Consider the following 113304-nt stretch of genomic DNA (forward strand, 5'->3'; position numbering starts at 1 on the left):
CCGACTCGCCGACGCCGGTCCTGCTGTGGCCGCTGATCGATGCCGCAGCACCACCGCCCGCTACGACGGAGGGGTTCGTACGCAACGGCGGCGGAATCTCCCGGTCGCAGCGGATCACCGTGTCTGACTACGCGGCGCTGGTGACCCCGGACCCGGAAACCGCGTACCTAGTCGTCCCCGACTAACCCCCAACCTCAACTTCCAAGCCCGCCGTACCGACACGGCGGGCTTTCGCATTTCTAAGGAGCCCCCATGGCTGTCACCTCGAAGTACTACGGCAAGGCATTCCTGTCCGCGTTCAACAAGGAAATCGACTGGGACACCGACACCATCAAGGTGATGCTGTGCACGTCGGCCTACTCTCCCGACCAGGACACACACCAGTACAAGTCCAGCGTCACCAACGAGATCACCGGCACCGGCTACACCGCAGGCGGCGTCACCCTCACCGGCGCGACCGCCACCTACACGGGCGGCACCAACGTGATCGCCCTCGATGGCGGCGATGTGTCGTGGGCTGGCTCCACCCTCACCGCCCGGTACGCGGTCGTCTACGACGCCACCCCCGGCACCGATGCCACCCGCCCCCTGATCTCGTACGTCGACTTCGGCGCTGACGTGTCGACCACGGCGGGCACCCTGACGATCACGTGGGACGCTGCGGGTGTCGCCACCGTGACGGTCGCCTGATGTGGCGGGCATCTTCTCTCGCGGCGTCGCCGTAGAGGCCATCTACATCGGGACGGAGCCCGTCCTCAAGGTCTACCTGGGCGAAGTCCTGGTCTTCGATGGCACCCGGTCGGCGTTCGTGTCTGCCCCGAAGGCGTCCGCGTCGGCGACCGCGAAGGCGCCGGCAGTGTCGTCTCAGCCTGATGCGATTGTGGCCCCGTCCGCGGCGGCTGCCGTCGATGCTGTTGATCCTGTTGTGTCGGGGTCTGCGTCGGTGGGGGCGTCTGCTGCGGCTGCGGCGGTGTCGATGAATCCGACTCTGTCGTCGGACTCGACCATCGCGGTGCCAGCTGCGACGGGTGCCGGCTCGACCGGAACGCCGGTGAGCGATGCGGCCATCGCTGCTCCGTCCGCGGCGGCGTCGGCGCAGGCCCCCGTCCCTGGTATCGCCACCACGGGCAGCAGCAACGTCGGCGCTCCGGCAGCCTCGAGTGCGGCTCAGGCTCCGACGCCTGGGGTGGCCGCTTCGGCGCCCGTCGCTGCGGTTCCGGCCACGGCATCGGCCGCCGCGCCGGTTCCTGCTGTCGCAGACAACGAGACGGTGTCCGCGGTGAAGGCCGCCGCTTCCGCCTCCGCGCCCACGCCAGGAGTGGCCGCAATCCATGAGGTCCCGATGGGCATGGACAAGTCGGGCGCCAGTCAGACCATTGGCGCGAACGTCTGGACTCTGCTCACCACTTGGGTGGTGCGGTCCGGGTATCCCGACACGGTCATCTCGAGCAATGCGCTGCGACCCACGGCAGGCGATTACTACTTCGATGCCAAGGTGGCGATCAACACGGCGCGTCAGCTCCGAGCGAGGATCGTCCGAAATGGCTCCGAGGTACTCGCCACAGTCGACTCGGGTACCAGCGTCACGAGTGTCACCGTGTCCACGGCATCGCCGGTCACCATATCTAGCGGTGACCTGATCACAGTGGAGGCGAACCCGACCGCGGGCCGCGACGTCATCTCTGGCGCATCGAACACGTACCTCACTGCGACGCCTGCCTAAAGCTAGGCACGAAACAGCCCCCGTCCTCTTCGTGAGGGTGAAATCGCATCTCTACCAGCAGATTTCGGCGATTAATGGGGCTATAATCGGAGACGTAGAGACCCCGGCGACTGCGTCAACAGTCCCGGGGCGTGGCCCACCTAGCGAGAGGTGAACATGGGTAAGCCTACGTGTATCGAGAGGGGCTGCAAAAGCCCCAGTCTGGCGCGCGGAATGTGCAGGCGTCATTACGAGAAGTCGCGTCGTGACGGATGTCAGACAATGTTGGAATTCACCCCGAAGCATCGACTGACGGATATCGATGCGACCACAAAGACCGCAGTGTGCTCAGAGTGTGGACCGACCAAGATCCGGGTGCGCCGTGGCGATCGTGGATCTGAATGCATGACAGTTCGCCGTAGGAATCGCTCGACCGCGGAGGCTAAGAGACGGCAAAGGGTTCGGTTGAAGTACGGACTCAGTGGCGATGAGTATGACCAGATGGTGAAAGACCAGGACTCGCAGTGTGCGATCTGCGGGGTTGAAGCCGCGCTGGTTGTCGACCATGACCACTCCTCAGGGTCGGTACGACAGTTGCTCTGCTCGCACTGCAATACCGCACTCGGGTTCCTTCGCGATAATCCGGAGTCAGCCGATCGAGCGGCTGAGTATCTCCGACGTCACGCGGCGTAGATAGACCAAAGCCCCCAACCATTCGGAAATTCCGAATGGTTGGGGGCTATTTGTCGTTGCGGGCTATTCGCCGGGGATGATGAGCTCGTCCGTGGCGAGTCAGCGGCGCGCACCGAGGGGACGTTTACGGGACGTAAACGCTTCGGCATCTGCTGGGTTTCTACGCACGGGATAGTGAGTTCTTGAACGGTTGACCTTTGCAGTGCAGGCAATATGACTGTTCATGTGCACACAGTTTCGAGTTCACGAATTCGCAGGTCGCCTTCCAGTGGAGAAGCCCTAGCGATTCGGCGGAGGACCCGGGTTCGATTCCCGGCAGCTCCACTTCAGGCCCCGGTCAGGCCCCAGAGATGGGAACCCTGACCGGGGTTCTTTTTGCCTGCGTGGGCCGGCCGCCGAGCTACGGTCGCCCGCAGGCCTCGTCAGCTTCACCCCGATCGCATGAGGCGGCGAGCCGAAGCGAGCCCATAGCGTGGCGGCACAACATCCGCGTTCTCGTTGGAGGTGCTGCGTAATGACAATTGGCAATTCCGGATCCGTGTCGACATCGGCCGACCTGCTCGCCGCGATCGAGTCCGTCTCCTCGCCGGACACCGTCGACACGCCCTTCGGGCAGCTGAACTTCTTCGACGGGGTCCCGCTGCCCGAGTCGGTGTCGACGATCTACGACGCGCTGGACCTGATCCGCGGGATCGACGTGTTCCTCAACTGCGTGCCCGGCGCATCGCTGGTCGCGTTCCGTCGCGGTATCCGCGAAACAGGCATCGACTCCCCGCGCACCATCGGCTATTCGGATCCGCGGGCCAACTCGCGCGGGTTCGCCCTGACCCCGAACACCGAAACCACCTACGGCACCACGTTCCTCGACCTGAAGGCCTGGGGTCCGACGGTGATCGAGGCGCCACCCAATTCGATGTGCGTCGTTGACGACTTCTGGTTCCGCTACGTCACCGACATGGGCATCCCGGGGCCCGACCACGGTCTGGGCGGCAATTACCTCTTCCTCCCGCCCGGCTACGCGGGCGAGGTGCCGGACGGCTACTTCGTCCTCCGCAGCCCGACCTACACGAACTGGGTGGTCCTGCGCGCGCTCGGTGGCGTTCCCGACATGAAGAAGACGCGCATCTACCCGCTGAGCGAGGCGGATTCCCCGGGCGCCAACGAGTGGATCAACTGGGTGGAGGAGAGCTTCAACACTGTGCACGCGAACGACCTGTCGTTCTTCTTCGAGATCGACGAGCTCGTCCAGGAGGAGCCGGCCGAGGCGCTCGATCCGGAACGCGCCGGGCAGCTCGCCGCGATCGGGATCGTCAAGGGGCGACCGTTCGACCCGGACGAACGGATGCGCGGCATCCTCGACAAGGCGGCACGCATCGGTGCCGGCATGGCGCGGGCGCTGTCCTATGCGCCGCGGGACCCGCAGGCCTCGCTGTACGGGTCGTGGAACAACGCCTTCGTCGGGGGCAGCCACGAGTTCCTGCGCGACGGCGCCCGGCTGCTCGACGCCCGCACCCAGTTCCACTACATCGCCACGGTCATCACCCCGGCGATGGCGCGCGCCAGGGCCGGCGCCGGCTCGGCCTACGCCTACACGGTGCACGACGCGCGAGGCGCGATACTCGACGGCGGCCGCAGCTACCGGCTCCACGTGGACCCGAACCCGCCTGCGAAGAACTTCTGGTCCGTGGACGTCTACGACACGCAGACCCGGTCGCTGATCCAGGTCCCGTCGACGATCTGGCCCGCCGTGGCGAGCAACTCCGGCCAACTGGTCGCCAACGACGACGGCTCGCACGACCTGTTCTTCGGCCCCACCGCACCGGAGGGGAGGGAGTCCAACTGGGTCGAGACACTCCCCGGCAAGTCCTGGTTCCCGCTGTTCCGTCTGTACGGTCCGCTCGAACCATGGTTCGACCAGACCTGGAGGCTGGGCGAGTTCGAACCACTGGACTGACGGCGACTCGCCGTGGTGTTGCCGATGCGTAACGCTGGGTTACGAAAAGCTACCGGGCGGTTTCTATCTTGTAATGCATTGCGCCTCAGCATGTTCAGGGCTTGGTGATGGTGCTTTCGCTCGGATAGAAATGCAGCAGCGCCGAGGTGGCGTCACACCGAAGCAACGCTTCACGGTCGAAAAGGAGTGATCACATGGGATCGACAGCAGAGGATCTCACCATGGTCGCGGCAGGGGCGACCTTGGTGTCGGCAGTCGTTGCGGTGGTCGCGGGCATCGCAGGCGTCGCTTCGCTTTCTGCGTGAGCGTGACCACGCTCAACGCCAGCTGAGGGGCCCCGCAGTCGAGATCGACTGCGGGGCCTCGCCATGTTCGGTGCCGTTGCCGATTCGCGGCCGTGGTCAGCGCGGCGGTGGGAGCGCGGTGGTGAGAAAACCGGTCGTGTCCCGGTCCGCGGCGGGTACGACGCTCCTGTGGTCCGTGCCGGGATAGACCATGAACCGCGAGTCGGCACCGCCCGCGGCCAGCTGCAGTTGCAGGGCGATGCTCACCGGGATGGGGACCGTCAGGTCGTCGGTACCGTGCACGATCATGATCGGCCGGTCCCAGCCGGTGGTCGGCACGGCCATGTAGTCCTGGAGCGCGGTGACGACGGCAGGATCGAGCAACGGCCTGGCGAACAGCGCACCGACCGACCGCCCCCTCAGCATGCCGAGGTCGTCGCCGCATCCGAGCTCCGCCGAGGCCATTGCGCGCGCCCCGAAGTCGGTGAGGTATCCGGGTATCCCGAGGTCCGGCCTGGCGGAGTGTAGGCCGGCGAACAGCGCGGCCTGCCCGCCCTGGGAGTGTCCGACCGACACCCAGGACGTCGAGATGTCGGGGCGGAGGTTGCGCCCGGCGCGAACGATGTCGATCGCGGCCTGCCCCTCGGCGCGACCGGCCAGATACTGATGGAGGCCGGGTGTGCCGAGGCCGATGTAGTCGGTGGCGGCGACGGCGTATCCCCGGCGAAGGTAGTCGAGCAGCAGCTGTGTCGTGGTGAGGCTCCCGGTCACGCTGGGTGCGCACTGGTCGCCGATCCCGGTGGTGCCGTGCGACCAGGAGACGACGGGCTAGCCTCCCGGTGGCGCTGTGCCCTCGGGAACGAAGACCTGTCCGGTGCTGAGGGCGGGCCTGCCGTTCTGCCCGGTCGTGTTGTAGGTCACCAGGTATCCCTCGGCCGCGCCGTCGATCAGGTCCTCGCTCGGAAGGACGGACGAATTCACGATCGAACCGGGGACGGCCGGGGGAGTCGTTGCGCGAGCAGCGGGGGCGCAGACACCGACCGCGATGAGTCCGGACACGATCACCGACATCGACCGACCGAGGTGCATTGAGCGGACGCTATCAGCGCCGAGTCGTCAACGGGGGAGCCACGAATCGCTCACCTGGGGGCGGGCCGCCGACCTCAGCAGTTACTCGGCGCTGGCTGGCCGGCGAACCTGCCGTCGAGCCAACCGAGGACACCCGGTAGCCCCTCGAGGCTGGCCGGGCCGTGGTCTGCGGGGAACACGGTGAACTGAACAGGCACCCCGGCCCCGCAGTACCGGCCGACGGTCGCCGCGATCGAATCCAGCGGGGCCAGCTGATCGCCGCTGCCGTGCCAGACGAACACCGGAGCCCGGGGAACTCCCGGGTACATCATCAGGCTGTTCTCGTCGAAGATCGCCCGCACCATCGGCGCGTTGATCCGGGCCGGATCGGCGGACACCTCCGCCGCGCTGTGGTTTGCCCCGGCGTCGATGATCTCCTGGGAACAGGCGTTGGCGATCCGGTCGCGCAGCGCCAGGCCCGCACCGGTGAGGCCGCTGGCCAACGGGATCGAAGACGGGTACTCGCGTTCGAGGCCGAGGGTGGCGGCGAAGCCGAGGCCGAACAGCGGATGCGGCGCGGTCCCCAGCCCGTTCGCGAGCTCGCTCAGGTTCGCCGGGACGCCGCCTGCCGCGACGCCGACGATGGGGAGCTCGGGGGCGTAGGTCGGTGCAAGCGCGCCGGCCCAGCCGCTGGTCATCCCGCCGCCCGAGTAGCCGGCGAGTCCGACGGGGCTGTGCCCGAGCCTCGCCTCGGGCAGGTGCTGCACCGCCCGGATCCCGTCGAGGACGATCTGACCTCCCAACCTGGCGGCGCCGTACGCACTGGTCGGGCCGAGGTGGTCGGGCAGCGCGATCGCCCATCCCCGCATCAGCGCGAGGTTCACCACCGGGGCCTCCTGGAGCTGCCCGTTGAACAAGGTGTGCGACGGTCCGCAGCGGGTCCCGAGCGCGTTGATGATCGCCTGGTAGGACAGCAGTGGCCGATCCACCCCGCCGCGCGGCACGAGGACGGTCGTCACGGCGGCAACCGGGTGGCCCGACGAGTTGGTGGAGCGATAGGTGATCTGCCAGCCGTCCGCATTCCCGAATCGGGACACGTCGACCGGTCTGCTGCGGAGGATGTCGCCGTTCGGTCTGGCGGCCAGGTCCGGCGGCGCCCAGTAGAACGGGTCGGGGTCGGGCGCCGGCATCAGCGGCTGCGTCTGCGCGGCCGCAGGCGGCGCGGTGATCGCCGCCGGGAATGCCAGGGCCAGTGCCGCGAGGAGAGCGGTAGCGGAATCTCTGAGCGTGATTCTCATCGAAACCTCCGATGGCTGGTGGCAGACACCGGACTTGCGCCCAAGGGCGCGGCCCTGTGCCAGAGTGACGCACTCCGCAACATGTGGCTCACCGCCGTTCGTCAAGCACTTACGCACAATGACGTAGCTCACACTAGCGAAGATCGGCGTGGTCTTTCGCGGTTATCGGCGCGACATCCGGATCGGGGGCATGCTGTGACCGTGGATGCTCTGCCGATGTTCCCGCTCGGGTCCGTGCTGCTGCCGGGTGAACTGCTGCCGTTGCAGGTGTTCGAGCCGCGTTATCTCGAGATGGTCGCCGACCTGACCTCGTCCCCGGACCGGCGGCGATTCGGCGTTGTTCTCATCGCCCGCGGCCACGAGGTGGGCGGCGGCGACGAGCGCGTCGACGTCGGGACCGTGGCGCGGATCGTCGACTTCGAGCAGGCGCCGGGCGGGCGACTGCTGCTCGGATGCGTCGGTGAGAGCCGGATCCGGGTCCGCCGCTGGCTGCCGGACGATCCCTACCCGCGGGCTGACGTGGATATCTGGCCCGACGAGGGCACGGACTGCGGGTCGGACTCGATCGACGAGGTCGGCGCGCTGGTGGACGAACTCGATGGGCTGCTGAGCCGGTCCGCGGCGGTGCGCGGCATCCCGGCGCCGGGATTCCCCAGACTGGACGAGCTGCCGGGCGAGATGGGCGACCGTGTCTACGCCCTCGCTGCCAGTCTCCCGCTCGTCGCGGTGGATCGGCTGAGACTGCTGTCCGCGCCGGGGCCGGGGGAGCGGCTGACGGTCCTGGCCGAGGCCCTCGGTGACGTGATCGCCGCGGTGCGGTTCAGGCTGTCGGAGTAGGTGATCGACTTGCGTGGTGAGGGATCGCTCCTCGCGGTGGTCGCGCTCGGCGGTGGCATCGGTGCGCTCGCGAGGTACGGCATCGCGCATGCGATGCCGACCAGGGAGATCCCGTGGGCGACGCTGATCACCAACGTGATCGGCTGCCTGCTGATCGGCATCCTGATGGTGCTCATCACCGAGGTCTGGACCGCGCACCGGCTGCTGCGGCCGTTCCTCGGGGTCGGGGTCCTCGGCGGCTTCACCACCTTCTCGACCTATGCGGTCGAGGTGCGGGGACTGCTCGCGTCCGGCAGCTATCCGATCGCGTTCGGCTATCTCTTCGGGACGGTGGTCGCGGCGCTCACCGCCGTCCTGGTGGGGGTGTGGGGCGCACGGCTCGTCACCGGTGCCTTCGTCGGGAAAGGAAGCTGACATGTCTTACTCGCGCACGGAGATGCGGCTGTCGATCATCCTCGGGCAGGACGACCTGTGGCATCACAAGCCGAAGTACCAGGAGATCGTCAAGCGTGCCCGTGCCGCGGGGCTGGGCGGCGCGAGCGTGTGGCGGGGTGTCGAGGGATACGGCGCGTCCTCGCACATCCACACCACCCGGCTCCTCGACCTGGCCGACGGGCTGCCGCTGCTGGTGGTCGCGGTGGACACCGAGGAGCGGATCCGGGAGTTCCTGGACGGCATCGGTGAACTGCTCACCGAGGCCACCGTGACCCTGGAGGGTGTCGAGCGGGTGCACTTCACCGAGGAGCGACCGTGACGGTGGTGCTGGTCGTGGTCGGCGGCATGATCGGCGCGCCCGTCCGCTTCCTGCTCGACCGCGCCGTCGGTTCCCGCACCGACAGCGCGTTCCCATGGGGCACCCTCACGGTGAACGTGATCGGATCGCTGATCCTCGGCGCCCTGGTCGGTGCCGCCGCTCATGGCAGCCCCGTGATGGCCCTGGTTGGCACCGGATTCTGCGGCGCCCTGACGACGTACAGCACCTTCGGTTACGAGACGGTCCGGCTCGTCGAAGACGGGGTGCGGCTGTACGCGCTCGCCAACGTCCTGGTCAGCGTCGCGGCGGGAATCGCGGCGGCGGCGATCGGATTTGCGGGGGCACACGCGCTGTTCGCGTGATCGAATGGCGCGGTGCCGCTGCAGACCGACGAGAGGTTGCCGATGACCCGCGCTCCTTCCCGTGCTGACACTGCGATTGGTCAGACTTTCGACGTGATCCAATGGCGCTGACCGACAATCACCGAACGAGGAGGCGCGCCGTGGCGCACGATCGAGCAGGCACGCTCGCCCAGCCGCAGGATCTCGAGGACCTCGCGCAGCTGGTGACGGCCTACTACAGCCGGATGCCGGACCCTGAGAACCCGGACGAGCGGGTCGCGTTCGGCACCTCCGGGCACCGCGGATCCAGCCTGGACGGCGCCTTCAACGAGGCGCACATCCTCGCCACCACGCAGGCCATCGCCGAGTACCGGGCGAGTCAGTCGATCACCGGACCGCTGTTCCTCGGCCGCGACACCCACGCGCTCTCCGAGCCCGCCTGGACGAGCGCGCTCGAGGTCCTCGCGGCCAATGACGTTGTGGTGCTGATCGATTCCGGCGGCCGCTACACTCCGACCCCCGCGGTGAGCCATGCGATCCTGCGGCACAACGCCTCCGGGCCGGCTGCGAGGGCAGACGGCATCGTGGTGACGCCCTCGCACAACCCGCCGCGCGACGGCGGCTTCAAGTACAACCCGCCGCATGGAGGGCCTGCGGACGCCGCGGCCACCTCGGCGATCGAGGCCCGCGCGAACGAGCTGATCGCGGCAGGACTGGCCGGGGTCAAGAGGGTCCCGCTCGCCGCGGCGCTCGCGGGCGCGGCCCGTCCGTACGATTTCCTCGCCACCTACCTCGACGACCTGCCGAACGTCGTCAACCTCGACGCCGTCCGCGAGGCGGGCATCCGGATCGGTGCCGATCCGCTCGGCGGGGCCAGCGTCGACTACTGGGGTGCGATCGCCGAGCGGCACCGCCTCGACCTGACCGTGGTGAACCCACTGGTGGATGCGACATGGCGGTTCATGACCCTCGACACCGACGGCAAGATCCGGATGGACTGTTCGTCCCCGGACGCGATGGCCTCGCTGATCGGCGCGCGGGACCGGTTCGACATCGCCACGGGCAACGACGCGGACTCCGACCGGCACGGCATCGTCACTCCGGACGGCGGGTTGATGAACCCGAACCACTATCTCGCGGTGGCCATCGACTACCTCTACGCGAACCGGCCCGGCTGGGCGCCGGACACCAAGGTCGGCAAGACGCTGGTGAGCTCGTCGATGATCGATCGGGTGGTGGCGGGTCTGGGCCGGGAGTTGGTGGAGGTCCCGGTCGGGTTCAAGTGGTTCGTGCCGGGCCTGCTGACCGGGGAACTGGGCTTCGGTGGCGAGGAGAGTGCGGGGGCGTCGTTCCTGCGCACCGACGGCCGGGTGTGGACCACGGACAAGGACGGCATCATCATGGCGCTGTTGGCCTCCGAGATCACCGCCGTCACGGGGCACTCGCCCTCGGCGCGGTACGCCGAGCTCGCGCAGCGGTACGGCAACCCCGAGTACGCACGGGTCGACGCGCCGGCCACCCGTGAGCAGAAGGCCGCCCTTGCCGCGTTGTCCTCGGATCAGGTCACCGCGACCGAGTTGGCAGGCGAGCCGATCACCGCGACGCTGACTGCGGCGCCCGGCAACGGTGCGGCGCTCGGCGGGCTCAAGGTCTGCACGGAGAACGCCTGGTTTGCCGCGCGGCCGTCCGGTACCGAGGACAAGTACAAGATCTACGCCGAATCGTTCAGGGGCAGGGACCATCTCGCGCAGGTGCAGGACGAGGCGCGGGAGCTGGTGTCCCGGGCGCTGGGAGCTGACGGCTGAGCCGTTTCGCCGCTGGCTAGGATCGGTGGCAATCATGCACACCACCGCAAATAAGCTGCCACGCGAGATCTGGGTCCTGGTCTCGGCCAGTTTCGTCATCGCCCTCGGGTTCGGCATCGTCGCTCCTGCGCTGCCCCAGTTCGCCCGTAGCTTCGACGTCGGGGTCACCGCCGCGACGGCGGTCATCAGCGTGTTCGCCCTGATGCGACTGCTGTTCGCGCCGCTGAGTGGGGCGCTGGTGCAGCGGCTGGGGGAGCGTCCGACCTATCTCACCGGACTGCTGATCGTTGCGGTCTCGTCCGGCGCGGTGGCCTTCGCGCAGGGCTACTGGCAGCTGCTGCTGTTCCGGGCGATCGGCGGCATCGGATCGACCATGTTCACCGTGTCCGCACTCGGACTGCTGATCCGGATCACACCGCCTGGCATCCGCGGACGGGTGTCGGGCCTGTACGCGACCTCGTTCCTGTTCGGCACCATCGGTGGCCCGCTGGTCGGGGGTGCGCTCGCGGGCTTCGGGCTGCGGACGCCGTTCCTGATCTATGCGGTGGCGCTGCTGATCGCGGCGGCGGTGGTGTATCTGAGCCTGCGCGAGTCCGCGCTGGCCGCACCGGATTCGGGCGGCCACGTCGTCACGATGACGCTGCGCGAGGCGCTGGCTTCGGCGACCTACCGCGCATCCCTGGTGTCGAACTTCGCCAACGGCTGGGTGTCGTTCGGCGTTCGGGTCGCGATGGTGCCCCTGTTCGTGGTCGAGGCGCTCGGCGAGGGCACTGCGCTGGCGGGCGTGGCGCTGACCGTGTACGCGATCGGCAATGCGCTGGTGCAGATCCCCGCGGGACGCCTGTCGGATCTGCGCGGCCGACGGCCGTTCGTGCTTGCCGGGCTGGCGGTTGCAGGCGGGGCGACGATGTTCCTCGGGTACAGCGAGAACCTGCTGGTGTTCCTCGCGCTGTCGCTGGTCGCGGGGGTGGGGTCCGGGCTGATGAACCCGGCCCAGCAGGCCGCGGTCGCGGACGTGATCGGCTCCAAGGCCAGGGGCGGTCCGGTGCTGGCCACGTTCCAGATGGCCTCGGACGTCGGGGTGGTGGCCGGTCCGCTGGTCGCCGGGCTGCTGGCCCAGTACCTGTCCTACGGGGTGGCCTTCGCGGTCACGGGCGCGCTGATGCTGCTCCCGATCGCGTTCTGGGTGGCCGCGCCCCGGACGATCCCGCAGGCGTCAACCGGGGATGCCGACGCCGATCAGCGCGCCGACGAGGTAGGTGGCGGCGACCGCGATCGCGCCGAAGGCGAGCTGCCGGATCGCACCGCCGACCTTCGACTTGGCGGTGAAGCTCGCCGCGAGCGCGCCGACGATCAGTAGGCCGATCCCGCCGACGGCCAGCCCGGCGACGAGCGACTCGAAGCCGAGCAGGTACGGGATCAGCGGGATGATCGCGCCGACACAGAACATCAAGAAGGAGGAACCGGCGGCCACCAGCGGTGAGGGCTTCTCGCTCGGGTTGACGCCGAGCTCGTGGGTGAGATGGATGTTCACCGCGTGTGCGGAGTCGTCGTGTACCTCGGCGGCCGCCGTCGCAGCGGTGGCCTCGCTCATCCCCATCGCGGTGAAGGTCTCGACCAGTTCGGCCTGCTCGGCCTCGGGATAGTGGGCCTGCGAGCGGGTCTCGACCTTTACCTCCGCCTCGATCTGCTCGTTCGCGGTGAAGACCGAGGCGAACTCGCCCAGGGCCATGGAGAACGCGCCCGCCACCAGGCCTGCGACGCCGCTGAGGATGACGGTGTGCGCGTCGACGCCCGCGCCGCCGACACCCGCGATCAGCGAGGTGTTGGTGACCAGGCCGTCCATCGCCCCGAACGTCGCCGCCCGGAGCCAGCCGCCGGACACATTCGAATGGGTGTGATCGAACTCATGGGGGAGCGCGTTCCCAATGGCGTCGGGGCCGGGCTGCGGCTCGCTCATATCGGTGAATCTACGCCGATCGGTACCGTGGGCCGGGTGTGGATTCGTATCGTCAGTTTGTTCGCCAGGATCGGGCTCGCCGCCGTCTGGTTGATCTCGGGAGTGCTCAAGGCCGCCGACCCGGCGGGAACGGTGATCGCCGTGCGCGCCTACCAGTTGCTGCCGGAGTCGCTCGTGCGGCCGATGGCGAACACGCTGCCGTTCCTCGAGATCGCGCTCGGCCTGCTGCTGCTGATCGGCCTCGGGGTCCGTCTCGCGGCGATCGTGTCGGCACTGCTGTTGGTGGTGCTGATCGGGGTGATCGCCTCGGTGTGGGCCAGGGGGCTGTCCATCGACTGCGGGTGCTTCGGCGGAGGCGGCGCCGCGGATGTCGACGGCTGGGACTATGCCCGCGAGATAGCCCGTGACGTCGGGTTCCTCGCGCTGGCCGGGTGGCTGACCGTGTTCCCGCGTAGCCCGTTCGCGCTCGGTCCCGGGTCGAGGCCCGCACTCTCAGTGCCCGCTCAGCATGAGATGGCAGAGTAAAGCCACATTTGAATCTCGGAGCGAAGGACTGCATCTGTGAATGCGAAGAACAAGCCCGTCACCTCTCTGCAGCCGACGTCGAGTCGGTCGACGTACATCCTCGGAGGGTTGGCGGTCCTGGTGATCGCCGCCGTCGTGATCGGCGGGGTGATCTGGCAGAGCAACCGCAGCAAGCCGCGCAACGAGGGCTATGGGGCCGTGTCGAACTCGGCCGTCCAGGTGGCGGTGGTGGAGAACGGCGCCGTGCGGATCGGTCAGCCGGAGGCGACCACCACGATCGACGTCTTCGAGGATCCGATGTGCCCGTACTGCGCCGAGCTGGAGAACACGAACGGCCAGGAGGTCGCGCAGAAGGTCGACGAGGGCAAGCTCGCGGTGCGGTACCACATCCTCGACTTCCTCAACCGGCTCTCGGCCAGCGGTGACTACTCGACCCGCGCGGTGGCCGCGTCGATGTGCGTGGCGGAGAGCGGCGACGCGGTCGCGTACTCGAAGTTCCACGCGGCGCTGTTCTCGCCCGAGAACCAGCCCGCGGAGAACGGCTCCTCGGATCACTCCAATGCAGACCTGGCCCAGATCGCCAAGGACTCCGGCGCCAACGACGCCGCGGTGGCGTGCATCTCGGACGGCGCCAAGGTGAACGAGGCCGCCGCGGCGGCGCAGAAGGGCCGTGAGGCGCTCGCGGCCAGCGGTGCGGCGGGCACGCCGACGGTGATCGCGAACGGCACCATGATCGATGCCCTCGGCAACCCGAACTGGGTCGCCGAGCTGAACTGACTCGGGTCTCGAGGGGCGGGCGACGCTAGCGGGTCGCCCGCCCCTCGCTCCATCAGAGTAGGCTTTGACCAGGCAATTTGTTGGCCGGAGTGGCAATGGTGTAACTTTCTTCGAGCACGGAGGAGCACGCACTCCGGTGCGGAGAAACAACCGAATACGGGGCTATGGCGCAGCTGGTAGCGCACCACACTGGCAGTGTGGGGGTCAGGGGTTCGAGTCCCCTTAGCTCCACCCACAACGAAACCCTCATCTCGCGAACCGCGAGGTGAGGGTTTTGTCGTTGTTCAGCCGAGCAGGAGCGCCCTGGCGTTGCGTACCTCCGGCACGCCGATCGTCTTGGCGGCGAGCAGGAAGGCGGGCACGGCGAAGGCCGTGGCGGCCAGCAGCGTGATCGCCGCGGCTCCGCGGGGGTTGTCGATGAACCGGTGGGAAAGCCCGACGGACGCGACACAGAACAGTCCCGCGACGACCGATGCCCACAGCACCCGGGTGAACGTCTCGAGCACGGCGAGGAAGCCGAGCAGCCCGTAGCGGCGACGCAGCGCCCAGTGCCCACACACGGCGCCGACGAGATACGACAGGGAACTCGCGACCGGCAGCATCACCACGACAGCCTGACTCGGGAGGGTGGCCGCGCCCAGTGCGACGACGGTGATCTTCGTCGCCACCATCGCGACGTTGATCAGCGCCGGTGTCCGCATGTCGTTGCCCGCGTAGAAGACACGGAGCTGGAGCATGACGAGAGCGAACGGCGCGAGGCCGAACGCCGACAGCGCCAGCGAGGTGCCGATGAGCCGCGCGGCGTCGACGTCGACGCGACCGATGAACATCACCGTGGTCAGCATCGGTCCGAGCAGGGTCATCGCGACGCCTGCGGGGACCAGCGCGACCACCGAGTACCTGGCGGCGCGGCCCATGTCGGCGATCAGGGCCGCGCGGTCGTTGTCGGCGACCGCGCGGGCGATGCGCGGCGTGAGCACGGTCAGCAGGGATACCCCGAGGATTCCGTACGGGACCTGGAACAACAGGTCTGCGTAGGTGTAGGTGGAGACGCCGCCGTGATCGAAGGCCACCCGCAGCACGAACGCCACACCGACCTGGCTTATCGCGACGTACAACACGATCCAGCCGAGCAGGCCGACCCCGATCCGTACTGGACGCCACGTGTACGGCACGGGCCGCACCCGCCAACTCCACCGGAATCCGGTCCGGCGCAGCGCCACGACCGTCCACGCGGCCTGCCCGACGATTCCTGCGGTGGTGCCGATGCCGAGCACGAGGACCTGGGCGGTGGTCATGGCCGACGGTGTCAACGTCACCGGACCGGGCATCAGCACGAAGACGCCGACCGTGGCGAGCACCATCAGGTTGTTGAGGACCGGCGCCCAGGCCGCAGGCGCGTAACTGTCGCGGACGTTCAGGATCGCGGTCACCGTCGCCGCGAGAGCGTAGAAGAAGATCTCCGGAAACAGCAGATACGCCAGCACGGTCGTCAACTGCGATTGGTCAGAATCCGATACCAGCGCCGCGACCAGCAGAGGGGCGCACAGCACCGCGGTCACCGTCGCCGCGGCGGCGCCGATGATCGTGGCCAGCAGCAACCGCTGGGTGAACACGCGCGAATGAGCGCGCCCTCGCAACCGGGCTCGCGCCAGCGCCGGCACGAACACGCTGCTCATCACCCCTCCGAGCAGGAGCTCGTAGACCATGTTGGGCAGGCTGTTCGCCCCGTTGTACGCGTCGCCCACCACGGCGGTGCCCAGCACGGCTGCCAGCGCCAGGGTGCGGATGAAGCCTGTCGCTCGGCTTGCCACGGTCGCGGTGGCGACGGCGCCCGTCGAGCGCGCCAGCGTGCTCTGAATGTCCCCCACGCCACCATGGTGCCCCACCGCATGGCCCGCACTCGGGGATACCAGGCGCCAGGTCACGGAAACCCAACGGTTGTCGCGGATGCTCGCCTGCCGGCGAGACATCTGATTCACTTGGTGCCGAATGTGACCTGAGTGACTGGTGTTACCTGTGTGGAAGGAGAGCGGCGCCGGCGGATCACCCCGCATCCGGCGCCCATCCCGAAGATGAAGATGACCACGATGATGGCCGGGCTGGCCGCCGCGACCCTGACCGCGATGGTGCTGCCCGCGGCGGCGTTGGCCGAACCCGCGGCCGACACCGCCGCCGAGACCCCGCTGACCGGCAAGACGGTCTTCCTCGACCCCGGCCACCAGGGCACCGCTCACACCGAGAACCTCGCCAGGCAGGTCGACGACGGCCGCGGGGGCAAGAAGGACTGCCAGACCACCGGCATGACCAGCCAGGGTGGTCTCGCCGAGCACACGATCAACTGGGACGTCTCGCAGCTGGTGAAGACGAGCCTGGAGACCCTGGGCGCGAAGGTCGTGCTCAGCCGTCAGGACGACTCCGGCTGGGGCGGTTGCGTGGACGAGCGCGCCAGGGCGGCGAACGAGTCGGGCGCGGACCTGGCCATCAGCATTCACGCGGACTCCACCACCGCGGAGGCGGACGCGACGCGACACGGGTTCCACATGATCATCCCGGAGCTGCCGGTGCCCGACCCCGCCGTCGACAAGGCGCAGTCCGGCAAGGGCCTCGAGGCCTCGCGCGCGATGCGCGACGTCTACGTCAAGAACGGCTTCACGCCCGCGAACTACGCCGGGGTCGTCGAAGGACTGCAGACCCGCAGCGATGTGGCAGGCCCCGCGCTGACCACCGTCCCGCTGGTCTTCGTCGAGATGGGCAACGGGTCCAATCCGGAGGATTCGGCCGTCCTCGACAGCCTCGACGGCAGGCTCAAGCACGCGATCGCGATCACCACCGGCGCCGTCAACTTCCTGATGGACGCCGCGACGGTCGCCTCGACACCCGCGACGGGAACCACCACCACCACGACCGCTGCGCCCACCACGACCGCTGCGCCCTCCACGACGACCGCCGCGCCCTCCACGACCGCGACGGCCGACGAGCAGGCGACGCCCTCCACCACGACCACGACCACGACCACGACGAAGCCCGCACGGCCGAGCACGACGGCGACCGAGAAGGCCGCTCCGGCGGACGGCGGTCTCAGCCAGGTGCTCGTGATGCTGCAGCCGCTGCTCGAACAGCTGGGCCTCGGCGGCTTCTCCGGACTGGCCACCGACGAGAACCTGGGGCTGGTCTCGAAGCTGCTGAGCGGGCTGCTCGAGACGTTGACGGCGCAGGGCGCCACGCGCTGACCCCAGACAGGGCCGCATCCCAGCCTGTTTCGACCGACCTAAGATGGGTGGCCGGTCGAAACGGGAGGTGGTGCGGTGGCAAAGCGGGCGATACCGGTGGTCCTTGTCGCGGGATTCCTCGGCGCGGGCAAGACCACCCTGCTCAACCACCTGCTGCGCAACAACCGCGGCGTGCGGATCGGCGTCATCGTCAACGATTTCGGCGCCGTCAACATCGACTCGATGATGGTGGCGGGACAGGTCGATTCGATGGTCTCGCTGAGCAACGGCTGCCTGTGCTGCGCGGTGGACGTGAGCGAGATGGACTCGATGCTCGACCGGCTGGCTCACCCCCGCTCGGACATCGACGTGATCGTCGTCGAGGCCAGCGGGCTGGCGGAGCCGCGGAACATGGTCCGTCTGGTGCTCGGCAGTGAGAATCCGCGAATCGTCTACGGCGGGCTGGTGGTGCTGGTCGACGCCGTGGAGTTCGAGGACACCAGGGCGGCCAACCCCGAGCTGGATCTGCACGTGCGGATGGCGGATCTGTTGGTGCTCAACAAGACCGACCGGATCGCCGAGCCCGACCTGCGATCGGTGCTGGCCCGCGTCGAGGAGCTCGGCGGCCGGTCGCCGGTGCTGCCGACCGCGCACGGCCGCATCGACCCGAGGTTGCTCTTCGACGAGGTGACCAGGGTCGACGAGGGCCCGCGTCAGCTCAGTCTCGACGAATTGCTCGCCGATCCGCACGACCACGACTGCGGGGGGCACGAACACCTGCACGACCGCTACGAGGCCGTGACGTTCACCAGCGCGCAGCCGATGGACCCGCGGGCCCTGATCCGTCTGCTGGAGGACCCGCCACCCGGCCTGTACCGAGTCAAAGGCTTTGTGTACTTCGGCATTCCGGGACACACCCAGCGGTACACCCTGCAGACCGTCGGCAGGCAGATCCGGTTCGAGACGGGTCCGTGGGGCAGGCGAGCGGCTCGCGTCACCGAGCTGGTGCTGATCGGTGCCGGGCTCGACCCGGATGCGCTTGCGCGCCGCATGGACGACTGCGTCCGGATACACGAAAGCGGTGCAGAGGCCATGACCGGCGTGCACCGCTACGTGGTGGAGAACTAGAACCTAGGGACGCGTTGCACGCCTGCGGCGCTGATTGCTGCCGCCGCCCTGCGAGCCACCGGACCCCGGCGTCTCGCTGCTGTACATCACCGTGGGCTGACCCGAACCCTGGCCGCGTCCACGGCCGCCCGAGCCCCGACCGCCGCCGGCGGTGGCACCCTCGCCGCCGCGGCCTGCCGCGGAACCGGACTGCCCACGGCCACGGCCGCCGCCCTGCGCTCCGCCGCCGCGGGTGCCGCCCTGGCCGCCGCCGCCGCGGGTGCCGCCCTGGCCGCCGCCGCTGCGAGCGCCGCCCTGGGCACCGCCGCGACGCTGACCGCCGCCGCCACCGCCACGACGGCCGCCGCCGCCGCCGCCCTGGCCCTGCGGCTGGGTGGCGGGCTTGGGTGCCGGGATGACATGCGGCGCGATCTCACCGACCAGCGCGGTGACCGGGTCGGAATCCGCGGTCACCTGCTGCGGGGTCACCTTGATAGCCGCCTTGCGCATGAGGATGGCGAGGTCCTTGCGCTGCTCGGGCAGCACCACCGTCACCACGTCGCCCGCGCTGCCCGCGCGTGCGGTGCGGCCGGAACGGTGCAGGTACGCCTTGTGTTCGGCGGGCGGGTCCACGTGCACGACCAGCTCCACGTCGTCGACGTGCACGCCGCGCGCCGCGACGTCGGTCGCGACCAGCACGCGCGCCTCACCGGCGGAGAACGCGGCCAGGTTGCGGTCGCGCGCGGCCTGCGACAGGTTGCCGTGCAGGTCCACCGAGGGGATACCGGCCTCGGTGAGCTGACGGGCCAGCTTGCGGGCCTGGTGCTTGGTGCGCATGAACAGGATCCGGCGGCCGGTGCCGGAGGCCAGCTTGTGCACGAGGTCCTTCTTGGCCTCGACGCCGTGCACGTCGAACACGTGGTGCGTCATCGCGGCGACGGGCGAGTTGGCCTCGTCCACCGAGTGCAGCACCTCGTTGTGCAGGAAGCGCTTGACCAGCTTGTCCACGCCGTTGTCGAGGGTCGCGGAGAACAGCAGCCGCTGGCCCTGCGTCGGGGTGGCCGCGAGGATCCGCGTCACGACGGGCAGGAAGCCCAGGTCCGCCATGTGATCGGCCTCGTCGAGGACGGTGATCTCCACGGCGTCGAGGGAGACGAACTTCTGCTTCATCAGGTCCTCGAGGCGACCGGGGCACGCCACGACGATGTCGACGCCCGCCTTGAGGGCCTGCACCTGACGGTGCTGCGAGACGCCGCCGAAGATGGTGGTGACGCGCAGGTCGTAGGCGTTGGCGAGGGGCTCGAGCGTCGCGGTGATCTGGGTGGCGAGCTCGCGGGTCGGGGCAAGGACGAGCCCGAGCGGGCGACCGGGGCGACGCTTGCCGCCAGCCAGGTCGCCGGCAAGGCGGGCGACCATCGGGATGGAGAAGGCGAGGGTCTTGCCGCTGCCGGTCTTGCCTCGCCCGAGCACGTCGCGGCCTGCCAGGGTGTCCGGCAGGGTGTCGACCTGGATCGGGAAGGGGGAGGTGATGCCGCCGTCGGCGAGCGCCCTCACGAGGGGTTCGCGCACGCCGAGGTCAGCAAAGGATTTCGTCATGTGGGTCGAGTGCCTTTCAGGCATCGGGTTGCACTGTTCGACGCACGGGGGAATCGAGCGGATCCACACGTCTGTCAGCACAAGTTGGCGAGATTGCCGGTGGGCAAAATCGATCGCCGTAAGAAGAGCTCGTGCTGGGGTGCACCGATCAACGAGTTCGTTGAGGAAGCGTTCCACGACGTTTGGCGCGCATACAGCCGCGCCAGGTGTCACCAAGGATAGCCGACGATCGGACCGCGCCGATCGTCGGCTGCGTCACACCCGGCTACAGACCCACCCACTCCGTGACGCCGTCCGCGAAGTGCTGCCGCTTCCAGATCGGCACCTCGGCCTTGATGCGTTCGACCAGCGCCGAACACGCCGCGAAGGCCTCCGCACGGTGCGGCGCCGCGACCGCGGCGACCAGCGCCAGGTCCCCGACGACCAGGGGCCCCACCCGGTGCACGGCCGCGACCGGGAGCCCGGTCTCGGCGGACACCTGCTCGCAGCACTCGCGCAGGAAGAGCTGGGCGTCCGGGTGCGCCTGATACTCCAGTGCCGAGACCGACTGTCCGCCATCGTGGTTGCGCACCACACCGCTGAACAGCACCACCGCGCCGTGCTCGGGGCCCGCGACCGCCGCGTCCACCGCGGCCTGGTCGATGGGTTCGGTCGAGATCAGAGCGAGAAGCTCACGCATCGTGCATCCCTCCGCCTGCGACCTGCGCCAGCAGGTGCTCGAGGATCGGTTCGAGTACCGACATGCCGTCGCGGACACCACCGGGAGAGCCCGGCAGGTTGACCACCACGGTGCGGCCGGACAACCCCGCCAGTCCGCGGCTGAGCGAGGCATGCGGGGTCTTCTCGGACCCCTTGCGGCGCATGGCCTCCGCGAGACCGGGCAGCTCCCGGTCCAGCACGGCGCGGGTGGCCTCCGGGGTCTGGTCGGTGGGGGACGCACCCGTTCCGCCGGTGGTCACCACGAGGGCGGGTGCACCGGTGAGCGCATCGGCCAGCCCGGTGGCGATGTCGGCGTCGGCGTACACCAGGGGCCCGCGCACCGAGAGGCCCTGCGCGGTCAGCCATTCCGCGATGACGGGTCCGGTGGTGTCCTCCCGCGTGCCGTGGGCGCCCCCGGTAGAGGCAACCAGGACGACGGCGGATCGCGTTCCGGCCGTGGCGGTTTCGGCCTCGGTCTCGGTGTTGGTCTCCGCTTCGACGTCATCGGGACGAACCCAGTGCCCGCGCTTGCCTCCCTCCTTGGTCAGCAACCGCACGCCGTTCATGGTGGCGGCCGGGTCGACGGCCTTGACCATGTCGTGCAGCGTCAGCCCGGCCACGGCGACCGCGGTCAGCGCCTCCATCTCGACGCCGGTCTGGCCGGTGGTCTTGGCGGTGGCCTCGACCGTGATGGTGGTCTCGGTGAACCCGAACTCGATCTTCACCGAGGACAGCGAGAGCTGATGGCACAGCGGGATCAGCTCGGAGGTGCGCTTGGCGCCTGCGATGCCCGCGATCCTGGCGGTCGCGAGCACGTCAGCCTTCGGCATGCCGTCGGCGCGGACAAGGGCGATCACCTCGGCGGTGGTCTGCAGTTCCCCGCCCGCCACCGCGATGCGGGTGGTGGTCGCCTTCGCGCTGACGTCGACCATGCGCGCGCGGCCCTCGCCGTCGAGATGAGTCAACTCGTTCGTCGTCGGTTCGTCGTTCACAGTGGCCACACCCGCACGTTGTCTCCCGCCTTCATTGTCGTCACATTCTCGGGGATGTCGATCAGGACGTCCGCGCGGGCCAGGGCCCCGACCAGGTGTGAACCCGGCCCGGACTCGAGGGCGACGCCGCCGTCGACCCGTCTGCCGCGCAGGAACTGTCGCCTGCCAGGAATCGAGGTGATCGGCTCGGCCAGCACGAGTTCCTCACGGGGGATGGCGGGCAGGCCCGCGGCCCGGCGCAGCAGCGGCCGCACGAACACCTCGAAGGAGACCATCGTGCTGACCGGGTTCCCAGGAAAGTTCAGCACCGGGACGCCGTCGATCTCGGCAACGCCCTGTGGCCCGCCCGGCTGCATGGTGGTGTGCCCGAACCAGCCGCCCAGCGGGGTGAGCACCTCGCGCACCACCTCGAAGTCGCCCATCGACACCCCTCCGGAGGTGATCACCAGATCCGCGGAAGCGGTTGCGCGGTGCAGGATCTCACCGAACACGGCGAGGTCGTCGTCGCTGCGGTCCACGAACACCACGTCCGCGCCATTCGCCGTCAGGCTCGCAGCGAGCGCCACCGAGTTGGATTCGTAGATCTGTCCTGGCCGCAGCGGCTCGCCTGCACGGACCAGTTCGGCGCCGGTGGCGATCACCGCGGCCCGCGGGCGGCGCAGGACCGGGACGGTGGCGAGGCCGACCGCCGCGAACAGGGACAGGTGCCGCGCACCGAGCGCGGTGCCTGCCGCCAGCAGCAGGTCGCCCGTCCGGACGTCGGTGCCCGCCTCCCGGACGTACTCGCCGGCCCGGCGCGGTACCCGGATCGTCACCGAGTCCTCGGTGGCGTCGGTGTCCTCGACCGGGACGATGGCGTCCGCGCCGGCCGGGATCACGGCCCCGGTCATGATCCGGACCGCGCTGCCGGGAGCGAGCGGGGCCGGCTCGGCGGGACCCGCCGCGATGGTCCCGGTCACCGGCAGGGTGACCGGCACGGCGGCCAGCGAGGCGGCGGCGACCGCGAACCCGTCCATCTGAGAGTTGCGGAAGAGAGGCAGATCCAGCGGGGAGCGCACATCGGCGCCGAGCACCCGTCCGAGTGCCTCGGTGACGGCGACGTCCTCCACGGTCGGTGCCAGCAGCGGCGCGAGGAGGCGTTGCACCTCGGCGGAGTGCTCCTCGACAGATCTGCTGGTCATGGCGTTTCCTGCGGCATGGGGCCAATCCTAGGCAGGCGCTCGGCGCGACGAGCAACCCGTGTTGGCCGCATACTGGTGGGGTGGCAGAGCTGATGACGCGATGACTGCGACCGTCAGGGCGGTCCAGATGGGGCTTCCGCGTGTCCGCAACAGCCACCCGTCGATTGCCGATCGTCCCGACGTCCCCGAGCTGGTCGACCGGTTCGGTCGGGTGGCCAGGGACCTGCGCGTGTCGATCACCGAGAAGTGTTCGCTGCGCTGCACCTACTGCATGCCCGCCGAGGGCCTGCCCGCGATCCCGCGTGAGCGGTTGCTGACCGCGGAGGAGATCGTCCGGCTGGTTCGGATCGCGGTCGAGGAGCTCGGCGTCCGGGAGGTCCGGTTCACCGGCGGCGAGCCGTTGATGCGCCCCGACCTCGAGGAGATGATCGCCGGCTGCGCCGCGGCGGTGCCGGGCATCCCGCTGTCGATGACCACCAACGCGGTCGGACTCGAACACCGGGCCGAGGCGCTGGCCGCGGCCGGTCTGACCCGGGTGAACGTGTCCCTCGACTCGATCGACCGGGCACACTTCGCCGAACTCACGCGTCGCGATCGCCTGCCCTCGGTGCTGGCCGGTATCCGCGCGGCGGCCGCGGCGGGCCTGGCGCCGATGAAGATCAACGCCGTGCTGATGCCCGAGACCCTCGGCGGCGCGGCCGATCTGCTGGAGTGGTGTCTCGCGGAGGGCTGTCACCTCCGGTTCATCGAGGAGATGCCGCTCGACGCCGACCACGCCTGGGCCCGCGACTCCATGATCGCCGCGACCCAGCTGCTCGAGGTGCTGGGCGAGCGGTTCGAGCTGACCGAGGCGGGACGCCCGGACGATCCCTCCGCCCCGGCCGAGGAATGGCTGGTGGACGGCGGGCCTGCCACGGTCGGCATCATCGCCTCGGTCACCAGGAACTTCTGCGGCGACTGCGACCGGACCAGGCTCACCGCGGAGGGAACCGTCCGGTCCTGCCTGTTCAGCGACGACGAGATCGACCTTCGCGCCGGGCTGCGCTCGGGCGCGAGTGACGAGGACCTCGCGCAGTTGTGGCGGGGCGCGATGTGGAACAAGTGGGCGGGCCACGGGATCAACGCGGCGGGTTTCGAACCGCCGCAACGCAGTATGGGGGCGATCGGTGGCTGAACAGGCGATTCTGGTGCGCTACTTCGCTGCCGCGGCGGAAGCGGCAGGGTGCACCGAGGAATCCGTGCGGATCGGTGAGGGGGCTGACCTCGGGGCGCTGAGGTCCGTGCTCGTCGAGCGGCACGGTCCCAAGATGGAGCGGGTGCTGACGGTCGCCGCGTTCCTGCAGGGTGACGAGCTGACCCGCGACCTCGCTCTGGTGGCCGCGCCGCGCGTCGACGTGCTGCCCCCGTTCGCGGGCGGCTGATCAGCCCTCGCCGGTCATTCACTCGTCGAAGGTGCCTCGGTGGCCAGCCACTCGTCGAATGTGACAGCGCCGTAGCGGTTTTCCGTCGTCAGGTTCAACCCCGCGCGCAGGAATCGCCCGGGTGCGCCGGGCATGGGGACCGGGAGGACAAGGGCCCGGCTGCCGGTCGCGCGCTTCCAGGACTCGGCCAGCTCACGCATCGTCCGGACCTCCGGGCCGCCGACCTCGATCCTGCCACCAGCGGTGGCGGACTCGGTCAGCGCGGCGTCCGCAAGGGCCCGGGCCAGGTCCGTCGGGGCGATCGGCTGGAAGCGGGCGCCGCGGACCGCCGGGATCACCCCGAACCGCGCGGTCGTGGCGAAGATGGACCGCAGCAGCTGGTGGAACTGCGTCGATCGCACGATCCGGACGTCGAGGCCGGATGCGGAGTAGATGCCCTCCTGCTCGGTCAGTGCCTCGTAGTAGGAGAACCGCACCCGGTCCACGCCGACGATCGACAGCAGCACCGCTCGCCGCACACCGGCCGCCCCGGCGGCGCGCACCAGGTTCCGGGCGCCCTCGGTGAAGACCGGCCTGGTCTTTCGGGTCTGGCCGTTCACCGCGGAGATCACCGCGTCGACGCCGTCGAGCGCCGCGGCCAGTCCCTCGCCGGTGAGCAGGTCCGCGGTGACGTGGTCGGCGCCGGGACCTTCGGGGGAGTGCCTGCTCAGGGTCAGCACCCGGTGCCCGCGCGCGCGGAGTTCGGCGACCACCGCCGCGCCAGCGGTGCCGGTGCCGCCGGCGACCAGGACGGTGCTCATCGCGTCACTTCCACCAGTCGTCGAGCGGCGACACGGGCACCGCGCGCTTGTGCCTGGTGTTCCGGTACATCGCCTCGAGCTTCTCGGCCACCGCGGCGGTCACCTCCTTGCCCTCGAGGTAGTCGTCGATCTCGCTGTAGCGCAGGCCGAGTGCCTCCTCGTCGGGCAGCGCGGGCCGGTGGTCCTCGAGGTCGGCGGTCGGGACCTTGGCCCAGGTGCTGGCGGGCGCGCCGAGATGCTGCAGCAGCGCGGCGCCCTGTCGCTTGCTCAGGCCGGTCAGTGGCGTGAGGTCGACACCGCCGTCGCCGTACTTGGTGAAGAAACCGGTGATCGCCTCCGCGGCATGGTCGGTGCCGATCACCAGGTGACCGAGCTGTCCGGCGATGGCGTACTGGATCACCATCCGCTCGCGGGCCTTGATGTTGCCGCGCACGAAGTCCCGCAGTTCACCGTCGTGCCCGATGATCTCGGCGAGGCCCCCTGCGCTCTCGGCCGCCGCGGCGTCCGTGCTCGGCTTGATGTTGACGGTCACCGAGCGGTCCGGCTTGATGAACCCGAGCGAGATCTGGGCGTCGTGCTCGTCGGCCTGCACGCCGTACGGCAGTCGGACCGCGACGAACTCGGCGTCGTGGCCCTCGGCCCGCAGTTCGGCGGCGGCCAGCTGCGCCAGCCGGCCCGCCAGGGTGCTGTCCTGGCCGCCGCTGATCCCGAGCACGAATCCCTTGGCGGGAGTGGAACGCAGGTAGCCCTTGAGGAAGTCGACGCGCGCCCGCACCTCGCCCTCGGCGTCGATCGTCGGCTTCGCGCCGAGTTCTTGCAGGATTTCCGCACGGAGATTCGCCATGCGCGTCACTCTAGCGACGGTCGGCGGTGTGCGCGCGGGTGCGCGCGGGGACCGGTCGGCGGGCGATCCGGCGGGAGATACAGTGCCACGCGTGCCCAACGTGACCGCGCCCAGATTCCTCGTCGTGTCCGCCACCGAGGGGGAGGCCGCATACGTGCCCGACGGATTCGAGGTGGTCGTCACCGGGATCGGCAAGGTCGCCGCGGCGGTCGTGGTCACGGAGGCGCTCGCGCGGTACCGACCCGACGAGCGCCCGTCGGTGGTCAACATCGGCACCGCGGGGGCGCTGCACGAGCACCATGCCGGCCTGTTCGTGCCGTCCGCGGTGCTCAATCACGACATCAGCGCGGAGGTGTTGCGCTCGCTCGGACATCCGGTGACGGACCGGATCACGCTCCCCGACGGGGACGATTCGGTGCTCGCGACCGGCGACGTGTTCATCTCCGATGCTGCGGTGCGGGACGCGCTCGCGACCAGGGCCGACCTCGTCGACATGGAGGGCTTCGCGGTGGCCGCATCCTGCGCGCGGATGGGCGTCGGCTGCCGAATCGTCAAGCACGTCAGCGATCGTGCGGACGAGTCGGCCATGGACTGGCCTGCCCAGGTGGACGCGAGCGCCCGGATCCTCGGTGACTGGTTGACCGAGAACCTGTAGCGCCGCCGTCGTCACCGGGCGCGCAGGCCGAGTCCGTCGCCGTCCGCCTGCATCACGCGGGCCCGGTCTCCGTCGACGGTGAAGGTGGTCTCGCCGTTCAGCACGCCCAGCACCGCCCGCTCGACCTCGGCGACGTCGGGCTCGCACGCCATCATCGTGGTCGCGAGCGGGCCGAAGGTGACCGTGTCTCCCGCAACCTGGGCGGTGCCGGTCATCCTGTTGCACCCGGTGGATCCGCTGACCGAACCGTCGTCGCCGATCAGCAGGGTGGGGGCGGCGGTCTCGAGGGCGACCGACGTGGTGACCGCGGTCGGGCTGATCAGTTGGTCGACGACCCAGGTGGTCCCGGTGATCGGACGGTCCGGGGTGGCGATCTTCTTGTCCACGAGGGTGACCGAGGTGTCGCTCGTGGACAGCGTGAGGGTGTCACCGTCGAGGGTCCAGGCCGGATCGGCCTCGAAGAGCGAGGTCATCCACTCGTCGGCGCCCGCGGTGTCGCCGACGCAGGCCATCATGGTGGTCGCGATGGGGCCGGTGACCACCTTGCCGTCGGACAGGTCGACGGTGCTGTTGCCGCGGTTGCAGCCCGCGGTCATGGAGATCCGGTCCTGCCCCACGAATTCGACAGTGAGCGGCCCGCCGCCGGGAATGGGAGTGCCCTCGACCTCGGTGGAGACGAAGGTGCGTCCCTGGAGGTCCGCACCGCTCGGCGTCGGCGTGCTCTCCGCGCTGCATGCGGTGAGGAAGGCGGCGGCGAGCAGGGCGAGTCCGGCTACACGGCGAAGACGCATGCCCGGAGCCTAGTGACCCGCCGGGCTTTCGGTGACCCGTCGGACCAGATCCTCCCAGGCGTCGGCGATCCGCTCGATCGGCATGTGCATGGTGCGGATCTGGTGCATGACGAGTGAGGCCTCGAGGGGAGCGAGCAGGCTGTGGGCGAGCAGTGGGATGTCGCCCTCGGTGCCAGCCGCGCGCAGCAGCATCGCCACGTGGGTGAGGCTGACCTGGCGCGGGGCGCTGCCGAAGCGGAGTTCGGGGGAGTCCTCCACCGCGCGGAGGGTGTCGCCGCTGAGGTCGACGAGCGCGATGCGGGCCCGGCCGAAGGCGACGAGGCGGTCGATGGGTTCCGCACCGGGACCGAGGGGTGGCGGTCCGTACATGAAGGCGTGCTGCAGTTCCTGCTCGGTGTGGTCGAGGAGGGCCTGCATCAGACCGGACCGGCTGCCGAACCGCCGGAACACTGTGCCCTTGCCCACACCGGCCTTCGCCGCGACCGCGTCCATCGTCACGGCGTCCGCGCCCCGCTCGGCGACCAGCGCGGCGGCGGCATCCAGCAGCAATGCGCGGTTGCGCACGGCGTCGCACCGTTCGGCCTCGGGCTGGTCCGCCATCTGGATCGGGGTGGTCTCCACGACGCGATCGTACCCTCCCCGGAATATAAGTGGACCGTGGTCCGGTTAGCTGATATACCTAGATCGGCAAGCGCCCCTGGATCATCGAAGGAAGTCCTCATGTCTCACGCCAACGTTCTCGTCCTGGTCGGCAGCCTGCGCGCCGCCTCCGTCAACCGTCAGCTCGCCGAGACCGCGGTCACCGTCGCGCCCGAGGGTGCGAACGTCACGGTGTACGAGGGCCTCGCCGACGTGCCCTTCTACAACGAGGACATCGACGTCCCCGGCACCATCGACAGCGTGGAGGCCCTGCGCGCGGCCGCCGGTGCCGCCGACGCCCTGCTGCTGGTGACGCCCGAGTACAACGGCACCATCCCCGCCGTGCTCAAGAACGCCATCGACTGGATCTCCCGCCCCTACGGCTCCGGTGCCGTCTCGGGCAAGCCGGTCGCCGTGATCAGCGCCTCCCCGAGCCCCAACGGCGCGAAGTGGGCCCACGAGGACACCACCAAGGCCGTCGGGATCGCGGGCGGCAAGGTGGTCGAGGACACCGCGCTCGTCATCGGCGGCGCCTTCGAGAAGTTCGGCGACAAGCACGCCAGCGAGAACGCCGAGGTCTCGGCGCAGCTCGCCAAGGTCGTCGCCGACCTGGTGAACGCGACCAAGGTGCTCGTCGACGCCTGACGCATCTTTCCCCTTCGCGGCCGGGCGGTGCATCGCGCACCGCCCGGCCGCGGGTGCATGTGAGGGCGCCGCGGCGGCCGGTCAGTCGAGCGTGACCCGCATCATCTCGGTGCGTGCGACAACCCGGTCGCGTTCGTCGGCGAGGGCGAGCCGGCGCTCGTCCTGCATGTACCCGTCCAGTGCTGACTGGGATTCGAACGTGAACAGCTGGATCTCCAGGGGCTCATCCCCGGTGCCGTCGGTGCGGGCGCGCTGCAGGACCCGGCCGCCGTGCTCGGTCACGAGCTCGAGGACCCGATCCTCGTACCTGCCGAGACCTTCCTCTTCGCCGGGACGGGCCCACAGCAGGACGCACAGTGAAATGCTCACCGCGGCAGCGTAACCGCCGATCACAGCCCGGCCTGCTCGAGGGCGTCGTCGACGGCATCGCGGACCTCGTCGATGCTGCGGCCCGCCGACAGCTCGCTCATGGTGAGCGCCTCGATCTGCGGCTCGACCTCCGCGTACCGGGCCAGCCAGCGTTCCTTGTCGGCCTGCCAGTAGCCCATGATGTCGAATCGTTCCGCCGTCCAGCCCAGTTCGCGGCGGACGTGCCTGCGGATCTGCCGCGAGGCGCCCGTCTCGCCCGCCGACCAGATGTAGCCGGGGCCGTCCCGGAGCCGGTGGGCCCGTAGCCACGCGGGCAGCGCGCTCGGGGTCCGGCCGTTGCCGGTGTCGTGCAGCCAGGTCACCGTCAGCTCCGCGTCGGTGACCCAGTCCTGCTCGTCGGCCGGTTCCGGGATCTCGGCGACCAGGTGGACGCCGGTTCCCTGTGGCAGGCCCTCGATGATGCGCGCGGCGGCGGGTAGCGCGCTGAGGTCCGCGAGCAGCAGTTGCCAGCGCGCGTCCGCTGGCGGCCGGTACCAGCCCTTCGGATGGGACAGCCGCACCGGCTCGCCCGGCTCGGCCGCGCGCGCCCACTCGGCGGCCCGACCGCCCGCGTGCACCGCGAAGTCGATGTCGACGCTGCCGGTGCCGGAGTCCCAGTGGCGCACGGTGTAGCTGCGCCGGTGGTCGTCGCCGAACTCGATGAGCAGTCGCTCGTCGGGATCGCCGCTGGAGGCGAACGCGGCGGGGTCCGCGAGCCCGAATCGGATCCGTCGCAGGCTGGGGGACAGGTGGGTGGTCGACACCACCGAGGCGTGGAACTGGGGATCCTCGGCGGTCGGCACCGCCTCACCCTAGGCCGGTCGGGTGCCCCCGCATGCATATCGGTGAAGTGCCGCGCACGACACCGCGAAAATGTGACCTGCGACACGCCGAGGGGGCGTGTTCTGATGCCTTACGACCTGGGAATTCCACGGTTGTGGTTCACAACATCTCGCGTTCTATGGATATGTCGGACACTAGGTGTAGTGTCTAGAACACCGAGAGGGCATAGCCGGAACGGTCGAGAAACACAGGCCGGAGCGCTGTCCAGTAGGTGGGATCCACATGATCTTCCGCGTCACTGACCATCAGTTCCGTAAGCCAGAGAAAGAGGGACTTACATGAGCATCACCGTCTACACCAAGCCGGCGTGCGTTCAGTGCAATGCGACCTACCGGGCGTTCGACAAGGCCGGTATCGAGTACTCCATCATCGACATCACCGAGGACTCGGAGGCCCGCGACTACGTGATGGCCCTGGGTTACCTGCAGGCCCCCGTCGTGGTGGCAGGCGAGGACCACTGGTCGGGTTTCCGCCCGGACCGGATCAAGTCGCTCATCGCGGCTGCCGCCTGAAGACCAAGCGGAGATGATCGGCTGTGACATCGCTGGTCTACTTCTCCAGCGCGTCGGAGAACACCCACCGCTTCGTGCAGAAGCTGGGTGTCCCGGCCACGCGCATTCCGCTGCACGACCGTGAGGGCACGTTCGAGGTCGATGAGCCGTACGTCCTGATCCTGCCGACCTACGGGGGCGGGATCACCGCGACCGGACGGGACACGAGCTACGTGCCCAGGCAGGTCATCAGATTCCTCAACAACAAGCACAATCGCTCCCTCATCCGCGGGGTGATCGCTGCCGGCAATACGAACTTCGGCGAGTCGTATTGCTATGCCGGAAACGTGATTTCGCAGAAGTGCAGGGTTCCTTACCTGTACCGCTTCGAGCTCATGGGTACCGCCGAAGACGTAGTAGCAGTCCGGGACGGGCTCGAACAATTCATGGAGAGTGAACAGTGGCACCGACAATCACAGACACAGCCCCGGCTGGGAGTGTAGAACGCGCTGTGGCACGACCCGACGTCTCCTCGGGAGAACTCGATTACCACGCGTTGAACGCGATGCTGAACCTGTACGGCCCCAACGGCGAGATCCAGTTCGAGAAGGACCGCGAGGCCGCGAACCAGTACTTTCTCCAGCACGTCAACCAGAACACCGTCTTCTTCCACAACCAGGACGAGAAGCTGGACTACCTGGTCAAGGAGAACTACTACGAGCGTGAGGTCCTCGACCAGTACACGCGCAACTTCGTCAAGTCGCTGATCGACCACGCGTACTCGAAGAAGTTCCGGTTCCCCACCTTCCTCGGTGCGTTCAAGTACTACACCTCGTACACGCTCAAGACGTTCGACGGCAAGCGCTACCTCGAGCGGTTCGAGGACCGTGTCTGCATGGTCGCCCTGACGCTGGCCGCAGGCGACGAGGATCTGGCCACCAAGCTGGTCGACGAGATCATCGCCGGCCGCTTCCAGCCGGCCACCCCGACGTTCCTCAACTCGGGCAAGAAGCAGCGCGGCGAGCCCGTGTCCTGCTTCCTGCTCCGCATCGAGGACAACATGGAGTCGATCGGGCGCTCCATCAACTCCGCCCTGCAGCTGTCCAAGCGCGGCGGCGGAGTCGCGTTGCTGCTCAGCAACGTTCGCGAGCACGGCGCCCCGATCAAGAAGATCGAGAACCAGAGCTCGGGTGTCATCCCGATCATGAAGCTGCTCGAGGACTCGTTCTCGTACGCCAACCAGCTCGGCGCGCGTCAGGGCGCGGGCGCGGTGTACCTGCACGCGCACCACCCGGACATCTACCGCTTCCTCGACACCAAGCGGGAGAACGCGGACGAGAAGATCCGCATCAAGACCCTCTCGCTCGGTGTGGTCATCCCGGACATCACCTTCGAGCTGGCGAAGAAGAACGAGGACATGTACCTCTTCTCGCCGTACGACGTCGAGCGCATCTACGGGGTGCCCTTCGCGGACATCAACGTCACCGAGAAGTACTACGAGATGGTCGACGACAAGCGGATCCGCAAGTCGAAGATCAAGGCGCGCGAGTTCTTCCAGACCGTGGCCGAGCTGCAGTTCGAGTCCGGGTACCCGTACATCATGTACGAGGACACCGTGAACCGTGCCAACCCGATCGCGGGCAAGGTCACCCACTCGAACCTGTGCTCGGAGATCCTCCAGGTCTCCACGCCGTCGGAGTTCAACGACGACCTGTCCTACAGCCATATCGGCAAGGACATCTCCTGCAACCTGGGTTCGCTGAACATCGCCAAGACAATGGACTCGCCGGACTTCGCGCAGACCATCGAGACCTCGATCCGCGCGCTGACCGCCGTCGCCGACCAGACCTCCATCGACTCCGTCCCGTCGATCAAGAAGGCGAACGACGAGGGACACGCCATCGGTCTCGGGCAGATGAACCTGCACGGATACCTGGCGCGCGAGCGGATCCACTACGGCTCCGAAGAGGGCATCGATTTCACGAACATCTACTTCTACACCGTGGTGTTCCACGCGATCCGGGCGTCCAACGAGATCGCCAAGGAGCGCGGCACGTACTTCGCCGGCTTCCCGGAGTCCAAGTACGCCTCGGGTGAGTTCTTCGACAAGTACACCGACCGGGTCTGGGAGCCGCAGACCGAGCGGGTGCGGCAGCTGTTCGCCGATGCGGGCCTGCACATCCCGACCCAGGACGACTGGCGCGAGCTGAAGGCGTCCGTGCAGCAGCACGGCATCTACAACCAGAACCTGCAGGCGGTGCCGCCGACCGGATCGATCTCCTACATCAACAACTCCACCAGCTCCATCCACCCGGTGGCGTCGAAGATCGAGATCCGCAAGGAAGGCAAGATCGGTCGCGTCTACTACCCGGCGCCCTACCTGACCAACGACAACCTGGAGTACTACCAGGATGCCTACGAGATCGGGTACGAGAAGATCATCGACACCTACGCCGCGGCCACCCAGCACGTGGACCAGGGTCTGTCGCTGACGCTGTTCTTCAAGGACACCGCCACCACCAGGGACATCAACAAGGCTCAGATCTACGCGTGGCGCAAGGGCATCAAGACGCTGTACTACATCCGGTTGCGTCAGATGGCCCTCGAGGGCACCGAGGTCGAGGGTTGCGTCTCGTGCATGCTGTGAGTGTGGCGTACGGCTCGAATGGAGTGAGGGAATCGTGAGCGAGAAGATCAAGCTGATCGACCGGGTGTCGGCGATCAACTGGAACCGCGTCCCGGACGAGAAGGACGCCGAGGTCTGGGACCGCCTCACCGGTAACTTCTGGCTGCCGGAGAAGGTCCCGGTGTCCAACGACATCCCGTCGTGGAACACCCTGACCGCGAACGAGAAGCAGCTGACCATGCGGGTCTTCACCGGCCTGACGCTGCTGGACACGATCCAGGGCACCGTCGGTGCCGTCAGCCTGATCCCGGATGCGATCACCCCGCACGAGGAGGCGGTGTACACCAACATCGCGTTCATGGAGTCGGTGCACGCGAAGAGCTACAGCTCGATCTTCTCGACGCTGTGCTCGACCCGTGAGATCGACGACGCGTTCCGGTGGTCGGAGGAGAACCCGAACCTGCAGCGCAAGGCGCAGATCGTCATGGACTACTACCGTGGCGACGACCCGCTCAAGCGCAAGGTGGCCTCCACGCTGCTCGAGTCGTTCCTGTTCTACTCGGGCTTCTACCTGCCGATGTACTGGTCCTCGCGGGCCAAGCTCACCAACACCGCCGACCTGATCCGCCTGATCATCCGCGACGAGGCGGTGCACGGGTACTACATCGGCTACAAGTACCAGCGCGGGCTCGAGCAGCTCAGCCAGGCCGAGCGCGACGACCTGAAGGACTACACCTTCGAGTTGCTCTTCGAGCTCTACGACAACGAGGTCGAGTACACCCAGGACCTCTACGACGAGGTCGGGCTCACCGAGGACGTCAAGAAGTTCCTGCGCTACAACGCCAACAAGGCGCTGATGAACCTCGGCTACGAGGGGCTGTTCCCGAAGGACGAGACCGACGTGAACCCGGCGATCCTGTCGGCGCTGTCCCCGAACGCGGACGAGAACCACGACTTCTTCTCCGGGTCGGGCAGCTCCTACGTGATCGGCAAGGCCGTGAACACCGAAGACGAGGACTGGGACTTCTAGGACCTGCTCCCGGTCAGAACACATCGATGAAGGGCCCCTGCACACGTGCAGGGGCCCTTCACGCGTGCGGGGGATCGGGCTAGCGTCGGGATCGTCCGAGGTTCACTTGAAGGTGAGGAGACACGATGAGCGGCAAGGTTGTGCACTTCGAGGTCCCGTTCGGCGACGGGGCCAGGGCCAGGAAGTTCTACCAGCAGGCGTTCGGATGGAATGTCGTCGAGATGCCCGAACTGGACTACACGATCGTCTCGACCGGGCCAGCCGCGGAGTCGGGGATGCCGGCCGAGCCGGGATACATCGGCGGCGGCATGTTCGAGCGCAGCGCGGACTCGCCGCAGGGGCCGGTCATCACGGTGGACGTCGCCGATATCGATGCCGCGCTGTCGAAGATCGAGTCGCTCGGGGGCCAGACGATCCAGGCCAAGCAGCCGGTCGGCGAGATGGGGTTCGCGGCCTATTTCAAGGACACCGAGGGCAACATCATGGGTCTGTGGGAGACCGCAGGCTGAACCACGCCTCGGGCACGTCGCGGAGGGCCTTCTCGATGCGCCGCGTCGAGCTCTCGGTGAGGTCCGCGGGCAGCGCGCCCGGTTCGAACCAGGCGACCTCGAGGTTCTCGTCGTCGGCCGTGCGGGCATCTCCCGCCGTGTGCCGCGCCAGGAAGCAGACGTCGAGATAGCTCGCGACGTCCCCGTTCGGGTAGGTGATCGGACCGGCGGTGTCGACGCTGGTGATGCGCACGAGCTCCGCCTCGACCCCCGTCTCCTCGAGGATCTCGCGCAGCGCGGCCGGGCCTGGTTCCTCGCCGGGTTCGAGGATGCCGGAGACCACCGCCCACATCCCGTTGTCTGCCCTGCGTGTCAACAGGATTCGGCCGGCACCGTCGACGACGACCGCGCTCACGCCGGACAGCCACAACGGGGCGTGTCCGACGTGAGCGCGGAGGTCGCTGACGAACCTGGGGATCGGCATCGGTCAGTACCGGAACGTGACGGGGGCGGCGGGAGCGCCGGAGTACGGCGCCAGGATGCTCGGCTGCAGCGCCGTCGCGAACCGGACGGGGACGTCGGTGAACTCGGACACGCCGGCCTTTGCCGGAGCATCCAACTGCGCGAATCGGATCCGACTCATGGCGTCGGTGCCGACCATGTTGCCCTCGGAGGTCTTCGCGGACAGGAAGGTGCCCTCCGGTGTGAACTCGATCCACGGATCGGCCAGCGCGATCTCCGCGAGGTGGAAGCGGGTGAAGGAGACCACGGTGCCCCGATAGCGAACGGTACCGAGGCCGGTCGTCGGATCGACATCGGCGGACTCGAGCTCGAACGCGAGGCGGCCGTCCTTGCGTACCGTCCCGCCGTCGCTACCGACGACCGAACCCTGGGTGCCGCGCTGCACCAGGTCGGTGTAGCCGGGCGCGAGGGCCCACAGCAGGTCCTGTGCGGGCGGCGTCGGCGCGTTCGGTCCCGGTGCCGGGTCGAAGTTCACCGGGACGGACAGCTCCTCCGCGGCGTTGACGGCGTCCGCGGCGGCGTAGGTGTACACCCCGTAGACCGCGTCCGGTGCGGCCGTTGCCGGCTTCTTGACCGTGAGCGTGGCGGTGAAGGAACCGTCGCCGGCGAGGGGGACCCATTGCTGCCGGATGGTGCGACGAAAGTCGAAGGGCGCGTCGGGAACCCGGTTCAGCGCGTGCTCGGACATCACCCACGCGGTGGCCGAGCGCTGCTGCCCGACCCGGGCCTGCGCGGGTGCGTCCTCGGACGGACGCCACTGCGGCGCGAACGCACCGAACGCGACGAAGGTGCCGTGCGGGACGCCGGGCGGCACCGGTACAGGCAGTCCGCCGGTATTGGCCTGCGGATCGAACCCGGTGCCGCGCACCACGATCCGGTCACCCTCGTGCACGGCGGTGTCGCCGAGTGCGGTGCTGCCGTCGGCGGCGAACAGCTCGATCCTGGCCGCGCCGCCGGGTTCGGCGGGCGCGGCAGCGGCCGGGGCCGACCACGCGATCGACCCGATCATGGCGGCCGCCAGCGAGGCGAGGGCGCCGCGGCGCCTAGTTGACGTAGCCATTGAGCGAGGCCTCCAGATCGCCGAGGATGTCGCGGGCCGCGACGACGCCGATGCCGGTCATCCAGATCTCGTCGTCCACGGCGAACACGCGCTTGTCCTTGACGGCGCCGAGGCCCTGCCACAGGCCGCCCTTCATGACCTCGACCCCCTGCCCCCTGGCCTCGTCGCCGTAGAAGCTCACGTAGATGACGTCGCCCTCGGCCTTGCTCAGCTGTTCCTCGCTGAGCTCCGCGAATCGCTTGTCCTTGGCGTCCTCGAGGCGCTGGAACGTCGGGCGCTGGACGCCCGCGTCGGCGAGGACCTGGCCGGAGAAGCTGTCCGGCCCGTAGATCCGGATGGCGCCGGGCATGAAGCGGACGACGGAGGCCTGCGTCTGGGAGGAGTCGAGGGTGTTGCCCGTCGCGGTGGCGGCACCCTGGTAGTCGTCGAGGGCCTGACGCGCGGCGGCGCCGCGGCCGAGCGCGGTGCCGTCGAGGAGCAGGTTGTCCTTCCACGTCGTGCCGACCTTCTCGGTGAACGTGGTGGGGGCGACCGCGCTGAGCTGCTGGTAGAGCTCCGGGGTGCGGAACTTCGAGCCCAGGATCAGGTCCGGCTTGAGCGTGGCGATCTTCTCGATGTCCGGTTCCTGCACCGTCCCGACCGATTCGACGCCCGCGATCGTCGGTCCCAGGTACTCGGGTTGGGACCCGACCGCCCCGGTCACCGCGGCGCCGACCAGGCGGTCCTGCAGGCCGAGCGCGCAGACGGTGTCGAGCTTGTCGGTGTCGAGCACCACGATCCGCTGTGGATCCGCGGGTACCTCGGTCTCGCCCGCCGCGTGCACCACCTTTCGGGTGCTGCCCGTTACGCCGGCCGCGTCGACGGGAGCGGTTGGGCCGCAGACGTTCTCGGTGTCACGGGCGTTGCCGAGCACGCCCGCGCCCGCGACGCTGGTGGTGCTGCGCACGATGCCGTCGGCGGCGTCGTCGGTGCCGGACCCGCCGCACGCGGCGAGCAACACGGCCGTGGCCGTGAGCAGGGCCGCGGGCACGATGCGGCGGACGGGATGAGGCTTACGCATGTGGGGGGTCCTCCTGAGCTGTCGGGCGGTGTCGAGACTAGCTGCGGTTCGGGTCGACCTCGTAGGCCGCGGCCAGGTCGTCGAGGATGCCGCCCGCGCCCTGGACGCTGACCGCGGCCATCCAGACCGTGTCGTCGACGTCGATCTTGCGGCCGCGCAGGCCCGCCCAGAGCGGGTTGGTGAGGAATGGCTTTGCGTGGTCGGCCACCGCGGTGCTGCCGTCGGGGGCGTGGTAGGTCGAGACCAGGATCAGGTCCGCCTCGGCCTCGGTGATCAGCTCCGGGCTGATGTCGTTGGCGATGCTGGAGGGCTTTGCCGGGTCGGGAGAAGCGCTGGCGGGCCTGGCGAGCCCGGCGTCGGCGAGCACGATGCCGCTGAACGACGTGCTCCGGTAGATCCGCGCCGTCGGCTCACCCGCGAAGCGGACGACCGAGACGGTCGGGTTGTTCGCCTTGGCGTTGATCTCGCGGCCGACGGCCGCCGCCCGGTCCTCGTAGGCGCCGATCTTCTGCTCGGCGAGGTCCTCCTTGCCCAGCGCCGTGCCGAGCAGGCGGATGTTGTCCTTCCATGTCGGCCCGGTGGTCTCGGACATCACCGTCGGCGCGATCTTGGACAGCTGCTCGTAGATGTCGCCGTGCCGGACCTTCGCGGACACGATCAGATCGGGCTGCAGTTCGGCGATCTTCTCCAGGCTCGGCGTGGCCAGTGCGCCGACCGCGACGGCGTCCTTCGCGAACTCGCCGCGTGCGTCGCCGAGATAGTCCGGCAGGGTGTCGGTGCGATAGGTGACGTACCCGACCAGGTCGGTCTCGAGGAGCAGGACGGCGTCGGAGTAGCTGGTGTCGAGGGCGACGACCCGCTTCGGGGCGGCGGGGATCTCGGTCGATCCCAGCGCGTGCGCGACCGTGCGCGGGAACTGGGCCTGGGCGGCAGGCTCGGGGGCCGACTCGGTGTTCTCGGTCGAACAGCCGGTCAGGCCGATGAGTGCGGCTGCGGCTCCCGCGACGAGCGTGAGCAGCGGATTCTTGCGGGCCTTCACGGAGAACTCCTGTCAGATCGTTAGGTAAGCGAAACCTTAGCAAGGCTGCCCTTTGCTGTGTGATGTCCCCGCCCGGGCTGTCGGGTGGGGGCACCATGGAGGGCATGGCCGTCTCGATGCACAAGAGGTTGTTGCAGGAGCTGGGCGAGCTTCGATACGTGCCCACCGGCAAGCGGATCCGCGCCCGCAGTGGTGACCGGGTGGTGGCCGACTCCCTCGACGCAGTGCTGGTGTGGGAGCCCCGCCGGGTGGTCCCTGCCTACGCGGTGCCGATCCGCGACGTGCAGGGCACGCTGTCGCCTGCTCCCGGTGGTGTGGGCACGCAGATGCCCGTGTTCCTGGACGAGCAGACCGGCCCGGCGCTCGGCCCCGGAGTCGGTTTCGCCGCGCACACCTGCCACGGAACCGCGCTCGACATCGTCACCGACGGCGCGGTGTACCCGGCCGCCGCATTCCGGCCGGCGGACGAGGTGCTGTCCAAGCTGGTGCTACTGGATTTCGAGGCCTTCGACTGGTGGGAGGAGGACGAGCCGATCCTCGGCCATCCGCGCGATCCCTTCCATCGGGTCGACGTCCGTCGCAGCTCTCGGCGGGTTCGCGTTGAGCTCGACGGCCTGCTGCTCGCCGAGTCGGACCGGCCGTCAGCGGTGTTCGAGACCATGCTGCCCGTGACGCGCTTCTACCTGCCGCGCGAGGATGTCCACGTTCCGCTGGTGCCCACCGCGACCCGCACCTACTGCGCGTACAAGGGGGAGGCGTCGTACTTCACCGCCGAGGCGGCGGGCGAGCGCGGAATCGATGTCGCGTGGAGCTACGAACGCCCGCTGCCGGACTGTTCTCAGATCGCCGGGCTGGTCGCCTTCTTTCAGGAGCGGCTCGACGTGACCGTCGACGGCGCACCGGTGGTCCGGCCGCGTACGCCCTGGTCGGAGCCTGCATGACGGCTGTACGCGACACGAAGTACGACGATGGGTAGGACCGGCTCCGCGGATCGTGGAGGGACGGTCTACGATTCGTCAGAGCGCAAGCAAGAGGACGTTCGCCTCGCAGCCCGGGGCCGGACGTCCTGAGCGGAGCCTGCGGAGCGACCAAGGGCACATTCAGGAGGATCAGTGACTGCCGTAGCGCCCCAGCCAGTCCCCGAGATAAACGCCGCCAGGCCCTACCCGGCGCGATTGGGACCCAAGGGCTCGTACATCTACAAGATGATCACCACCACTGACCCCAAGGTTCTTGGGATCATGTACATGGTGACGTCGTTCGCGTTCTTCCTCGTCGGCGGCCTCATGGCCCTGCTGATGCGTACAGAACTCGCGGTTCCGGGGATGCAGTTCCTGTCGAACGAGCAGTTCAACCAGCTCTTCACAATGCACGGCACGATCATGCTGCTGCTGTACGCAACCCCGATCGTGTTCGGATTCGCGAACTACATCCTGCCGCTGCAGATCGGCGCCCCTGACGTGGCGTTCCCGCGTCTGAACGCGTTCAGCTACTGGCTGTACCTGTTCGGCGCGATCATCGCCACCGCAGGCTTCATCACCCCCGGTGGTGCCGCCGACTTCGGTTGGACCGCCTACAGCCCGCTGACCAGCGCCCTGCATTCGCCCGGCGTCGGTGCGGACCTGTGGATCCTCGGCCTCGCGGTCGGTGGTCTCGGCACCATCCTCGGTGGCGTCAACATGATCACCACGGTGATCTGTCTGCGCGCCCCCGGCATGACCATGTTCCGCATGCCGATCTTCACCTGGAACATCCTGGTGACGAGCGTCCTGATCCTCCTGGCCTTCCCGCTGCTGACCGCGGCGCTGCTGGGTGTGTTCGTGGACCGGCACTTCGGTGCACACATCTTCGACCCGGCCAACGGCGGCGTCCTGCTCTGGCAGCACCTGTTCTGGTTCTTCGGTCACCCCGAGGTCTACATCATCGCGCTGCCGTTCTTCGGCATCGTCTCGGAGATCTTCCCGGTGTTCAGCCGTAAGCCGCTCTTCGGCTACAGCGGCCTGGTCTACGCCACGCTGGGCATCGCCGCCCTCTCCATCGCGGTGTGGGCGCACCACATGTACGCCACCGGCGCCGTGCTGCTGCCGTTCTTCTCCTTCATGACGTTCCTGATCGCGGTCCCGACCGGCGTGAAGTTCTTCAACTGGATCGGCACGATGTGGAAGGGCCAGGTGACCTTCGAGTCGCCGATGCTGTTCTCCGTCGGCTTCCTGGTGACCTTCCTCTTCGGTGGTCTGTCCGGCGTGCTGCTCGCCAGCCCGCCGCTCGACTTCCACGTCACCGACTCGTACTTCGTGGTCGCGCACTTCCACTACGTGCTCTTCGGCACCATCGTGTTCGCCACCTACGCGGGCATCTACTTCTGGTTCCCGAAGATGACCGGTCGCCTGCTCGACGAGCGCCTCGCCAAGTGGCACTTCTGGACGACCTTCATCGGCTTCCACACCACGTTCCTCGTGCAGCACTGGCTCGGCAACGAGGGCATGCCCCGTCGTTACGCGGACTACCTGCCCAGCGACGGATTCACCACGCTGAACACGATCTCGACGATCGGCGCGTTCGTCCTCGGTGCCTCGACGCTGCCGTTCATCTGGAACGTCTTCAAGAGCTACCGCTACGGCGAGATCGTCACGGTCGACGACCCGTGGGGCTACGGCAACTCCCTGGAGTGGGCGACGTCCTGCCCGCCGCCGCGGCACAACTTCACCGAGCTGCCCCGGATCCGTTCGGAGCGTCCGGCGTTCGAGCTGCACTACCCGCACATGGTCGAGCGGATGCGTGCCGAGGCGCACGTCGGGCCCGGCCACGGCAGCAAGGCGACCGCGGTCCTCGAGGACGCGCACTAGCCGCAATGAACAACTCACAAGGCCCCGCCCGAGCTTCGGGCGGGGCCTTGTGATTGGCACAATGGGTTCGTATCCGCGGTCTAGCCGCGGGATGGAGGGAGTTCTCGGTGGGTTCAGACACCACGGTGTTGGTCACGGTCACCGGACCGGACCGCCCCGGCGTCACGTCCGTGCTGCTCGCGGCGCTCTCGCGGCACCGCGTCAGCCTGCTGGACGTGGAGCAGGTGGTCATCCGGGGGCGCCTGACGCTCGGCGTCCTGGTGTCCTACCCCAACGACGCCGAGGCGCTCCAGGAGGAACTCGAGGGGGCGATGGCCACCGTCGGCATGCAGGTCGACGTGGAGTCAGGCTCGTTCGCAGCGGCCAGGCCCGCGCCGTCCACCCACGCGGTGGTGGTGCTCGGCAGCCCGGTCAGTGCCCGCTCGTTCAGCACGATCGCCCGTGAGCTCGCCCGGCAGGGCGCGAACATCGACTCCATCCGCGGCATCGCCGACTACCCGGTGACCGGGCTCGAGCTGATGGTGACCGCAGCCAACACTGGCGCCGAGGCCGATGCCGCCCTGCGCACCGGGCTGGCCGAGGTGGCCGTCGGGGAGGCCGTGGACGTCGCCGTCGAGCGGGCCGGGCTGGCCCGCCGCGCGAAGCGGCTCATCGTGTTCGACGTGGACTCCACCCTGGTGCAGGGCGAGGTCATCGAGATGCTGGCCGCCCGTGCGGGCAAGGAGGAGGAGGTCCGCGCCGTCACCGAGGCCGCGATGCGCGGCGAGATCGACTTCACCGAGTCGCTGCACCAGCGCGTCGCGGTGCTGGCCGGTCTTGACGCCTCGGTCATCGACGAGGTGGGCGAGTCGCTCGAGCTGACCCCCGGCGCCCGCACCACCATCCGGACCCTGCGCAGGCTCGGGTTCCACTGCGGCGTGGTCTCCGGCGGCTTCCGTCAGGTGATCGAGGGTCTCGCGCACGAGCTGGAGCTGGACTTCGTCGAGGCGAACACCCTCGAGATCGTCGACGGCAAGCTGACCGGCCGGGTGATCGGCGATGTCGTCGACCGGGCGGCGAAGGCCGTCGCACTGCGAAAGTTCGCCGCCCAGTCGGGCGTCGCGATGGAGCAGACCGTCGCCGTCGGGGACGGCGCCAACGACATCGACATGCTCAACGCCGCGGGTCTCGGGGTCGCGTTCAACGCCAAGCCGGCACTGCGGGAGGTGGCGGACGCGGCGCTCTCGCATCCGTTCCTCGACGCGGTGCTGTTCATCCTCGGTGTCACCCGCCACGAGGTGGAGGCGGCCGACGCCGAGGACGGGCTGGTGCGCCGGGTGCCGCTCTGATGGAAGAGCGCCTCCCCGCCGCCTTCCTCGACCGGCACGCGGTGCTCGCGGCCGGCTACGGCGGCCGTGCGGACCCGGAGGACCCCGCGCAGGTGCTGGCGATGCCGATGGTCCTGCACATCACCAAGGTGCACCCGCCCGCACGCAGCGCGTTGCTGGCGGCCGCGGCCGCGGCGACGGTGGCGCTGTGCCTCGACGAGCGGGCGGGCACAACCGACGACGGTGAGCCGGGCCCGTGGCGCCAGGCACTGCTCGACTGGACGGGTTCGCGGATCAGGAAGGTTGCCCGCAGGGCCAGGGGATCGCAGTGGCTCGCCGCGCAGCACGTGGACGGCGTCACCGTCGAGGTCGACGGGGCGCAGGCCAGGGCCATCGTGCCGGGACCGGTCGGCGAGGTCGATCAGCGCGTCCGCAAACTCCAGATCGGCGGGACCGACCTCGAGCACGACGAGCCGGGCGAACCGGCGGCCGGCCTTCCTGTGCTGTGGGTGAACCGTTCCCTGGAGATGACTGTCGGCAAGGCCGCGGCCCAGGTCGGGCACGCGTCGATGCTGTTGGCAGGTGCGATGGATCCCGAGCGGGCCTGGGCGTGGTCGCGCGACGGCTACCGCTGCAGCGTGCGGGACGCCGATCCGGCGCGCTGGGCGGCGCTCGGCGAACTGGTGGCGCAGGGGCGGGCGATCGCCGTGCGTGACGCCGGGTACACCGAGGTGGCCCCTGGCTCGATGACGGTGATCGCGCCGGTCGGATAGACAGCCGAGAGCTTGACCATGACGCAGCGTCATGGTTGATGCTGGGTCCATGCGAATCGGCGACCTGGCGCATACGGCCGGAATCACTCCGCGGACAATCCGGCACTACCACCGACTGGGGATTCTCGAGGAGCCGAGACGGCTATCCAATGGGTACCGCGCATACGAGTTGCCGGATCTGGTCCGGCTGCTCCGCATTCGATGGCTGGCCGCGGCGGGGATCCCGCTCGGTTCGATCGCCACGATCATGGAATCGGCTCGCGCGGAAGGTGATACCGACGACCTCGGCGATGACCTGACGGTGCTCATCGACGGCATCGATGCCGAACTCGATCGTCTCGGCGGCCAACGGCGGCGGCTACAGGAGATGCTCGACGCACACCGCGAGGGTCGGCCTGTCTCTCCACTGCCCGCCGAACTGGCCGTGGCCTTCTCCGAATTGATCTCGGCGGAAGGCGATCCCAGAACACGCCGTGAGTTCGAACGCGAGCGGGACGCCTGGGAACTGCTCGCCGTCTCCGGCACGGGACCCTCCGCGCTGTTCGACGCCGCGACGCGGGTGCTCTCGGATCCGGGCTCGCGCGCGGTGATCGTCAGCATGTATCGGCGGTTCGCGGCACTGGTCGGGGTCGATCCAGCTACGGCGGAGCAGGAGATCGACTCTCTCGCTGAGGGGTTCGCGTCCGTGATCGTTCGCGAGTACGCCGGAACCGGCTTGATGGGTGACAGCGCGGAGTCGTCGGCACCGCTGGCCCTTCCGACGATGGCAGTCGCCGAGTTGGTACCCGACCCGGCGCAGCGCGAGGTCGTGATGCGGGTTCTCGCACGGCTCGGGTCGTCACCGGACGAGGCCACCGCGTGATCGCCTCGGTGTGGATGTGGATCCGCGGTGAGGTGGACGATCGGCAGGGCCAGGCGGCCGCGTTCGGATACACCAAGGGCACCTTCCTGCTCCCGTTCGCCTTCATGGTCGCCGGGCTGATCGAGGCGGTGGCGATCCACCTCCTGGTGCCCTGGCAGTGGCTGCGCGTGACGCTGCTGATCGCTACGGTTGTCTCACTCGTCATGGTCGTCGGTTGGCTCGCCGGGCGGGTGGTGCATCCGCATCTGATCACCGAGAACGACCTGGTGCTGCGATCGGGATCGGCCGTCGTGGCGACCGTCGTTCTGGCCGAGATCAATGCCGCGCGGCTCATCAGGCGGTTCGACAGGACCGACGAGGAACTCCGTGACGGACGCCTGTATCTGCCGGGCCCGGACGGCACGGTCCTCGACATCGACTTCCGAAGCGGTATCCCGGTCACCTTTCACAGTGAGGAACCGACCGAGATCACGGGCGTGAGCCTGCATGTGGACGATCCGCAGGCGATGCTCGTGCGGCTCCGCGCCGTGACGACCTGACTGGCTCGTGCGGTCCACCGATGCCGAAGTGGCTCTTTTCTCCCGGTCCAGTTGTCGGGAGACTGGCCACCATGTTCACCCGCCTGCCCGCCCGTCTCGTCGCGCTCTTCGTTGGTCTGTGGCTCTACGGGTTCTCGATGGCGCTGATGGTGGTCGCCGGGCTCGGGCTCGACCCCTGGGACGTGTTTCACCAGGGTGTGGCGCAGCGGACGTCGCTGAGCTTCGGCACCGTCATCGCGCTGACAGGTGCCGCGGTGCTACTGCTGTGGATCCCGATCCGTCAGCGGCCCGGCTTTGGCACGGTCGCGAACGTCGTGGTGATCGCGGTGTCGGTGGATACCTCGCTGGCCCTGCTCCCCGAACTGGATGCGATGGGCGCCCGGATCCTGGTGATGCTGTTCGCGGTCGTGCTCAACGCCCTCGCGACGGCGCTCTACATCGGAGCGGGGCTCGGCCCGGGGCCGAGGGACGGACTGATGACCGGCCTTGCCGCACGCACCGGGCTGTCGGTTCGGTTGGTCCGCACCGGGATCGAGGTCGCCGTGCTGGCGACCGGCTGGATGCTCGGCGGCACCGTCGGGGTCGGCACCGTCGTCTACGCGCTCGGCATCGGGCCGCTGATCCAGCTGATGATGCGCCTGATGTCCCGGGGCCGTCTCGACCCGCGCGTCGCCGACGCGGCACCGGCGGTGCCGGTGCCCTCGGTCGCGCAGGAGGAGTGCCCGGCCCGGTGACCTGCGCGGCGCCGGGGGCGGGCGACACGCAACCCGGTCCTGCCGCGTGCGCCAGGACCGGGTAGGTCAAGATGGGCGTCGTGTCCGAACTTGATCCCGATCTGCTCATCGATTTCGACGACGTACTCATCCGCCGTGGCGGCGTGACCCTGGTCGGCCCCGTGACGTGGAAGGTGGAGCTCGACGAGAAGTGGGTTGTGCTCGGGCCCAACGGCGCGGGCAAGACCTCGCTGCTGCGGATCGCGGCCGCCGAGGTGCACCCGACGTCGGGGAAGGCCCACCTGCTCGGGGAGGTCCTCGGCCGCGTCGACGTCACCGAGCTGCGCCCGCGGATCGGGCTGTCGTCCTCCTCGCTCGCGCACCGGGTGCCCGCCGACGAGGTGGTGCGCGACCTGGTGGTCTCGGCCGGCTACGCCGTGCTGGGCCGGTGGCGCGAACGCTACGAGGAGATGGACACCACCCGCGCCGTAGAGATGCTCGAGAGCCTGGGCGCCGAGCACCTGGCGAACCGGACGTACGGCACGCTGTCGGAGGGGGAGCGCAAGCGGGTGCTGATCGCGCGGGCCCTGATGACCGATCCGGAGCTGCTGCTGCTCGACGAGCCCGCGGCCGGGCTTGACCTGGGCGGGCGCGAGGAGCTCGTCGCGCGCCTCTCGGACCTGGCCGCCGACCCGGACGCGCCCGCGACCGTGCTCATCACCCACCACGTCGAGGAGATCCCGCCCGGATTCACGCACGCGCTGCTGCTCAAGGAGGGTGAGGTCGTCTCTCAGGGCTTGATCGACGACGTGATCACCGCGGAGAACCTGACCCACGCGTTCAGCCAGGCGATCAGCCTGGACAAGGTCGACGGCCGATTCTTCGCAAGGCGTACCCGGCTGCCGGGTCAGCATCGCCGCTGAGGCACCGCCGAGGGAGGGCCTTTCTTGAGCCGCGCGAACTAACCCGTGCGGTGGCGTTGTAACGTCCGACACATGGCCACTTTTGAAGCGCACCCCGAAGTTCCCCCGAAGGACGCCTCCACCGTCATCCTGATTCGCGACTCCGCGTCCGGGCCCGAGGTGTTCCTGCTCCGGCGCGTCGGCGGGATGGCCTTCGCGGGTGGCATGACCGTGTTCCCCGGCGGCGGTGTCGACCCGCAGGACGCCGACGCGGACGTGGCATGGAGCGGACCGCCGGTCTCCTGGTGGGCCGAGCGGTTCGGCGTCGACGAGGGCAGGGCGAAGGCGTTGGTCTGCGCGGCGGTGCGGGAGACCTTCGAGGAGTGCGGCGTCCTGCTGGCCGGGCCGACCGCGGACACCGTCGTCGCGGACACCGCCGGGTACGCGCAGGCGCGCAAGCAGCTGGAGGCTCGGGAGCTCTCGTTCAGCGAGTTCCTCGCCAGGGAGAACCTGGTGCTGCGCGCGGATCTGCTTCGGCCGTGGGCGAATTGGATCACCCCGGTCGGCGAGGGCAGGCGCTACGACACCCGCTTCTTCGTGGCCGCGGCCCCCGCCGGTCAGATCGCGGACGGCGAGACGTCGGAGGCCGCCGAGGTCACCTGGCAGACCCCGGCGCAGGCCGTCAACGACTGGATCGAGGGCCGCACCATGCTGCTCCCGCCGACCTGGAGCCAGCTGAGCGCGATCGGCGAATACGCCACCGTCGCAGATGTTCTCGCGGCCGAGCCGGAGATCCCGGTGATCCTGCCGACGCTGTACCAGGAGGAGGACGGCTCGTGGCGGGTGCGATTCCCCGGTCAGGAGCCGTACTACGCCGCCGGGGCGCACCCGTGGGGCGAAAGGTAGCCTTCGCTCATGGCTGAGTTTGTGACTCTCGAGGTATCCGACGGCATCGGCACCATCCGGCTCGCGCGCCCCCCGATGAACGCGCTGAACCGTCAGTTGCAGGAGGAGCTCCGGGCCGCGGCCCGCGAGGCCACCGTCAACGCTGACGTCAAGGCGGTCATCGTGTATGGCGGCGAGAAGGTGTTCGCGGCGGGCGCGGATATCAAGGAGATGGCGGAGATGTCCTTCGCCGAGATGAGCCCCGTCGCGGGCGACCTGCAGTCGGCGCTCGGTTGCATCTCCGAGATCCCGAAGCCGACCGTCGCCGCGATCACCGGCTACGCCCTCGGCGGCGGCCTGGAGATCGCGCTCGGCGCTGATCGCCGGATCGCGGGCGACAACGCCAAGGTCGGCGTCCCCGAGGTGCTGCTCGGCGTGATCCCCGGTGGCGGCGGCACGCAGCGCCTGGCCCGCCTCATCGGCCCCAGCAAGGCCAAGGACCTGGTGTTCACCGGACGGTTCGTCGGTGCCGAGGAGGCCCTCGCGATCGGCCTGATCGACGAGATGGTCGCTCCCGACGAGGTCTACAACGCGGCCCGCGCGTGGGCCTCGCAGTTCGTCGGCGCCGCGAGCCGCGCCATCGCCGCAGCCAAGGCGTCCATCGATCAGGGCCTCGACACCGACCTGAACACCGGGCTCAAGATCGAGGCGCAGCAGTTCGCGCAGCTCTTCGCGACCGACGACCGGACGATCGGCATGGAGTCCTTTGTCGCGAACGGCCCGGGTAAGGCGCAGTTCACGGGCAAGTAGCGGCCCGGCATTCCGCACAAAACTAGAACCTGTTCACACTCCTTACTACCCGGTAGGCTCTCACCCATGACTGCAAGCCCGAAGGACGGGATGGATCCCGCGCCGAACCCCCACGCCACGGCCGAAGAGGTCGAAGCCGCGCTCAAGGACACCAAGCTCGCCCAGGTCCTGTACCACGACTGGGAGGCCGAGACGTACGACGACAAGTGGTCGATCTCGTACGACGAGCGCTGCATCGACTACGCCCGTGGCCGGTTCGACGCGGTTGCAGGCGACCAGCCGCTGCCGTACGAGCGCGCGCTCGAACTCGGCTGTGGCACCGGCTTCTTCCTGCTCAACCTGATGCAGGGCGGGGTTGCCAAGACCGGATCGGTGACCGACCTGTCGCCGGGCATGGTGAAGGTGGCGCTGCGCAACGCCGAGGGCCTCGGCCTGCCGGTCGACGGCCGGGTCGCGGACGCGGAGACGATCCCGTACGAGGACAACACGTTCGATCTCGTCGTCGGTCACGCCGTGCTGCACCACATCCCCGATGTGGAGCAGTCGCTGCGCGAGGTGCTGCGGGTGCTCAAGCCGGGCGGCCGCTTCGTCTTCGCGGGTGAGCCCACCACCATCGGCAACTTCTACGCACGCTGGCTCGGCCGCGCGACGTGGGAGGCCACCACCCGGGTCACCAAGCTGCCGTTCCTGGCCGACTGGCGTCGCCCGCAGGCCGAGCTGGACGAGTCCTCCCGCGCCGCGGCGCTCGAGGCCGTCGTCGACCTGCACACCTTCGACCCCACCGATCTGGAGAACATGGCCAAGTCGGCGGGCGCCACCCAGGTGCACGCAGCGACCGAGGAGTTCGCCGCGGCGCTGCTCGGCTGGCCGGTCCGGACCTTCGAGGCCGCCGTGCCGCCGGAGAAGCTGGGTTGGGGCTGGGGCCGGTTCGCCTTCGGCGGCTGGAAGACGCTCAGCTGGGTGGACGAGAAGGTCCTCAAGCACGTCGTGCCGCGTGGCTTCTTCTACAACGTGATGATCACCGGCGTGAAGCCCGAACCGAAGTAGTGGGATACGAGTTCACCCGGGAGGACGTGCGGTACCTGACGTCCGAGGACGGCATCGCCGCCCTCGCCGAGGTGGATCGGCTCGAACTCTCGACGCGCACGCACCTGGCCGACATCGGCCGGGTGCGTGCGCGTTTTGCCGACCGCTCCGGTGCCCTGGTCGAGACGGTGCTGCTGCGGCGCAAGGCCGTCGGCAAGATCGACGGTGGCGGGGACTGGCTGTTCACCGACGACGCGCTGCAGCAGACGACGCCGTCCTCGGTGGCGCGCAGGCGGGCCGACCGGGTGGCGGGCCGGGCGGTGCACGACGTGACCTGCTCGGTTGGCGCGGAACTGTCCGCCCTTGTCGGTGTCGCGAGCACGGTGATCGGCAGCGACCTCGACCCGGTTCGCCTCGCCATGGCGCAACACAACGTGCCCGGCGCGACGGTCGTCCGCGCGGACGCGTTGGTGCCGTGCACCCGCGACACCGTCGTCCTCGCCGATCCGGCCAGGCGGGCGGGCGGCAGGCGCAGGCACGACCCGGCCGCGCTGCAGCCGCCGCTGCCGGACCTGCTTGAGGCGTACCGCGGTCGCGACCTGTCGGTGAAATGCGCGCCAGGACTGGACTACGACGCGCTGGAGTGGCCGGGCGAGGTGGAGATCGTCTCGCTCGACGGGGGCGTGCGCGAGGCCTGCCTCTGGTCGCCCGGGTTGGCGGGGGCCGGGGTTCGCCGTCGCGCGACCGTGCTGACCGCGGACACGGCCTGGGAGCTCACCGATGCCGAACCCGACGAGATCCCCGAACGCGAACCGGGGGAGTGGATCGTCGACCCGGACGGGGCGGTGGTGCGCGCGGGGCTGGTGCGGCACTACGCGGCCAGGCACGGGCTCTGGCAGCTCGACCCGCGGATCGCGTACCTCACCGGCGACTCGGTGCCTGCGGGCGTGCGCGGCTTCCGGATCATCGAGCAGCTCAAGTACTCGGAGAAGGCGCTGCGCCAGGAGCTCGCGCGCCTCGACTGCGGGGTGGCCGAGATCCTGGTGCGCGGGGTCGACGTGGACCCGGCGGTGCTGCGCCCGAGGCTGAAGCTGCGCGGCTCGGCGTCGCTGAGCGTCGTGCTGACCCGGATCGGTCGCACGCCGGTCGCGTTCGTCTGCGCCGCGGGTGTCCGGGCCTGAACCCGGACCCCGGCCGCGTTGCGGGCTAGCGGAGGACGAACACCTCGCCGATCAGGGTGGGGGTGACGACCTCGCCGCCGGGGCCGATCGACGTGCCGACGGTGAAGCCCTCGGCGCCAGGCAGGGTGTCCTGGTCGAGCGTCTCGCCGGTGTCGGTGTCGAAGGTGAGCACCGCGAGACCGGTCTCGCCCTCGCGTACCACCGTGTAGCCGGTCGCGCCGCCGGTCTGCGCCGGGACACCGAGCTGGACGAGGTCCTTTCGCTCCCACAGCAACTCGGCGTGGTCGCCCTTGTCCTCCAGGGCGAGCAGGCGGCCCTTGTCGGAGCCGGCCGGGATGATCAGGCCGTCCGCGGCGACGGAGGGGCTGCCCGCGGCGGCGAATCCGAGGTCGTGGTTCCAGCGGGCCGCACCGGTCTCGGCATCGAGCGCCCACAGCGCGCCCTCGTTGTCGTTCGCGTACAGCGTCGTCCCGTCGGCGGAGATCACCGGGCTGGACGTGACGCCGCCGGGCAGCGCGTCGGAGGACCAGTCCTCGGTGATCCGGCCGTCGGCGTACCGCAGGCCGACCAGCTCGGCGTGCGGGCGGCCCGGTCGCCAGACGGTGAGGAAGAACCTTCCGGTGGCGAGGTCGATCGCAGGGGCGGTCGAGACGGGGCACTCGGGGGCGCCGAAGAAGCACTGCTCGAGTCCCTGCGCGGCCGGCGGCAGCGGGAGGTCCTTGGCGGTGTCATAGGTCGGCGTCGGGATCAGCTGGTACGACGGCACGATCTCCTTGCCGGTCTGGGTGCTGAGCACCGAGACGACGCCGAAGTGCGTGACGAAGAGCAGGTTTCCGTCGGCGGTGAACTGGGCGGACAGCGGCGTCCCGCTCACCACGGTGCGCCAGCGCAGCTGGCCGTGTTCGTTGAACGAGTTCATGGCGCCGTCCTCGCCGACATACACGTTCGTGACGCGGTCGACCAGCGGGGTCGAGACCGCGACGCCGGGGCCGAGCCGGTTGCACCAGCGCTTGCGGCCGCTCTCGATCTCGAACGAGTAGAGGTTGCAGCCGTTCTCGCTGCGCGAGGTGACGAAGATCTGGCCGTTCGACGCGACCGAGGCGGCGGTCGCGGTCGGCGCGCCGATCGGGCGCGACCAGTCGAAGGAGATCGAGCGGGACCCTTCTGCCGGGCTGGTGCCGCTGTTGCGGGCGTCCGCGTGCATGGCGGGCCATCCGCTCGGGGCGTAGGCGTCGTCGAGCGGTGGTGCGCTGCTGCAGCCGCCGATGATCAGCGCCGAAACTGCCGTCAGCGACACCGCTGCCGACCGGAGAACACGCCGCATTCAACACTCCTCGTGTGGATTTCGCTCGGTGCAGACTATCCGGCCTGCCGCCGAGGGGCGCGAGCCCGCCCCTCCGCGGAATGCGGAACGGCTATCCGTTGAACGCAGGACAATCGGGTGTGCCGAACGGTGGCCGGGGCCCGCGGGTGAAATGTCGAGTGGTTCAGAATTCAATGGCAGCTTGATCACAAGCGTCCAATTGTGGTGCGACGAAGCAGGTCCGGAGCCTCCCGTGATTGGACCGTTATTTCGGTACGTTCCGTATCGAATTGGGGGTAATTAGCCGAAGGAACCGCACAATTCCGGTCGCAATTGTGTTTGAATGTCGACATGGACGGGTCCGGGGGTGAGGATTTGAGTGCGCCGCGTCGTTCGCCGCGTGTCGACGCGAACGACAATCACCTGCTCGGTACGCCACAGGCGGGGGTCGTGATCGTCGTCGGCCTGATCGTCGGCGCCGCGACACTGATCGGTGTGATGACGTCCTCCCTGCTCGCCGTCATCGTGGTCGCGGTGACGGCGGCGCTGGTCGCGGCGCTGTTGGGTGGCGGCGGATGGCTCGGCGGTGGCGGCGGAGTGGGCCGTCGCGGGGCGCACATTCGCTGACCGTAGGCTGCATGGCATGACCAGCATGTGGGGCGCACCGTTGCGCACGAGGTGGCGGGGATCACGTCGGACCGACAGCGAGCAGGCGAAGTTCCTGACCCGCGATTCCCTGCGATGGGTGCTCGAGAACAAGGCGTACACGCCCTGGTACCTGGTGCGTTACTACCGGCTGGCCAAGTTCAAGCTCGCGAACCCGCACGTGATCCTGCGCGGCATGGTCTTCCTCGGCAAGAACGTGGAGATCCACTCGACCCCCGAGCTGTCGCGGCTCGAGATCGGCCGCTGGGTGCACATCGGCGACGGCAACGCGATCCGCTGCCACGAGGGCTCCCTGCGCATCGGCGACAAGGTCGTCTTCGGCAAGGACAACGTCGTCAACACCTACCTCGACATCGAGATCGGCGCCTCCACCCTGGTCGCCGACTGGTGCTACATCTGCGACTTCGACCACCGGATGGACGACGTCAACGTCCCGATCAAGGACCAGGGCATCGTGAAGGGCCCGGTTCGGATCGGCCCGGACACCTGGATCGCCGCCAAGGTGACCGTGCTGCGGAACACGATCGTCGGGCGCGGGTGCGTGCTCGGCGCGCACGCGGTGGTCAAGGGCCAGATCCCGGATTACAGCATCGCGGTCGGGGCGCCCGTCAAGGTCGTCAAGAACCGCAAGGAGGCCTGGGAGGCCGGAGCGGCCGAGCGGGCCAAGTACATCGCCGCCCTCGAGGACATCGAGCGCAAGAAGGCCGCAGCAGCGGGCTGAGGCGCTGCGCGCCCGTGAGTCCTTCTGGCCCAGTGGCGGACCAGAAGGACTCACAGGCGGCGGAGCCGCCTACCGGCCGGGCAGCGGCCGCTGGGGGATGTCGGGGCGTGCCAACGGGTGTCGCACCCGACGCTTGGCGCTCAGGTAGACCTGCGCGGTGTCGACCGCGACGCTGTGCCAGTCGAAGTCGGCGGTGAGCCGTTCCCTGGCTGCTTCCGCCCGCCGCTGCGCGGCCGCGGGGTCGTCGAGCACCTCACGTACCGCCGACGTCAGTCCTTCGACGTCGCCTGGCAGGAACGACATACCGGTGACGCCGTCGACAACGGCCTCGCCGAGCCCGCCCGCGGTGGAGGTGACCAGCGGGGTGCCCGCCGCCGCCGCCTCGAGCGCGATGATGCCGAACGGCTCGTACCGGCTGGGCAGCACGATCGCGTCCGCCGCGTGCAGCCAGCCGAGCAGCTCGGTGTGGTCGAGGCTGCCGAGGAAGGTCACCGAGCGCAGGACCCGGTTGGAGCGTGCCTCCTGCTGCAGCCACTCGAACTGGGTGCCCTCGCCCGCGACGGCCAGGGTGGTGCCCGGATGGCTACGACGGATCCGGGGCAGCGCGGCGATGATGTCCTGCACGCCCTTCTCGTACTCGAGCCTGCCGACGAACAGCAGCCGCGGCGGGCCGGAGCGGGGCGCGCGTTCCCGGTAGTTCCAGGTGGTGACGTCGATCCCGTTGCGGATCACCGTGATCGGCGGCAACTGCGGGCCGTAGAGCTCGGTGACCTCCTCCTCCATCGACGCCGAGCAGGTGATGATCGAGTCCGACTCGTTGGCCAGCCACCACTCCACGGAGTGCACCTGACGGTTGATCGTCCCGGAGATCCAGCCGCTGTGCCTGCCTGCCTCGGTGGCGTGCAGCGTGGAGACCAGCGGCACGTCGAAGTACTCGGCCAGCGCGATGGCGGGGTGCGCGACCAGCCAGTCGTGCGCGTGCACGACGTCGGGCTGCCAGCCGTCGCCGAGGCCGGGCTTGCCGAGCGCGACGCCCGCGCGCACCATGGCGTGTCCCATCGCGAGGGTCCAGGCCAGCATGTCCTCGCCGAACACGAAGTGCGCCGGGTCCTCGGCGACCGCCACCACCAGCACGCCCTCCGAGATGTGGGTGATGGTCGGGTGGGTGGACGCGTCGGTGCCGGTCGGGCGCCGCGAGAGCACGACCACCTCGTGGCCTGCCTGCACCAGCTCGGTGGCCAGGTGGTGCACGTGCCTGCCGAGCCCGCCGACGACAACCGGCGGGTACTCCCAGGACACCATCAGGACCTTCATGCGGGACCACCGATCGCTTCGTCGGGGAGTCGCCGGGCGTCCAGCGAGGGGAACAGCCCGTCGGCGTGGTTCCAGCCGTCGGCCAGTTGCCGCGCCCGGTCGAGGTGGCCTGCGGCGACGGCGCCCGCGATCTCCCTGGTGGCGTGGGCGTGCAGGTGCGCTCGGTCGCGGGCGTACCCCGCCGCGGAGTCCTTGCTGACCATGAACGCCCAGTCGCTCTGCACGGTCATGATGGCCTCGCGCAGGATCTGGTCGTTGACCCGATCCCGCAGCTCCGGCCGGCCGGGCGCGCGCTGCGCGCCGCGGGCCTTGTCCACCGCGTCCAGCGCGGTCTGCACCACCTCGGCGTTCAGCTGGACCAGGTCGGCGACCTGGTCGCCCGCCCAGACCCGCCAATCCTTGCCGCTGCCCCAGGAGGAGTCGGTGAGCTGGACGGGTTCGCCGACGAAGCCGGCCGCCCTGGCATCGGCGAGGGTGCCGACCGGGATCCCCGCCTCCGGCAGTGCGCGCAGGACCTTCTCCAGCCACTGCGGGCCCTCGAACCACCAGTGCCCGAACAGCTCGGTGTCGAACGCGGCCACCACGAGCGCGGGCCTGCCGATGCGTTCGCTCTCCGAGCGCATCCGCGACCTGACCGTGTCGACGAAGTCCGCGACGTGCCGGTCGATGGCGGCGGCCGCGAGCTCGGGGTCGTACGGCGCCTTGTCCTTGGAGTCGACGGTGCGGCCGGTGACCCGTGCGGGCTTGAGCCCGGTGTCGTGGTCGTAGGTGTGGAAGTCGCGGTAGGCGCCGTCGCCCGGGTAGCCCGATTTCGGCGACCACACCCGGTAGGAGACCTGCAGGTCGCGGCCGAAGGCCACCACGTCGGATTCGCGGACCGGGCGGCCGAGGGAGGTGTCCCCGCGCAGCGACGGGCCGTCCACCATGAAGTGCTGCACGCCGGCGGCGGCGTACTCCCGCTCCATCCCGGGTGTGTAGCCGCACTCGGGCGCCCAGATCCCGGAGGGCTTTGTGCCCCAACGTGCCTCGGCGTCGGCGAGGCCCTCGGTGAGCTGGAACGAGCGCAGCCGCGGATGCAGCAGCGGCTGGAACGGATGGGCAAGCGGTCCGCCGAGGAGTTCGATGGCGTCGGCGTCGACGAGCCCGCGCAGCACCGGCGAGCCGCCGTGCGCCCAGCGCTCCTCGAAGTCGGTCAGCGCCTCCGCGGCGAGCCGGTGCTCGCGGGCGCCGAGGTCGCGGTGCGCCTGGTCGCGCATGCCCGCGGCCTCGTGGGCGCGCAGCTGCCAGTTGCCCAGCCAGTGGTGCATCCCGGCAAGGCAGTGCGGGTCGTCGAGCTGGGCCGCCAGCACCGGGGTGATGCCGAGGCTGAGCAGTCGGGTGCGGCCTTCCGCGGCGAGCGTGCGCAGCACGCGGGCCACCGGCAGGTAGGTGGCCGCCCAGGACTGGTAGAGCCATTCCTCGCCGACGGGCCACCGGCCGTGGTTCGCCAGCCACGGCAGGTGTGAGTGCAGGACCAGGCAGAACATGCCCGGTTCCTGCGCGACTCCTGTCGGTTTGTTCACCCCGACACCGCCGGCTTCCGTGCGATGGCGACCAGATCGAGGCTGGCGTCGATGTCGGGTTCGGTGAGCACGAAGTCGTCCACGGTGATGGCCTCGACGTCGGCGACGAGGTCCGCGGGCCACGGCTCGCCCGCCAGCGCGCGGTCGATCTGGGCGTCGATGAAGGAGCCGCCGTGCTTGGCGTCGAGCTCGCGCAGGCGGGGGCCGTGGTGCACGCCGGTCATCAGGTCGACGACGAAGCCCGCCTCCTCGAGGAGTTCGGTCATCTCGGCGGCGTTGAGCTCGCGGGTGTGGAACGGGTTGAGCGGGGTGTCCCGGCCGGGGGAGAAGGTGATCCGGTTCGGGGTGCTGATCAGCAGCTCGCCGCCGGGGGTCAGCACGCGGTAGCACTCGGCCAGGAACTGGGCCTGGTCCCACAGGTGCTCGATCACCTGGAAGTTGACGACGATCCCGACGCTGGCGTCGGACAGCGGGAGGTCGGCGAGGTTGCCCTGACGCATGTCGATGCGCGGGTAGCGGGCCCGCACGTGCTCGACGGCGGAGGTGTCGTAGTCCAGCCCGATGACCTTGTCGGCGACATCGGCAATCATGTTGGCGCCGTAGCCTTCTCCGGACCCGGCCTCCAGAACGACGCGGCCTGCGCAGCGCTCGAGCAGCTGCCGGTACACCACCTCGTGACGGCGGAACCAGTAGTTCTCCTCGGGCACGCCGGGGACGGTGCGCTCGCCGGTCAGCGGCAGGGTCGCTTCGCTCGGCTGCGGGGTCGCCTCGGCAGCCGTCGCGTGGTTGTCGGCGTCGACGGACATGGCCGGGGTCGAGACAGATGAATCGCTCACCGTTGGGAGGTTAGTGCCCTCGGTGTCAGAACTGGTCGGGGTGGTCCACATCACAGGCATGAATGATCCTCCTGGCCGTTATGGTGGACGAGGTTTCCCACCCAAGTTACTAACGGGTAACTTAACATGGGGTAATCTGACGCACACCCGACGTGCGAACGAGACGGTTACGCGAGCGCTCCTCCTCGACGTGGAGCTGCTCTCGATCATCAGGCAGAAATACACAGGAGGTCGACGAAGACCCATGACGAACATCGTCGTTTTGATCAAGCAGGTTCCTGACACCTGGTCCGAGCGCAAGCTCACCGATGGTGACTTCACGCTGGACCGCGAGGCCGCGGACGCCGTGCTCGACGAGATCAACGAGCGCGCGGTCGAGGAGGCCCTGCTCATCAAGGAGGCGCAGGGGGGCGAGGTGACCGTGCTGTCCGCCGGCCCGGACCGCGCCACCGATGCCATCCGCAAGGCGCTGTCCATGGGTGCCGACAAGGCCGTTCACATCAACGACCCGGCCCTGCACGGCTCCGACGCCATCCAGACCGGCTGGACGCTGGCCGCAGCGCTCGGCCAGATCGGCTTCGAGAACGAGGAGCCGGCCGACCTGATCATCGCCGGTAACGAGGCCACCGACGGCCGCGTCGGCGCCGTTCCGGCCATCATCGCGGAGTACCTCGGCATCCCGCAGCTCACCCAGCTGCGCAAGCTCACCGTCGCCGAGGGCAAGGTCACCGGCGAGCGCGAGACCGACGAGGGCATCTTCGGCCTCGAGGCCACGCTGCCCGCCATCGTCTCGGTCACCGAGAAGATCAACGAGCCGCGCTTCCCGTCCTTCAAGGGCATCATGGCCGCGAAGAAGAAGGAAGTCTCGGTCCTCACCCTCGCCGACCTCGGCGTCGACCCGGAGACCGTTGGCGTCGCGAACGCGGGCACCACCGTCACCGCGTCCACCCCCAAGCCCCCGCGTACCGCTGGCGAGCGCGTCACCGACGAGGGCGATGGCGGCAGCAAGATCGCCGCTTACCTCGTCGGCCAGAAGATCATCTGATCGCGCCCCTCAACCAGCAGACCCACACGTAGGAGAAGACAGCAATGGCAGAAGTACTTGTGCTCGTCGAGCACGCCGAGGGTGCGCTCAAGAAGGTCAGCACCGAGCTCATCACCGCAGCGCGCGCGCTCGGCGAGCCGGCCGCGGTCGTCGCGGGCCCGGCCGGAACCGCGGCCAAGCTCGCCGAGGCGCTCGCCGCCGCGGGCGCCGCGAAGATCTACGTCGCCGAGTCCGATGACATCGACGGCTACCTGATCACCCCGAAGGTCGACGTCCTCGCCGCCCTGGTCGAGTCCGCCGGTCCGGCCGCCGTGATCACCGCCGCCACCACCGAGGGCAAAGAGGTCTCCGGACGTCTGGCCGCGCGGATCGGTTCCGGCCTGCTCACCGACGTCATCGAGGTCAAGGCCGACGGCAGCGCCGTGCACTCGATCTTCGGTGGCGCGTTCACCGTCGAGGCCAAGGCCAACGGCGAGGTCCCGGTCATCTCGGTTCGCCCGGGTGCCGTCGAGGCCCAGCCGCAGGCCGGTGCCGCCGAGCAGGTCACCGTCGAGGTGCCGGCTCAGGACGAGAGCGCCGTCAAGGTGACCTCGCGTCAGCCGATCGTCGGTGGCGACCGCCCCGAGCTCACCGAGGCCTCCGTCGTGGTCTCCGGTGGCCGTGGCGTCGGCAGCGCCGACAAGTTCAGCGTGGTCGAGGAGCTCGCCGACTCGCTCGGCGCCGCGGTCGGTGCCTCGCGCGCCGCCGTGGACTCGGGCTACTACCCGGGCCAGTTCCAGGTCGGTCAGACCGGTAAGACGGTCTCCCCGCAGCTGTACATCGCGCTCGGCATCTCCGGCGCCATCCAGCACCGCGCCGGCATGCAGACGTCGAAGACCATCGTCGCCGTCAACAAGGACGAAGAGGCCCCGATCTTCGAGATCGCGGACTACGGCGTCGTCGGCGACCTGTTCAACGTCGCACCGCAGCTCACCGAGGCGGTCAAGGCTCACAAGGGCTGATCCCGCGTCACCTTTCGGCGGCCCCGTTCCTTGGTTGGGAGCGGGGCCGCCGTCGTGTTCACCGAAGTTGCATCGACACGACACCGACCTGATGCCGGGTGGCCGCCCGGCTCGGTGACTCTTCGGGCATGACGACAACGCCGGTCCTCATCAACGATTGCCCGAGCGTCACCACCGTCCCCAGATACACCCTGCTGCTGTCCTCGGACCGCGAGCACCGGGTGGCAGCGCAGCGGCTGCGATACCAGGTGTTCGCCTCCGAACCGGGCTTCGAAGGCGCGGTCCGCGGCATCTCCGACGGTCTCGACGCCGACCACTTCGACGAGTACTGCGATCACCTGCTGGTGCGCGACGAGCTGGCCGACGAGGTCGTCGGCTGCTACCGGATGCTGACCCCGGACGCCGCCATCGCCGCGGGCGGGCTCTACACCGCCACCGAGTTCGACCTCGCCGCGCTCGACCCGCTCCGCCCGCAGCTCGTCGAGATGGGCCGGGCCTGCGTGCATCCCGACCACCGTTCCGGTTCGGTCCTCGGCCTGATGTGGGCTGGCATCCTCAACTACCTGGAGCTCACCGGCTACCGCTGGGCCATGGGCTGCGTGTCGGTGCCGATGCAGGCCCGGCCGAGCGATCTGCCCGGCGCGAACGTGCGCGGGGTCCGCGACCGACTGCTCGCCGCGCACGCCACCGCCCCTGACCTCCGCGTGCGCCCGCTGCGGCCGGTGCCCGACCTCGACGAGATCGCGCCGCCCGCCCGCACGGTGCTGCCACCGCTGCTGCGCGGGTACCTGCGACTCGGCGCCTCGATCTGCGGGGAGCCCGCCCACGACCCTGACTTCGGCGTCGCCGACTTCGTGGCCCTGCTCGGCATGGCCGAGGCCGACGAGCGCTACCTCGGCCGGCTGCGCTCGGCGGCCGCCGCGGTCCCGATGATCGTCCGATGACGCACGACTGGATGCCCTCGAGCCCCTGCGGCGACGGCTGCCTGCCCAGCGCGACGGAGCGGGCGGGCCTGGCCCGGGTGGCCGCTCGGTGTGCGATGCTCGCGGCGATGGTGCTCTCGTTGCCCGTCCTGCTGGCGGGTGGGGTCCTGCCCGGATCCTGGCGCCGCTCGCTGCAGCGCGGCTACTCGCGGGCGGCGCTGCGCGGGCTGGGGGTGCGGCTGCGGGTGCGCGACGAGCGCGGCCTCGACCTCGAGCCGGGGGAACGGGGAGTGCTGGTGGTGGCGGGGCACGTCTCCTGGGCGGACGTGCTCGTGCTCAGCGCGCTCGGGCCCGCCGACTTCGTGGCAAGGGCGGACCTGCTGGAATGGCCGCTGCTCGGGACGTTGGCGCGGCGGATGCGGATCATCCCGATCGACCGGGCGAGGCTGTCCGAGCTGCCCGGCGCGGTCGACGAGGCCGCGGAGCGGCTGCGGGCGGGCGGGCGCGTGGTGGCCTTCCCGGAGGGCACCACCTGGTGCGGTCGTGCCTACGGCAGCTTCCGCCCCGCCCTGTTCCAGTCCGCGGTCGAGGCAGGAGCACTGGTGCAGCCGGTGGGGATCAGGTACTGCACCCCCGACGGGCGGCTGGACACCACGGCCTGCTTCGTCGGGGACCAGACGCTGGCGGGGTCGCTGCGCCGGACGATCGGCCTGCGCAGGCTCGACGTGGAGGTGCTGCTCGCGCCGCTGGAGGAGCCGGGCACCGACCGCAGGGAGTTGGCGCGGCGCTGCGAGCGAGCGGCGCGCGCGATCGTCGGCGCGGACCTGACCGTGCAGGACATCCTCGACAGCATGGAGGACCGTCAGACCGCGGCGGCGTGAGCGGGCCTACCAGCACAGTCGCGGTCGCAGTGCCCTCAGGGCGACGGGCTATCCTGGTCAGGTCATGACATCGCCCCACCCGAGCTCCTCCGACCGCAGTGACGCCACCCTGCGGTCCAGCGCGCCATCCCAGGTCTACCTCGATCACGCCGCGACGACACCGATGCTGCCGGAGGCCATCGAGTCGATGACCGCGGTGCTCGCCACGGTGGGCAACGCGTCCTCGCTGCACGGTTCGGGCCGCGCGGCCCGCCGCCGGGTGGAAGAGGCACGGGAGTCCATCGCGGCCGATCTCGGCGCGCGGCCGTCGGAGGTCATCTTCACCTCCGGGGGAACCGAGAGCGACAACCTGGCCGTCAAGGGCATCTACTGGGCCCGCCGTGACGCCGACCCGCGCCGCCGCCGGATCATCGCAGGCGCAGTCGAGCACCATGCCGTGCTCGACGCGGTCGAGTGGCTGGTGGAGCACGAGCGCGCCGAGGTCACCTGGCTGCCGGTGGACCGGCTGGGCCGCATCGACCCCGATGCGTTGCGCGTCGAGCTGGCGGCGAGCGCCGACGAGGTCGCCCTCGTCACCGTCATGTGGGCGAACAACGAGGTCGGTTCGATCATGGCGATCGCCGAACTCGCCGCCGTCGCGTCCGAATTCGACGTCCCGATCCACAGCGACGCGGTGCAGGCCGTTGCGCAGCTGCCGGTGGACTTCGCGGCCAGCGGGCTTTCCGCGCTCAGCATCGCGGCGCACAAGTTCGGCGGACCGCAGGGCACTGGAGCGCTGTTGCTCGGCCGCCAGGTGCCGTGCGCGCCGCTGCTGCACGGCGGTGGCCACGAGCGCGACCTGCGGGCGGGCACCCTGGACACCGCGGCGGTGGTGTCGATGGCAACCGCACTGCGGAAGACGGTGTCGGACATGGATTCTCGCTCCTCCGAGCTGATCCGTCTGCGTGAGCGGCTGATCGCCGGGGTGCGCGCGGCCGTGCCGAATGCGGTGCTGAACGGTCCGGTCGGCGATCAGCGCCTGCCCGGCAACGCGCACTTCACCTTTCCCGGCTGCGAGGGCGATTCGCTGCTGATGCTGCTCGACGCGGCGGGGATCGAGTGCTCGACCGGATCGGCGTGCACGGCCGGGGTCGCCAGCGCCAGCCACGTGCTGATCGCGATGGGCGTCGACCCGACCGTGGCGCGCGGATCGCTGCGGTTCTCGTTGGGACACACCTCGACCGACGCCGACGTCGATGCATTGATCGCGGCACTGCCGCAGGTGGTCGAGCGGGCCAGGATGGCCGGTCTGGCAGGCGCAGGGGCCAGGGGAGGGGCACGCTGATGCGGGTACTTGCGGCGATGAGTGGTGGAGTGGACTCCGCGGTGGCGGCGGCGCGTGCGGTCGCCGCCGGACACGATGTGGTCGGCGTGCACCTGGCACTGTCCACGGCGCCGGGGACGCTGCGCACCGGATCGCGCGGTTGCTGCTCCAAGGAGGACGCCGGGGACGCGCGCCGCGCCGCCGACATCCTCGGGATCCCTTTCTACGTATGGGATTTCGCGGACCGCTTCAAGGAAGACGTGATCGAGGACTTCATCGAGTCCTACGCCGCGGGGGAGACGCCGAACCCCTGCCTGCGCTGCAACGAGAAGATCAAGTTCGCCGCCCTCGCGGACCGCGCGATCGCGCTCGGTTTCGACGCGGTCGCGACCGGTCACTACGCGCGCCTGGAGGACGGCGTGCTGCGCCGCGCGGTCGACGCCGACAAGGACCAGTCGTACGTCCTCGGCGTGCTCACCGCCGAGCAGCTCTCCCGGGCGATGTTCCCGGTCGGCGACACCCCGAAGCCGCAGATCCGCGCCGAGGCCGCCGAGCGCGGGCTCGCGGTCGCGGACAAGCCCGACAGCCACGACATCTGCTTCATCCCGTCCGGGGACACCCGGGCCTTCCTCGGCGCCAAGATCGGGATCCGGCCCGGCAAGGTCGTCGACGCGGACTCCGGTGAGGTGCTCGCCGATCACGAGGGCGTGCACGGGTTCACCATCGGCCAGCGCAAGGGACTGGGCGTGCAGGGCCCGGCGGCCGACGGCAAGCCGCGCTATGTCACCGCGATCGAGCCCGAGACCGGCACCGTCACCGTCGGCTCGGCCGAGCGCCTGCAGGTCTGGTCGATCGCGGCCGAGCGCGCGATCTGGACCTCCGGCGTGGCGCCGCAGGGGCCGGTCGAGTGCGTGGTGCAGGTCCGGGCGCACGGCGGATTGGCCGAGGCCGTGGTCGTTCCGGTCGACGGCGGACTGGACGTGCAGCTGCGTGAGCCGCTGACCGGCGTCGCGAGGGGGCAGGCCATCGTGCTGTACCGGCCCGACCCCGCGGGCGACGAGGTCCTCGGCAGCGGCACCATCGTCGGCACCGGCACGGACCGTCGGTGACGGCACCGTCCATCCCGGTCGGCGTCGCGACCGGCGTCGGTTCCTGGCCCGGCACCGATCCGCGGGAGGCCGCCGCCATCGTGGTCGGCGAGCTGCCCGCGCTGCCGCACCTGGTGGAACTGCCCGACCGCGGGGTCGGCGCCGACATGATCGGCCGCGCGGCCGCGCTGCTGGTCGACCTGCCGCTGGACACCTCCACTACCGCCTACCGGCTCGCGCAGCGTCCCGGCGCGGTGACCCGTCGTGCCCGCGACCTGCTCCGGCGCGACCTGGACGCGCTCGAGGAGGCGTGGGAGGTCGCCGGGCGCAGGGGCACCGATCAGCCGGTGAAGGTCCAGTCCGTCGGGCCGCTGACCCTGGCCGCGCAGGTCGAGTTGTCCGGCGGGCACCGCGTGCTCACCGACGCGGGCGCGCTGCGCGACCTCGCCGAATCGCTGGCCGAGGGGCTGAGCGTGCACGTCGCGGAAGTGGCCCGCAGGCTCGGCTCTCCCGTCGTGGTCCAGCTCGACGAGCCCGGACTGCCCGCGGTGCTGGCCGGTTCGCTGGCGGGCGTCTCGATCCTGCAGACCCCTCGCGCGATGCCGGAACCGGAGGCGCTCGCCGTCCTCTCGTCGGTGATCGACCGGCTGGAGTCGCCGGTGCTCGTGCACTCCTGCGCGGCCGGTCTGCCGCTTGCGCTGCTGCGTCGCAGCGGGGCCGCGATGATCGGACTCGACTTGAGCGAGCTGACGGTCGCGGACCTCGACGGGGTCGGCGAACTGCTCGAGGACGGCATCGCGCTGGCACTGGGGCTGGTGCCGACCCTCGGCGCCGAGCCCGCGCCCGGCTGGCGCGAACTCGCCGAGCCCGCGGTGACACTCGTCGACCGGCTGGGGTTCCCGCGATCGGTCCTCGCCACACAGGTGACGGTGACGCCGCGCTGCGGTCTCGCTGGCGCGAGCCCGGAGTGGGCGCGGACGGCGTTGCGCCGAGCCGCCGAGCTGACGAGGGCATTCGCGGACGGCGCCGAGTTCGACTGAATCGGACCAGCGGCGGCCCGCTCGAGCGGCGGTGTTGTCTGCCTCCTGCGATAACCTTCCGGCGTGGACGAGAACGCAGCCAAGGGGTCCGAAGCAGCACTGTCAGCGGCCACCTCCGACGAACGCGACGAATGGCAGCGGCTCGCGGAGGAGGTGCGCGAGCATCAGTTCCGCTACTACGTGCGGGACTCTCCGATCATCTCCGACGGGGAGTTCGACGCCCTGCTGAACCGGCTGATCGCGCTCGAGGAGTCCCGGCCCGACCTGCGCACTCCCGATTCGCCCACCCAGCTCGTCGGCGGCGGGTTCGCCACCGAGTTCACCGCGGTCGACCACCTCGAACGAATGCTGAGCCTGGACAATGTCTTCGACGAGGAGGAGCTGCGCGCCTGGGTGCGGCGGGTTGAGGCCGACGCCGGTTCCGACCTGCACTACCTGTGCGAGGTGAAGATCGACGGTGTCGCGCTGAACCTGGTGTACGAGAACGGCAGGCTGGTGCGCGGCGCCACCCGCGGCGACGGCCGCACCGGCGAGGACGTCACCCTCAACGCGCGCACGATCGAGGAGATCCCGCACGTGCTGACGCCGAGCGACGAGTTCCCGATCCCGGCGCTGCTCGAGGTCCGAGGCGAAGTGTTCTTCCGGCTAGAGGACTTCGAGGCGCTCAACGCGTCACTGGTCGCGGAGGGCAAGGCGCCGTTCGCCAATCCCCGCAACTCGGCCGCCGGATCACTGCGGCAGAAGAACCCGGCGGTCACGGCCAAGCGGCGGCTCGGCATGATCTGCCACGGGCTCGGCCGGATCGAGGGTTTTGCGCCCGCCTCCCAGCACGACGCCTACACCGCGCTTGCGGCCTGGGGGCTGCCGGTGTCGACGCACACCGCGCGGGTGCGGGGTGTCGACGAGGTGGTGGCGAGGGTCGCGTACTGGGACGAGCACCGCCACGACGTGGAGCACGAGATCGACGGCCTGGTGGTCAAGGTCGACGAGATGGCCCTGCACCGGCGCCTCGGGTCCACCTCGAGGGCCCCGCGCTGGGCCATCGCGTACAAGTACCCGCCGGAGGAGGCCACCACCCGGCTGCTCGACATCCGCGTCAGCGTTGGCCGCACCGGCCGGGTCACCCCGTTCGCCTACATGGAGCCGGTGACGGTGGCCGGTTCCACGGTCTCGCTCGCGACGCTGCACAACGGATCCGAGGTCAAGCGCAAGGGCGTGCTGATCGGCGACATGGTGGTCATCAGGAAGGCGGGCGAGGTGATCCCCGAGGTGCTCGGCCCCGTGGTCGATGTGCGCACCGGGGACGAGCGCGAGTTCGTGATGCCGACGCACTGCCCCGAGTGCGGCACCGAGCTGGCGCCTGCGAAGGAGGGCGACGCGGACATCCGGTGCCCGAACCAGCGGTCCTGCCCGGCCCAGTTGCGGGAGAGGGTCTTTCACGTGTCGGGTCGCGGCGCCTTCGACATCGAGGTGCTCGGCTACGAGGCGGCGACCGAGCTGCTCAAGTCCGGCGTGATCACCGACGAGGGCGACCTGTTCTCGCTCACCGCCGATGATCTGATGAAGACCTCGCTGTTCACCACCAAGGCGGGGGCGCTGTCGGCGAACGGGCGCAGGCTGCTCGACAACCTGCACTCGGCCAAGGACAAGCCGCTGTGGCGCGTGCTGGTGGCGCTGTCCATCCGGCACGTCGGGCCCACCGCGGCCCGGGCATTGGCCTCCGAGTTCGGCAGCCTCGAGCGGATCGAGAGCGCCTCGGTGGAGGAACTGGCGGCCGTGGACGGCGTCGGCGGCACCATCGCCGCCGCCGTCGTCGAATGGTTCGCGGTGGATTGGCATCGCGAGATCGTCGAGAAGTGGCGCGCCGCAGGGGTGTCGATGGAGGACGCCCGCGACGAGTCGATCGAGCGCAACCTCGAGGGCCTGTCGATCGTGGTCACCGGATCGCTGGTCGGGTTCACCCGCGACGGCGCCAAGGAGGCCATCCTGATCCGCGGTGGCAAGGCCGCGGGCTCGGTGTCTAAGAAGACCGCGTTCGTGGTGGTGGGCGAGGCTCCGGGTTCCAAGCACGACAAGGCGATCGAGCTCGGGGTGCCGGTGCTGGACGAGGACGGGTTCCGGCTGCTGCTCGAGGGCGGCCCGGACGCGGTGACGCCGGCAGGCGGGGAGGGCGACGTCGACACGGCCGGATAGCCGGCACAGCGGGAGGACGACATGGGCGCGTTGATCTACTCGTCGATCTGTTCGCTCGACGGTTACGTCGCGGACCGCGACGGCGATTTCGACTGGGCCGCGCCGGACGACGAGGTGCACGGCTTCGTCAACGACCGCGAGCGACCGATCGGCACCTACCTCTTCGGGCGCCGCATGTACGAGGTGATGGCCGTCTGGGAGTCGGCGGTCGGCAACGCGGCCCCTGGCACAGCGGATGACTTTGCCGAGCTGTGGCGGTCCGCCGACAAGATCGTGTATTCCACCACCCTGCAGGCGGTGTCGACCTCCCGCACCCGGCTCGAGCGGGAGTTCGATCCCGCGGCGATCCGTGCGTTGAAGGCGTCCTCGCCGCGCGACCTGTCGATCGGCGGCCCCTGCCTCGCCGCCTGCGCGATCCGGGCGGGACTCGTCGACGACGTGCAGCTGTACCTGGTCCCGTCCGTGGTGGGCGGCGGCACCCCGGTGCTGCCGCAGGATGTTCGCCTGGACCTGGAGTTGGTCGACGAACACCGGTTCCGGGGCGGGACGATGTTCCTGCACTACCGAACGCGCTAGCCGCAATCAGCCCCGGCAGGCGGGACTTCCGGGAAACGCAGGAACACCGAAGCGGCAGCCGACATCGGTGACGGCGGCCATCCGCTCGACCGGATTCCTGACCTCAAGGGCAGGCAGCAGTCCGTCGCCGAGGAGGGCGCTCTTGGTCGCGGGCGTTGTGGCCCCGGCGTCGAGGGTTCCGCGGGCCCGCGCGAACTCGACGAGTTCGTCGTAGACCATCGACAGCGCCGCTTCCGTGGTCTGATCCTCCGGATCGAGCCCGGCGAAATCGACCCCGGTCTCGTACTCGTGGCGGACCGCGTGCGGGCCCTGGTCACAGGTGGGTTTGTTCAGGTCGATGCGGAACTCCGGCCGATCCGGCGCGGGCGGGGTGATCGTCCCGGCATCGGTGCAGACATGGTGCGAGATGCGATCACCGAGGGCATGGAGGTAGATGCCGATCCGCGCATTCCAGGATTCGTCACCGATCCAGGAGTCGAATTGCGACGATCGAACGTCGCCGGAGATGGCCTGCTCTCCTGTGGTGTTGGTGAACGGGATCGCGACCGGGGTCTCCACGCTGTACACGCCGTTGATCTGCGCCGGCTGCGGGTCGTCGTAACACGCTGCGCCAGTGGCATAGTCGCCGTTCGACGAGCGGTTCGTGAATCCTCCCGTGCACAGCGGGGCGCTGCTGCCCGGCCCGGCCATGGCCCACCGCCGCACGTGCGTGAGCATGACCTCGTGTGCGGGATCGTCGACATCGGGCCGCAGCCCGTTGGGCCCGGGAGCGAGCGGCCCAGGCATCGTCGGGAGGAAGTGGAAGAGGAACCCGCCGGTGGCGAAATGCGTACGCACGAGCCCGCCGATGTCCTTGGTGGTCAACGTGTCGGCCTCGGCGACGGGTTGGCCGTTCACGTCGCGTGGCGCGAAGGTGCCCAGGTCGGTCGCCTCGTCGTACGCCGCGATCCAGTACGCATCTCGCTCCGAGAAGCCGACGGTGCGGGCGATGATGTACGAAGAATCGGAATGCACGAGGCTGCGTCCGCCGAGCGGTTGACGCAGCGTGTACCCGTAGCGCACGAACGCCTCGAGGCCGCAGAGCGGACCGTTCGGGTCGTCCACCGGACACGGGGGCGGCAGGGGCGCACAGTTGTCCGGCGGGGCGCCGCCCTGGCTGTAACAGATGTCTTCGGCGAAGCCGTGCGCCTGCGGCGGTGCGATCACGAACGCTGCTGCGGCGAGCGCCAGCGCCACCGTGGCCGATCTCCGAATGTGTCCATTCATCGACAAGCGCCTCTCCGGTCGCCGCGTTTGTCCAGGCTAGCATCCACGTAGCAGGTCCGGAGCGAGATTTCGCAGGTCGGAGCCACGGCCCGCCGGGTGGATGCCACGCGGTCGAGGAGACTTGAGTCTCCCGCAGGGGGAGACGCGAGAGTGGGGACATGGACGACGACGCGCTCTACTCGATCGGTGATCTGGCCCGGCGAACCGGACTGACGGTCAAGGCCATTCGGTTCTATGCGGATCGGGGGATCGTGCCGCCGACCGGCCGGAGTCCCGCCGGCTATCGGCTCTACGACGTCGATGCGATCGCGCGGCTGGATCTCGTGCGGACGCTGCGCGAGCTGGGATTGGACCTGGTCACGATCAAGGGGGTCGTGGACCGCCAGACTTCACTGCCCGAGGTCGCGGCTGCGCACGCCGAGGCGCTGGCGGCGCAGATCCGGACGCTGGGTCTGCGGCGGACGGTGTTGTCGGTGGTGGCCAAGCGTGGATCCGGCCCGGAGGAGATGCGACTCGTGCACAAGCTGGCCAAGCTGTCCGAGTCCGAACGGCGAAGCCTGATAGTCGATTTCCTCGACCACGCCTTCGGCGGATTCGATGGCGAACCCGGGTTCGAGGGGATCATGCGCTCGATGACCCCGGAGCTGCCCGAGAACCCCGAGGCAGAACAGATCGAGGCATGGGTGGAACTCGCCGAACTGTCTTGGGATCCGGACTTTCGCGTTGTCATGAGGGAGATCGCGCAGGACCACGCGGAAGACCAGAGGGCAGCACGTGCGCACGGTGGCGCGGTCGGCGTGCGCCGCGAGATCGTCGCTATCGTTCGCGACCACGCGGAGCCGATGGTGGCCGCGGGCGTCGACCCGGCCGCACCCGAGGCGAACCCGGTGGTCGAGGAGGTGACGGCGCAGTACGCCCGACTGCGCGGTGGCTCCGACGACGTCGGGCTCCTGCGGCGGCTGCTGTCGCGGCTCGAGGCCGCGAACGACCCGCGCCGGGAGCGCTACCTGCTGCTGCTCGCCGTGGTCAACGGATGGGCCGTGCCCGACAGTTCGGCGGCCGCGCTCGATTGGTTCGTGCGGGCCCTGCGCGCCCGGCTGCCCGAGTAGGGCGCGGGCACGACGCGTGCGCTCAGGCGGGGCGTTCCGCGTCGTCGCGGTGCAGCGCCTTCGGTAGGTAGGCCGCGCCCGGTCCGTAGCTCGCGGCGGCATCGCCCGGGTTCGACAGTGCGCACGTCTTGAGGGACAGGCACCCGCAGCCGATGCAGGAATCGAGCCCGTCGCGCAGCGCGATCAGGGCGTCGATCTGCTCGTTGAGCCTGCCGCGCCAACTCTGCGACAGTCTGGTCCAATCGGCCCGGGTCGGGGCGCGCCCGTCCGGCAGTTGGGCCAGTGCCTCGGCCACCTCCTCCAGGCTGAGCCCGATGCTCCTCGCGGCGCGGACGAAGGCGATCCTGCGCAGCACGCTGCGCTGATAGCGCCGCTGGTTGCCCGACGTCCTGCTCGACGTGATCAGACCCTGGTCCTCGTAGTACCTCAGTGCGGAGGGGGCGAGGCCGCTGCGTCGCGCCACCTCGCCGACGGTCAGCAGATCCGTGGTGCGCATGGGAGCTCCTCACCTGCGGTCCTTGACATCAAGTGAACTTGAGCTTTCAGGATGGTCCCAGAAGTCACGGGACGCAAGGAGCTCTGATGGACGACACCAAGACGGCGTTGATCACCGGCGGATCGGCCGGTTTCGGCAGGGCGGTGGCGCTCGCGCTGGCCGAGCGGGGCTGGCAGGTGATCATCACCGGTCGCCACGATGGGCCCCTCGCTCGGGTCGCGGCGCAGGCGAGCGGGATCACCGCGTGCCAGGGTGATGTCACCGATGCCGCGCACCGGGAACAGCTCCGCGCGGAAATCGCCACCCGCGGGCGACTGGACCTGCTGCTCAACAACGCCAGCGCACTCGGGCCGAGCCCCATGCCCGCGCTCGTACGGTATCCGGAGGCCGAGCTGGCGACCGTGTTCGCGACGAACGTGCTCGCGCCGTTGGCGTTGATCTCCGCGTTGCTCGAACCGGTGAGCCGGGCGGGAGGGGCGATCGTGAACGTGTCCTCCGACGCGGCGGTCGAGGCCTACGAGGGGTGGGGCGGATACGGTGCGGCGAAGGCCGCCCTCGACCACGCGACGGCCGTGCTCGCGGTGGAGCAACCGCAGCTCTCGGTGTACGCGTTCGACCCGGGCGACATGCGCACCGCGATGCACCAGGCGGCGTTCCCCGGCGAGGACATCTCCGACCGCCCCGAACCCGCGACGGTGGTGCCCGCGTTGCTGCGGCTCCTCGACACCCGACCGGGCAGCGGCCGGTATCGCGCGGCCGACCTGCTGACCGGGGCGGTGTCGTCGTGACCGAGGTGTGGGTCGAGACCGCGGCCGGGCCCGACTTCGTCCTGCCGGACCGGTTGGAGGCGAGCGGTCCGCCCGAGAGCCGCGGGCAACTGCGAGACACCGTGCGCCTGTTGGTGGCCGAGGGGGAGCGGGTCGAGCACGCCCGCTTTCACGAGCTGCCCAGGTATTTGCGCGCGGGCGACGTCGTGATCGTGAACACGTCGGCCACCCTCGCCGCCGCGGTCGACGGCACCGTCGACGGAGTGGGCCCGGTGGTCGTGCATTTCTCCACGCCGCTCGACGACGGCGCCTGGGTGGTGGAGGTGCGGGCGCCCGGTCCGGTGACAGGGCCGCTCGACGATGCCGCCGCCGGCATGCGAATTCGCCTCCCGCTCGGCGCGCAGGCAACCCTGCGGGAGCCGTGGCCGCGGACATCGATCAGGCTGTGGCGCGCCGAGATCGACGGCGTCGCGGACGTCGCGCGGGATCTGCTCGCGGTCGCAGGCAGGCCGATCACCTATGCGTACGTGCGGGAGCGGTGGCCGCTGCCGTACTACCAGACCATCTTCGGGAGGGATCGGGGGAGCGCGGAGATGGCCAGCGCGGCAAGGCCGTTCACACACACGATGATCACCGAACTGGCCGTGTCGGGGGTGGTGGTCGCGCCGATCCTGCTGCACACGTCGGTCTCGTCGGCCGAACCGGGCGAGCCACCGATCCCCGAACGGTATGAGGTACCCGAGTGGACCGCCCGGCTGATCAACGACCGGCGTGCCGAGGGCGGCCGGGTGATCGCGGTCGGCACCACGGTGACCCGGGCGCTGGAAACCGTGGCCACCGAGCGCGGGACGGTGGTGGCCGGGGCCGGCTGGACGGACCTGGTGCTGAGCGCGCGGCGGCCGGCCCGGGTGGTGGACGGCCTGGTCACGGGCTGGCACGCCCCCGGCGCGTCGCACCTGATGCTCCTCGAGTCGGTGGTGGGCCCGGCGGCGGTGCGCAGGGCATACGAGGCAGCGCTCGAGGAGGGATACCTGTGGCACGAGTTCGGGGACAGTGCGTTGTTGCTGCGCACAAAAGGCCAGCTCGCGCGCCTCACGCCGACGGCGGAACGCGGGTGAGGTTGTTCACAATCAGCCCGCACGCGTGACGGGAACCAACGAATCTCCTGCGATAGTGACCCCATGATCGAGATTCGCCCCGCAACGCCCGCCGACTACGACACCATCGGCGAGCTGACCGTCGACGTCTACGTAGACGGTGGATTCGTTTCGGACACGAGCGCGTACGTGGACCGCCTGCGCGATACCGCGACCCGCGCGGAGCACGCCGAGGTCGTGGTGGCCGTCGCCGGTGACGAGATCGTCGGCTCGCTGACGATCGCCGAGCCCGGCACCCCGTTCGCCGACGTCGCGGAGCCGGGCGAACTGGAGTTCCGGATGCTCGCGGTCGCGCCGACCGCCCGCGGTAAGGGCGTGGGGTCGGCGCTGGTGAAGCACGTCCTGGACGAGGCCTACGACCGCGGGCTCGCACGCGTGGTGATCTCGACGGAGGCCGACATGGTCGACGCCCGCCGCATCTACGATCGCAACGATTTCATCCCTGCCCCCCAGCGCGACTGGGAGCCTGCGCCGGGTGTCGAGCTCACCGTGCTGGTGCGCGAGTTCGTCTGAGCCCGTGGCGGCCCCGCGCTAGCTGAGCACGGTCGCCACGATGCCGGCCAGGTAACCGAGCCGCGCGATCTCGGACGGCCGGAACTCCGGCCCGCCGGGACGTCCGAGCAGCAGCGCCTGGCCGGAATGCCCGAGGGGAGCCGCCGCGAGGGTGGTGTTCATGTCCTTCCACACCGTCGGCACCCAGTCGGCCTCGCCGTCGAGGACCGTCGGCTTGGTCAGCGGCATCCACGGGGCCTCCCCGGCATGGGTTTCGGGCGCTCCCGAGCTGCCGACCACCCGGAACGTCCCGCGGGAGCCGATGCCGATCACCGTCGCCCAGCCGACCCGCAGCACGCGGGGGGCGCCCTCGACGAGGACCTGGAGCCGGTCGTCGGTTGCCGTGGCGACCTGATCGATCAGCTCCAGTTCGCGATGGGTGTCGAGGATTCCGGTGTAGGGCCGGATCGAGTCGACGCGGACGCCGGCCAACTGCTCCGCGGCGGTCAGCAGGGTGTCCGGCAGCGAGCCGTGCGCCACGTCGACGACGAGATCGTCGACCGCGTACCCGGCGCCCCGCTCGACCACGTCGAGGGAGAGGATGTCGGCTCCGACCGAGCCGAGCGCGACGGCCAGCGAGCCCAGGCTTCCTGGTCGATCGGGGAGCTGGACACGCAGGAGATACGACACGGGGCGTTCCTTCTGTGGCGGGTGGGTCGGGGAACGGTGGGTTCGCCGTGACCCCATCCTTGCACCGTTCCCGCCCGGACGTGTCCGCGAATTCGCCGCTGCCCGTCGGACTCCCAGCTCGCCTCGGATCGGTGACACGGGCGACATGTGATCGTTCCGTCGCGGAAACGAAGTCGCCTCGCGTGCCCGGGTCGCGTCCGGCCCCGGCTCTGGCTGTGGCGGCCGGGCGGCGACGCTCTAGGCTAGGGGCGATCGCTGTCTCCGACCTGAAAGGGGCCCACGCGGTGCCTGCCATCTCCCGTGACGAGGTCGCCCACCTCGCCCGGCTGTCCCGGCTCGCGCTGTCCGACGCCGAACTCGACGAGTTCGCCGGTCAGCTCGATTCGATCCTCAGCCATGTCAAGACGGTGGCCGAGGTCGCCACGGACGATGTGCCGCCCTCCGCGAACCCCAACGCGATCACCAACGTGACCCGTCCCGATGTGATCGTTCCCGGGCTCACCCCCGAGCAGGCGCTCTCCGGTGCGCCCGCCGTCGAGCAGGACCGTTTCGCCGTGCCGCAGATCCTGGGGGAAGAGCAGTGACCACCGACCTGACCGCGTTGGACGCCTCCGTCCTCGCCTCGAAGATCCACGCCCGCGAGGTGTCCTCCGTCGAGGTCACCCAGGCGCACCTGGACCGCATCGCCGCGGTCGACGGCGAGATCAACGCCTTCCTGCACGTGGCGGGCGAGCAGGCGCTGAGCGCCGCCAAGTCGGTGGACGACGCGCTGGGCTCCGGCCAGGCGCCCGCCTCCGCACTGGCGGGCGTTCCGCTCGCGCTCAAGGACGTGTTCACCACCACGGACATGCCGACCACCTGCGGATCGAAGATCCTCGAGGGCTGGGTGTCGCCGTACGACGCGACGCTGACGACCAAGCTGCGCGAGGCCGGTATCCCGGTGCTGGGCAAGACCAACATGGATGAGTTCGCGATGGGTTCGTCCACCGAGAACTCGGCCTACGGCCCCACCCGCAACCCGTGGGACACCACGCGGATCCCGGGTGGCTCCGGCGGCGGCTCGGCCGCAGCGCTCGCGTCCAACCAGGCACCGCTGGCCATCGGAACGGACACCGGCGGATCGATCCGTCAGCCCGCGGCCGTGACGGCCACCGTCGGCACCAAGCCGACCTACGGCACGGTGTCCCGGTTCGGCCTGGTCGCGTGCGCGTCCTCGCTCGACCAGGGCGGCCCGTGTGGCCGCAGTGTCCTCGACACCGCGCTCCTGCACGAGGTGATCGCCGGCCACGACCCGCGCGACTCCACCTCGGTGAACGCGCCCGTCCGTCCCGTGGTCGAGGCCGCTCGACAGGGCGCGAGCGGCGACCTCAAGGGCGTGCGCGTCGGCGTCGTCAAGGAATTGCACTCGGACAGTTACCAGCCCGGCGTCATCGCCTCGTTCGATGCGGCCGTCGCGCAGCTCACCGAACTCGGTGCCGAGGTCGTCGAGGTCTCCTGCCCAAACTTCCTGCACGCGCTCGCGGCCTACTACCTGATCCTGCCGAGCGAGGTCTCCTCGAACCTGGCGCGCTTCGACGCGATGCGGTACGGCATGCGCGTGGATGACGGCAACATGAGCGCCGACCAGGTGATGGCCGCGACGCGGGCCGCCGGATTCGGCAAGGAGGTCAAGCGCCGCATCATGATCGGCACCTACGCGCTGTCCTCCGGCTACTACGACGCCTACTACGGCTCGGCGCTGAAGGTCCGCACGCTCATCGCGCGCGACTTCGACAAGGCCTACGAGTCGGTCGACGTGCTGGTCTCGCCGACCAGCCCCTTCACCCCGTGGAAGCTGGGGGAGAAGGTCAACGATCCGCTGGCGATGTACCTCTCCGACCTGTGCACCCTGCCGACCAACCTGGCCGGGCACTGCGCGATGTCGGTGCCCTCGGGCCTGTCCGCGGACGACGGGCTGCCCGTCGGCCTGCAGATCATGGCCCCGGCGATGGCCGACGAGCGGCTGTACCGGGTTGGCGCGGCCTACGAGACCGCCCGCGGCCCGATCAAGTAGCGCTGCGCGCCCGTGCGCGATCGGTACCCCGGTGCGGGTGCCGATCGCGCACGGTTCGTTGATCAGCCGGTGAACCAGCGGCGACGCCGCTCAGCCGCGAGTTCCGCCTTCTCGGTGGCCAATTCGGCCGACGGCGCGATGAACGGCGCCACGGGTGCCGGACCGGACAGGAAGTCCGCGTCCACCTTGCCGACCAGCCCGCCGCCGAACTCGATGTGGCAGGCGCCCCGGCCGGGGTACTTCACCTCGGGCTGCGGCGTCGATCGCGCCCTCGCGGCGATGACCGAGGCGACCGTGCGGGCGGCATCCTCGGCGAACACCCCGGCCCGCGGGACCGGAGCGTCCGCGCAGTCGCCGATGGCGTAGACACCGGGGAAGGGTGTGGCGAGCGTGCGCTGGTCGACCGCGACCCAGCCGTCCGCTCCGCCCTCCGTGAGTCCGGACGCCTCGACGACGTCGGGTACCCGGTGTTTCGGGATCCCGATGAACAGGTCGTAGTCGAGGTCCCCCGCACGCGTGTGGGCGCGGTGCGCCGACGGGTCGAGCGCGTGGACCAGGCGTCCGGGCGAGTACTCGATGCCGCGCTCCGCGAGCGCCTCGACGAGGGCGGTCGAGGTCTCCGCCGACACCGGGATCGGCGAGTCCATGGGGCTCAGCACGTGGATGCTCGTCCGGTCGCGCAGCCCGCGCCGGACCAGTTCGTCGTGCAGGAGCAGGGCGCCCTCATAGGGCGCGGGTGGGCACTTGAACGGGACGCTGAGGATGCCGAGCAACACCCTGCCCCCGGTGAAGTCGTCGAGCCTGGCACGCAACCGGCCGACGCCGTCGATGGAGTAGTACTCGTGCCCGTCCTCCACGAACCCGGGGGTCGCGCCTGGCTCGTAGTCGGCGCCGAGCGCGACCACCAGGGTGTCCGGCTCGTATTCGGACCGGTCGGTGACCACGCGGCGGGTCCGCGGGTCGATCGAGGTCACCGTCTCCCGCCGGAACTCGACGCCCGGCCGGACTAGATCGCGGTACGGAATCCGGACCGAATCTTCGGTCGCGCCCTTGAACAGGACGTCCATCTTGGCGAACCCGAACATGAACGAGTCGCTCTGGTCGACGAGGACGACGCGGGCCTCGTCGGCGACCGACTCGGACAGGCACGCGGCCAGCTCGAGGCCCCCGAATCCGGCGCCGAGGATCAGCACGGTGTGCATGCATCAAGGCTCCTCCCGTCGCAGGCGCCGAGGCAAGGGGCGTGCGCGCTACGGCCAGACGAACTCGGCGTCCGCCTCGTAGTCCGCGCGGCGCGCGGCGAGGGCCATGCTCACCATCTGATGGGCGCCGGTGCCGATGATCTGGCGCCCCGGCGGGTGCGGGTTGTCCACCAGTGCGAGAAGGGCGGCGGCCGCCTCCGCGGGCGGGGCGTCGACCCACTCGGGGTCGGCGTCCTCCGGATCCGCCGGCGGGGGAGCGCTCGGGTCCGGGTACTCCGCGGTCCGCAGTATCGCGAGACGGGTCTCGTCGTAGGCGCGATTCGCGGTCGCGAATCTCATGCTCGAGCGCGCCCAGTCGGTGTCGAATCCGCCGAGTTGGGCCATCGTCACCGAGATCCCGAACCGGCGGAGCTCCTCGGCGGCCGAGGCACTGAACCCCTCGAGGGCCCACTTGCTCGCGTTGTAGAGGCCGAAGGTCGGCATCGCCCCGACCGCGCCGACGCTGGAGATCTGGATGATGTGCCCCGATCCCTGCGCCCGCAGCTGCGGTATCACGGCCTGGGTAACCCACAGTGCACCAAAGAAGTTCGTCTCCATCTGGGCCCGGGCCTGGACCTCGGTGACCTCTTCGACGGCACCCATCAGCCCGTATCCGGCGTTGTTGACGACGACGTCGATCCGGCCGAACCGGTCGACCGCCTGCGCGACGGCCTCGGCGGCGGCGGCGCGATCGGTCACGTCCAGGCGCAGCGCGGCCACGCGCCCGGGGTAGGCCGCCTCCAGGTCAAGGAGGGCTGTCGCGTCGCGGGCGGTCGCGGCCACCCGATCGCCCGCGTCGAGTGCGGCGGTGGCGAAGGCGCGTCCGAGTCCGCGTCCGGCGCCGGTGATGAACCAGGTGCGGGGTCCGGTGGTGGGAATGGTGGCCTCCTCGGATTCGGTCACGAGACGGTGCGTCTCGTAAAGCCCACTGTGGCATCGCCCAAAGGCCGTGTCAAGACGCAACGTCTCGTCTCGCTGATACGGTGGGCGCATGACGACGAAGCCCAAGGTCCCGCCGGTTCGGCGCAGCGAGCGTGCGCGGTCGGCGATCCTCACCGCTACAACGGAGCTGGTCTTCGAGGTGCCATACGGCCGGTTGACGATCGAGGCGATCGCCGCACGCGCGGGCGTGGGAAAGCAGACGATCTACCGTTGGTGGCCGACCAAGGGAGCGGTGCTGTTCGACGCGCTGCTGGAGCTGTCCGGCGGACCGGACGGGGTCGCCCTGCCCGACACCGGCGACCTGCGCGCGGATCTCGGGCTGTTCCTGCGCGCCACCGTGGCGGAGATGACCGAACCGCGCTTCGATGCCTTCCTCCGCGCGGTCACGATCGAGATCCAGTCGGATCCCGACCTCGCCGAGCTCTACCGGGATCGGCTGCTCGCGCCGCAGCGCGAGGCGATTCGCGAGCGGCTCCGGGCCGCGGTGGAGTTCGGCGCGATCAGGGCGGACGCGGACCTGGAGGTCGCGGTCGACCTCCTGGTCGGGCCCGTCCAGACCCGCTGGGCGCTCGGGCTGGGAGGCCTGACCGAGGGTTACGCGGACTCCCTGCTCGACCTGGTCCTGGCGGCGGTGCGCCCGAGTTGACCCGCACTGTGCGCGCGTTTCACCCCGGCTGGGGTGAAACGCGCACACCGGCAGCGCAGCCGCCGTCGGGGAGCGCGGTGCCCTGGTCGGTGCCGTACCGGTGGCCGTGCCCGGCCGGGGCATCGAGGGCCGAGAGCAGGTCGACGCTTGTCTGCACGAAACTGACGATCGGCAGCCAGGCCGGGCGGGGCGCGTCGGTCCTGGCCCCGTCCAGCGCCGGCGGGTGCAGCAACAGTCGAGGCGACCACCGCACCACCGGATCGGACGAGTTCGCCAGCACCGTCGCGCCCGCGGTGCGGGCGGACCCGGCGGGTGGACCCGCATAGAGGGCGCCGCAGGCCCGCTCGCCAAGCCCCTCGTCCAGGAAGATCGAGCTCGCGCCCACCGCGCCGAGGCTCTGTCCGTAGACGTACAGCCGGGGGCGTTCCCCCTCGGGCAGCAGCGAGATCCGGTCCGAGACCGCGGTGAACAGCGCTCGCGCGGATTGCTCGGCCGCGTCGCGATCGAACAGGAAGGTCGCCCAGCTGGGGGCGCTCGAGTACTGCACCCCGACGACGGCGACGTCGTCGCCGAAGCGCCGCTCGAGACCCTGCACGGCGTTGCCGTCGATCCACCCGGACCCGGTGGGCACGGCCACCACGACGGTGGACTTGGCCAGGCCGCCCGCGCGTTCCAGTTCGCGGACGGCCAGGCGGACCCGGGCGTCCTGGTCGGGGGCGCTGTCGATGCCTGCGTAGGTGCGCACCGCGCCGGAGGCGACACCGGCCGCGACGAACTTGCGCCCCTGCGCGCCGAGCGAGTCCCAGGACGTCAACGAGCCGGGGCCTCCGGAGATCGACGGCGAAACCGGTTGCCGCAGTGAGGTGTCGACGGTCGCGTTCGCCGCGTGGTACGACTGGGCCCGCGACTGCCAGAGCGCGGGCCCGGCCCAGAACTGCGTCGCGATCGCGAGCGTGGCGACGACAGTGGCCGAGCGGAGCGCGCCGAGTCGACGGATACCGGCGGCCACGGCGCTCGCCCCGGCCGCCAGGGTCAGCGCGATCGCGGCGCCGCCCGCGACCACCTGTGCCCAATGGCCGCTGCCGACCGTCGGTACGCCCATCGCCACGCGCAACGAATCCTGCCAGTGGTCGGCGAGCAGCATCGCCGCGGCCACGGTCACCGCGCCGGCCAGCAGCACCAGTAGCCGCGCGGAATCCCGCGACGGCGAGGGGCGGCCGGCCCCGCGCCTGCGGGGTCGGTGATGCCACGCTGTCGCCAGTCCCCAGCCGAGCGCCGCGAGCAGCCCGGTGAGGATCGCCTGGACCACGGCGCTACGCGGGAGCAGCGAGGGCGCGAGCGAGACCGCGACCATCGAGGTGACGGCCACGCTGGTGAGCACCCGGGGCAGCGCGACGGCGGCGACGTCCACCGTCGCGGCGGGCCGATCCATCACGGCGGTCATGCGATCACCGTTCCGGTCGGCGCGAGGGCGCCTGCGGTGACCCGCCCGCGCCGATGGGTGGCCGCGACCGCGCCGACGATCAGCACGGCTCCCACTCCGCCCGCGAGCGCGTAGCCGGTCATCGGCTCCGGCCGCGGTGCGACATATCCCTGCCGCCAGGAGTTCGAGGTCACCGCGGTGGACGCGATGTTCGCCATCACGTAGCAGGAGGTCCGCGCCGCGTCGACGGTGCGCGCGTCGCAGGCGCTGTGCATCCGCCGGTCCAACTGCGCGTCAAGGCTTTTCCGTGCCCACGGCCCGAGCGCCGCGCCGTGGCGGTCCGCGTAGCGCAGCAGGTCGTAGCCGAGATCGTGGGCCTTGCAGGCGGTCTCGAACTCCACGGGCAGCGTGACGGGAGAGGAGCAGTCGCCGGTCGGGTTCACCAGCATCCCGGATTCGACGGCGGGGCGGTAGCCCATCGTGGCGGCGAAGTCCGCCGGGATCGACGATGCGGGGGCCGCGTGGTCGGCGGTGGCGATCGTGGCGATCGCGGCCGCGGTTGGGGTGCTCTCGCGCGGCTGCTCTGCCGCGGCCGGATCGGCCATCAGGGTGGTCGTCATGGCGGCCGCCGCGGCCACCGTCAGCGCTGTCCAGGTTGTCTTCCGCATGGATCGAAACGCTAGGAATCCGCAGGACCCGGGCACATCACCCCGCAGCGTGGTTCCCGGCTACCCGCGCTGGTGGCGTCGGCGCGGTGCCCTCATACCGTGGTGCCGCGCCGGTCTCACCCCGCAGTATGAGGACTTTTCGGGTCGTGGTTCCTACTGTTCTGGATGTGAGTAAGACAAATCGTGCGCTCAAGAAGGTCGCGAACGACGCCGCGGTGGCGGCGGCCCCACGACTGAAGCGGCTGAGCTCCAGCCAGTGGGTCGACATCTTCATTGTGTTCGTCACCGGCGTGCTCTTCGCCATCGCCTGGCCGACGCTGCAGCTGACCCACCACGTGCCTGCCGGGGTTCAGCCGGTCATCGCCGGTCTCGCGGCGCTGCCCCTGCTGCTGGTGCGGGCGAATCCGGCACTGGGGTGGGCGATCTCGGCCGCGGGGGCGCTGGTGATCCCGATCGTCTTCGACCGGGCCGACGGGTACGACTTCCCGTGGCAGGTGGTCCACGTGATGGTCATGATGGTGTTGCTGGTGGCGGTGAGCATGCGGGCACCGATCCCGGTGGTCGGCGTGGCCTGGGTGTCGACGGTGCTGCTCTTCCTCGCCGACGCGCCCGGCACGGACGGCAGGGGCTGGGCGGTCGGGCTCACCGCGTTGGTGCTGTTCGGGCTGCTGATCCGCTGGCTGGTGCTCTCCAGGCGCGAGCTCGCCCGGCAGGAGGAGGTCAACGAGGTCGAGCGGGCGCGCCGGGCGATCCTCGAGGAGAAGGCGCGCATCGCCCGCGACCTGCACGACGTCGTCGCCCACCACATGTCGCTGGTCGTGGTGCAGGCGCAGAGCGCGCCGTACCGGATCGAGGACGTCTCGCCCGCGGCACGGGCGGAGTTCGAATCCATCGGTGCCACGGCCCGCGACGCCCTCAACGAGATCAGGGGCATGCTCGGTGTGCTCCGCAGCGACGGCCAACTCGCCGAGGACGCCCCGATGCCCGGTCTCGACCGGATCGACGAGCTGGTCGAGGGCAGCAGAAGGGCGGGCATGCAGGTGCAGGTGGACCGGATCGGGATGCCCGAGCGGTTGTCGGATTCGGCTGGCCTGACGATGTACCGGATCCTGCAGGAGTCGCTGTCCAACGCGGCCCGGCACGCCCCTGGGGCGCCGGTTCGCGTCACCCTCGGCCGGGACGGGGGCCTCGCCACCCTGGCGGTGGTCAACGCCCCGCCCGTCGGTGCCGCTCCGTCGGCGGTCGCCGATCATGCCGGTGGGCACGGCATCACCGGCATGCGCGATCGGGCCTCGTCGGTGGGCGGGAGCCTGACCGCGCAGCCACGCCCCGACGGCGGATTCGAGGTGCTGGCGCGGGTCCCCGCGGTCCCCGGCATAGGGTGACCGGGTGGCGATCACGGTATTCATTGCGGACGATCAGGCGATGGTGCGCCAGGGTTTCGGTGCACTTCTCGGCGCGCAGCCCGACATCAGCGTCGTCGGCGACGCCCCGGACGGGAAGGTCGCGGTCGACGAGGTGATGCGCCTTCGCCCGGACGTCGTCCTGATGGATGTGCGGATGCCGCATCTCAACGGCCTGGAGGCGGCGCAGCAGATCCTGTCGGCCTCGTTCGACAAGCCGGTGCGGGTGTTGATGCTCACCACCTTCGACATCGACGACTACGTCTACGAGGCGCTGCGCGTCGGGGCGAGCGGCTTCATGCTCAAGGACGCCCCCGCCGAGGAGCTGATCCGGGCGGTCCGGGTGGTGGCGGACGGGCAGGCCCTGCTCGCGCCGACCGTGACCCGTCGGCTCATCGCCGACGTCACCAGCAGGCGCGCGCCCGCACGGCGTGAGCCCGCGCAGCTCGCGGCGCTGACGCCGCGCGAGCGCGAGGTGCTGGAACTGATCGCCCGCGGGCTGTCGAACGTCGAGATCGCGGAGTCGCTGTTCGTGGCCGAGCAGACCGTCAAGACGCACGTCGGCAAGGTGCTCGGCAAGCTGCACCTGCGGGACCGGGCGCAGGCCGTGGTGCTGGCCTACGAGACGGGCCTGGTCACCCCCGGCTGACCCGTCGGCGTGCCCGAACCGCCGGGCAGGGGCAGTATGCAGTGGGACACTGAGCGCATCCATCTGCACGCAGAACGGGTGATCGACGATGACGAGGATCGGCATTCTCACCAGCGGCGGCGACTGCCCCGGCCTCAACGCGGTGATCCGGGGCGCGGTGCTCAAGGGCTCCGAGGTGCACGGACAGGAGTTCGTCGGGTTCCTCGACGGGTGGCGCGGCCTGGTCGAGGGCGACGCGATGCCGCTGGACCGCAGCCGCGTCCGCGGACTCTCGCACGAGGGCGGGACCATTCTCGGGACCAGCCGCATCGGTCCGTATCAGGGACCGAACGGCGGGGCGGAGAACATCGCCCGCACCATGGAACGACTGGGGGTCGACGCCGTGGTCGCCATCGGTGGCGAGGGCACCGCCGCCGCCGCCCAGCGCCTGTTCGACGAGGGCATCCGGATCGTCGGGGTCCCGAAGACCATCGACAACGACCTCGACCAGACCGACTACACCTTCGGATTCGACACCGCGGTCGAGATCGCGACCGAGGCGATCGACCGGCTGCGGACCACCGGCAACTCCCACAAGCGGTGCATGGTGCTCGAGGTGATGGGGCGCAACGCCGGGTGGATCGCCCTGCACTCGGGGACGGCAGGCGGCGCACACGCGATCCTGATTCCCGAACACCCCGAGAGCATCGAGCAGATCTGCGCGTGGACGAACAGCGTCCGCGAACGCGGCAGGGCCCCGATGGTGGTGGTCGCGGAGGGCTTCACCCTGCCGGACATGGCGCAGGCGCATTCGACCAAGGGCATGGACGGCTTCGACCGCCCGCGGCTCGGTGGGATAGCCGAGCTGCTGGCCCCGATGATCCAGGAGCGCACCGGAATCGAGACCAGGGCGACGGTGTTGGGCCACATCCAGCGGGGTGGCGTCCCGACCGCGTTCGACCGCGTCCTCGCCACCAGGCTCGGCATGGCGGTCACCGACCTGGTGGCGGACGAGCAGTGGGGCCACATGGTGGCACTGCACGGAACCGAGATCGTCCGGGTGGGTTTCGACGAGGCGCTCGTCGACCACAAGTCGGTACCCGCGCACCGGTATCAGGAGATGCGCGTCATCTTCGGGTGAGTCCCGGTCAGCGCCGCCGGATCCGCAGCAGGACGAAGACCGCGATGGCGGCCGCGGCCGCCATCGCCGAACTCGTCGCCATCACGGCGTCCAGTCCGTGCGCGGTCGCCCCGCTGGCCAGCTCGGACAGCGCCGGCACCGCCGCGGAGAACTGATCGGGGACGAAGTCGATGACCCGTTGTCCGGCACCGGAACTGAGCGCCTCGGTGATCATGCCGGCCTGCTCGTCCGGCACCGAGACCGTCATCGTCCCGACGGTGAGCGAGGCGAGCCCGGCGCCCGCCTCGGTGGCGACAGCGTGGGAGAAGACCGCGCCGAGGCCAGCCACCCCCACCACGATGCCGATCTGGCGGGCGGTGTTGACCGCCCCGGTGGCCATGCCCGCCCGCTCCACCTCGACGAAGGACAGTGCGGACTGCGAGGCGATCACCGTGACCGCGCCGAGCCCGGCGCCGCCCAGGATCGACCCGGCGATGTAGTGCGTCCACGTGGTGGAGGCGTCCGCGCCGGTGCACAGCCACAGCCCCACCGCGACCACCGCCATCGAGGTCGGCAGCGACCATCGCACCGGAAGGCGGTCGTGCAGCACGGCGATCGGCGGGGCGACGACCAGTGCGGACAGGGTGAGCGGCAGGGCCCGCAGGCCCGCCTGGAACGGGTCGTGGCCGAGCGTGTTGATGAAGTACAGCGCCAGGAAATTCGTTGCGGCGACCAGGGTTCCGGCGCCGGCGAAGGCCGCGAGCGCATTGGCGGCGAAGGCGGGCCGGATGATCAGGCGCAGGTCCAGCATCGGGTGGGCGGCGCGCAGCTCCCAGGCGACGAAGGCGAGCAGTCCGACGATCGAGGTGGCGCCGAGGGCGATCACCCGCGCGGACGACCAACCCCACTCGTTGCCCTGGATCAGGGCCAGCACCCCGGGCAGGAGGGCGAGGGTGAGCAGTCCGGTGCCCGCCCAGTCCGGGGGCGCCGCACTGTCCGAGCGGGATTCGGTGACGTACCGGTAGGCCAACGCCACCGCGACGATGCCGATCGGGACGTTGATCAGGAAGATCCACTCCCAGCCGATCGCCGTGACGAGGGCCCCGCCGACCAGGGGACCGGCGGCGGTCGCCGAGGCCATCACCGCGCCGTAGAGGCCGATCGCTTTGGCCCGCTTCATCGGATCGGGGAAGGCGGCCGCGACGAGGGGCAGGGAGACGCCGAACAGCAGGGCCGCACCGATGCCCTGGACAGCGCGCACGATGTTGAGCGTGACGATGTCGCCCGCGAGCGCGCAGCCGAGCGAGGCGATGGTGAAGATCGACATGCCCGCGATGTACAGCCGACGTCGACCGAGCCGGTCGCCGAGGGTCGCCGCGGTCAGGAGCAAGGCCGCGACCGGCAGCGTGTAGGCGTCGACCACCCACTGCAGCCCGCTGAGGGAGGCGTCGAGCGAGGACTGGATGTCGGCAAGCGCGGCCGCGACGATCGTCATGTCCAGCATCAGCATGAACATCCCGATGCAGACCGTGATCAGCGTGGCGGTCGGGTGCGTGGCGGTCGACTCCGCGGCGGACTCGTCGGAAACGTCGGTGAGCGAGCCGGTACCGGCCATCGGTCCTCCTGTGCGGACGCGCCGTGCCCGATCGGGTAGCGCTACGGGGGTAAATTAACAGCTGTAGCCCTACGGGTGTCAATGCCGAGCGCCCGGCGCCCGGCGGGCCGCCTACCCGCGACTAAGGTGACTCGCGTGATCTCGACGAGGAAGAAGGCCCAGCGCACGCCGTCCAGGCGGGGCGCGGGTGAGTCGCTGCGGACGGACATCCTCGCGGCCGCCGCGGAGATGCTCGGCGAGACCGGTGACGTCGATGCGGTGTCGCTGCGCGGGGTCGCCAGGCGCGTCGGCGTCACGCCGACCTCGATCTACCTGCACTTCGCGGACCGCGAGGAGCTCCACCTCGCGGTGAAGCAGCTCCGGTTCGAGGAGTTCGCCGCCGTCCTGCAGGCGGCCGCCGAGGCGGCGGGGGACGACCCCGGCGCCCGGCTTCGGGCGATGGGGCACGCCTATGTCCGCTACGGGCTGGCCAATCCCGGGCACTACCGGGTGCTGTTCGTCTCCAACCTGCGTCATCAGGCCGGTGAGAAGCTGGCCGACTCGCACGCGCACCGCGCGATCCTGCTCATCACCGAGGAGGTGGGGCGGTACCTGGGCCTGCCCGCTGTTGCGAAGGAGACGGTGATGCTCGCGTTGCACCTGTGGAGCGCGACGCACGGCATGGTGGCGCTGCGCCTCGCGCAAGCCCGTTATCCGCACGCGGATGCGGCCCGCGACCCCTGGCCGGACGCGCACGAGCAGATCGACAACCTGGCCGATCTGCTGCTGCCGAAACGGGGCGCATAAACTCGGGACCATGACTGCAGCCGGCCGGGTGGCGACAAGTACTGACCTTCTCGACTACGACGAGGTGCTCGCCCGCTTCGAGCCCGTCATGGGCATGGAGGTGCACGTCGAGCTGCACACCGCGACGAAGATGTTCTGCCCGTGCCCCACGACCTTCGGCGCCGAGCCCAACACCCAGGTGTGCCCGGTCTGCCTTGGCCTGCCGGGCTCGCTTCCTGTGGTCAACCAGTCGGCGGTCGAGTCCGCCATCCGCATCGGTCTGGCACTGAACTGCTCGATCACCCCGTGGGGCCGCTTCGCCAGGAAGAACTACTTCTACCCGGATCAGCCGAAGAACTACCAGATCTCGCAGTACGACGAGCCGATCGCCACCGAGGGCTACCTCGACGTGGTGCTCGACGACGGCACCACCTGGCGGGTCGAGATCGAGCGCGCGCACATGGAGGAGGACACCGGCAAGTCGCTGCACGTCGGCGGCGCCACCGGCCGGATCCACGGCGCCAGCCACTCGCTGCTCGACTACAACCGCGCCGGTGTCCCGCTGGTGGAGATCGTCACCAAGACCATCTCCGGAGCGGGCGAGCGCGCCCCCGAGGTCGCCCGCGCCTACGTCACCGCGCTGCGTGATCTCCTCAAGTCGCTCGACGTGTCCGACGTCCGGATGGACCAGGGCTCGATGCGGTGCGACGCGAACATCTCGCTGATGCCGATCGGCGCCAAGGAATTCGGTACCCGCACCGAGACCAAGAACGTCAACTCCCTCAAGAGCGTCGAGGTGGCCGTCCGCTACGAGATGCGCCGCCAGGCCGCCGTGCTCAGCTCGGGCGGCGAGGTCATCCAGGAGACCCGCCACTTCCAGGAGGCCGACGGCACCACCTCTGCCGGTCGGCGCAAGGAGACCGCCGAGGACTACCGCTACTTCCCCGAGCCGGACCTCGAGCCCGTCGCCCCGAGTGCCGAGTGGGTCGAGGAGTTGCGCGGCACGCTGCCCGAGCTGCCGTGGATCCGGCGCGCGCGCATCCAGACGGAGTGGGGAGTGTCCGACGAGGTGATGCGCGACCTGGTCAACGCGGGCGCGCTCGACCTCGTCATCGCCACCACCGAGGCGGGCGCGTCCGCCGACGCCGCCCGTTCCTGGTGGGTGTCGTACCTGGCGCAGCAGGCCAACACGCGCGGCGTCGAGCTCGCCGAACTCCCGATCACGCCCGCACAGGTCGCGCAGGTCGTCGCACTGATCGACAGCGGCAAGCTCAACAACAAGGTCGCCCGCAAGGTCGTCGACTTTGTGCTCGACGGTGAGGGCGACCCGGAGCAGGTCGTCGCCGCCCATCCCGAGCTGGTCGTGGTCCGCGACGACACCCTGATCAAGGCCGCCGTCGACGAGGCCCTCGCCGCCAACCCGGACATCGCCGAGAAGATCCGCTCCGGCAAGGTCGCCGCGGCGGGCAAGATCGTCGGCGATGTCATGAAGGCGACCCGAGGCCAGGCGGACCCGGCCCAGGTCAAGGACATGGTCATCGCGGCCTGCTCCTGAGTCGACACACGGCGTACGGGTCCTGACGTCGATGGTGGTCCGCGTCTAGCAGAATCAGGCGGTGCCCTCAGTCTCCGCTTCGTTCTTCTGGATAGCGCTCTGCGCCGTCGTTGCCCCGCTGGTGGCCGGGCTGGTGCCCCGCAAGCTGGTGCCGGAGGTCGTGCTGCTGCTGATCGCGGGCGTCATCGTCGGTCCGCACGTTCTCGATCTCGCCGTCATGGGCAGCGAGATCGACCTGCTCCGTGAGCTCGGTCTCGGCATGCTGTTCCTGCTCGCCGGTTACGAGATCGACACCAGTGAGCTGACGGGCCGTGGCGGGCGCCGGGCGCTGGTCACCTGGTTGTCCTGCCTGGTGTTGGCGTTCGTGGTGGTCGGGTTGCTCGGCCTGAGCGGCGCGATCGACGCGGAGGTCGCGGTGGCGATCGCCCTGACCTCCACGGCGCTCGGCACGCTGTTGCCGATCCTCAAGGACAGCGGCATGCTCGGAACCCGCTTGGGCCGAACCGTTCTCAACCACGGCGCCTTCGGCGAGCTCGGCCCGGTGATCGCGATGGCGATCCTGCTGAGCTCACGGAGCGCGGGCGCGTCGCTGGTCGTGCTCGCGGCCTTCGCGGCGGCGGCCGTGGGAGTCGCGTTCATCCCGGCGGGCCTGCGCCGCGAGGGCTCGAAGCTGGCCTCGATCATCCGGCTCGGCTCCGAGACCACGGCGCAGACGACCGTGCGGTTGACGATCCTGCTGCTGGTCACGCTGATCGCGGTCGCGACGATCTTCGATCTCGACATCATCCTCGGCGCCTTCGCCGCGGGCTTCATCCTGCGCCGCGCGATGCCGTCGGGCGACGAGAAGCTGGAGGCGAAGCTGGACGGACTGGCCTTCGGGCTGCTCATCCCGATCTTCTTCGTCACCTCGGGGATGGCGATCGACGTCAAGGCAGTTGCGGCCGCGCCGGGCGTCCTGCTCGCGTTCCTGGTGCTGATCCTGTTGGTGCGCGGGCTGCCGGTGTTCTTCGCCGAACGTTTTGACCGGGGGCCCGAGCTCAAGGATCCGCAGCCGACCGTGCGCGAGCGGGGCCAGGTTGCGCTGTACGCCGCGACCGGGCTGCCACTGATCGTCGCGGTGACGGAGGTCGCGGTGAACGCCGGTCAGATGACCGCGTCCAACGCCTCGATCCTCGTCGCCGCGGGCGCGATCACCGTACTGGTACTGCCGCTGACCGCCTCGCTGCTGGCGCCGAAGACGCCGGAGACGGTTCCGGCCCCCACCGCCACCTAGCCGAGTGTGCAGCTGCTGTCGGGTGTTCTCGGCCGATGCCCCGGCAAGTGCACACTCGAAGGTCAGTCGAAGCCGCCGCCGCCCTGCGGCGCGGGGATCTTGACCACCCGGTCGTCGGTCGGGCCGCCGCCACCGTCGGCCTTGTTGACGGTCGACACCCAGATCGTGTTCTCGGCACCGAGCGCGGCGGAGCCGAGCTTGCCGTATCGGTCCTGGACGACCAGCGACGGCGCTGCGGTCACCGCTCCCGTCTGCGGATCGGTGTCGAGTAGCGCAAGCGCCCTGCCCGCGGTCAGCGCGATGGCGACCGAACCGCCGCCCGCCGTGCAGCCCGCGACGCCCGGTCGGTCCGGCCAGGTCCAGACCGGCACGCCAGCCGCGCCGTTCGGTGCGATCTTCTGCAGCCGGTCCTCGAGTGGGGTTCGATCGGTCACCCAGATGTTCTGGTCGGTCGGGTCAACGCAGACGTCGCCCGCGCCGCCGATGCCCGACAGCGCGACCTGGGGGAACGGCTGCGATCCGGGTGACCCGGGCGTCAGCGCGGTCACGCGGAGCAGCTTTCCGGCCAGCGAGCCGGGATCGTTTGCGGCGGAAGGGTTCCCGGCATTGCCTGTGAGCACCAGCAGTTCGTTCGGGCCCGAGAAGGTCAGGGCCCCTGTGTTGCCGACGGGTCCTCGCGGGATGCCGGTCAGGACATCCTTTGGCACATCGCCCGGCGCGATCCGCACCACCCGATTGTCGCCGCCGGTGGAGATGTAGGCATACACCAGGTTGTCCTCGACGTAGGTCGGCGACAGCGCGACGTCGAGCAGGCCGCCGTCGGAGGAGCCGTCCACCTGGAGCCGGGCGAACTCCTCGATCGGCTTGCCGGGGGTGACGCGGAGGATACGGCCGGTGCGGCGCTCGGTGACCAGCGCCGAATCGCCTCCCGGCAGCATGACCATTCCGCCGGTGGTGTCCAGGCAGGTCACCACGACGGCGGGGTCCGGGTCCATGCAGAGCGCCGGCTCGACGGTCGGGAGGGGCGTTCGGGGGCTGGTCGGGGGCGTGCCGGGCGGTCGGGGCCGCACCTCACCGCCTGCGTCGAACGTCGGCGCGGGGGTGAACGGGCTCGTCGCCGAGTCGTCGAACCGGGCACAGCCCGCCACCGCGACGACGATGGACACGGCCGCCAACACCCTGACCCGACTTGCTCCCATGACTGCAAACGGTACGGAATCCGGTGCGGGCGGCGCCACGGCGGCCCGGTGCGGCGCGCCGGACGGCGTATCTGCCGCTCGCCCTTACGCTGTCCATCGTGACAGCGAAGCAGCAAGGGAACCCGGACCGTGACGGCACCGATCGCACCGCCTCCAGTCCGTTCGACCTGCCGACCGAGCACCTTCCCACCTCTTCGAGCGGTGCGCTGCCCGTGTCCGACGACGATCTCGGGCTGATGCCGACCGAGCAGATCCCGACCTACCGCGGCAGTTCGGTCGCCGAGGTGTATCCCACCGAGGAACTGCGTTTCGCCGATCCGTCCGAGCCCGCCGTCGCGTCCGCTTTCACCGCACCCGTCTCGCAGGCGATGCCCGAGACGATCGCGCCGGAGACGCCGTCCGGGCGAGGCACGCTCGACCTCGGTCTGCTCGTCCTCCGGCTGGGGCTCGGCACCGTCGCGCTGTTCCACGGTCTGCAGAAGTTGTTCGGCTGGTGGAACGGCCCCGGACTCGCAGGCTTCGAGACGACGCTGTTCGACGCCGGCTTCGAGCAGGCCCGGCTGCTCTCGATCCTCGGGGCGGTCGGTGAGGTCGCGGCCGGCACCCTGCTGATCTTCGGTCTTGCCACGCCGCTGGCGGGCGCCGCGGTGCTCGCGGTGCTGATCAACGCCTGGTGCGTCCGCCAGGTCGCGGAGCCGGGGCTGCAGTTCTTCGCGCCGTCCGGCGTCGAGCACGAGACGATGCTGGTCGCCGCGGCCGTCGCGGTGATATTGACCGGCCCAGGACGGTTCTCGGTGGACGGCGGCCGGAAGTGGGCGACCAGGCCGCACGTCGGTTCGTTCGTCGCGCTGATCCTCGGCGTCGCGGCCGGTGTCTGCCTGTGGATCTTCCTCAACGGGGCGAACCCCCTGATCTGAGTGATCAGGGGGTTCGCGCCCGGGTCGGTCAGGCGGTGACCGTCTCCAGCTGCTCTTCTGGGGGCTGTGTCGCCTGCGCGGCGAGGCGCTGGCCGAGCACCGACTTGCGCTTGCCGTAGGCGAAGTAGATGACAACGCCGATCGCCATCCAGACCAGGAACCGGATCCAGGTCTCCACGGACAGGTTCAGCATCAGCCACCCGCAGGCCAGCACCGCGAGGATCGGCACGAGGGGAACCAGCGGAACCCGGAATCCGCGCGGCAGGTCGGGTCGCGTCTTGCGCAGCACCACGACACCGATACAGACCAGGACGAAGGCGAAGAGGGTGCCGATGTTGACCATCTCCTCGAGGGTGCCCATCGGGAAGAAGGCCGCGAGCAGCGCGACGATCACGCCGACGACGACGGTGATCCGCACCGGGGTGCCCTTGCTGCCGGTCTTGGCGAGGCCGCGCGGCATCAGTCCGTCCCGCGACATCGCGAACAGCACCCGGGTCTGACCGAGCATCATGACCATGACGACGGTCGTCAGTCCGGCGAGCCCGCCGAAGTTGATCGCCATCTGGGCCCAGGTGATCCCGTGCGCCTCGAAGGCGGTCGCGAGGGTGGCGCTGCTGTCGCCGACGAGCGGGCTGCCGGTCTTCAGGTCGGTGTACTTGACCATGCCGGTCAGGACCAGGGTCACCGCGACGTACAGGACGGTGACGATGGCGAGCGAACCGAGGATGCCGCGGGGGAGTGCCTTCTGCGGGTTCTTGGTCTCCTCGGCGGTGGTGGCCACGACATCGAAGCCGATGAACGCGAAGAACACGAGGCTGGCCGCGGCGAGCAGGCCGTACCAGCCGTAGCTGCTGCCGTCGGCGCCGGTGAGGAACGAGAACAGGGTCTGGTGGACACCGGTGGCCGAGCTGGACGCGCCCTCGGCGGGCGGGATGTACGGGGAGTAGTTGTCCTTGTTGATGTAGAACGAGCCGACCACGATGACGAGCAGGACCACGGCGATCTTGATGGCGGTGATGATGGCCGACACCCGCGAGGACACCTTGGTGCCGATGGCGAGCACGATGGTGATCGCGCCGATGATCAGCAGGGCGCCCCAGTCGAAGTCGATGGGGCCGAGATGTGCGGTGGTCGAACCGCTGGCCCCGATCACGTTGCCCAGGTACAGCGACCAGCCCTTGGCGACCACCGCCGACGCCAGCGCGAACTCGAGGATGAGGTCCCATCCGATGATCCAGGCGACGAACTCTCCGAACGTCGCATAGGAGAAGGTGTACGCACTGCCCGCGACCGGAACGGTGGAGGCGAACTCGGCATAACAGAGGGCGGCGAGCCCGCACGCGATGGCGGCGAGGACGAAGGCCAGCGAGATGGACGGCCCGGCGACGTTGCCTGCTGTCCTGGCGGTGAGGGTGAAGATGCCCGCCCCGATCACCACGGCGACGCCGAAGACGGTCAGGTCCCAGGCGGTGAGCTCTTTGCGTAGACGGGTACCGGGTTCATCGGTATCAGATATCGACTGTTCGACGGACTTGGTGCGCCAAATACCGACTCCGGGCATGGATGGGCTCCTTGGTTGACTCCCGATGACCTTGTGGGTCGCCGGGTGGGGGCTGTGCCTGACCGAATGTGATCTGTGTCTCATCGGCGTGAAGAGAGAACCACCTGAGAACCCGATGCGCAACACCCGGGCGCTCGATGGTGCATCGTGCGCAGCTGCGCACCGGATCGCTCGGGTGAACTGCGCGCTGTGCGCACCAGCCCGGGCCGATTCGCCGAATTCCGCTGCTCTCCGCCTGTGGCCACGACCCCTGCCTCGCCGGGGTCGCGGCGGTCGGCGGCTTGACATCCGTGTGACGCGCCTTACAGTTCATGCCGGGCAGGTACTTCGCCCATAGCGGCCACAAGAGCCGTAACTCTCTGTCCTGCAACGGATTCGCCTCACAAGGGCGTCATCTGTCGTGGGCTGACCTCAGGAGCAGCATTGAGCGCCATCAATTCCCTGGCCGAGCAGGACTTCGAGCAGCTGTCGATCCAGCGCGTCGAGAACGGACTCGCCAGCATCATCGCCGTCCACGACACCACCCTCGGGCCCGCGCTCGGTGGCGTCCGGATCCGCCGGTACGAGTCCGACGATGCGGCCGCGGCGGACGCGATGCGTCTCGCGCGCGCGATGACCTACAAGGCGGCGCTCGCCGGACTCTCGCTCGGCGGCGGGAAGAGCGTGATCAACGCCGATCCCCGCAGTCAGAAGACGCGCGCGCTCCTCGAGGCGCACGGCAGGCACATCGGGTTGCTCGGTGGCCGGTACATCCCCGGCGCCGACATGGGCACCGGACCGGCCGACCTGAAGGTGATCGCGGAACATGCCCCCCGGGTCTCCAGCGACGGACGCGACCCCTCGCCCTACACGGCACGGGGAGTGGTCGCCTCGATCTCGGCGGTCGCGGATCACCTGGGGCGTGACGGCGTCGAGGGTCTGCGCGTGGCCGTGCAGGGTGCGGGCAACGTCGGCCTCGGGATCGTCGAGCTCCTCTCCGCGGCCGGGGCGACGGTGCTGGTGGCCGACCCCGATCCGGAGCGGGTGCGGCTCGCGGTGGAAGGTTTTGGCGCGCAGGCGAGTTCGCTGGACGAGATCCTGCACACCGACGTCGATGTGGTCTGCCCGGCCGGTCCTGGCCTGGTGATCGACGAGCGTGCGGTCGACCGGCTCAAGGCGGTGGCGCTCGTCGGTGCGGCGAACAACATGCTCGCGTCCCAGGCGGCGGGTGAGGCGCTGACCGCCCGCGGCATCGTGCACATCCCGGACTTCGTGTCGAACGCGGGCGGCCTGATCTCCTGCGACGCCGAGGTGAACGGGCTGACGGACTTCGTCGGCAAGGTGGACCGGATCGCGGATGTGGTGATGGAGATCCTCGACCGGGCCAGGGTGACCGGGGTGGACACCTCCACCGCCGCGATCGAGCTGGCCGAGCGGCGGATCGCGGAGGTCCGCGCGGCCTGAGGGCGCCGGACACGAACGCGCCCCTGCGGTTCCGGGCATTCCCGGCACCGCAGGGGCGCGTCTGCGAATCGCGAGGACTACGGCACGTAGCGAACGGCGCCCTTGTCGGCGGAGGTCGCCAGCGCCGCGTAGGCGCGCAGCGCGGTGGTGACGGTGCGCTGGCGGTCGACCGGCTGCCACGGACGCTCGGAGGCCTCCATCTTGGCGCGGCGCTCGGCGAGCACGGCGTCGTCGACGAGGATCTCGAGGGTCCGGGTCGCGACGTCGATGCGGACCTGGTCTCCGTTCTCTACCAGGCCGATCACGCCGCCCGCCGCGGCCTCGGGCGAGATGTGTCCGATCGACAGTCCGGAGGTGCCGCCGGAGAAGCGGCCGTCGGTGATCAGCGCGCACTCCTTGCCGAGGCCGGCGCCCTTGAGGAATGCGGTGGGGTGCAGCATCTCCTGCATGCCCGGTCCGCCCTTGGGGCCCTCGTAGCGGACCACGAGGACGTCGCCGGGCTTGATCTTCTTCTGCAGGATCACCGAGACGGCCTCTTCCTGCGACTCGACGACGAGCGCCGGACCCTGGAAGGTGAACAGCTCCTCGTCGATGCCGGCCGTCTTGAGGATCGCGCCGTCCAGCGCGATGTTGCCGCGCAGCACGACGAGTCCGCCCTCGACGGTGTACGCGTGCTCCTTGTCCCGGATGCACCCGCCTGCGGCGTCGGTGTCCAGCGCGCTCCAGCGGTTGGCGGTGGAGAACGGCTCGGTGGTGCGGACCCCGCCCGGTGCGGCGTGGAAGAGCTCGATCGCCTCGTCGGTCGCCTTGCCGGAGCGGATGTCCCAGTCGTCGAGCCACTGGTCGAAGCTCTTGGTGTGGACCGTCGAGACGTCCGTCTCGAGCAGGTTCGCGCGCCGCAGTTCGCCGAGCAGCGCGGGGATTCCGCCCGCCCGGTGCACGTCCTCCATGTGGTAGTCGGAGTTGGGGGAGACCTTCGACAGGCACGGCACCTTGCGGCTGATCTCGTCGATGGTGTCGAGGTCGAAGTCGACCTCGCCCTCCTGTGCGGCGGCGAGGGTGTGCAGGACCGTGTTGGTCGAGCCGCCCATCGCGACGTCGAGGGCCATCGCGTTGCGGAACGCCTTGGGGGTGGCGATGTTCCGGGGGAGCACCGACTCGTCCTCGTCGCGGTAGTACTTGATCGCGGCCTCGACGACCGTGGTGCCTGCACGGGAGAACAGCGCGCGGCGGGCCTCGTGGGTGGCCAAGGTCGAGCCGTTGCCGGGCAGCGCGAGGCCGAGTGCCTCGGTGAGGCAGTTCATCGAGTTGGCCGTGAACATGCCGGAGCAGGAGCCGCAGGTCGGGCAGGCGCTGCGCTCGACCTCGTCGAGGCCTTCCTCGGACACCGCGTCGTTCGCGGATGCCGAGATCGCGGTGATCAGGTCGGTGGGGGCCTGCGCCACGCCGCCGACGACGACGGCCTTGCCTGCCTCCATCGGACCACCCGAGACGAAGACGGTCGGGATGTTCAGGCGCATCGCGGCATTGAGCATGCCGGGGGTGATCTTGTCGCAGTTGGAGATGCAGACGAGGGCGTCGGCGGTGTGCGCATTCGCCATGTACTCGACCGAGTCGGCGATGATCTCGCGGCTGGGCAGCGAGTAGAGCATGCCGCCGTGGCCCATGGCGATGCCGTCGTCGACCGCGATGGTGTGGAACTCGCGGGGCACGCCGCCCGCGGCGCGCACGGCCTCGGCGACGATCTCGCCCACGTCCTTGAGGTGCACGTGGCCGGGCACGAACTGGGTGTAGGAATTGGCGATCGCGACGATCGGCTTGCCGAAATCGGAGTCCGTCATTCCGGTGGCGCGCCACAGGGCGCGGGCTCCGGCGGCGTTGCGTCCGACGGTGGTTGTGCGTGACCTCAACGGGGGCATAGGGCTGTCCTTAATCGTCAAACTGCGAACGTTGCCGTGGCTCGAGCGGCTCCGGCGGGCTGGGCCGGTGGGCGGGTCTTCGGCATGGGGTTGGTGCCGTCGGCGCCCCGGGCGTCGAGTGTGCGTTGCAACGCTACTCGCGGGCTATTTCGTTCCCGGATCCGACTCCGTGCCGGACTCGGTCTCGTCGTTCTCGGCCGCGGCCCTCTCGGCGGCGACCTTCTCTCGGGCCGCGCGATCCGCCGCCGCGTAGGGATCGGTCACCCGGCCGCCACTGGCCGCCGCGATCTGGGGCAGCCTGCCGAAGGTGACCACGGGCAGGCTCACCTCGCGGCCATCCGTGAGGTCGGCGCGCGCCCATCCCTGCTTGGGGAAGCGGAAGCCCTTGATCTGGCTCCACTCGATCTGCTCGCTGGAGAACATCCGGCGCAGGCGCAGCCCGTCGGTGGTCACCGTCGTCCGTACCCGCAGCATCCACCAGGCGACCACGATGGGGATCACCAGCAGGACGGACAGGAGTGCCGGGTTGGTGAGGATGATCGGGCTCAGGCAGATCGCCAGCAGGCCGACCGCGAGGAGTCCGAGCTTCGAGATGTGAATGGACTGCTCGATCGGTTCGGCGGTGTGCGAGGATGAGTTCGGTGGCACGGGCTGCGATGAGGATGACACCGCACCATCCTTGCATTGCGGTCAGCGCTTCTCACATTCTGGGACAGCAGACTCACCAAGTTGACTGTTCACCCTTGACGCGCCTACCTTCGAGCGCGTGAAGCAGAATGAGTGGCTCGTAATCGGCCGGCGCGTCGTCGCCTGAGTCGATTTCGTCTACTCACAAGCACGACGCGCCACCCTCGTACAGCAAGATTGCTGACGGGGGTTTTTTCTTGCCCGGAGCCAGCTTGAACCGTCAAGACCAGAGGATTATGCAGTGAGCGCACCAACCGCACGGCCGCAGCCCACGCCGCGCAAGTCGGGGGGCTCGGGTCAGCCCAGCCCCGCGGCAGCGCCGGCCGCCCAGCCCGGTAACCGCCGTCAGATCGCCCCCGAGCGGGTGACCGGCGCCCAGTCCGTGGTTCGGGCCCTCGAGGAGCTCGAGGTCGACACTGTATTCGGCATTCCCGGCGGCGCCGTTCTGCCCGTCTACGACCCGCTCTTCGACTCGAAGAAGGTTCGCCACGTCCTGGTCCGGCACGAGCAGGGCGCCGGACACGCCGCCACCGGATACGCCCAGGCCACCGGCAAGGTCGGTGTCTGCATGGCCACCTCCGGCCCCGGCGCCACCAACCTGGTGACCCCGATCGCCGACGCGCAGATGGACTCGGTCCCGATCGTCGCGATCACCGGCCAGGTCGGTCGTAGCCTGATCGGCACCGACGCGTTCCAGGAGGCCGACATCTCCGGCATCACCATGCCGGTGACCAAGCACAACTTCCTGATCACCGACGGCGCCGACATCCCGCGGATCATGGCGGAGGCCTTCTACCTGGCGTCCTCGGGTCGGCCCGGCGCCGTCCTCGTCGACATCCCGAAGGACGTCCTGCAGGCGCAGACCACGTTCTCGTGGCCGCCGGAGATGCACCTGCCCGGTTACCGCCCGGTGAGCAAGCCGCACGGCAAGCAGGTCCGCGAGGCGGCCCGGCTGATCGCCGAGTCGAAGGCGCCGGTGCTCTACGTCGGTGGCGGCGTCATCAAGGCCGACGCGTCCGCCGAGCTGCTCGAGCTCGCGGAGCTGACCGGTATCCCCGTCGTGACGACGCTGATGGCCCGCGGCGCGTTCCCCGACAGCCACCAGCTGCACTGCGGCATGCCCGGCATGCACGGCACCGTCGCGGCGGTCGGCGCACTGCAGAAGAGTGATCTGCTGATCACCCTCGGCGCCCGTTTCGACGATCGCGTGACCGGCCAGCTCGACTCGTTCGCGCCCGACGCCAAGGTCATCCACGCCGACATCGACCCGGCCGAGATCGGCAAGAACCGGTACGCGGACGTCCCGATCGTCGGTGACTGCGGCGAGGTGATCACCGAGCTGATCGAGGCGATCAAGGCGGATCAGGCCACCGGGACCACGCTGGACTACGCCGAGTGGTGGTCGTACCTGGACGGCCTGCGCGAGACCTACCCGCTGGCCTACGGCAAGCCGTCGGACGGCGCGCTGTCCCCGGAGTACGTGATCGAGGCGGTCGGCCGGCTCGCGGGCCCGGACGCGATCTACTGCGCGGGCGTCGGCCAGCACCAGATGTGGGCGGCGCAGTTCGTCAAGTACGAGAAGCCGCGCACCTGGCTCAACTCCGGCGGCCTCGGCACCATGGGCTACGCGGTGCCCGCCGCGATGGGCGCCAAGATGGGCATGCCGGACAAGGAAGTCTGGGCCATCGACGGTGACGGCTGCTTCCAGATGACCAACCAGGAGCTCGCGACCTGCGCGCTCGAGGGTGTGCCGATCAAGGTCGCGCTGATCAACAACGGCAACCTCGGCATGGTTCGGCAGTGGCAGACCCTGTTCTACGACGAGCGCTACTCGAACACCAACCTCGGCACGCACGGCGCCGTCCGCATCCCCGACTTCGTCAAGCTCGGTGAGGCGCTCGGCTGCCACTCGATTCGCGTCGAGCGCGAGGAGGACGTGGAGGCGGCGATCCGAGAGGCGCAGTCGATCAACGACAAGCCGGTCGTGATCGACTTCATCGTCGGCAAGGACGCCCAGGTGTGGCCGATGGTCGCCGCGGGCACCAGCAACGACGAGATCCAGGCGGCGCGGGGCATCCGGCCGCTGTTCGACGACGACGAGGCCCTCGGTGAGCCCGCCGTCATCCACGAGGCCATGGAGCGCGAGCAGCAGTCGGGTCAGGCCGCTGCCGCAGCAAGGGAGGACAACCAGTGAGCACCAGCCACACCCTCAGCGTTCTCGTCGAGGACAAGCCGGGAGTGTTGGCCAGGGTGGCCGCGCTGTTCTCGCGCCGGGGCTTCAACATCGAGTCCCTCGCGGTCGGGGGGACCGAACTCCCCGATGTCTCCCGCATGACCATCGTCGTGACCGTGGACGAGTTCCCGCTCGAGCAGGTGACCAAGCAGCTCAACAAGCTGATCAACGTGCTCAAGATCGTCGAGCAGGACACCGAGGCCTCGGTGGCCCGTGAGCTCGTGCTGATCAAGGTGCGGGCCGACGCCAGCGTTCGGACGCAGGTCCTCGAGACGGTGAACCTGTTCCGCGCCAAGGTGATCGACGTCTCGCCTGAGTCGGTGACCATCGAGGCGACCGGCACCAGGTCCAAGCTCGACGCGTTGCTGCGGATGCTCGATCCCTACGGCATCCGGGAGATCGTGCAGTCCGGTGTCGTGGCTGTCGGCCGTGGGCCGAAGTCGATCACCGCGGCTCGCTAGTACTTTCTATTCACGAATCAAGTCTTCAGATAACCGAGGAGAGGTAATACCAGTGGCAGTCGAGATGTTCTACGACGATGACGCCGACCTGTCGATCATCCAGGGCCGCAAGGTCGCGGTGATCGGCTACGGCAGCCAGGGACACGCGCATTCGCTCAGCCTGCGTGATTCGGGCGTCGATGTGCGCATCGGCCTCAAGGAGGGTTCGAAGTCGCGGGCCAAGGCCGAGGAGCAGGGCCTGACCGTCGGCACGCCCGCCGAGGTCGCCGAGTGGGCCGACGTGATCATGGTGCTGGCACCCGACACCGCGCAGGCGTCGATCTTCACCAACGACATCGAGCCGAACCTCAAGGACGGCGACGCGCTGTTCTTCGGGCACGGCCTGAACATCCACTTCGACCTGATCAAGGCTCCGGAGTTCGTCACCGTCGGCATGGTCGCCCCGAAGGGCCCCGGCCACCTGGTGCGTCGTCAGTTCGTCGACGGCAAGGGCGTTCCCGCCCTCATCGCCGTCGACCAGGACCCGAAGGGCGAGGGCCAGGCCCTGGCGCTGTCCTACGCCAAGGCGATCGGTGGCACCCGCGCGGGCGTCATCAAGACCACCTTCAAGGAAGAGACCGAGACGGACCTCTTCGGCGAGCAGGCCGTGCTCTGCGGCGGCACCGAGGAGCTCGTGAAGACGGGCTTCGAGGTCATGGTCGAGGCCGGCTACGCGCCCGAGATGGCGTACTTCGAGGTCCTGCACGAGCTCAAGCTGATCGTCGACCTCATGTACGAGGGTGGCATCGCCCGGATGAACTACTCGGTGTCCGACACCGCTGAGTTCGGTGGCTACCTCTCCGGCCCGCGGGTCATCGACGCAGGCACCAAGGAGCGCATGAAGGCGATCCTGGCCGACATCCAGTCGGGCGAGTTCACCCGTCGCCTGGTCGCCAACGTCGAGAACGGCAACACCGAGCTCGAGGGCCTGCGCAAGGCCAACGCCGAGCACCCGATCGAGGTCACCGGCAAGAAGCTGCGCGACCTGATGAGCTGGGTCGATCGCCCGATCACCGAAACCGCTTAGGCGGCTGCGCCACCTGTGAGTCCTTTCGGTCCCGTCAAGGGCCGAAAAGACTCACGGGGCGCGAAGCGCATTTCGGGGCCCGATGTCACCCCGTGACGGTGCACACTGTCACGGAGGGCATCGGGCCCTTGCGTTGTCCGGGGTAGGTGATGGATGGCACGACAATCGTCCCTGCAGTCATGGCTTCCTGGCGTGGAGGTGGCCCGCCGATACGAGCGGTCGTGGCTGCGCTCCGACCTCACCGCGGGGATCGCGCTCACCGCGCTGCTGATCCCCGCAGGCATGGGATACGCCGAGGCCGCGGGCCTGCCGCCGGAGACCGGTCTCTACGCCACCATCGTGCCCCTGCTCGTCTACGCCCTCGTCGGGCCGTCGAAGATCCTGGTGCTCGGTCCCGACTCCTCACTCGCCCCGATCATCGGCGCGGCGGTGATCCCGCTGGCCGCTGGCGATTCGGCGCGGGCGGTCGCCCTCGCCGGCCTGCTCGCGATCCTGATGGGCGCGATCCTGGTCGTCGGTGGCCTGCTGAATCTGGGTTTCGTCACCGACCTGCTGTCCAAGCCGATCCGGCTCGGCTACCTCAACGGCATCGCGCTGGTGGTGATAGTCAGCCAGATCCCGAAGCTGCTCGGATTCTCCGTCGACGGGGTCAACCTCATCGACGAGGCGCGCAACACCGTCGTCGCGATCGCGGACGGCGAGATCGACCCGACCGCAAGCGCGATCGGCGTCGGCGCCATCGCGGTCATCCTGGCCTTCAAACTGCTGCACAGCCGAATCCCCGGCGTGCTGGTCGCCGTGGTCGGCGCGATAGTCCTGGCGTACGTCCTGGGTCTCCAGGACCAGATCCCGATGGTCGGAGCGCTGCCGCACGGCCTGCCCGCGCCCGCGCTCGGCGGTCTGACCTGGTCCGATGTCGGCGAACTGATCGTCCCGGCGGCAGGCATCGCGCTGATCGCGTTCGCCGACACCGGGGTGCTCTCGCGCACCTTCGCGGCGCGGCGCGGCGAGAGCGTCAACGGCAGCATCGAGATGCGCGCGATCGGTACCGCGAACGTGGCGAGCGGGCTGCTCGGCGGGTTCCCGATGTCCGCGAGTTCCTCGCGCACCCCGGTCGCGGAACAGAACGGCGCCAAGACCCAGCTCGTCGGGGTGATCGGCGCGTTGGCCATCGTGCTGTTCATCCTCGTCGCACCCGGCGTCACCGGCTACCTGCCGTCGTCGGCGCTGGCGGCTGTGGTGATCGTGGCGGCGACCTCGCTGGTGGACATCCGCAGCATGGTGGCGATGTGGCGGATGAGCAGGGTGGAGGCGTCCCTGGCGATCGCGGCGCTCCTCGGCGTCGCGCTGGTCGGGGTGCTGGAGGGCATCCTGGTGGCGATCGCCCTGTCCTTCGTGGCGGTCGTCGTGCACGCGTGGCAGCCGTACCGTGCGGAACTGGTGGTGGTGCCCGGCCTCGACGGCTACCACGACCTCGCCCGGCACCCCGAGGGTCACCGGATCCCCGGCCTGGTCATCGCGCGGTTCGACGCGCAGCTCTTCTTCGCGAACGGCGCGATCTTCGACGACTACGTGCGGGGGCTCGTCGCCGACGCGCCCGATCAGGTCCGCTGGGTGGTGATCGCCTCGGAACCGCTGACCGGCCTGGATACGACGGCGGTGGACGAGCTGGTCGAGCTCGACCAGTACCTGGAGAGCCGCGGGGTGCGACTGGCCTTCGCCGAGATGAAGGGACCGGTGAAGGACCGGCTGATCCGGTTCGGGGTCGGCGACCGCTTCGGCCACGACCGGTTCTATCCGACGCTCGACGCCGCGGTGGAGGCGTTCGATGCCGGCCGCGCCGACTGAGTGATCCGTCCCACGAGGTGTCCACTATCTGGTATCGGCGCACCCAGGGTGCCGAAACCCGGGGGCCCGCACACTAAGCTGTCTTCGGTCACGGCCTCACGTGGGCGCCCGAGGCGGCGCCGGGCCGCGGACGATCCGCCCGACACCTAACACAGGAGTTCACTCGTGAGCCAGCCAGGCCGTCCCGTTGTTCTGATCGCAGACAAGCTCGCGCCGTCCACGGTCGAGGCGCTCGGCGATGGCGTGGAAGTGCGCTGGGTCGACGGTCCCGACCGTCCCGCCCTGCTGGCCGCCGTCCCCGAGGCCGACGCGATCCTGGTCCGCTCCGCGACCACCGTGGACGCGGACGTCCTCGCCGCGGGCACCAAGCTGAAGATCGTCGGCCGCGCGGGCGTCGGCCTCGACAATGTCGACATCCCGGCCGCCACCGAGCGCGGGGTGATGGTCGTCAACGCGCCGACCTCGAACATCCACACCGCCGCCGAGCACGCCGTCGCGCTGCTGCTGGCCACCGCCCGCCAGATCCCGGCCGCCGACCGCACCCTGCGCGAGAAGACCTGGAAGCGTTCGAGCTTCAACGGCACCGAGATCCTCGGCAAGACCGTCGGCGTCGTCGGCCTCGGCCGGATCGGGCAGCTGTTCGCGCAGCGCCTCGCGGCGTTCGAGACCCACGTCATCGCATACGACCCCTACCTGCCCGCGGCCCGCGCCGCGCAGCTCGGCATCGAGCTCGTCGACATCGACGAACTGGTCAAGCGCTCGGACTTCATCTCCGTGCACCTGCCGAAGACCAAGGAGACCGCGGGCCTGATCAACGCCGAGCGTCTCGCCACGGCCAAGGACGGGCTGATCATCGTCAACGCCGCCCGCGGTGGCCTGATCGACGAGGACGCGCTGTACGACGCGCTCGTCTCCGGCAAGGTCCGCGCCGCTGGCCTCGACGTGTTCAACACCGAGCCGTGCACCGACTCGAAGCTGTTCGACCTCGACAACGTCGTCGTCACCCCGCACCTCGGCGCGTCCACCTCGGAGGCCCAGGACCGCGCGGGCACCGACGTCGCCAAGAGCGTGCTGCTGGCGCTGGCGGGCGAGTTCGTGCCCGAGGCCGTCAACGTCTCCGGCGGCCCGGTCGGCGAGGAGGTCGCGCCGTGGCTCGACCTGGTCCGCAAGCTCGGCCTGCTCGCGGGCACCCTCTCCCCGGAGGCGGTGCAGAACGTGCAGGTCATCGTCAGCGGTGAGCTGTCGGCGGAGAACGTCGAGATCCTCGGCCTCGCCGCGCTGCGCGGACTCTTCTCGGCCAGCAGCGACGAGCCGGTCACCTTCGTCAACGCGCCTGCGCTCGCCGAGCAGCGTGGCGTGAGCGTCGAGGTCGACAAGCACAGCGAGGCGCTGACGCACCGCAGCGCGGTCGAGGTGCGGGCCGTCGCGGCCGACGGCACCGTCACCGCCGTCGCGGGCGCGCTGACCGGCCTGCAGCAGATCGAGAAGATCGTCAACGTCAACGGCCGCAGCTTCGACCTGCGCGCCGAGGGCCACAACATCGTCGTGCACTACCAGGATCGTCCGGGCGTGCTCGGCACCCTCGGCACGGTGCTGGGCAACGCGGGCATCGACATCCAGGCCGCGGCGCTGAGCCAGGACGTCGAGGGCGAGGGCGCCACCGTCATCCTGCGCGTCGACCGCGTTGTCGGCGATGCCGAGGTCGCGGAGGTCGTCTCCCAGCTCGACGCCCGCGTGGCCCAGGTCGACCTGTCCTGATTTCGTCTCTGCGAGGAAGTGAGTAAGTACATGAAGCTTGCAGTCATTCCAGGCGACGGCATCGGGGTCGAGGTCACGGCAGAGGCGCTCAAGGTGCTGCGCAAGCTGGTCCCGGACCTGCAGACGACCGAGTACGACCTCGGCGCCACGCGCTACAACGCAACCGGCGAACTGCTGCCGGACGAGGAGCTCGCGCAGATCCGCGAGCACGATGCGATCCTGCTCGGCGCGATCGGCGACCCGCGCCTCGTCGGCCCTGGCATCCTCGAGCGGGGCCTGCTGCTGAACATGCGGTTCCAGCTCGACCACCACGTGAACCTGCGTCCGTCGCGGCTGTACCCGGGGGCGACGTCGCCGCTGGCCGCCAACCCGGACATCGATTTCGTGGTGGTGCGCGAGGGCACCGAGGGCCCGTACACCGGCAACGGCGGTGCCATCCGCGTCGGCACGCCGCACGAGATCGCCACCGAGGTGTCGATCAACACCTGGTTCGGTGCCGAGCGTGTGGTCCGCTACGCCTTCGCGTTGGCGCAGACGCGGCGTAAGCACCTGACGCTGATCCACAAGACCAACGTGCTCTCCAACGCGGGCGCGATCTGGTCTCGTGCGATGGAGACCGTCGGCGCCGAGTACCCGGACGTCGAAACCGCGTACTGCCACATCGACGCGGCCACCATCTACATGGTCAGCGACCCGTCTCGCTTCGACGTGATCGTCACCGACAACCTGTTCGGCGACATCATCACCGACCTGGCCGGAGCGGTCACCGGTGGCATCGGCCTCTCGGCGAGCGGCAACATCGACGCCTCCGGCACCAACCCGTCGATGTTCGAGCCGGTGCACGGCAGCGCTCCCGACATCGCGGGCAAGGGCATCGCCGATCCCACCGCCGCGATCCTGTCGGTGGCGCTGATGCTGCGTCACCTCGGGCGCGACGAGGACGCGGTCCGCATCGAGCAGGCCGTCGAGGCAGATCTCGCGGCCCGTGGTGACGGTCCGATCAAGACCTCCGAGGTCGGCGACCGCATCGCCGCGAGCCTCTAGGCTCGGCGAGACTCCGAAGTAGCACTCCGCCCGCGAACCGAGAGGTTCGCGGGCGGAATGCGTTCGGGGTGGTTCACGCCGATGGCGGGGGCGGATCGGCGGGGACCAGTGGGGCTGCGGCCAGTGGCAGCGCGGCGGCGAGGGCGAAGGCGGCCGGGAATCCGAGGGTCCCGATCACCGCACCGAACACCGGCGGCACGAACGCGGCAACCAGGTACTGGCCGGTGTTCTGGGCGCCGAGGGCCCGGCCGCTCCAGTACGGGCCCGCGATCTCCGCGACCGCGGTGAAGGCGAGTCCGTTGTCGGCCACCGTGATCACCGAGGCCGCCACCATCAGGGCAACCGCGATCGGCGAGTCGAGCCAGTCCGTGACCGCGAGCGCCGCCATGGACAGCGCCGCGGCGACAGCGACGGTCCGCAGCGGGCCCATCCGGCTGCCGACCCGGTCCGACCAGATCCCGGCACCGATTCGTCCCACCGCGCCCAGCAGCTGGGTCGCGGTGATGAGGATGCCCGCCGACGCCGCCGACCAGTGCCGGTCGGTGATCAACCAGACCGGGACGAACGTCCACACCAGGTACTGCGGGACCACCAGCGCCGCCGAGACCGAGTGGATCCGCCACAGCACGCTCTGGTTCCGGTACGGGTTGTCCAGCAGTCCCTGTGAGGACGCAGCCGTGCGGCTGGGTCGCGGTGGGTCGATCACGAACACCAGGCAGGCCAGCGCGGCGACCGCGCAGATGACCGCGGGCACGGTCAGCGCCAAGGCGATGCCGTGGTCGGCGGCCAGGTTCGGGACGGTCAGCGCTGCCACCGCGACCCCGAGGGGCAGCGCCATCTGCCGCACACCCATCGCGAATCCGCGCCGGTCCGGTGGGAACCAGCCCACCACCACCCGCCCGCTGGCGGCGTTGGCGCTCGATGCGGCCACACCGCCGAGGAACAGGAAGACCCCGAGCGCCGGGAAGGACGTGCTGAATGCGGCGGCGGCGGCGCTCGCGAGGGCGGCCCCACCGAGTCCGATCGCCAGCACCCGACGTTCGCCGATCCGGTCGACCACCAGACCCCACGCGAACAGGCTGACCAGGAAGCCGACCGTCGGTGCGGCCGCGATCAGCCCGGCGCGGGCCAGGCTCATGCCCTGCGCGTCGTGCAGGGTCGGGATCAGGAAGGCGGGCGCGTTGGCGACGACGCCGCCAGCCGTCTGTGCGAGGACGCCGAGCCCGAGCATGGTCCAGCGCCTCGACGCGGTGCTCCGCTCGTCCTGCCTGTTCTGTACCTGAACACTCATGCTGCCGTCCCAATATGTGGAATGAATGTCTTATATTTTGGAATTCCGGATCGAGTGTATCGCGACCGCGAGGGGTCGCGCGCCGCGGGCGGTCGAGGGTGTGCGGGCGCGGTCGATAGACTGCCGCCATGCGCCTAGGTCGAATCGCCAGCCCCGATGGGGTCGCCTTTGTTTCCATCGAGGGGGAGGGTGACGCACAGACCGCGAAGGAGATCGCCGAGCATCCGTTCGGCAACCCCACCTTCACCGGCCGGAGCTGGCCGCTGGCCGACGTCCGGCTGCTGGCGCCGATCCTCGCCAGCAAGGTGATCTGCATCGGCAAGAACTACGCGGCACACGCGGCCGAGATGGGTTCCGAGGCCCCCGAGGATCCGGTGATCTTCCTCAAGCCGAACACCTCGATCATCGGCCCCGGCGTGCCGATCATGTTGCCGCCCAGTTCGAATGAGGTGCACTACGAGGGCGAGCTCGCGATCGTCATCGGGCGTCCCTGTAAGGACGTGCCCGCCTCGAAGGCGCTCGACGTGGTGCTCGGATACACCGCCGCGAACGACGTGTCCGCGCGCGACCACCAGCGCCAGGACGGTCAGTGGACCAGGGCCAAGGGCCACGACACGTTCTGCCCGCTCGGACCGTGGATCGAGACCACGCTCGACGCCTCCGATCTCGAGATCAGGACCGAGGTCGACGGTGCCGTCAAGCAGCGCAGCCGGACTTCGCTTCTGCTGCATGACATTCCGAAGATCATCGAGTGGGTCTCCGCGGTGATGACGCTGCTCCCCGGCGACGTCATCCTGACCGGCACCCCCGAGGGCGTCGGCCCGATCGTCGCGGGCGACACCGTCAGCGTCACCATCGAGGGAATCGGCACCCTCGCCAACCCGGTGGCCGCCAAGGGCTGAGTTCCCGCGGCGTTGCGACGGCCGGTGGTCACTGCCCAGCCGGGGGCGGGCGGGGAAGACTAGCCTGTAGGGGACCGTTTTCCCCCTCCGACCCAAGTGAGCCATGACCTCCAGCGAAGTGCGCGTTCGTTTCTGTCCCTCGCCGACCGGCACGCCCCATGTCGGGCTGATCCGTACGGCCCTGTTCAACTGGGCCTATGCCCGGCACCACGGCGGCAAGTTCGTCTTCCGTATCGAGGACACCGACGCCGCGAGGGACTCGGAGGAGTCCTACCAGGCGATCCTCGACGCGCTGAATTGGCTCGGCCTGACCTGGGACGAGGGTCCCGAGGTGGGCGGCCCGTACGAGCCGTACCGGCAGTCGCAGCGGCGCGATCTGCACCTCGAGGTCGTTGCGAAGCTGCTGGCGGCGGGGGAGGCGTACGAGTCCTTCTCCACTCCCGAGGAGGTCGAGGAGCGGCACAAGGCGGCCGGCCGTGACCCCAAGCTGGGGTACGACAACTTCGATCGCGATCTGAGCGCCGAGCAGCGTCAGGCGTACCTCGACGAGGGGCGCAAGCCCGTCGTCCGGTTGCGCATGCCCGACCACGACCTCACCTGGAACGACCTGGTCCGCGGCGAGACCACCTTCAAGGCGGGCACGGTGCCCGACTTCGCGCTCACCCGGGGCAACGGCATCCCGCTGTACACGCTGGTGAATCCGGTCGACGACGCGCTGATGAAGATCACCCACGTGCTGCGCGGCGAGGACCTGCTCTCGTCGACGCCGCGCCAGCTGGCGCTCTACGAGGCGCTGCAGCGGATCGGCGTCGCGGAGCTCACCCCGGAGTTCGGTCACCTCCCGTTCGTGATGGGACAGGGCAACAAGAAGCTGTCCAAGCGCGATCCGGAGTCGAACCTGTTCATCCACCGGGACCGCGGCTTCATTCCGGAGGGACTGCTCAACTACCTGGCACTGCTCGGCTGGGGCATTGCGGACGATCACGATGTGTTCTCGCTCACGGAGATGGTGGAGGCCTTCGACATCTCGAAGGTCAACTCCAATCCGGCGCGTTTCGACCAGAAGAAGGCCGACGCGATCAACGCCGAGCACATCCGGTTGCTCGAGCCCGCGGACTTCACGGCGCGGCTGCGCGCCTTCCTGGCCGGGCACGGTCATCCCGTCGACGCGCTCGACGAGGCCTCGTTCGCCGTGGCCGCCGAGCTCGTGCAGACGCGCATCGTCGTGCTGTCCGACGCGTGGGACCTGCTCAAGTTCCTCTTCGTGGGCGAGTCCGAGTTCGCGATCGATCCCGCCGCGGCCGCGAAGAACCTGGGCGCGGACTCGGCTCCCGTGCTCGACGCGACTATCGCCGCCCTCGAGGCCACGCCGGACTGGGCGACCGCGGACCTGGAGGAGTCTCTCAAGGCCGCACTCATCGACGGCCTGGAACTCAAGCCGCGCAAGGCCTTTGCGCCGGTGCGGGTCGCGGTGACCGGTTCGCACATCAGCCCGCCGTTGTACGAGTCGATGGAGCTGCTCGGCAGGGAGAAGACGATGGCCCGGCTGCGCTCGGCACGTGCCCAGGTGGGTCAGTAGGAGCTCCCCTCGGCTGGCCAGGGGGTCATTTCAGCCCCCTGACCAGCCGATTTGGAGAATGGCCCTAGGGCTTTGCTATTGTTCTCCTCGTCCGAAACGGAGAGCACAGCCGCAAGGTTGAGCGAGCCGCCGAGGTCATTGGGGTATGGTGTAATTGGCAACACAGCGGTTTCTGGTACCGCCATTCTAGGTTCGAGTCCTGGTACCCCAGCGGAGAGTTCAGACGATTTTGACTCTGAACTCCGGCCAGCTAAGCTAGCCGAGCTTCCACTGATGCGGAACTTCTCTTCGGAAGAGTTCCACAACAGCGCAACAAATCAGTACAGCGTGTTCTTGGCCCCGTCGTCTAGCGGCCTAGGACGCCGCCCTCTCAAGGCGGTAGCGCGGGTTCGAATCCCGTCGGGGCTACAAATGAAAGAGACCCTCTGGCACATGCCAGGGGGTCTTTTTCTTGTGTGCCACCTCGAACGAGTGGCGCTCGAAAAAAGGCGCCCACCCGGAGTCGGGTGAGCGCCTTCGCTCGAAACTTCTCAGCCGCTCTTGCGGCGGAATTCTCGTTTGTGATCCGCGGGGCCGTGCGTGTGATGAATCTTCGAATCGCCGGCCGTTGCGGCCGTCGGGTTCGCGTGCTGATGATTCTTGCGGTCGAGTGCCTCGCGGAACTGCTGCTTGATCTTCTCGTTCTCCGAGTCGGTCACGTCTTGCTCCTCCCGTAGGTGGTTCAAGGCCGACGGTACCGCCGCTGCGTCGCGAAGTCCCGTGAATTCTCCGGCGCTACAGGAAGGCCGCTGTGGTGCCGCCTACGGGCATCTGGGGCAATCCGAGCTTGCGGTGGTCCCATGACCGGATGCGGTCGGGCTTCACCCGCACGGCGACCCGCTTGTTGAGCATCATCTCGATGGCGGGGTCAACGTCGGTGGAGTACGGGCCCGTGTAGCGCTCCCAGATGCTGACGCCGACCTGCCAGAGGGCATCTCGGTCGTCGATGATCTCGGCTGTGCCCTCGATGGAGATGCCACGCAGGGTGTCGTAGGTGTTGCCGTCCTCGATCATGACGGTGATCCGGTTGTCCCGGCGGAGGTTGACGGCCTTCTGTGATTTCGACTTCGTCTCGAACCAGAGTTCGCCGTCGATCACCGCGTACCACATGGCGATCAGGTGCGGCGCACCCTTCGCGCCCACCGTCGCCAAGGTGGCGACCCGGCTGCGTTCGATGAACCCGGCGATCTCGTCGTCGTCCATCGTGATCTGGCTACGTTGGTTGGTGCCCACTGCGTTGTCCTCCCATGGGGATTGGAACCTGTTCTCGCATGCACTGTGCCATGGGCCACACCGGACGCGCAGGCGGCTACAGGCGTTTGTGGAGTGCGTCCGCGGCGGCGAGCAGGTCGGCGGCCCAGCGGGCGCCGGGACGCCTGCCCATCCGGTCGATCGGACCCGAGACAGAGATCGCCGCGATCACGGTGCCCGCGCTGTCGCGCACCGGCGCCGCGACGCTCGCCACGCCGGGTTCGCGTTCGGCCGCACTCTGCGCCCAGCCGCGCTTGCGCACCTCGAGGAGTGCCCGCTCGCTGAAGAGCGCGTCGGCCAGCACCGCCCGCTGGGTCTGCGGATCCGCCCATGCCAGCAGCACCTTGGCGCCTGAGCCTGCGGTCATCGGCAGTCGCGCGCCGACCAGTACCGTGTCCCGGAGGCCGGTCGGCGGTTCCATGGAGGCCACGCACACCCGCTGGGTGCCCTCCCTGCGGTACAGCTGCACGCTCTCGCCGGTGATCTCGCGCAGTCGGGGCAGGATCATGGCGGCCGCTTCGAGGAGGCTGTCGTGTGCGGTCGGAGCCAGCTCCGCCAGACCGGGACCGGGGCGCCAGAGTCCGTCGCCGTCGCGGGCGAGGAGCCGGTGCACCTCGAGGCCGACCGCCAGTCGATGGGCCGTCGCCCTCGGCAGGCCCGTACGGGCGCACAGCTCTCCGAGATTGCAGGGCTGCTCCGCAACGGCATGGAGAACGGTCATCGCCTTGTCGAGCACCCCGATCCCGCTGGAGGCGGGGGAGCCGCTATGCTGTCTCATAGGGCGATACTACCGTCTCGCATTCTGAGATGGAAATTCGGACGGCTTCGATCGGGCGTGATCGGGGAGATGATGGAAGTGGCGCACTCCAGGCCGCCCGATGTCCGGGACGCACTAGTCACACTGAGAGGTGGAGAACATGGTCAGTAGTAAGCGCACCCTGGCGGAGAAGGTGTGGGACGAGCATGTCGTCGTCCAGGGCGAGGGGGAGGGCGCCTCGCGCAACCCGGACCTCATCTACATCGATCTCCACCTCGTACACGAAGTGACCAGTCCTCAAGCCTTCGACGGCCTTCGGTTGGCAGGCAGGCCGCTGCGCCGCCCCGATCTCACGATCGCCACCGAGGATCACAACGTCCCGACCGTCGACATCGACAAGCCGATCGCGGACCCGGTCTCACGCACCCAGGTGGAGACCCTTCGTCGCAACTGCGAGGAGTTCGGTGTCCGCCTGCACCCGATGGGCGACCTCGATCAGGGCATCGTGCACGTCGTCGGTCCGCAGCTGGGTCTGACCCAGCCCGGCATGACGGTGGTGTGCGGCGACAGTCACACCTCCACCCACGGCGCCTTCGGTGCTCTCGCAATGGGTATCGGCACCAGCGAGGTCGAGCACGTGATGGCGACCCAGACGCTGTCGCTGCGCCCGTTCAAGACGATGGCGATCAACGTCGACGGCGAACTCCAGCCCGGGGTGACGAGCAAGGACGTCGTGCTGGCAGTCATCGCGAAGATCGGCACCGGCGGTGGTCAGGGCTATGTGCTGGAGTACCGCGGATCGGCCATCCGTCAAATGTCGATGGAAGCCCGAATGACGGTCTGCAACATGTCGATCGAGGCCGGTGCCCGGGCGGGCATGATCGCGCCCGACGAGATCACCTACGAGTTCATCAAGGGGCGGCCGCACGCGCCGCAGGGCGCGGACTGGGATGCCGCCGTCGCCGCATGGGATCAGCTGAAGACCGACGAGGGCGCGACTTTCGACCAGGAGGTCTACATCGACGCGAACTCGCTGACCCCGTTCGTCACCTGGGGGACCAACCCGGCGCAGGGCGCGCCGCTGGGCGACTCGGTTCCGGATCCCACGCAGATGGTCGACGAGAGCGAACGCCAGGCCGCCGAGAAGGCGTTGAGCTACATGGGCCTGACGGCAGGCACTCCGCTGCGTGAGATCGCCGTGGACACGGTCTTCGTCGGTTCCTGCACCAATGGCCGGATCGAGGATCTGCGGGCCGTGGCGGGCGTGCTGAAGGGCCGCAAGGTTGCCGAGGGCGTGCGGATGCTGGTCGTCCCCGGCTCGATGAGGGTTCGCGCTCAGGCCGAGAAGGAGGGTCTCGGTGAGATCTTCACCGCAGCCGGCGCCGAATGGCGGCAGGCGGGGTGCTCGATGTGTCTCGGCATGAATCCCGATCAGCTGTCCTCGGGTGAGCGCTCGGCATCGACTTCCAACCGGAATTTCGAAGGTAGGCAGGGCAAGGGCGGGCGGACCCATCTCGTCTCCCCGCTGGTTGCGGCGGCGACGGCGGTGCGAGGCACGCTCTCGGCGCCCGCTGACCTGAACTGAAGACCACCGGAACGACAGGAGTATTTGATGGAAGCCTTTACGACACACAAGGGAATCGGCGTCCCCCTGCGGCGCTCCAATGTCGACACCGACCAGATCATTCCGGCGGTCTACCTAAAGTCGGTCTCTCGTAGCGGTTTCGAGGACGGCCTCTTCGCGGGTTGGCGGGCCGACCCCGAGTTCATCCTGAACATCCCGCCGTACGACAAGGGCTCGGTTCTCGTCGCGGGCCCGGACTTCGGAACCGGCTCGTCCCGTGAGCACGCGGTGTGGGCGCTATCGGACTACGGATTTCGCGTTGTCATCGCGTCTCGCTTCGCGGACATCTTCCGCGGCAACTCCGGCAAGGCGGGCCTGCTGGCCGCTCAGGTCGACCAATCGGACGTCGAACTGCTCTGGAAGTTGCTTGAAGAGCAGCCCGGTCTCGAAATTGTTGTCGATCTCACGGAGCGCACGGTGACCGCCGGAACGCTGGTGGTGCGCTTCAACATTGATGACTACACACGGTGGCGTCTGCTCGAGGGTCTGGACGATATCGGATTGACATTGCGGCAGGTAGATGCGATTTCGGAGTTCGAAAAGTCAAGGCCGTCATGGAAACCTGCCACCCTCCCGGCACGGGTTGCCGAGGGAAACTAATACGACCGACTAACGGGATTCAGGCGCGAAAGAGGGTGCCACGCCGCTGAGAGAGGCATGAGAATTGGCGTGGCACATAGACTCTTGCCCTTTTCCGGATTACCGTGTTTGCTAGTCGGTCCGACAATGGGCCATCAGTTTGCGGAGGACTTCCATGAACAAAGCAGAGCTCATTGACATCTTGACCGAACGGTTGGACTCGGATCGCCGTACTGCCACCGATGCGGTCGAGCACATTGTCGACACCATCGTGCGCGCCGTGCACAGGGGCGAGAGCGTCACGATCACCGGCTTCGGCGTCTTCGAGCAGCGTCGCCGTGCGGCCCGGGTCGCGCGCAACCCGCGCACCGGCGAGACCGTCAAGGTCAAGCCGACCTCGGTGCCTGCGTTCCGTCCCGGCGCCCAGTTCAAGGCCGTGATCGCCGGTAGCCAGAAGCTCCCGGCCAGCGGACCCGCGGTCAAGCGCGGCTCGGCTGCCGCCGCACCGGCGAAGAAGGCCGCGGCGAAGAAGACGGCCGCGAAGAAGGTTGCGGCCAAGAAGGCGGCACCGGCCAAGAAGGCTCCGGCCAAGAAGGTCGTGGCGAAGAAGGCGGCACCGGCCAAGAAGGCGGTCGTGAAGAAGGCGGCGCCCGCGAAGAAGGCGGCCGTGAAGGCGGCACCCGCGAAGAAGGCTCCGGCCAAGAAGGTCGTGGCGAAGAAGGCGGCACCGGCCAAGAAGGCGCCCGGGAAGAAGGCGGCGCCCGCGAAGAAGGCTCCGGCCAAGAAGGCTCCGGCCAAGAAGGTCGTGGCGAAGAAGGCGGCACCGGCCAAGAAGGCTCCGGCGAAGAAGGCACCCGCCAAGAAGGCGCCGGCTCGCAAGAAGTAGGCACGACCGACTACTCGTGCATCGCACGAGATCGAGGGCGGCGACGGGAAACCGTCGCCGCCCTCGATCGGGTTGGTGGCCGCCTCAGGAGTTCTCGGGCAGCGGGCTGTCGATGTGGCTGGCGTCCACCAGCTTGCCCCCGGAGAACGAGAGGACCCAGGTGCTGCCCTTCCGGTTGCGGGCGGGCGGCAGGGTGATCCCGTCCCGTTCTGCCCACCAGCTCAGCAGGTCGGGAATCACCCCGCTCTGACTGCAGATCACCTGGACGCCGCCGAGGGTGGCGATCTTCCGCACGCGTGAGCGGGCCGCGGCCGGATCCTCCGCGTAGGCCTCCTCGGAAAGCAGCGGCTCCGGCACGATCTCGGTGCCGAGCGCCCGCGCCAGCGGTTCGACCGTCTGCTCGCAGCGGGTTCGATCGGCCGAATGGACCGCCGTCGCACCGAAGGCGAGGAGCTGGGGCACCAGGGCCTCGGCCTGGGTGCGTCCGAGCTTGTCCAACGGTCGCAGC

At 69.5% G+C, this 113304-nt stretch carries 111 protein-coding genes, 3 tRNA genes and 2 pseudogenes (1 of these 116 only partly in view); 76 read left to right on the plus strand and 40 right to left on the minus strand.

Annotated features, from left to right (window positions below; genetic code table 11):
• The 5 genes and pseudogenes from BR31_RS31765 to BR31_RS0100025 all read left to right on the plus strand — a co-directional run.
• Positions 1-185: pseudogene (locus BR31_RS31765) on the plus strand (hypothetical protein); the annotation flags it as partial.
• A 67-nt stretch (positions 186-252) separates the two neighbouring features.
• The gene (locus BR31_RS0100010) at positions 253-690 is read left to right on the plus strand and encodes a hypothetical protein (RefSeq protein ID WP_027499123.1); all 438 of its coding nucleotides are present in this window, start codon (positions 253-255) and stop codon (positions 688-690) included.
• A 286-nt stretch (positions 691-976) separates the two neighbouring features.
• Positions 977-1723 (plus strand): hypothetical protein, encoded by a 747-nt coding sequence (locus BR31_RS0100015; RefSeq protein WP_156042316.1) that lies wholly within the window; start codon positions 977-979, stop codon positions 1721-1723.
• Positions 1724-2107: 384 nt separating this feature from the next.
• Entirely contained in the window at positions 2108-2395 is a 288-nt protein-coding gene (locus tag BR31_RS31770; protein WP_197023534.1) for an endonuclease VII domain-containing protein, read from the plus strand.
• 514 nt (positions 2396-2909) lie between these two features.
• Positions 2910-4349: a DUF1254 domain-containing protein gene (locus BR31_RS0100025; protein WP_081830246.1), complete on the plus strand. Its 1440-nt coding sequence runs from the start codon at positions 2910-2912 to the stop codon at positions 4347-4349.
• A 401-nt stretch (positions 4350-4750) separates the two neighbouring features.
• Here BR31_RS0100025 and BR31_RS27020 read toward each other — a convergent pair whose 3' ends face one another.
• From BR31_RS27020 to BR31_RS0100035, 3 genes are all read right to left on the minus strand, one after another.
• The gene (locus BR31_RS27020) at positions 4751-5404 is read right to left on the minus strand and encodes an alpha/beta hydrolase family protein (RefSeq protein WP_051636839.1); all 654 of its coding nucleotides are present in this window, start codon (positions 5402-5404) and stop codon (positions 4751-4753) included.
• Between the two features lie 57 nt (positions 5405-5461).
• Positions 5462-5722: a hypothetical protein gene (locus BR31_RS31340; protein ID WP_051636840.1), complete on the minus strand. Its 261-nt coding sequence runs from the start codon at positions 5720-5722 to the stop codon at positions 5462-5464.
• 74 nt (positions 5723-5796) lie between these two features.
• Positions 5797-6999, minus strand: a complete 1203-nt coding sequence (locus tag BR31_RS0100035; RefSeq protein WP_037175129.1) for a lipase family protein — start codon at positions 6997-6999, stop codon at positions 5797-5799.
• A gap of 201 nt (positions 7000-7200) precedes the next feature.
• Here BR31_RS0100035 and BR31_RS0100040 point away from each other — a divergent pair, with 201 nt between their 5' ends.
• The 6 genes and pseudogenes from BR31_RS0100040 to BR31_RS27025 all read left to right on the plus strand — a co-directional run.
• Positions 7201-7836, plus strand: a complete 636-nt coding sequence (locus tag BR31_RS0100040; protein WP_156042318.1) for an LON peptidase substrate-binding domain-containing protein — start codon at positions 7201-7203, stop codon at positions 7834-7836.
• Positions 7837-7845: 9 nt separating this feature from the next.
• A complete protein-coding gene (crcB, locus tag BR31_RS0100045) occupies positions 7846-8250 on the plus strand; it encodes a fluoride efflux transporter CrcB (RefSeq protein WP_027499128.1) in 405 nt (134 codons plus the stop codon).
• Between the two features lies 1 nt (position 8251).
• Positions 8252-8590: a DUF190 domain-containing protein gene (locus tag BR31_RS0100050; RefSeq protein ID WP_027499129.1), complete on the plus strand. Its 339-nt coding sequence runs from the start codon at positions 8252-8254 to the stop codon at positions 8588-8590.
• Entirely contained in the window at positions 8587-8952 is a 366-nt protein-coding gene (gene crcB, locus BR31_RS0100055) for a fluoride efflux transporter CrcB (protein WP_027499130.1), read from the plus strand. Before BR31_RS0100050 ends, crcB (BR31_RS0100055) begins: the two co-directional genes overlap by 4 nt.
• Before the next feature lie 140 nt (positions 8953-9092).
• Positions 9093-10736: a phosphoglucomutase (alpha-D-glucose-1,6-bisphosphate-dependent) gene (pgm, locus tag BR31_RS0100060; RefSeq protein WP_027499131.1), complete on the plus strand. Its 1644-nt coding sequence runs from the start codon at positions 9093-9095 to the stop codon at positions 10734-10736.
• 34 nt (positions 10737-10770) lie between these two features.
• Positions 10771-11967 (plus strand): annotated as a pseudogene (locus BR31_RS27025) (MFS transporter); the annotation flags it as partial.
• On the opposite strand, the gene BR31_RS32060 reads toward BR31_RS27025, so the two are convergent.
• A complete protein-coding gene (locus BR31_RS32060; RefSeq protein WP_027499132.1) occupies positions 11953-12696 on the minus strand; it encodes a VIT1/CCC1 transporter family protein in 744 nt (247 codons plus the stop codon). The pseudogene BR31_RS27025 and the gene BR31_RS32060 sit on opposite strands and share 15 nt — an antisense overlap.
• A gap of 36 nt (positions 12697-12732) precedes the next feature.
• On the opposite strand from BR31_RS32060, the gene BR31_RS0100075 reads away from it, so the two are divergent.
• From BR31_RS0100075 to BR31_RS0100085, 3 genes are all read left to right on the plus strand, one after another.
• Complete coding sequence (locus BR31_RS0100075) at positions 12733-13221, plus strand: MauE/DoxX family redox-associated membrane protein (protein ID WP_027499133.1); 489 nt, start codon at positions 12733-12735, stop codon at positions 13219-13221.
• A 36-nt stretch (positions 13222-13257) separates the two neighbouring features.
• Positions 13258-13998 carry a DsbA family protein gene (locus BR31_RS0100080; protein ID WP_027499134.1) on the plus strand — a complete coding sequence of 247 codons (741 nt, stop codon included), beginning with the start codon at positions 13258-13260 and terminating at the stop codon, positions 13996-13998.
• Between the two features lie 158 nt (positions 13999-14156).
• Positions 14157-14229 (plus strand) — tRNA-Ala (locus BR31_RS0100085).
• A gap of 53 nt (positions 14230-14282) precedes the next feature.
• On the opposite strand, the gene murJ is transcribed toward BR31_RS0100085, so the two are convergent.
• Entirely contained in the window at positions 14283-15869 is a 1587-nt protein-coding gene (gene murJ, locus BR31_RS27030) for a murein biosynthesis integral membrane protein MurJ (RefSeq protein WP_037175131.1), read from the minus strand.
• A 204-nt stretch (positions 15870-16073) separates the two neighbouring features.
• Between murJ and BR31_RS0100095 the strand changes: the two genes are divergently transcribed.
• On the plus strand, positions 16074-17231 hold the full coding sequence (locus BR31_RS0100095) for an N-acetylmuramoyl-L-alanine amidase (protein WP_027499135.1): 1158 nt from the start codon (positions 16074-16076) through the stop codon (positions 17229-17231).
• Between the two features lie 75 nt (positions 17232-17306).
• Positions 17307-18338: a CobW family GTP-binding protein gene (locus tag BR31_RS0100100; RefSeq protein ID WP_027499136.1), complete on the plus strand. Its 1032-nt coding sequence runs from the start codon at positions 17307-17309 to the stop codon at positions 18336-18338.
• 3 nt (positions 18339-18341) lie between these two features.
• Here BR31_RS0100100 and BR31_RS0100105 read toward each other — a convergent pair whose 3' ends face one another.
• From BR31_RS0100105 to BR31_RS0100120, 4 genes are all read right to left on the minus strand, one after another.
• Entirely contained in the window at positions 18342-19913 is a 1572-nt protein-coding gene (locus tag BR31_RS0100105; RefSeq protein WP_027499137.1) for a DEAD/DEAH box helicase, read from the minus strand.
• Between the two features lie 265 nt (positions 19914-20178).
• The gene (locus BR31_RS0100110; RefSeq protein ID WP_027499138.1) at positions 20179-20592 is read right to left on the minus strand and encodes a molybdenum cofactor biosynthesis protein MoaE; all 414 of its coding nucleotides are present in this window, start codon (positions 20590-20592) and stop codon (positions 20179-20181) included.
• Entirely contained in the window at positions 20585-21604 is a 1020-nt protein-coding gene (gene moaCB, locus BR31_RS0100115) for a bifunctional molybdenum cofactor biosynthesis protein MoaC/MoaB (protein WP_037175134.1), read from the minus strand. The genes BR31_RS0100110 and moaCB overlap by 8 nt, the downstream gene beginning before the upstream one ends.
• Positions 21601-22785: a molybdopterin molybdotransferase MoeA gene (locus BR31_RS0100120; protein WP_027499140.1), complete on the minus strand. Its 1185-nt coding sequence runs from the start codon at positions 22783-22785 to the stop codon at positions 21601-21603. The genes moaCB and BR31_RS0100120 overlap by 4 nt, the downstream gene beginning before the upstream one ends.
• A 100-nt stretch (positions 22786-22885) precedes the next feature.
• On the opposite strand from BR31_RS0100120, the gene moaA reads away from it, so the two are divergent.
• Positions 22886-23959: a GTP 3',8-cyclase MoaA gene (moaA, locus tag BR31_RS0100125; RefSeq protein ID WP_027499141.1), complete on the plus strand. Its 1074-nt coding sequence runs from the start codon at positions 22886-22888 to the stop codon at positions 23957-23959.
• Positions 23952-24206, plus strand: coding sequence for a MoaD/ThiS family protein (locus BR31_RS0100130; protein ID WP_027499142.1), 255 nt, complete (start codon positions 23952-23954; stop codon positions 24204-24206). Before moaA ends, BR31_RS0100130 begins: the two co-directional genes overlap by 8 nt.
• Before the next feature lie 14 nt (positions 24207-24220).
• On the opposite strand, the gene BR31_RS0100135 is transcribed toward BR31_RS0100130, so the two are convergent.
• Complete coding sequence (locus BR31_RS0100135) at positions 24221-25006, minus strand: SDR family oxidoreductase (RefSeq protein WP_027499143.1); 786 nt, start codon at positions 25004-25006, stop codon at positions 24221-24223.
• A gap of 4 nt (positions 25007-25010) precedes the next feature.
• Entirely contained in the window at positions 25011-25850 is an 840-nt protein-coding gene (nadE, locus tag BR31_RS0100140; RefSeq protein WP_027499144.1) for an ammonia-dependent NAD(+) synthetase, read from the minus strand.
• Positions 25851-25950: 100 nt separating this feature from the next.
• Between nadE and BR31_RS0100145 the strand changes: the two genes are divergently transcribed.
• Positions 25951-26505: a nucleosidase gene (locus BR31_RS0100145; RefSeq protein ID WP_027499145.1), complete on the plus strand. Its 555-nt coding sequence runs from the start codon at positions 25951-25953 to the stop codon at positions 26503-26505.
• Between the two features lie 11 nt (positions 26506-26516).
• Here the strand turns inward: BR31_RS0100145 and BR31_RS0100150 are convergent, their stop codons facing one another.
• Entirely contained in the window at positions 26517-27296 is a 780-nt protein-coding gene (locus BR31_RS0100150) for an META domain-containing protein (RefSeq protein ID WP_027499146.1), read from the minus strand.
• 9 nt (positions 27297-27305) lie between these two features.
• Positions 27306-27896 (minus strand): TetR/AcrR family transcriptional regulator, encoded by a 591-nt coding sequence (locus BR31_RS0100155; RefSeq protein ID WP_027499147.1) that lies wholly within the window; start codon positions 27894-27896, stop codon positions 27306-27308.
• A 120-nt stretch (positions 27897-28016) separates the two neighbouring features.
• Between BR31_RS0100155 and BR31_RS0100160 the strand changes: the two genes are divergently transcribed.
• Entirely contained in the window at positions 28017-28580 is a 564-nt protein-coding gene (locus BR31_RS0100160; RefSeq protein ID WP_027499148.1) for an NAD(P)H-dependent oxidoreductase, read from the plus strand.
• A gap of 81 nt (positions 28581-28661) precedes the next feature.
• On the opposite strand, the gene BR31_RS0100165 is transcribed toward BR31_RS0100160, so the two are convergent.
• Both BR31_RS0100165 and BR31_RS0100170 read right to left on the minus strand, forming a co-directional pair.
• The gene (locus BR31_RS0100165) at positions 28662-28949 is read right to left on the minus strand and encodes a hypothetical protein (RefSeq protein WP_027499149.1); all 288 of its coding nucleotides are present in this window, start codon (positions 28947-28949) and stop codon (positions 28662-28664) included.
• A 20-nt stretch (positions 28950-28969) separates the two neighbouring features.
• Positions 28970-29791 (minus strand): siderophore-interacting protein, encoded by an 822-nt coding sequence (locus BR31_RS0100170; protein WP_027499150.1) that lies wholly within the window; start codon positions 29789-29791, stop codon positions 28970-28972.
• A gap of 318 nt (positions 29792-30109) precedes the next feature.
• Here BR31_RS0100170 and BR31_RS0100175 point away from each other — a divergent pair, with 318 nt between their 5' ends.
• The 5 genes from BR31_RS0100175 to BR31_RS0100195 all read left to right on the plus strand — a co-directional run bounded on the left by BR31_RS0100175 (position 30110) and on the right by BR31_RS0100195 (position 34487).
• Positions 30110-30343 carry a redoxin NrdH gene (locus tag BR31_RS0100175; protein WP_027499151.1) on the plus strand — a complete coding sequence of 78 codons (234 nt, stop codon included), beginning with the start codon at positions 30110-30112 and terminating at the stop codon, positions 30341-30343.
• A gap of 23 nt (positions 30344-30366) precedes the next feature.
• A complete protein-coding gene (gene nrdI / locus BR31_RS0100180) occupies positions 30367-30825 on the plus strand; it encodes a class Ib ribonucleoside-diphosphate reductase assembly flavoprotein NrdI (RefSeq protein WP_027499152.1) in 459 nt (152 codons plus the stop codon).
• Positions 30783-32969: a class 1b ribonucleoside-diphosphate reductase subunit alpha gene (nrdE, locus tag BR31_RS0100185; protein WP_027499153.1), complete on the plus strand. Its 2187-nt coding sequence runs from the start codon at positions 30783-30785 to the stop codon at positions 32967-32969. The genes nrdI and nrdE overlap by 43 nt, the downstream gene beginning before the upstream one ends.
• Before the next feature lie 34 nt (positions 32970-33003).
• On the plus strand, positions 33004-33978 hold the full coding sequence (gene nrdF / locus BR31_RS0100190; RefSeq protein WP_027499154.1) for a class 1b ribonucleoside-diphosphate reductase subunit beta: 975 nt from the start codon (positions 33004-33006) through the stop codon (positions 33976-33978).
• Positions 33979-34103: 125 nt separating this feature from the next.
• On the plus strand, positions 34104-34487 hold the full coding sequence (locus BR31_RS0100195) for a VOC family protein (RefSeq protein ID WP_027499155.1): 384 nt from the start codon (positions 34104-34106) through the stop codon (positions 34485-34487).
• On the opposite strand, the gene BR31_RS0100200 is transcribed toward BR31_RS0100195, so the two are convergent.
• The 4 genes from BR31_RS0100200 to BR31_RS0100215 are packed head-to-tail and all read right to left on the minus strand — an operon-like array spanning position 34459 to position 38147.
• Positions 34459-34950 carry an NUDIX hydrolase gene (locus BR31_RS0100200; protein WP_027499156.1) on the minus strand — a complete coding sequence of 164 codons (492 nt, stop codon included), beginning with the start codon at positions 34948-34950 and terminating at the stop codon, positions 34459-34461. The two genes, BR31_RS0100195 and BR31_RS0100200, sit on opposite strands and share 29 nt — an antisense overlap.
• 3 nt (positions 34951-34953) lie before the next feature.
• Complete coding sequence (locus tag BR31_RS0100205; protein ID WP_027499157.1) at positions 34954-36048, minus strand: HtaA domain-containing protein; 1095 nt, start codon at positions 36046-36048, stop codon at positions 34954-34956.
• On the minus strand, positions 36032-37108 hold the full coding sequence (locus BR31_RS0100210; protein WP_037175137.1) for an ABC transporter substrate-binding protein: 1077 nt from the start codon (positions 37106-37108) through the stop codon (positions 36032-36034). The genes BR31_RS0100205 and BR31_RS0100210 overlap by 17 nt, the downstream gene beginning before the upstream one ends.
• A 37-nt stretch (positions 37109-37145) precedes the next feature.
• The gene (locus tag BR31_RS0100215; protein WP_037175139.1) at positions 37146-38147 is read right to left on the minus strand and encodes an ABC transporter substrate-binding protein; all 1002 of its coding nucleotides are present in this window, start codon (positions 38145-38147) and stop codon (positions 37146-37148) included.
• Positions 38148-38251: 104 nt separating this feature from the next.
• Between BR31_RS0100215 and BR31_RS0100220 the strand changes: the two genes are divergently transcribed.
• From BR31_RS0100220 to BR31_RS0100275, 12 genes are all read left to right on the plus strand, one after another.
• Complete coding sequence (locus BR31_RS0100220; protein WP_027499160.1) at positions 38252-39088, plus strand: DUF427 domain-containing protein; 837 nt, start codon at positions 38252-38254, stop codon at positions 39086-39088.
• 171 nt (positions 39089-39259) lie between these two features.
• Complete coding sequence (ctaD, locus tag BR31_RS0100225; protein ID WP_027499161.1) at positions 39260-40993, plus strand: aa3-type cytochrome oxidase subunit I; 1734 nt, start codon at positions 39260-39262, stop codon at positions 40991-40993.
• A 107-nt stretch (positions 40994-41100) separates the two neighbouring features.
• Positions 41101-42321, plus strand: a complete 1221-nt coding sequence (serB, locus tag BR31_RS0100230; RefSeq protein ID WP_027499162.1) for a phosphoserine phosphatase SerB — start codon at positions 41101-41103, stop codon at positions 42319-42321.
• Positions 42321-43073 carry an aminoacyl-tRNA hydrolase gene (locus BR31_RS0100235; protein WP_027499163.1) on the plus strand — a complete coding sequence of 251 codons (753 nt, stop codon included), beginning with the start codon at positions 42321-42323 and terminating at the stop codon, positions 43071-43073. The genes serB and BR31_RS0100235 overlap by 1 nt, the downstream gene beginning before the upstream one ends.
• A gap of 49 nt (positions 43074-43122) precedes the next feature.
• Positions 43123-43935: a MerR family transcriptional regulator gene (locus tag BR31_RS0100240; protein ID WP_027499164.1), complete on the plus strand. Its 813-nt coding sequence runs from the start codon at positions 43123-43125 to the stop codon at positions 43933-43935.
• Positions 43932-44474, plus strand: a complete 543-nt coding sequence (locus BR31_RS27035) for a hypothetical protein (RefSeq protein ID WP_231496318.1) — start codon at positions 43932-43934, stop codon at positions 44472-44474. Before BR31_RS0100240 ends, BR31_RS27035 begins: the two co-directional genes overlap by 4 nt.
• A 71-nt stretch (positions 44475-44545) precedes the next feature.
• Positions 44546-45208, plus strand: coding sequence for a membrane protein YczE (gene yczE, locus BR31_RS27040; RefSeq protein ID WP_037175142.1), 663 nt, complete (start codon positions 44546-44548; stop codon positions 45206-45208).
• Positions 45209-45279: 71 nt separating this feature from the next.
• Complete coding sequence (locus tag BR31_RS0100255; protein WP_027499165.1) at positions 45280-46110, plus strand: ABC transporter ATP-binding protein; 831 nt, start codon at positions 45280-45282, stop codon at positions 46108-46110.
• A 72-nt stretch (positions 46111-46182) separates the two neighbouring features.
• Positions 46183-46995 carry an NUDIX hydrolase gene (locus tag BR31_RS0100260; protein WP_027499166.1) on the plus strand — a complete coding sequence of 271 codons (813 nt, stop codon included), beginning with the start codon at positions 46183-46185 and terminating at the stop codon, positions 46993-46995.
• 9 nt (positions 46996-47004) lie between these two features.
• A complete protein-coding gene (locus tag BR31_RS0100265) occupies positions 47005-47784 on the plus strand; it encodes an enoyl-CoA hydratase/isomerase family protein (RefSeq protein ID WP_027499167.1) in 780 nt (259 codons plus the stop codon).
• Positions 47785-47850: 66 nt separating this feature from the next.
• The gene (locus tag BR31_RS0100270; RefSeq protein WP_027499168.1) at positions 47851-48831 is read left to right on the plus strand and encodes a class I SAM-dependent methyltransferase; all 981 of its coding nucleotides are present in this window, start codon (positions 47851-47853) and stop codon (positions 48829-48831) included.
• A complete protein-coding gene (locus tag BR31_RS0100275; protein WP_027499169.1) occupies positions 48831-49991 on the plus strand; it encodes a class I SAM-dependent methyltransferase in 1161 nt (386 codons plus the stop codon). Before BR31_RS0100270 ends, BR31_RS0100275 begins: the two co-directional genes overlap by 1 nt.
• Before the next feature lie 25 nt (positions 49992-50016).
• Here the strand turns inward: BR31_RS0100275 and BR31_RS0100280 are convergent, their stop codons facing one another.
• Positions 50017-51315 carry an outer membrane protein assembly factor BamB family protein gene (locus tag BR31_RS0100280; protein WP_027499170.1) on the minus strand — a complete coding sequence of 433 codons (1299 nt, stop codon included), beginning with the start codon at positions 51313-51315 and terminating at the stop codon, positions 50017-50019.
• Positions 51316-51645: 330 nt separating this feature from the next.
• Here BR31_RS0100280 and BR31_RS27045 point away from each other — a divergent pair, with 330 nt between their 5' ends.
• Both BR31_RS27045 and BR31_RS0100290 read left to right on the plus strand, forming a co-directional pair.
• Positions 51646-51921 (plus strand): hypothetical protein, encoded by a 276-nt coding sequence (locus tag BR31_RS27045; RefSeq protein WP_037175144.1) that lies wholly within the window; start codon positions 51646-51648, stop codon positions 51919-51921.
• Positions 51922-51937: 16 nt separating this feature from the next.
• Positions 51938-52681 carry an acyltransferase gene (locus BR31_RS0100290; RefSeq protein WP_027499171.1) on the plus strand — a complete coding sequence of 248 codons (744 nt, stop codon included), beginning with the start codon at positions 51938-51940 and terminating at the stop codon, positions 52679-52681.
• A 69-nt stretch (positions 52682-52750) separates the two neighbouring features.
• On the opposite strand, the gene BR31_RS0100295 is transcribed toward BR31_RS0100290, so the two are convergent.
• Genes BR31_RS0100295 through BR31_RS0100305 form a run of 3 tightly spaced genes read right to left on the minus strand, consistent with a single transcriptional unit; the run spans position 52751 to position 56393 of the window.
• Positions 52751-53995 (minus strand): glycosyltransferase family 4 protein, encoded by a 1245-nt coding sequence (locus BR31_RS0100295; protein WP_027499172.1) that lies wholly within the window; start codon positions 53993-53995, stop codon positions 52751-52753.
• Complete coding sequence (locus tag BR31_RS0100300) at positions 53992-55521, minus strand: 1,4-alpha-glucan branching protein domain-containing protein (RefSeq protein ID WP_037175284.1); 1530 nt, start codon at positions 55519-55521, stop codon at positions 53992-53994. The genes BR31_RS0100295 and BR31_RS0100300 overlap by 4 nt, the downstream gene beginning before the upstream one ends.
• A gap of 32 nt (positions 55522-55553) precedes the next feature.
• Positions 55554-56393 carry a class I SAM-dependent methyltransferase gene (locus BR31_RS0100305; RefSeq protein ID WP_037175147.1) on the minus strand — a complete coding sequence of 280 codons (840 nt, stop codon included), beginning with the start codon at positions 56391-56393 and terminating at the stop codon, positions 55554-55556.
• Between the two features lie 244 nt (positions 56394-56637).
• On the opposite strand from BR31_RS0100305, the gene BR31_RS0100310 reads away from it, so the two are divergent.
• The 9 genes from BR31_RS0100310 (at position 56638) to BR31_RS0100350 (ending at position 66443) form a co-directional block, all read left to right on the plus strand.
• Entirely contained in the window at positions 56638-57438 is an 801-nt protein-coding gene (locus BR31_RS0100310) for an electron transfer flavoprotein subunit beta/FixA family protein (RefSeq protein WP_027499175.1), read from the plus strand.
• 44 nt (positions 57439-57482) lie between these two features.
• Positions 57483-58439 carry an electron transfer flavoprotein subunit alpha/FixB family protein gene (locus BR31_RS0100315; RefSeq protein WP_027499176.1) on the plus strand — a complete coding sequence of 319 codons (957 nt, stop codon included), beginning with the start codon at positions 57483-57485 and terminating at the stop codon, positions 58437-58439.
• A 128-nt stretch (positions 58440-58567) separates the two neighbouring features.
• Complete coding sequence (locus tag BR31_RS0100320; protein ID WP_027499177.1) at positions 58568-59383, plus strand: GNAT family N-acetyltransferase; 816 nt, start codon at positions 58568-58570, stop codon at positions 59381-59383.
• Positions 59380-60243, plus strand: a complete 864-nt coding sequence (locus BR31_RS0100325) for a lysophospholipid acyltransferase family protein (RefSeq protein WP_027499178.1) — start codon at positions 59380-59382, stop codon at positions 60241-60243. The genes BR31_RS0100320 and BR31_RS0100325 overlap by 4 nt, the downstream gene beginning before the upstream one ends.
• 64 nt (positions 60244-60307) lie before the next feature.
• Complete coding sequence (locus BR31_RS0100330; protein ID WP_027499179.1) at positions 60308-61567, plus strand: cysteine desulfurase family protein; 1260 nt, start codon at positions 60308-60310, stop codon at positions 61565-61567.
• Complete coding sequence (gene mnmA / locus BR31_RS0100335) at positions 61567-62655, plus strand: tRNA 2-thiouridine(34) synthase MnmA (RefSeq protein WP_027499180.1); 1089 nt, start codon at positions 61567-61569, stop codon at positions 62653-62655. The genes BR31_RS0100330 and mnmA overlap by 1 nt, the downstream gene beginning before the upstream one ends.
• On the plus strand, positions 62652-63674 hold the full coding sequence (locus BR31_RS0100340) for a methionine synthase (RefSeq protein WP_027499181.1): 1023 nt from the start codon (positions 62652-62654) through the stop codon (positions 63672-63674). Before mnmA ends, BR31_RS0100340 begins: the two co-directional genes overlap by 4 nt.
• Before the next feature lie 99 nt (positions 63675-63773).
• Positions 63774-65867, plus strand: coding sequence for an NAD-dependent DNA ligase LigA (gene ligA, locus BR31_RS0100345; protein ID WP_027499182.1), 2094 nt, complete (start codon positions 63774-63776; stop codon positions 65865-65867).
• A gap of 21 nt (positions 65868-65888) precedes the next feature.
• The gene (locus BR31_RS0100350) at positions 65889-66443 is read left to right on the plus strand and encodes a dihydrofolate reductase family protein (RefSeq protein ID WP_027499183.1); all 555 of its coding nucleotides are present in this window, start codon (positions 65889-65891) and stop codon (positions 66441-66443) included.
• A gap of 6 nt (positions 66444-66449) precedes the next feature.
• Here BR31_RS0100350 and BR31_RS0100355 read toward each other — a convergent pair whose 3' ends face one another.
• Positions 66450-67709, minus strand: coding sequence for a hypothetical protein (locus BR31_RS0100355; protein WP_027499184.1), 1260 nt, complete (start codon positions 67707-67709; stop codon positions 66450-66452).
• A gap of 158 nt (positions 67710-67867) precedes the next feature.
• On the opposite strand from BR31_RS0100355, the gene BR31_RS0100360 reads away from it, so the two are divergent.
• Positions 67868-68818 carry a MerR family transcriptional regulator gene (locus BR31_RS0100360; RefSeq protein WP_027499185.1) on the plus strand — a complete coding sequence of 317 codons (951 nt, stop codon included), beginning with the start codon at positions 67868-67870 and terminating at the stop codon, positions 68816-68818.
• Between the two features lie 22 nt (positions 68819-68840).
• Here the strand turns inward: BR31_RS0100360 and soxR are convergent, their stop codons facing one another.
• Positions 68841-69314, minus strand: a complete 474-nt coding sequence (gene soxR / locus BR31_RS0100365; RefSeq protein WP_027499186.1) for a redox-sensitive transcriptional activator SoxR — start codon at positions 69312-69314, stop codon at positions 68841-68843.
• A gap of 86 nt (positions 69315-69400) precedes the next feature.
• Between soxR and BR31_RS0100370 the strand changes: the two genes are divergently transcribed.
• The 3 genes from BR31_RS0100370 (at position 69401) to BR31_RS0100380 (ending at position 71751) form a co-directional block, all read left to right on the plus strand.
• Positions 69401-70102: an SDR family NAD(P)-dependent oxidoreductase gene (locus BR31_RS0100370; protein ID WP_027499187.1), complete on the plus strand. Its 702-nt coding sequence runs from the start codon at positions 69401-69403 to the stop codon at positions 70100-70102.
• The gene (locus tag BR31_RS27050; protein WP_051636842.1) at positions 70099-71199 is read left to right on the plus strand and encodes an S-adenosylmethionine:tRNA ribosyltransferase-isomerase; all 1101 of its coding nucleotides are present in this window, start codon (positions 70099-70101) and stop codon (positions 71197-71199) included. Before BR31_RS0100370 ends, BR31_RS27050 begins: the two co-directional genes overlap by 4 nt.
• 63 nt (positions 71200-71262) lie before the next feature.
• On the plus strand, positions 71263-71751 hold the full coding sequence (locus tag BR31_RS0100380) for a GNAT family N-acetyltransferase (protein WP_027499188.1): 489 nt from the start codon (positions 71263-71265) through the stop codon (positions 71749-71751).
• Between the two features lie 18 nt (positions 71752-71769).
• Here BR31_RS0100380 and BR31_RS0100385 read toward each other — a convergent pair whose 3' ends face one another.
• Positions 71770-72420 carry an ACT domain-containing protein gene (locus tag BR31_RS0100385; RefSeq protein WP_027499189.1) on the minus strand — a complete coding sequence of 217 codons (651 nt, stop codon included), beginning with the start codon at positions 72418-72420 and terminating at the stop codon, positions 71770-71772.
• A gap of 284 nt (positions 72421-72704) precedes the next feature.
• Here BR31_RS0100385 and gatC point away from each other — a divergent pair, with 284 nt between their 5' ends.
• Positions 72705-73004 (plus strand): Asp-tRNA(Asn)/Glu-tRNA(Gln) amidotransferase subunit GatC, encoded by a 300-nt coding sequence (gene gatC, locus BR31_RS0100390; protein WP_027499190.1) that lies wholly within the window; start codon positions 72705-72707, stop codon positions 73002-73004.
• A complete protein-coding gene (gene gatA, locus BR31_RS0100395) occupies positions 73001-74473 on the plus strand; it encodes an Asp-tRNA(Asn)/Glu-tRNA(Gln) amidotransferase subunit GatA (protein ID WP_027499191.1) in 1473 nt (490 codons plus the stop codon). Before gatC ends, gatA begins: the two co-directional genes overlap by 4 nt.
• Before the next feature lie 62 nt (positions 74474-74535).
• Here the strand turns inward: gatA and BR31_RS0100400 are convergent, their stop codons facing one another.
• Both BR31_RS0100400 and BR31_RS0100405 read right to left on the minus strand, forming a co-directional pair.
• Positions 74536-75675 carry an NAD(P)/FAD-dependent oxidoreductase gene (locus tag BR31_RS0100400; protein ID WP_027499192.1) on the minus strand — a complete coding sequence of 380 codons (1140 nt, stop codon included), beginning with the start codon at positions 75673-75675 and terminating at the stop codon, positions 74536-74538.
• Between the two features lie 48 nt (positions 75676-75723).
• On the minus strand, positions 75724-76617 hold the full coding sequence (locus BR31_RS0100405) for an SDR family NAD(P)-dependent oxidoreductase (RefSeq protein ID WP_231496319.1): 894 nt from the start codon (positions 76615-76617) through the stop codon (positions 75724-75726).
• 88 nt (positions 76618-76705) lie between these two features.
• Between BR31_RS0100405 and BR31_RS0100410 the strand changes: the two genes are divergently transcribed.
• Positions 76706-77302 carry a TetR/AcrR family transcriptional regulator gene (locus BR31_RS0100410; RefSeq protein WP_027499194.1) on the plus strand — a complete coding sequence of 199 codons (597 nt, stop codon included), beginning with the start codon at positions 76706-76708 and terminating at the stop codon, positions 77300-77302.
• A 19-nt stretch (positions 77303-77321) separates the two neighbouring features.
• Here BR31_RS0100410 and BR31_RS0100415 read toward each other — a convergent pair whose 3' ends face one another.
• Together BR31_RS0100415 and BR31_RS0100420 are read right to left on the minus strand one after the other, a co-directional pair.
• Positions 77322-78746 (minus strand): alpha/beta-hydrolase family protein, encoded by a 1425-nt coding sequence (locus BR31_RS0100415; RefSeq protein ID WP_027499195.1) that lies wholly within the window; start codon positions 78744-78746, stop codon positions 77322-77324.
• Positions 78743-79393 carry a hypothetical protein gene (locus BR31_RS0100420; protein ID WP_027499196.1) on the minus strand — a complete coding sequence of 217 codons (651 nt, stop codon included), beginning with the start codon at positions 79391-79393 and terminating at the stop codon, positions 78743-78745. Before BR31_RS0100420 ends, BR31_RS0100415 begins: the two co-directional genes overlap by 4 nt.
• A 167-nt stretch (positions 79394-79560) precedes the next feature.
• On the opposite strand from BR31_RS0100420, the gene BR31_RS0100425 reads away from it, so the two are divergent.
• The 3 genes from BR31_RS0100425 (at position 79561) to BR31_RS0100435 (ending at position 82565) form a co-directional block, all read left to right on the plus strand.
• Positions 79561-80778 (plus strand): sensor histidine kinase, encoded by a 1218-nt coding sequence (locus BR31_RS0100425; protein ID WP_442970163.1) that lies wholly within the window; start codon positions 79561-79563, stop codon positions 80776-80778.
• Between the two features lie 4 nt (positions 80779-80782).
• On the plus strand, positions 80783-81445 hold the full coding sequence (locus BR31_RS0100430; protein ID WP_027499198.1) for a response regulator: 663 nt from the start codon (positions 80783-80785) through the stop codon (positions 81443-81445).
• An 88-nt stretch (positions 81446-81533) separates the two neighbouring features.
• Positions 81534-82565 carry a 6-phosphofructokinase gene (locus BR31_RS0100435; RefSeq protein ID WP_027499199.1) on the plus strand — a complete coding sequence of 344 codons (1032 nt, stop codon included), beginning with the start codon at positions 81534-81536 and terminating at the stop codon, positions 82563-82565.
• Between the two features lie 7 nt (positions 82566-82572).
• Here the strand turns inward: BR31_RS0100435 and BR31_RS27055 are convergent, their stop codons facing one another.
• Positions 82573-84159 (minus strand): MFS transporter, encoded by a 1587-nt coding sequence (locus BR31_RS27055; RefSeq protein ID WP_231496320.1) that lies wholly within the window; start codon positions 84157-84159, stop codon positions 82573-82575.
• A gap of 135 nt (positions 84160-84294) precedes the next feature.
• On the opposite strand from BR31_RS27055, the gene BR31_RS30395 reads away from it, so the two are divergent.
• From BR31_RS30395 to BR31_RS0100455, 3 genes are all read left to right on the plus strand, one after another.
• Positions 84295-84945, plus strand: a complete 651-nt coding sequence (locus BR31_RS30395) for a TetR/AcrR family transcriptional regulator (protein ID WP_051636843.1) — start codon at positions 84295-84297, stop codon at positions 84943-84945.
• A gap of 10 nt (positions 84946-84955) precedes the next feature.
• On the plus strand, positions 84956-86479 hold the full coding sequence (gene gatB, locus BR31_RS0100450) for an Asp-tRNA(Asn)/Glu-tRNA(Gln) amidotransferase subunit GatB (RefSeq protein WP_027499200.1): 1524 nt from the start codon (positions 84956-84958) through the stop codon (positions 86477-86479).
• A 61-nt stretch (positions 86480-86540) separates the two neighbouring features.
• Complete coding sequence (locus BR31_RS0100455) at positions 86541-87752, plus strand: cation:proton antiporter (RefSeq protein ID WP_027499201.1); 1212 nt, start codon at positions 86541-86543, stop codon at positions 87750-87752.
• A gap of 62 nt (positions 87753-87814) precedes the next feature.
• Here the strand turns inward: BR31_RS0100455 and BR31_RS0100460 are convergent, their stop codons facing one another.
• Complete coding sequence (locus BR31_RS0100460) at positions 87815-88951, minus strand: PQQ-dependent sugar dehydrogenase (RefSeq protein WP_027499202.1); 1137 nt, start codon at positions 88949-88951, stop codon at positions 87815-87817.
• A 98-nt stretch (positions 88952-89049) separates the two neighbouring features.
• Here BR31_RS0100460 and BR31_RS0100465 point away from each other — a divergent pair, with 98 nt between their 5' ends.
• Positions 89050-89868 (plus strand): DoxX family protein, encoded by an 819-nt coding sequence (locus BR31_RS0100465; protein WP_027499203.1) that lies wholly within the window; start codon positions 89050-89052, stop codon positions 89866-89868.
• A gap of 28 nt (positions 89869-89896) precedes the next feature.
• Here BR31_RS0100465 and BR31_RS0100470 read toward each other — a convergent pair whose 3' ends face one another.
• Positions 89897-91429: an amino acid permease gene (locus BR31_RS0100470; protein WP_027499204.1), complete on the minus strand. Its 1533-nt coding sequence runs from the start codon at positions 91427-91429 to the stop codon at positions 89897-89899.
• Between the two features lie 423 nt (positions 91430-91852).
• Here BR31_RS0100470 and BR31_RS0100475 point away from each other — a divergent pair, with 423 nt between their 5' ends.
• Entirely contained in the window at positions 91853-92872 is a 1020-nt protein-coding gene (locus BR31_RS0100475; protein WP_027499205.1) for a Glu/Leu/Phe/Val dehydrogenase dimerization domain-containing protein, read from the plus strand.
• A gap of 77 nt (positions 92873-92949) precedes the next feature.
• Here the strand turns inward: BR31_RS0100475 and ilvD are convergent, their stop codons facing one another.
• Positions 92950-94791 (minus strand): dihydroxy-acid dehydratase, encoded by a 1842-nt coding sequence (gene ilvD, locus BR31_RS0100480; RefSeq protein WP_027499206.1) that lies wholly within the window; start codon positions 94789-94791, stop codon positions 92950-92952.
• A gap of 144 nt (positions 94792-94935) precedes the next feature.
• Entirely contained in the window at positions 94936-95460 is a 525-nt protein-coding gene (locus tag BR31_RS0100485; RefSeq protein ID WP_051636845.1) for a PH domain-containing protein, read from the minus strand.
• Between the two features lie 259 nt (positions 95461-95719).
• On the opposite strand from BR31_RS0100485, the gene BR31_RS0100490 reads away from it, so the two are divergent.
• The 6 genes from BR31_RS0100490 (at position 95720) to BR31_RS0100515 (ending at position 103888) form a co-directional block, all read left to right on the plus strand.
• Positions 95720-97672, plus strand: coding sequence for an acetolactate synthase large subunit (locus BR31_RS0100490; RefSeq protein WP_027499208.1), 1953 nt, complete (start codon positions 95720-95722; stop codon positions 97670-97672).
• A complete protein-coding gene (ilvN, locus tag BR31_RS0100495) occupies positions 97669-98172 on the plus strand; it encodes an acetolactate synthase small subunit (protein WP_027499209.1) in 504 nt (167 codons plus the stop codon). Before BR31_RS0100490 ends, ilvN begins: the two co-directional genes overlap by 4 nt.
• A gap of 64 nt (positions 98173-98236) precedes the next feature.
• On the plus strand, positions 98237-99238 hold the full coding sequence (gene ilvC, locus BR31_RS0100500; RefSeq protein WP_027499210.1) for a ketol-acid reductoisomerase: 1002 nt from the start codon (positions 98237-98239) through the stop codon (positions 99236-99238).
• Positions 99239-99391: 153 nt separating this feature from the next.
• Complete coding sequence (locus BR31_RS0100505) at positions 99392-101086, plus strand: SulP family inorganic anion transporter (RefSeq protein WP_027499211.1); 1695 nt, start codon at positions 99392-99394, stop codon at positions 101084-101086.
• A gap of 165 nt (positions 101087-101251) precedes the next feature.
• A complete protein-coding gene (gene serA / locus BR31_RS0100510; protein WP_027499212.1) occupies positions 101252-102844 on the plus strand; it encodes a phosphoglycerate dehydrogenase in 1593 nt (530 codons plus the stop codon).
• Positions 102845-102874: 30 nt separating this feature from the next.
• Complete coding sequence (locus BR31_RS0100515; protein WP_027499213.1) at positions 102875-103888, plus strand: 3-isopropylmalate dehydrogenase; 1014 nt, start codon at positions 102875-102877, stop codon at positions 103886-103888.
• A gap of 73 nt (positions 103889-103961) precedes the next feature.
• On the opposite strand, the gene BR31_RS0100520 is transcribed toward BR31_RS0100515, so the two are convergent.
• Positions 103962-105179 carry an MFS transporter gene (locus BR31_RS0100520; RefSeq protein WP_197023498.1) on the minus strand — a complete coding sequence of 406 codons (1218 nt, stop codon included), beginning with the start codon at positions 105177-105179 and terminating at the stop codon, positions 103962-103964.
• Between the two features lie 128 nt (positions 105180-105307).
• Between BR31_RS0100520 and BR31_RS0100525 the strand changes: the two genes are divergently transcribed.
• From BR31_RS0100525 to BR31_RS0100540, 4 genes are all read left to right on the plus strand, one after another.
• On the plus strand, positions 105308-106081 hold the full coding sequence (locus BR31_RS0100525; protein ID WP_027499215.1) for a fumarylacetoacetate hydrolase family protein: 774 nt from the start codon (positions 105308-105310) through the stop codon (positions 106079-106081).
• Between the two features lie 103 nt (positions 106082-106184).
• Positions 106185-107660: a glutamate--tRNA ligase gene (gene gltX, locus BR31_RS0100530; RefSeq protein WP_027499216.1), complete on the plus strand. Its 1476-nt coding sequence runs from the start codon at positions 106185-106187 to the stop codon at positions 107658-107660.
• 139 nt (positions 107661-107799) lie between these two features.
• A tRNA-Gln gene (locus BR31_RS0100535) sits at positions 107800-107871 on the plus strand.
• Between the two features lie 124 nt (positions 107872-107995).
• Positions 107996-108068: transfer RNA gene (locus BR31_RS0100540), tRNA-Glu, on the plus strand.
• Positions 108069-108190: 122 nt separating this feature from the next.
• Here the strand turns inward: BR31_RS0100540 and BR31_RS31775 are convergent.
• The 3 genes from BR31_RS31775 to BR31_RS0100555 form a co-directional block, all read right to left on the minus strand.
• The gene (locus BR31_RS31775) at positions 108191-108358 is read right to left on the minus strand and encodes a DUF5302 domain-containing protein (RefSeq protein ID WP_197023501.1); all 168 of its coding nucleotides are present in this window, start codon (positions 108356-108358) and stop codon (positions 108191-108193) included.
• A 76-nt stretch (positions 108359-108434) separates the two neighbouring features.
• Positions 108435-108932 carry a pyridoxamine 5'-phosphate oxidase family protein gene (locus BR31_RS0100550; protein WP_027499217.1) on the minus strand — a complete coding sequence of 166 codons (498 nt, stop codon included), beginning with the start codon at positions 108930-108932 and terminating at the stop codon, positions 108435-108437.
• Positions 108933-109008: 76 nt separating this feature from the next.
• Positions 109009-109728, minus strand: a complete 720-nt coding sequence (locus BR31_RS0100555) for an IclR family transcriptional regulator (RefSeq protein ID WP_027499218.1) — start codon at positions 109726-109728, stop codon at positions 109009-109011.
• 139 nt (positions 109729-109867) lie between these two features.
• Between BR31_RS0100555 and leuC the strand changes: the two genes are divergently transcribed.
• From leuC to BR31_RS0100570, 3 genes are all read left to right on the plus strand, one after another.
• Entirely contained in the window at positions 109868-111292 is a 1425-nt protein-coding gene (gene leuC, locus BR31_RS0100560; RefSeq protein ID WP_027499219.1) for a 3-isopropylmalate dehydratase large subunit, read from the plus strand.
• Positions 111293-111319: 27 nt separating this feature from the next.
• Positions 111320-111931, plus strand: coding sequence for a 3-isopropylmalate dehydratase small subunit (leuD, locus tag BR31_RS0100565; protein ID WP_027499220.1), 612 nt, complete (start codon positions 111320-111322; stop codon positions 111929-111931).
• Positions 111932-112085: 154 nt separating this feature from the next.
• Complete coding sequence (locus BR31_RS0100570) at positions 112086-112796, plus strand: HU family DNA-binding protein (protein ID WP_027499221.1); 711 nt, start codon at positions 112086-112088, stop codon at positions 112794-112796.
• 84 nt (positions 112797-112880) lie between these two features.
• Here the strand turns inward: BR31_RS0100570 and BR31_RS0100575 are convergent, their stop codons facing one another.
• Positions 112881-113304: the end of an NUDIX hydrolase gene (locus BR31_RS0100575; protein WP_027499222.1), read on the minus strand. 503 nt of this gene lie beyond the right edge of the window; only the last 424 of its 927 coding nucleotides appear in the window; its start codon lies beyond the right edge, outside the window; it ends in the stop codon at positions 112881-112883.

The sequence above is a fragment of the Rhodococcus sp. UNC363MFTsu5.1 genome (assembly GCF_000686785.1).
Taxonomy (GTDB): domain Bacteria; phylum Actinomycetota; class Actinomycetes; order Mycobacteriales; family Mycobacteriaceae; genus Rhodococcus_G; species Rhodococcus_G maanshanensis.

Excerpts from the sequence above, each read along its gene's own strand:
- BR31_RS0100010 (WP_027499123.1), top strand. The coding sequence starts at position 253 with ATGGCTGTCACCTCGAAGTACTACGGCAAGGCATTCCTGTCCGCGTTC.
- BR31_RS0100015 (WP_156042316.1), top strand. The coding sequence starts at position 977 with ATGAATCCGACTCTGTCGTCGGACTCGACCATCGCGGTGCCAGCTGCG.
- BR31_RS31770 (WP_197023534.1), top strand. The coding sequence starts at position 2,108 with ATGACAGTTCGCCGTAGGAATCGCTCGACCGCGGAGGCTAAGAGACGG.
- BR31_RS0100025 (WP_081830246.1), top strand. The coding sequence starts at position 2,910 with ATGACAATTGGCAATTCCGGATCCGTGTCGACATCGGCCGACCTGCTC.
- BR31_RS31340 (WP_051636840.1), bottom strand. The coding sequence starts at position 5,722 with ATGCACCTCGGTCGGTCGATGTCGGTGATCGTGTCCGGACTCATCGCG.
- BR31_RS0100035 (WP_037175129.1), bottom strand. The coding sequence starts at position 6,999 with ATGAGAATCACGCTCAGAGATTCCGCTACCGCTCTCCTCGCGGCACTG.
- BR31_RS0100050 (WP_027499129.1), top strand. The coding sequence starts at position 8,252 with ATGTCTTACTCGCGCACGGAGATGCGGCTGTCGATCATCCTCGGGCAG.
- BR31_RS32060 (WP_027499132.1), bottom strand. The coding sequence starts at position 12,696 with ATGAGCGAGCCGCAGCCCGGCCCCGACGCCATTGGGAACGCGCTCCCC.
- BR31_RS0100095 (WP_027499135.1), top strand. The coding sequence starts at position 16,074 with ATGAAGATGACCACGATGATGGCCGGGCTGGCCGCCGCGACCCTGACC.
- BR31_RS0100105 (WP_027499137.1), bottom strand. The coding sequence starts at position 19,913 with ATGACGAAATCCTTTGCTGACCTCGGCGTGCGCGAACCCCTCGTGAGG.
- BR31_RS0100110 (WP_027499138.1), bottom strand. The coding sequence starts at position 20,592 with ATGCGTGAGCTTCTCGCTCTGATCTCGACCGAACCCATCGACCAGGCC.
- BR31_RS0100120 (WP_027499140.1), bottom strand. The coding sequence starts at position 22,785 with ATGACCAGCAGATCTGTCGAGGAGCACTCCGCCGAGGTGCAACGCCTC.
- moaA (WP_027499141.1), top strand. The coding sequence starts at position 22,886 with ATGACTGCGACCGTCAGGGCGGTCCAGATGGGGCTTCCGCGTGTCCGC.
- BR31_RS0100135 (WP_027499143.1), bottom strand. The coding sequence starts at position 25,006 with ATGAGCACCGTCCTGGTCGCCGGCGGCACCGGCACCGCTGGCGCGGCG.
- nadE (WP_027499144.1), bottom strand. The coding sequence starts at position 25,850 with ATGGCGAATCTCCGTGCGGAAATCCTGCAAGAACTCGGCGCGAAGCCG.
- BR31_RS0100150 (WP_027499146.1), bottom strand. The coding sequence starts at position 27,296 with ATGCGTCTTCGCCGTGTAGCCGGACTCGCCCTGCTCGCCGCCGCCTTC.
- BR31_RS0100155 (WP_027499147.1), bottom strand. The coding sequence starts at position 27,896 with ATGGCGGACCAGCCCGAGGCCGAACGGTGCGACGCCGTGCGCAACCGC.
- BR31_RS0100160 (WP_027499148.1), top strand. The coding sequence starts at position 28,017 with ATGTCTCACGCCAACGTTCTCGTCCTGGTCGGCAGCCTGCGCGCCGCC.
- BR31_RS0100175 (WP_027499151.1), top strand. The coding sequence starts at position 30,110 with ATGAGCATCACCGTCTACACCAAGCCGGCGTGCGTTCAGTGCAATGCG.
- BR31_RS0100195 (WP_027499155.1), top strand. The coding sequence starts at position 34,104 with ATGAGCGGCAAGGTTGTGCACTTCGAGGTCCCGTTCGGCGACGGGGCC.
- BR31_RS0100200 (WP_027499156.1), bottom strand. The coding sequence starts at position 34,950 with ATGCCGATCCCCAGGTTCGTCAGCGACCTCCGCGCTCACGTCGGACAC.
- BR31_RS0100205 (WP_027499157.1), bottom strand. The coding sequence starts at position 36,048 with ATGGCTACGTCAACTAGGCGCCGCGGCGCCCTCGCCTCGCTGGCGGCC.
- BR31_RS0100210 (WP_037175137.1), bottom strand. The coding sequence starts at position 37,108 with ATGCGTAAGCCTCATCCCGTCCGCCGCATCGTGCCCGCGGCCCTGCTC.
- BR31_RS0100220 (WP_027499160.1), top strand. The coding sequence starts at position 38,252 with ATGGCCGTCTCGATGCACAAGAGGTTGTTGCAGGAGCTGGGCGAGCTT.
- BR31_RS0100235 (WP_027499163.1), top strand. The coding sequence starts at position 42,321 with ATGGAAGAGCGCCTCCCCGCCGCCTTCCTCGACCGGCACGCGGTGCTC.
- BR31_RS0100240 (WP_027499164.1), top strand. The coding sequence starts at position 43,123 with ATGCGAATCGGCGACCTGGCGCATACGGCCGGAATCACTCCGCGGACA.
- yczE (WP_037175142.1), top strand. The coding sequence starts at position 44,546 with ATGTTCACCCGCCTGCCCGCCCGTCTCGTCGCGCTCTTCGTTGGTCTG.
- BR31_RS0100255 (WP_027499165.1), top strand. The coding sequence starts at position 45,280 with ATGGGCGTCGTGTCCGAACTTGATCCCGATCTGCTCATCGATTTCGAC.
- BR31_RS0100260 (WP_027499166.1), top strand. The coding sequence starts at position 46,183 with ATGGCCACTTTTGAAGCGCACCCCGAAGTTCCCCCGAAGGACGCCTCC.
- BR31_RS0100265 (WP_027499167.1), top strand. The coding sequence starts at position 47,005 with ATGGCTGAGTTTGTGACTCTCGAGGTATCCGACGGCATCGGCACCATC.
- BR31_RS0100270 (WP_027499168.1), top strand. The coding sequence starts at position 47,851 with ATGACTGCAAGCCCGAAGGACGGGATGGATCCCGCGCCGAACCCCCAC.
- BR31_RS0100280 (WP_027499170.1), bottom strand. The coding sequence starts at position 51,315 with ATGCGGCGTGTTCTCCGGTCGGCAGCGGTGTCGCTGACGGCAGTTTCG.
- BR31_RS27045 (WP_037175144.1), top strand. The coding sequence starts at position 51,646 with ATGGACGGGTCCGGGGGTGAGGATTTGAGTGCGCCGCGTCGTTCGCCG.
- BR31_RS0100290 (WP_027499171.1), top strand. The coding sequence starts at position 51,938 with ATGACCAGCATGTGGGGCGCACCGTTGCGCACGAGGTGGCGGGGATCA.
- BR31_RS0100295 (WP_027499172.1), bottom strand. The coding sequence starts at position 53,995 with ATGAAGGTCCTGATGGTGTCCTGGGAGTACCCGCCGGTTGTCGTCGGC.
- BR31_RS0100300 (WP_037175284.1), bottom strand. The coding sequence starts at position 55,521 with ATGTTCTGCCTGGTCCTGCACTCACACCTGCCGTGGCTGGCGAACCAC.
- BR31_RS0100310 (WP_027499175.1), top strand. The coding sequence starts at position 56,638 with ATGACGAACATCGTCGTTTTGATCAAGCAGGTTCCTGACACCTGGTCC.
- BR31_RS0100315 (WP_027499176.1), top strand. The coding sequence starts at position 57,483 with ATGGCAGAAGTACTTGTGCTCGTCGAGCACGCCGAGGGTGCGCTCAAG.
- BR31_RS0100320 (WP_027499177.1), top strand. The coding sequence starts at position 58,568 with ATGACGACAACGCCGGTCCTCATCAACGATTGCCCGAGCGTCACCACC.
- BR31_RS0100325 (WP_027499178.1), top strand. The coding sequence starts at position 59,380 with ATGACGCACGACTGGATGCCCTCGAGCCCCTGCGGCGACGGCTGCCTG.
- BR31_RS0100330 (WP_027499179.1), top strand. The coding sequence starts at position 60,308 with ATGACATCGCCCCACCCGAGCTCCTCCGACCGCAGTGACGCCACCCTG.
- mnmA (WP_027499180.1), top strand. The coding sequence starts at position 61,567 with ATGCGGGTACTTGCGGCGATGAGTGGTGGAGTGGACTCCGCGGTGGCG.
- BR31_RS0100350 (WP_027499183.1), top strand. The coding sequence starts at position 65,889 with ATGGGCGCGTTGATCTACTCGTCGATCTGTTCGCTCGACGGTTACGTC.
- BR31_RS0100355 (WP_027499184.1), bottom strand. The coding sequence starts at position 67,709 with ATGAATGGACACATTCGGAGATCGGCCACGGTGGCGCTGGCGCTCGCC.
- BR31_RS0100360 (WP_027499185.1), top strand. The coding sequence starts at position 67,868 with ATGGACGACGACGCGCTCTACTCGATCGGTGATCTGGCCCGGCGAACC.
- soxR (WP_027499186.1), bottom strand. The coding sequence starts at position 69,314 with ATGCGCACCACGGATCTGCTGACCGTCGGCGAGGTGGCGCGACGCAGC.
- BR31_RS0100370 (WP_027499187.1), top strand. The coding sequence starts at position 69,401 with ATGGACGACACCAAGACGGCGTTGATCACCGGCGGATCGGCCGGTTTC.
- BR31_RS0100380 (WP_027499188.1), top strand. The coding sequence starts at position 71,263 with ATGATCGAGATTCGCCCCGCAACGCCCGCCGACTACGACACCATCGGC.
- BR31_RS0100400 (WP_027499192.1), bottom strand. The coding sequence starts at position 75,675 with ATGCACACCGTGCTGATCCTCGGCGCCGGATTCGGGGGCCTCGAGCTG.
- BR31_RS0100410 (WP_027499194.1), top strand. The coding sequence starts at position 76,706 with ATGACGACGAAGCCCAAGGTCCCGCCGGTTCGGCGCAGCGAGCGTGCG.
- BR31_RS0100415 (WP_027499195.1), bottom strand. The coding sequence starts at position 78,746 with ATGACCGCCGTGATGGATCGGCCCGCCGCGACGGTGGACGTCGCCGCC.
- BR31_RS0100420 (WP_027499196.1), bottom strand. The coding sequence starts at position 79,393 with ATGCGGAAGACAACCTGGACAGCGCTGACGGTGGCCGCGGCGGCCGCC.
- BR31_RS0100435 (WP_027499199.1), top strand. The coding sequence starts at position 81,534 with ATGACGAGGATCGGCATTCTCACCAGCGGCGGCGACTGCCCCGGCCTC.
- BR31_RS27055 (WP_231496320.1), bottom strand. The coding sequence starts at position 84,159 with ATGGCCGGTACCGGCTCGCTCACCGACGTTTCCGACGAGTCCGCCGCG.
- gatB (WP_027499200.1), top strand. The coding sequence starts at position 84,956 with ATGACTGCAGCCGGCCGGGTGGCGACAAGTACTGACCTTCTCGACTAC.
- BR31_RS0100460 (WP_027499202.1), bottom strand. The coding sequence starts at position 88,951 with ATGGGAGCAAGTCGGGTCAGGGTGTTGGCGGCCGTGTCCATCGTCGTC.
- BR31_RS0100470 (WP_027499204.1), bottom strand. The coding sequence starts at position 91,429 with ATGCCCGGAGTCGGTATTTGGCGCACCAAGTCCGTCGAACAGTCGATA.
- ilvD (WP_027499206.1), bottom strand. The coding sequence starts at position 94,791 with ATGCCCCCGTTGAGGTCACGCACAACCACCGTCGGACGCAACGCCGCC.
- ilvC (WP_027499210.1), top strand. The coding sequence starts at position 98,237 with ATGTTCTACGACGATGACGCCGACCTGTCGATCATCCAGGGCCGCAAG.
- BR31_RS0100505 (WP_027499211.1), top strand. The coding sequence starts at position 99,392 with ATGGCACGACAATCGTCCCTGCAGTCATGGCTTCCTGGCGTGGAGGTG.
- BR31_RS0100515 (WP_027499213.1), top strand. The coding sequence starts at position 102,875 with ATGAAGCTTGCAGTCATTCCAGGCGACGGCATCGGGGTCGAGGTCACG.
- BR31_RS0100520 (WP_197023498.1), bottom strand. The coding sequence starts at position 105,179 with ATGAGTGTTCAGGTACAGAACAGGCAGGACGAGCGGAGCACCGCGTCG.
- BR31_RS0100525 (WP_027499215.1), top strand. The coding sequence starts at position 105,308 with ATGCGCCTAGGTCGAATCGCCAGCCCCGATGGGGTCGCCTTTGTTTCC.
- gltX (WP_027499216.1), top strand. The coding sequence starts at position 106,185 with ATGACCTCCAGCGAAGTGCGCGTTCGTTTCTGTCCCTCGCCGACCGGC.
- BR31_RS0100555 (WP_027499218.1), bottom strand. The coding sequence starts at position 109,728 with ATGAGACAGCATAGCGGCTCCCCCGCCTCCAGCGGGATCGGGGTGCTC.
- leuC (WP_027499219.1), top strand. The coding sequence starts at position 109,868 with ATGGTCAGTAGTAAGCGCACCCTGGCGGAGAAGGTGTGGGACGAGCAT.
- leuD (WP_027499220.1), top strand. The coding sequence starts at position 111,320 with ATGGAAGCCTTTACGACACACAAGGGAATCGGCGTCCCCCTGCGGCGC.
- BR31_RS0100570 (WP_027499221.1), top strand. The coding sequence starts at position 112,086 with ATGAACAAAGCAGAGCTCATTGACATCTTGACCGAACGGTTGGACTCG.